The following is a 109,705-nucleotide window of genomic DNA, read 5'->3' on the forward strand; positions in this document are numbered from 1 at the left end:
TGGCGCCCGCCGACGTCGAGAAGCTGCTGGGCTTCGCGCGCGACGCCTTCGACGTGGTGATCGTCGACATGCCCACCACCCTGACCGAATGGACCGAGACGGCGCTGGCCGCCGCCCAGCGGTTCTGGGCGGTGATGGAGATCGACATGCGCTCGGCCCAGAACATGCTGCGCTTCCTGCGCGCGCTCCAGGCCGAGGATCTGCCCTTCGACAAGGTCGACTACGTGATGAACCGGGTCCCCGGATTCGGAGATTTCGGCGCAAGAGGCCGGGTCAAGAAAATGGCGGAAACGCTTGGAATCGAGTATGGAGTGTTGTTGCCGGACGGGGGCAAGGCTGTGATCCAGGCTTGCGACCACGGCTCCCCGCTGGCCGAGTTCGCCTCGGGCAACGCGCTGCGCAAGGAAATCCGCAAGACCGCCCGCGCCGTGCTCGAGGAAGTCCAGGCGTCCCGCGAGGTTCCGTCCTGACGCGGAGCGCTTCGCCGGGAGGCTTTCAGCTCGCCCATCGGGAGGGCGCGTAGGGAGATCGGCGCATGTTCAAGCGCTACCAGAAGGAGGCGGAGACCAAGGTCGTCGAGATGTCGGCCTCCGCCGCGGCCGCAGCCCAGCGCGCGGAGGCGGCCGAGGCCGCCGCCGCGGCCGAAGCGCTCGCCGCCGAGAACCGCGAGATCAAGCGCCGCCAGCGCCTGATGCAGGTGAAGGTCGACCTGCACCGGAGGCTGCTGGACACGCTGAACCTGTCGATCATCGACAAGGTCCCCGAGGCCGAGCTTCGCCGCGAGGTCGCCGCCATCGCGCGCGAGGGGCTGCGCGACATGGGCATGGTGCTCAACGCCGCCGAGGCCGAGCTGCTGACCCAGGAGCTGATCGACGAGGTCACCGGCCTCGGCCCGCTGGAGCCGCTGCTGAAGGACGACACCGTCTCGGACATCCTGGTCAACGGCTGCCGGCAGGTCTTCGTCGAGCGCAAGGGCAAGCTCGTGCTCTCGGGCGTGGAGTTCAAGGACGACAAGCACCTGCTGCGGGTGATCGACAAGATCGTCTCGGCCGTGGGCCGGCGCGTCGACGAAAGCCAGCCCTGGGTGGACGCGCGCCTCGCCGACGGGTCGCGCGTCAACGCCGTGGTCCCGCCCTGCGCGGTCGACGGCCCGCTGCTCTCGATCCGCAAGTTCTCCAAGTCGCCCCTCTCGATCGACCGCCTGATCGCCTACGGCGCGTTCACCGAGGAGATGGCCGCCTACCTCCAGGCCGTCGTCGCCACCCGGCTGAACGTGGTCGTCTCGGGCTCCACCGGCTCGGGCAAGACGACGACGCTGAACGCGCTGTCGTCCTTCATCGCGAACAACGAGCGCATCGCCACCATCGAGGACACGGCCGAGCTCCAGCTCCAGCAGCAGCACATCGCGCGGATGGAGAGCCGGCCGCCCAACGTCGAGGGCAAGGGCGAGGTTTCCCAGCGCATCCTGCTCAAGAACGCGCTGCGAATGCGTCCCGACCGCATCATCGTCGGCGAGACGCGCGGCGACGAGGTTCTGGACATGCTCCAGGCCATGAACACCGGCCACGACGGCTCGATGACCACCGTCCACGCCAACAGCCCCCGCGACGCGGTGGGCCGCATCGAGAACATGATGCTGATGTCGGGGATCGAGATCCCGCTTAAGGCCACCCGCTCGCAGATCGCCTCGGCCGTGCACGTGATCGTGCAGGTCTCGCGCCTCTCGGACGGCTCCCGCCGGATGACCCACATCGCCGAGATCACCGGCATGGAGGGCGAGGTCGTGGCCATGCACGACGTGTTCCGCTTCAAGCGCACCGGGCTCGACGCCGACGGCACCGTGCTGGGGCATTTCGAGGCGAGCGGCATCCGCTCCCATTTCGCCGAGCGGTTCTCGACCTGGGGCTACGACCTGCCCGCCGAGATCTACGCTCCCAACCGCAAGCTGGGCTGAGCCATGAGCGTCGCGCCGCTGGTCTTCGCACTGATCTTCATCGGGGTCTTCCTCGCGGTCGAGGGGCTCTACCTGCTGGCCTTCGGGCGCTCGGCGCGCCGCAACGCGAAGGTCAACCGCCGCCTGATGATGCTCGAGAAGGGGGACGACCCGCTCGAGGTTCTCTCCCAGCTCCGCAAGGAGCGGGAGCGGCACGTCAACGCCTCGGGCACGCCCCTGCTGGCGGGGATCTTCGAGAAGGCGGCCCAGGCCAACATCCCCTGGTCGCCGCGCACGATCATGATGCTGACCGGCACGGCCGCAGGCGCGGTCTTCGTGGCGCTGATGGTCTTCACCAACCTCGGGCCGCTGGTCTCGGCCCCCGTGGCGCTGGCGATGGCCTTCGGGGTGATGTTCTTCTGGGTGAACGGCCGCGCCAAGAAGCGCCTCGCCCGGTTCGAGGAGCAGCTCCCCGAGGCGATCGAGCTTATGGTGCGCGCCCTGCGCATCGGGCACCCGTTCTCCTCGGCCGTGTCGATCGTGGCCAAGGAGATGGACGACCCCATCGGGACCGAGTTCGGCATCATCGCCGACGAGGCGATCTACGGCCTCGACGTGAACGAGAGCCTGGAGCGGATGGCCGAGCGCATCGCGGTGCCCGACCTGCGCTTCCTCGCCATGGCCGTCTCGATCCAGAGCCAGTCGGGCGGCAACCTGGCCGAGATCCTCGCGGGGCTCGCGGCGGTCGTGCGCTCCCGCTTCAAGCTGTTCCGCCGGGTGAACGCGATCACGGCCGAGAGCCGCTGGTCGGGCTGGTTCCTCTCGGCCTTCCCGATCCTCGCGCTGATCGCGGTGCAGCTGATCCGGCCGGACTACTACGACGGCGTGGTGGACAGCCCGTTCTTCGTGCCCGCCACCATCGCGGTGGGCGTGATGCTTGCGATCAACATCGTCTTCATGCGCATGATGGTGAACATCAAGGTCTGAGCCCAGGCGCGAGGCGCGACGACGGCGGCGCCTCCCGGCGCGCCGAGGGCGAGATCGGCGCGGACAGGGCGCGGAAGACAAGAGCGGCGCGGCTGAACGCGCCGAGCAGAAGAGCGGCGCGGACCAACGCGCAAGAAACGAGAGCGGCGCGGACCAACGCGCCGGGGAAAAGAGCGGCGCGGACGAAGCGCCGACGGGGGCAGGCGCCGGCCAGGCGCCGGATCGGGAACCAGCGCGGCGGACGCCGCCGCGCAGAAGCGAGACGGGCGGCAGGTGAACCGGATCTTCGAAGCGCTGATCGCGGCCTTCGGCCCCATGGGCCCTGTATGGGTCATGGGGGGCTTCGGGCTGATCCTGATCTTCACCGCCCTGCCGATCCTGATGTTCCGCCGCAACGACCCCCTGCAGAAGCTGGAGCGGGAGCGCGAGGCGATGCGCCTGGCCGCCGCCAGCCGCGCGAACGCCACCGGCGCCCGACGCCGCCAGGACGCCGCGGGCCTTCGCGCCGACGCCGCCAAGCCCAGCCGCCTCGCCACCCTCGCCCCCCTGTTCCAGCCCAAGGACCAGGAGAAGATCAAGGGCGCGCGCGAGAAGCTGATGCAGGCGGGCTATCGCTCGCGCACCGCGGTGCAGGCCTTCTTCGTGGCCCGCGTGCTGGGCGCGGTGCTGATCGGGGTCGGCGCGCTCGCCTTCGCGCTGCTGCGCGGGACCGAGGTCGACGTGCTCTCCTACTCGGTCATCGGCGGGGTGGCGGCGGGCTATGCGCTGCCCTCCTACTGGGTCACCCGCCGCCGGGCCGCCCGCCAGGACGAGATCGGCAACGGCTTCCCCGACGCGCTCGACATGATGCTGGTCTGCGTCGAGGCGGGCCAGTCGCTCGACCAGGCGCTGCTGCGCGTCTCCCAGGAGATGGAGCACGCGCACCCCTCGCTCGCCGAGGAGTTCCAGATCGTCTCGGTCGAGATGCGCGCGGGCAAGGAGCGCAGTCAGGTGCTGCGCGACTTCGGCGTCCGCGCCGGCGTGCCCGACATCTCCAGCTTCGTGACCGTGCTGATCCAGAGCTCGCAGTTCGGCACCTCGATCGCCGAGGCGCTCCGGGTCTACGCCGCCGAGATGCGCGACAAGCGCGTGATGCGCGCCGAGGAGAAGGCCAACAAGCTGCCGACCAAGCTGACGCTGGGCACGATGTTCTTCACCGTGCCGCCGCTGATGATCATCCTCATCGGCCCGTCGCTCGCCGACATCGCCAAGTTCCTGACCCAGGGCAAGTGAGCGTCCCCCGCCCCCCCGTGCCGAGCCCGCAGGCGCCCGCTCCGTGGGCGGGCCCGTCGATCGCCGCACGGCGCCGCGGCGGGGCAGGGCGGCTGTCGATCCTCGCCCTCGCGGCCTCCGCCTCCGGCTGCATGGGCGTCCCGGGCGCGGGCGATCCGTCCCCCGCGCCGGCGGCCCCGGCTCCGAGCGCGGCCTCCGCGGCCTTCCCCGAGGCGCCGCGCCCGACCTCCGCCGCCGGCGTCACCGACTGGACCGCCCGCATGGGCCAGGCCGGACCGGGCGCCGCCGGTTCGGCTCAGACGGCGCCCTCCGCCCCCCGCGCCGCCGCGCCGGCGCCCCCGGTCGCCGCGCCCGCGCCTCCGCCCGTGGCGCCGGGCGCCGACGTCGCCGCCGCGCCCGCGGCCCCGCGCGTGCGCGGCCCCACCACGCCGGAGGCGAAGGCCACCGCCGACGCGCTCTTCGCGCCCGCGCCGCGGCCCTCCGGGGACCGCGCCGGCGCCGCCCCCGGCCTCGTCGCCGCCCCGGCCGCCGCGCCGCCGCCGACCGAGGTCGCCGAGACGGTGGAGGAGGACGACGACCTCCTCTCCGCCCCCGCCGCCTTCTTCGCCTCGCTCTTCGACGGCGAGGCGGAGGGCGAACCGGAGCCGGATCTCGGCAAGCCGATCCCCGCCCCCGACGCCCGCCTCGCCGTCGCCCTCGACGGGGTGGCGCGGGCCGAGGCGAACGAGGCCGCGGCCCGCGGGCCGGGCCCCGCCTCCCGCCGCGGCTGGGCGCTGCTCGAGTCCGGCCGGGCCGAGCCCGCCGCCCGCGCCTTCCGCCAGGCCCTGCTGGAAGAGGGCCCGACGCTCGAGACCCTGCTGGGCCTGGGCGCCTCCTACCGCGCGCTGGGGCGCAGGCGCCCCGCGCTCGACGTGCTGTCCCGCGCGGCGGAGGCCTGGCCCAACAGTCCCGCGGCCCGCAACAACCTGGGCGCCGCGCTCTACGACATGGGCCGGCTCGACGAGGCGGAGGCGGAGTTCCGCGCCGCGGTCGACCTGCTGGCCCGCCGCGGCCTGGCGCCGCCCTCGGAGCTGTCGCGCAACCTCGCCATGGTCGCGCGCGCCCGCGGCCGGCCGCTGGCGCCGATCCCGGACCTGCCGGCCTCGGTCGTCGCCGCGCCTGCGCCGGCCTCCGCCCCCGTACCCGACCCTGCGCGGGCCGCGGCCCCGTCCGTCGCCCGCCCCCCCGTTCCCCGACCGGAGATCGAAGCGTGAGCCCCATCCTCCGCCGCCTCGCCGTCGCGACGCTACTGCTCGGCGCGCCGCTGCTCGCCGGCTGCGCCGGCGACCTGCCCCGCGCCACCGTCGACGGCGACGAGGAACGCAAGGACAACCGCAACCCGCTCGACGAAGCCTCGATCAACGAGATCATGCTCACCGTCGCCGGCGCCGACGAGGCGGTCGCCTATTTCCGCGACGCGCTCGCCTCGGACCCCGAGAGCCCCAGCCTGCGCCGCGGCCTTGCCCGCAGCCTCGCCAAGGCCGGGCGCTACGCCGAGGCGCGGGTGGTGTTCCGCGACCTGGTCGAGGCGAACCAGGCGATGCCCCGCGACCACGTCGAATACGCCCTGGTGCTCGCGCGCCTCGACATGTGGCCCGAGGCGGAGATCGAGGCGGCCAAGGTCCCCGACGACTACCAGTCCGACCGGCGCACCATGCTGACCGCGCTGATGGCCGACCACCGCGAGGACTGGGCGGCCGCGGACGCCGCGTGGGAGCGGGCGCGCGCCCTCTCCCCCCAGCCGGCGGCGGTGCTGAACAACTGGGGCGTGTCGAAGATGGCCCGCGGCGAGTTCGAGCAGGCCGAGCGGCTCTTCGAGCAGGCGCTGGTCTACGACCCCTCGATGTTCTCGGCCAAGAACAACCTGGCGATCGCGAACGGCCTGCAGCGGCGCTACCGCCTGCCGGTCGTAAGCTTGACGGGAGAGGAAAAAGCGGTCCTGCTGCACAACTTGGGCGTCATCGCGCTTCGGCAGGGCGACCGGGAGATGGCGGAGTCCCTGCTCCAGCAGTCGCTGGACTCGCACCCTGCCTACTACGCGCCGGCGGCGGAGAAGCTGTCGGCGCTGCGCGGATCCTGATCCGCAGCGAGAAAGGCGCGCGGGCCCCGGCCCGCGGGCGGTTGGTCTCGCGGAGCCTCTCGCTCCGCGATTTCGTCGCGTAGGCGCGTCGATCGGGGCCGAGGGGGCTTCCGGACGCGCAGGCGAATGTCGTCGTCCCGCAAGGGGCGGCGAGGAAGGGGGAACATGGGACTTCTCGAGCTGACGCCCCGGGCGGCGGCATGGGCCGCCTTGTTGTGCACGGCGCCGCTGCTGATCGCCGCGGCGGTCTGGGACCTGCGCCGGATGCGGATCCCGAACTGGCTGAACGGGGGGCTCGCGTTGATCTTCCTCGCCTTCGGACTGGCCTCGCTGCCGCTGGAGGAGGTCGCCTGGCGCGCCGCGGGGGGGCTGCTGGTGCTGGTGGTGGGGTTCGGCTTCTTCTCGCTGGGCCGCATGGGGGGCGGCGACGTGAAGATGCTGGCGGCCTGCGCGCTCTACGTGCCGCTGCACCACGCGGGTCTGGTGCTGCAGATGCTGGCGCTGGCGCTGGCGCTGGGCCTGGCGGCGATCCACATCGCGCGCGCGGCGCTGGGCGGGCGCGAGACGAGCTGGCGCTCGTTGCGCAAGGGCGCGCGCTTTCCCATGGGCCTGTCCATCGCGGCGGCCATGCTGGGCTATTTCGGCTTCATCGCGGCGATGACCGCCTGAGCCTGCGCCGGGCGGCCGGCCGGGCCGCGGCGCGACGCGCCCGCCCGTGGCCGGCCCCGCGCCCGCCGCGGCGTCCCCGCGGGGCGGGCGCGGCCCCGCCTTCGCGCACGCTCAGGCGGCCGGGGCCTGCTCCTCCGCCGCCGCGAGGAGCGAGGCGTTGCCCCCCGCCGCGGTGGTGTCCACGCACAGGTGCCGCTCCAGCGCCGCGTGGCCCGCGTCGGGCGCCTCGGCGATCAGGGGCAGGATCGGGCCGGGCCGGGCGGCGAGCGCGCGGGCGAACGCCCGGCCGGTCTGCGCATCCCCCCACCACAGGGCGCCGGAGAAGCCGGTCAGCCCGGTCAGGGTTTCCGGCGCGACGCCCTCGGGCGCCTCCGCCGAGATGCCGCCCAGCGCGCGCACCGCGCGGGCCTGGGCGGCGGCCGCCGCGGCCCCCGGCCCGAGGCAGAGGAGCGGCGCGCGGGCGATGCGGGCGAGCCGGTTGGACTCCCCCGTCGGCCCCGGCAGCGACTGCGCCTCGATCAGCGCGCCGGCGCCCCCGGTCCGCGCCAGCCGCTCCTGCACGACCGAGGCCGCGAGGGGCGCCGTCGCGGCGGCGCCGGGCGCCTCCACCGGCGGGGCGGGCAGGGCGCGGAAGCGGGCGAGGTAGCGCGGGCCCCCCGCCTTCGGCCCGGTCCCGGACAAGCCCTCGCCCCCGAAGGGCTGGCTGCCGACGATGGCCCCGATCTGGTTGCGGTTCACGTAGAGGTTGCCGGCGCGCACCCGCTCGGCCACGTGCTGCACGCGGCCGTCGATGCGGGTGTGCAGGCCGAAGGTCAGGCCGTAGCCGCGGGCGTTGATCGCGTCGATCGCCGCGTCCAGCTCGTCGCCCTCGAAGGTGGCGACGTGGAGGACGGGGCCGAAGACCTCCCGCTCGATGTCCGCGATGCCGTCCACGCGGATCAGCGTGGGGGCGAGGAAGTGGCCCTGCGCCGCGGCTTCCGTCGGCAGGCGGGTCTCGTGCAGCAGGCGGCCCTCGGCGCGGGCGTCCTCGACATGGGCCGCGATCCCCTCGCGCGCCTGCGCGTCGATCAGCGGGCCCACGTCGGTCGCGAGCGCCCAGGGGTCGCCGATGGTCAGCTCGTCCATCGCGCCCTTGAGCATCGAGACCAGCCGCCCCTCCGCCTCCTTCTGCACGTAGAGGCAGCGCAGCGCCGAGCAGCGCTGGCCGGCGGAGCGGAAGGCGGAGTTCACGGCATCGCGCACCGCCTGCTCGGTCAGGGCGGTGGTGTCCACGATCATCGCGTTCAGCCCGCCGGTCTCGGCGATCAGGGGCGCGCCGGGGGCGAGGTTCTCGGCCATCACGCGGCGGATCGCCTGGGCGGTCTCGGTGGCGCCGGTGAAGGCGACGCCGTCGACGCGGGCGTCGGAGGTGAGCGCGACGCCCACCGTCTCCCCGTCGCCAGGCACGAACTGGAGGGCATCCGACGGGACGCCGGCGCGGCGCATCAGCTGGACGGCGAGGTGGGCGATCAGCGGGGTCTGCTCGGCGGGTTTCGCCAGCACCGCGTTGCCCGCGGCGAGCGCGGCCGAGACCTGGCCGGTGAAGATCGCCAGCGGGAAGTTCCAGGGGCTGATGCAGGCGAAGACGCCGCGCGGGGCGCCGGGCAGGTCGGTCTCGGCCTGGTCGGCGTAGTAGCGCAGGAAGTCCACCGCCTCGCGGATCTCGCCGATGGCGTCGGGGATGGTCTTGCCGGCCTCGCGCGCGAGGATGGCGAGGATCGGCCCCCGTTCCGCCTCGTAGAGGTCGGCGGCCCGGCGCAGGACGGCGGCGCGGGTCTCGGGCGGGGCGTCCCAGGGGCGGGCGGCGGCGAGCGCGGCCTCGACGTCCTCGGGGGCTGCGTCGATCACCTCGCCGACCCGTTCCCCGGTCGCGGGAGAGATCACCGGGACGGGCGCGCGGCCCTGCGCCTCGACGGCCAGGATCGGGGCCGCGACCGGCGGCTCGCCGGCGAGCGCGGCCGTCCGCTCGGCCTCCAGCGCGGCGAGGTCCGGGGCGTCGGTCAGGTCGGCGCCGGCGCTGTTGCGGCGGGGGTCGAAGATGTGCGGCCCGGTGGGCAGGCGCGGGTTCGGCACGGGGGCGGCGGCCAGCGCCTCGAACGGGCAGGCGGCCACCGCCTCGGGCGAGACGGACGCGTCCATGATCCGGTTCACGAAGGAGGAGTTGGCCCCGTTCTCCAGCAGCCGCCGCACCAGGTAGGCGAGCAGGTCGCGATGCGCGCCCACGGGGGCGTAGATCCGGCAGCCGGTCCCCGCCTCTGCCTTCACGCGGGCATGCAGCGCCTCGCCCATGCCGTGCAGGCGCTGGACCTCGAAGGCGTCGCGCGGCAGGTCGCCCGCCATCTCCAGCACCGCGGCGAGGGTGTGGGCGTTGTGGGTGGCGAACTGGGGGAAGATGCGGTCGGTCATCCCCAGCAGCCGCCGCGCGATGCCGAGGTAGCTGACGTCGGAGGCCGCCTTGCGGGTGAAGACGGGGAAATCCTCGAGCCCCTCGACCTGGGCGTGCTTGATCTCGCCGTCCCAGTAGGCGCCCTTCACCAGCCGCAGGGTGATGCGGCGGTCGAGCCGGGTCGCCAGGGCATGCAGCCACTCGACCACCGGCAGGGCGCGCCGGCCGTAGGCCTGCACCACCACGCCGAAGCCCTGCCAGTCCGCCAGCGCCGGATCCTCCAGCACCCGCTCGATCACCTTGAGCGAGAGGGCGAGACGGTCCTGCTCCTCGGCGTCGATGGCGAGCGAGATGTTGGCCGCCGCCGCCTGGCGGGCGAGGGCCGAGAGGGCGGGGACCAGCTCCGCCATCACGCGGGCCTCCTGCGCCACCTCGTAGCGGGGATGCAGGGCGGAGAGCTTCACCGAGATGCCGGGGTTCCGGCGCACGTCGCCATGGCTCGCCCGCGCGCCGATGGCGGCGATGGCGTCGGCGTAGCTGCGCGCATAGCGGGCGGCGTCGGCGGCGGTCATCGCCGCCTCGCCCAGCATGTCGTAGGAATAGGCGTAGCCCTTCGCCTCCATCCCCCTGGCGCGGTCCATGGCCGAGTGGATGGTCTCGCCCAGCACGAACTGGCGGCCCAGCTCGCGCATCGCGGCGGCGACGGCGGTCCGGATCACCGGCTCCCCCAGCCGCTTGATCGCGCCGCGCAGGCGCCCCGCCACGCCCGGCGCCTTGTCGTCCAGCACCCGGCCCGTCAGCAGCAGCGCCCAGGTGGAGGCGTTCACCAGGCTCGAGGCCGAGCGGCCCAGGTGCCGGCCCCAGTCGGAGGGGGCGATCTTGTCCTCGATCAGCGCGTCGATGGTCTCGGCGTCGGGCACCCGCAGCAGCGCCTCGGCGAGGCACATCAGCGAGACGCCTTCCTCCGTCGAGAGCCCGTATTCCGCGAGCATCGACTCCGTCAGTCCCGGCCGGTCGTCGGCGCGCACCGCGCGCACCCAGCCCGCGGCGCGGGCGACCGCGGCGGCGCGGGCGGAGGGCGAGAGGTCGGCGGCGGCCTCGAGTTCGGCCAGCAGCGGCGCCTCGGGGCGGCGCTTGGCGCCCTCGATCAGGGTCCAGGGGTCGGGGTGGGTCTCGACGCGTGGGGTCATCTGGCTTCCGCCTCCATCGGGGTCGGTCTATTGTAGCGAGGTCGCTCCAGCCGTTTCGGCTTCTGTTCTCCGTTTCATGGTCGATCGGACTGAAATCATGCTCTCTGACGATCCGAATGCGCTGCCGGACCTCGACCGCTTCGACCGCGCGATTCTGCGCGAGCTCTCGGCCGAGGGGCGGCTGTCGATGACCGAGCTCGCCGCCCGCGTGGGCCTGTCCAAGACCCCGGTCGCCGCGCGGGTGCGGCGACTGGAGGAGGCGGGGGTGATCGCGGGCTATCGCGCGGTGCTCTCGCCCATCCGCCTCGGCCTCGCCCACGTGGTCTTCGTCGAGATCCGCCTCGGCGACACCCGCGAGGCGGCGCTGCGCGCGTTCAACGCCGCCGTGCGCGCGATCCCGGAGGTCGAGGAGTGCCACATGATCGCGGGCGGGTTCGACTATCTCCTCAAGGTGCGCACGCGCGACATCGCCGGCTATCGCGTGGTGCTGGCGGACCGGATCTCGGCGCTGCCGCATGTGGCCTCCTCCTCGACATATGTCGCGATGGAGGCGGTCAAGGACGACGCCCCGATCGGCGAGATCTGAGGCCCGCCGCGCAGGCCGCCCTGCGGGCGGCGCCGCGCCTGCGGCGCGCGGGCGGGAGGGGGGCCGCGGCGCCCTGTCCGGGGCCGGCGCGCCCGCTTGACGGTCCCCGCGGGCCGGCGCAGGGTCCGCGGCATGAGCCAGTCCACGCCTTCGGCGATCGTGGTGGGCGCGGGGGTCGTGGGCCTCTGCACCGCCTGGTCGCTCGCCCGCCGCGGGGCCGCCGTCACGGTGGTCGAGCGCGGGTCCGTCCCCGATCCGCGCGCCGCCTCCTGCGATCATCACCGCATGATCCGGCTGAGCTACGCCGACCCCGGCTACTGCGCCCGGATGACCGAGGCCTACGCGGCGTGGGAGGCCCTGTGGGCCGACCTGCCGGGCCCCGCGACCCGCTACTACCACGAGCGCGGCGTGCTGACCCTGAGCCGCGAGCCCGGCGACTGGGGCGACCGCGCCCGCGCCGCGATGGAGACCGCCGGCCAGCCCTACGAGCGGCTGGCGCCCGGCGAGCTGGCCGAGCGCTTCCCGCATCTCGAGCCCTCCAACGAGGGCTACGGCTTCGTCTCCCGCGGCGGCTGCCTGATGGCCAACCACATCCTGGTGGACCTGGCCGAGCGGCTGCGGGCGCAGGGCGTCTCGATCCTCGAGCAGTCGCCGGTGAGCGCCATCGACGCGGAGGCGGGGGAGGTCTCGCTCGCCGACGGACGCGTGCTGTCGGCCGACGTGGTGGTGCTGGCCGGCGGCGTGGGCGCGCAGGCGCTGGCGCCGGACCTGCTGCCCGAGCTCTGGGCGCGGCGCACGGTGATCCTCTACGCCGATCCGCCCGCGGACCTGGCCGAGGCCTGGGCCTCCGCCCCCTGCTGGACGGATCTGGGCGGCGAGGACGACCTGTGGGGCCTGCCCCCGGTGGACGGGCTGCCGCTGAAGCTGGGCTGCGCCACGATGGGGCGCGACCGGCCCGACCCCGAGGACCGCACCATGCAGGCCGCCGAGATCCAGCGGATGCTCGACGTCTACCGCGGCCGCTTCCGCGACATCGACCGCTTCCAGGTGCGCTGGGGCCAGGCGAACCACTTCACCTGCGCGCCCGGCGACCGCTTCGTGCTGAAGCGGCGCGACCGGCTCTGGGCCGTCTCGGCCGACTCCGGCCATGGCTTCAAGTTCGGCGCCCTGAGCGGCGAGGACGTGGCCGCCGCGGCGCTGGGCGAGGCGCCCGAGGCCGAGGTCGCCCGCCGCATGGCCGCGCTGCCCGCCTGATCGCCCGACGTCGCGCCGGGGGCCGCCCGCGCGCCGCCCCCGGCGCGCTTCCCGCCCGCCCACCCCGGCGCGCCGGGGGCGGCGCGCGGACTCGTGCGGCTCATTCGTTGACTCTGTCCACGAATCCGGTGACGATGTCATCGGAAGGGGAGGGCCGCCATGACCGCCGAGATCGCCCGGGTTGAAACGGAGACCGATGCCGCGACTTGTCCGCCGGACCGCCGACGCGACCGCGACGCGGTGCGCCGCTTCAACCGTTTCGCCACCGCCTATGCGGGCGCGTTGAACGAGCGGCTGAACGGCTCCGAGTTCTCGCTGGCCGAGGCGCGGGTTATCTGGGAGCTGCGCCATGCCGAGGCGCCGCCCACCGCCGCCGCCCTCGCCCGCTCGCTGGACCTCGACCCCGCCTATCTCTCGCGCCTGCTCGCCCGCCTGACCCGGCGCGGCCTGGTCGAGACCGCGCCCGGCGAGGACCGGCGCACCCGCTCCCTCGCCCTCTCGCCGTCGGGGCTCGCCGCCGCGGCGGAGCTGGAGGCGGGCTCCGACCGGCTGGCCGACGCGACGCTCGACCGGCTCTCGCCCGAGGCGCGCGCCCGCCTGCGCCGGGCGATGGCGGAGGCGGAGGCGCTGCTCTCCGCCGCCCCCGCGCCCGCGCCCGGGCCGGTGATCCTGCGCGACCTGCGCCCCGGCGACATGGGCTGGATCGTGCACCGCCACGGCGCCCTCTACGCCGCCGAATACGGCTGGGACGCGCGCTTCGAGGCCGCCGTCGCCCGCATCGCCGCCGACTGCATCGAGGCCGCCGACCCGCGCAGCCACCGCGCCTGGATCGCGGAGCGGGACGGAGAGATCCTGGGCTCCGTCTTCCTGGTCCCCGGCGGTCCCGGCGCGGGCAAGCTGCGGATGCTCTACCTCGAGCCCGCGGCGCGCGGCCTCGGCCTCGGCCGCACGCTGGTTCGCGAGGTGATCCGGGCGGCGCGGGAGAGGGGGCTCTCCCGCCTCGACCTGTGGACCCATTCGTGCCTGTCGGCCGCGCGGGGCATCTACGCCTCCGAGGGGTTCCGGCTGGTCGCCTCCGAGCCCGGCGCCGGCTTCGGCGCGGGCCCCACGGTGGAGGAGACCTGGAGCCTGGACCTCACCGCCTGAGGCGCCCCCGCCTCTGGCGGGCGGGGACGAAAGATGGCATTCCGCAGGGCGACCCGATCATCCGGAGGACGCCCATGCCCCATATCGTGATCTGCCGCGACAAGCCCGGCGCGCTGGACCTGCGGCTCGCCACCCGCGAGGCGCACCTGGCCTACATCGCCGACACCGGCGCCGCCGCCTTCGGCGGGCCGATGCTGGGCGAGGACGGCAAGCCCTGCGGCTCGGTCCTGATGCTGAGCACCGACGACCGCGCCGAGGCCGAGGCCTGGGCCGCCGGCGATCCCTACGCCAAGGCGGGCCTGTTCGAGTCGGTCGAGATCAAGGGCTTCGTCCACGTGGTGGGCAAGTGATGCGCTACTGGCTGTTCAAGTCCGAGCCAAACACCTGGGGCTGGGAGGACCAGGTGGCGAAGGGCGACGAGGGCGAGCCCTGGGACGGGGTGCGCAACTACCAGGCCCGCAACAACATGCGCGAGATGTCGGTGGGGGACCTCGGGTTCTTCTACCACTCGGTGAACGAGAAGCGGGTGATGGGCGTGGTCGAGGTCATCGCCCCCGCCGCCCCCGATCCCAAGACCGACGATCCGCGCTGGGAATGCGTGACCATCAAGGCGGTGGCCCCGTTCCCGCGGCCGGTGACGCTGGCCGAGTGCAAGGACGAGCCGCGCCTCGCCGAGATGTTCCTGGTCAAGAACACCCGCCTCTCGGTCCAGCCGGTGACGGCGGAGGAGTGGAAAGTGGTCTGCGAGATGGGCGGCTACGACGGCCCCGGCGCCTGAAGGAGCCTTCCCCCGGTGAAACGAAAACGCCCGGACCGACGGTCCGGGCGTTTCTTGTTCCAGGCCTCGCTCGGGGCTCAGCTGAACTTCTTGTCCTGCGGGAAGCCCCGCGGCGCCATGCGGCCGGTCCCGGCGCGCGGGCCGGTCCATTCCTGCAGCTCGGGGTCGAGCACCGTGCGGGTGCGTCCGCCGCCCATGGTCCACTGAAGGCCCTCGGCGCGGGCGAAGGTGCGCGCGTCCGAGAGGCCGCCGTCCTTGTACTTCTGCAGCCGAACGCCCTTGCCGCGGGCCATCTCCGGCAGCTCCTCGAGCGGGAAAACCAGCAGCTTGCGGTTGTCGCCCACGACCGCGACCGTGTCGCCTGCGACCGGCGCGCAGACGACCGCCTTGTGCGGGGCCTTGGCGTTCAACGCCTGCTTGCCGGCGCGGGTCTGGGCCACCGCCTCGTCCTCGACCAGCACGAAGCCGTCGCCGGCGCTCGAGGCCAGCAGCCGCTTCGCGCCGGGCTTGTGCGGGAAGAGGGCGATCATCTCGTCCTCGTTGGGCAGGTCCACCATCAGGCGCACCGGCTCGCCGGTGCCGCGCCCGCCGGGCAGCTTGTCGGCCGCCAGCGTGAAGAAGCGGCCCGAGGAGGAGAACAGCAGGATCTTGTCCGTCGTCTCCGCGTGGAAGACGAAGCGCGGCCCGTCGCCGTCCTTGTATTTCACCTCGGCGTCCAGCGCCTGGTGGCCCTTCATCGCCCGGATCCAGCCCATCGCGGAGCAGATCACGGTGATCGGCTCGCGCTCGATCATCGCCTCGGCGGCCAGCACGTCCACCCGCGGGGCGTCGGCGAAGGCGGTGCGGCGGGCGCCGAGGGGATAGGGCTCGTAGCTCGCCTTCAGGGCGTCCAGCGCCTCGGGCGTGAAGGCGCCCTTGAAGGCGCGCGGCGCGCCGTATTCGTCGCGGACCTTGCGCAGCTGGTCCGAGATCTGCGCCCACTGCGCGTCCTCGGAGCCCAGCAGCTCCAGCAGGCCGGCGCGCTCCGCGTCCAGCGCGTCGCGCTCGTCGCGGATCTCCATCTCCTCGAGCCGGCGCAGGGAGCGCAGGCGCATGTTGAGGATGGCTTCGGCCTGGACTTCCGTCAGGTAGACGCCGGCGGCGGAGCCCTCGGGGTTCCAGGTCCAGTCGGCTTCGCGGATGAAGCCCCACTTGGACCAGTCCTCGGCCATCAGGGCCTGCTTGGGCTCGTCCTCGTTGCGGATGATCTCGATGACGCGGTCGAGGTTGAGGAAGGCCACGATGTAGCCGCCCAGCACCTCCAGCCGCCGCTCGATCCGCGCCAACCGGTGGTTGGAGCGGCGGATCAGGACCTCGCGCCGGTGGTCGAGGAAGGCGCGCAGCACCTCGCGCAGGTCGCAGACCTTGGGGACCTTGCCGTCGATCAGCACATTCATGTTCAGAGGGAACCGGGTCTCCAGGTCCGTCTGCTTGAACAGCGTCTCCATCAGCACCGCGGGGTCCACGTTGCGCGAGCGGGGCTCGAGCACCACGCGCACGTCCTCGGCGCTCTCGTCGCGCACGTCGGCGAGGATCGGGATCTTGCGGGCGTTGATCAGGTCGGCCAGCCGCTCGATCAGGCGGGATTTCTGGACCTGGTAGGGGATCTCGTCGACGACGATCCGCCAGGTCCCGCGGCCCAGGTCCTCGACATGCCAGCGCGCGCGCAGGCGGAAGCCGCCGCGCCCGGTCCTGTAGGCGTCGAGGATCGAGGCCCGGTCCTCCACCACCACGCCGCCCGTGGGGAAGTCCGGCCCGGGCATCTTCTCGAGCAGGGTCTCGATCTCGGCGTTGGGGTGCTTGATCAGGTGCAGCGCGGCCGAGGCCACCTCGCCCGCGTTGTGCGGCGGGATCGAGGTCGCCATGCCCACCGCGATGCCCGAGGCGCCGTTGGCGAGCAGGTTGGGGAAGGCGCCGGGCAGGACGACCGGCTCCTCCTCCTCGCCGTCGTAGGTCTGGCGGAGGTCGACGGCGTCCTCGTCCAGCCCCTCCATCATCAGCACGGCGACCGAGGTGAGGCGGGATTCCGTGTAGCGCATCGCCGCCGCGCTATCGCCGTCGACGTTCCCGAAGTTCCCCTGGCCGTCGACCATCGGGTAGCGGACCGCGAAGGTCTGGGCGAGGCGCACCAGCGCGTCGTAGACCGCGGTGTCGCCGTGGGGGTGGTACTTGCCGATCACGTCGCCGACGACGCGGGCGGATTTCTTGTAGCCCTGGTTGGGGTCCATCCGCAGCAGGCGCATCGCCCACAGGATGCGGCGGTGGACGGGCTTCATCCCGTCGCGCGCATCCGGCAGCGCCCGGTGCATGATGGTCGAGAGCGCGTACTGAAGGTAGCGCTCGCCCAGGGCGCGGCGCAGCGGCTCGGCGCTGATCGCGCCGCCCCCGTCTCCGCCCCCGATGTCGTCTATGTCGATGTCGTCGGCCATATATGTTGTGTAGCTTGCCGGCGGCCGAAACGTCCAGCGGACATTCCGGCCCAGCCGCGGGAAGGGCGTGTCGGCCGCGGCCTAGGCCCTTGGCGGGGCCGAGGCAACCCGTCTCCCCGCGTCGGGCCTCAGACCTGCATCGCGGGCAGGGCGCCGATGGTCTGCAGTGCGTTCAGCACCGCGTCCACCGCCACCGCGGCCAGGATCATCCCCATCACCCGGCTGATGACCGAGGCGCCGGCGTCCCCGATCAGCCGGTGGATGGGGTTGACCGCCAGCATGATCGCCAGCGTCGCCGCCAGCACCACCGCCATCAGCCCCGCGGTCATCGCCTGCTGGGTGACCGAGAAGCGGTCGTTGTCGGTCAGGATCACCACCGCCAGCATCGCGCCCGGCGAGGCGATCGAGGGGATCGCCACCGGGAACACCGCCGTCTGGGTGATCGAGGCGCTGTCGTCGAGATCGCTCTGCGGCTTGCCGGGCCCGAAGATCATGCTCAGCGCGAACAGGAACAGCACGATCCCCCCCGCCAGCTGGAACGAGGGCAGGGGGATGCCCAGCCCCTCGAGCACCAGCTGGCCGGCGAGGATGAAGCCCGTCAGCACCACGAAGGCCACCAGCACCGCGTGCACCGCGATCCGCCGGCGCGCCGCGGCCGAGACGCCGAAGGTCACCGCCAGGAACACCGGCAGCGTGCCGATGGGGTCGATCACCACCCAAAGGGTGATGAAATCTCTCAGGAGCGAGTCCATAGGGGCCATCCACGCTTCACTGCCCAAGGGCGTCTCCCCCGCCGAGGGGCCGCGTCATCAAAATCCAGTCCCGCCCCCAGGGCGTCCAGCCCAGGCCCGCGACCTGGGGCGCGCGCCCGGCCTCGACGAAGCCGAGCCGCAGGTAGAGGCGCTGGGCGTCCCGGTTCGCGTCGTTCACGATCAGCGAGACGCCTGAGAGGCCGCGCGCCGCCGCCTCGGCCTCCGCCGCCGCGATCAGGCGCCGGCCGTGGCCGCGCTCGCGCTCTCCGGGCAGGGCGGCGAGGGTCTTGATGTAGATCGTGCCGGGCGCCCGGGTCTCGAGCGCCACCAGCTCCCGGATCAGGCGGGGCAGGTCCTCGGAGGGCGGCGTGGTCGAGGCCGGGCGCATGACCATCGCGGCCAGCGCGCCGTCGCCCTCGTCCAGCACCAGGACGCCGCCGGTCTCCTCGGCCTCGGCCCAGGCGCGGGCGGCGCCGACGGCCCAGGGGTCGCCCTCCGCCCCCGCCAGCGCGCGCCAGATCCGCCAGGGGATCCCGCATCCGGCCTCGTTGCCCAGGACCGCGAGGGTCGGGGCGTCGAACGGGCGGGCGGGGCGGAGCGGCGGGGCGGGGGGGATCATCCGGGGGCGCGTCCTCGGGTCGGGCAGGGCGGGGGGCGGGGGGCGGGGGGAGAGGGCGGGTCGGGCGGCGGCTTGCAACGCGAAGCGCCGGCCCCGGGGGGTCGGCGCTTGCAGTCTCTAAGCATATGGGGTCGAGGGACGCTTTCCGCGCCCCCCGCGGCCCGGATCAGATCGTCGCGGCGAGCGCCACGGCGGTGTCGGACATCCGGTTCGAGAAGCCCCACTCGTTGTCGTACCAGGTCAGGATGCGGACCATGGTGCCGTCCATGACCTTGGTCTGGTCCATGTGGAACACGGACGAGTGCGGGTCGTGGTTGAAGTCGGTCGAGACCAGCGGCTCGAGCGTGTAGCCCAGCACGCCCTTCAGCTCGCCCTCGGCCGCGGCCTTGATCGCGGCGTTGATCTCCTCGGCCGAGGTCGACTTCTTGGCGATGAAGGTCAGGTCGACGACCGAGACGTTCGGCGTCGGCACGCGGATGGCGACGCCGTCCAGCTTGCCGTTCAGCTCGGGCAGCACCAGGCCCACGGCCTTCGCGGCGCCGGTCGAGGTCGGGATCATCGACAGGGCCGCCGCGCGGGCGCGGTAGAGGTCCTTGTGCATCGTGTCCAGCGTCGGCTGGTCGCCGGTGTAGGAGTGGATGGTGGTCATGAACCCCTTCTCGATCCCCACCGCCTTGTCCAGGACATAGGCCACCGGGGCCAGGCAGTTGGTGGTGCACGAGGCGTTCGAGACGACCTTGTCCTCCTTGGTCAGCGTGCCGTGGTTCACGCCGTAGACGATGGTCTTGTCCGCGCCGCCGGCGGGGGCCGAGACCAGCACCTTCTTGGAGCCGTTCGCCAGGTGCGCCGAGGCCTTCTCCTTGTCGGCGAAGATGCCGGTGCACTCCATGGCGATGTCGACGTCGCCCCAGGGCAGGTTCTTGGGGTCGCGCTCGGCGGTCACCTTGATCGGGCCGCGGCCCACGTCGATCGTGTCGCCCGACACGGTCACGGTGCCGGGGAAGCGGCCGTGCACGCTGTCGTAGCGGATCAGGTGGGCGTTGGTCTCGACCGGGCCCAGATCGTTGATCGCGACGACCTCGATGTCGGTGCGACCGCTCTCGACGATGGCCCGCAGGACGTTGCGCCCGATCCGGCCGAACCCGTTGATGCCAACCTTCACCGTCATGTTCCGATCTCCTCCTGGCGCTGTCTCGGGCGGCGCGTCTGGGGCCGCCCTGCGTGTTCCGCGGCCTGTATATAGGGGCCGATCCCGGGACGGAACCGCCGCCGCGCGGCCTTGACGCCGCGCCCCGGCGCGATTTCGCCGCCCGGCTCGCGATCCGCGCCCCGCGATTAACCCGGCGGTAGCTTCCAGGGAGGAAAAGTCCGCGCGCCGGGCGTGCGGTCCGGCCGCGCCCCGCGCCCCTCGTCCCGGGCGCCGTCCATGGGAGATCAGAATGAGCCCTGCCGCCCCCGTCCCCCGGTCCCTCCGCCGCCTCGCCTCGGGCGCGGCCCTCGCCGCCGCGGCGCTGCTGGTCTCGGCCGGCGCCGCCTTCGCCGGCGCCTCGGAGTTCGACGCGAAGCTGCGCGCGCTGGCCGCCGGCCGCCTCGCCGCCTACGCCGCCGAACCCGCGATCGTCGAGGCGGTGACCGCCCAGAACGCCGCCGGCAAGCCCGACCAGGCCCGCATCGACCAGCTCGACGCCGAGTGGCGCGCCCAGGTCGGCGCCCCGGCCCGGCCGCTGGTCGACGAGGTGATGGGCCGCGCCGCCTCCGCCCGCCTCGTCGCGATCCGCGACGAAAGCCAGGGCCTGATCGCCGAGGTGATTCTGATGGACCAGGTCGGCCTGAACGTCGCGGTCAGCGAGCCGACCTCCGACTACTGGCAGGGCGACGAGGCGAAGTGGTCCGAGACCTATCTCGTCGGCCCCGCCGCCGTGCACGTCTCCGACGTCGAGCTGGACGAGAGCACGCAGACCTACCAGGCCCAGGTCTCGCTGCCGGTGATCTCCGGCGGCGCGCCCGTGGGCGCGATCACCTTCGGCGTCAACGTCGAGTACCTCGACTGAGCCCCACGCCCCTTCCGCCGGCGGCATCGGGCCGCCGGCGTGCACGACCAGCGGAGTTGCACGCATGAGCTCGGCCGCCCCCGTCCCCGCTTCCGCCGCCGACGCCTCGCCCTCGGGCCGGCCGCCGGCCCGGATCGGCCGCCGCATCGCGCTGGCCGCTGCGCTCTTCGCAGGTCTGCTGACCGCGGTGCTCTGCTGGCTCGCCGCGTGGGAGGCCTCGACGCTCGCGCAGCGGATCTACGGCTCAGGCGTCTCGCAGGTGACCGGGCTGACCGCCTCCGGGCTCGGGGGCGCGGTGCGCTTCGGCAAGGCCGACATCGTCGAGGCCGACCTCCAGCGCCTGGCCGATTCGAACGGCGAGAACCTGGTGGGCGCGGCGGTCTACGCGGCCGACGGCGCGGCGCTGGCCTCCGTCGGCCTGCCCCCCGCCTCGCCCGAGCTCGCCGCCGCCGTGCAGGCGGCGCTGGCCTCGGGCCGGTCCTGGGGCGACGCCTCGGGCATGCTGCTGGTCCGCCCGGTGGGCTTCGGGGCCGACCAGGACGTCGTCGGCGCGATCGCCGTGCAATGGAGCGACGGGGTCATCGTCGCCGACATCGTCGCCTCCGCCTGGCGCAACGCCGCCATCGGCATCGGGCTCAGCCTCGCCTTCTCGGCGCTGGCGCTCTACGCGCTGCACGTGGGGCTCTCCAGGCCGCTCTCGGCGATGGAGCATGCGCTGTCCCGCCTGCTCGCCGGCCAGTCCGAGGAGGTGCCCGGCCGGACCCGGCGCGACGAGATCGGCTCCCTCGCCCGCGCGATGACCGCGATCCATGCGCAGGGCCAGGAATCCGCCCGCCTGAAGCGCGCCGTCGACAGCGCCCAGGTCCTGCTGATGGTCGCGGACGACAAGGACCGGATCGCCTACGTCAGCCCCGGCCTGAAGACCGTGCTCCGGCGCGTGACCGACGACGTGCGCCGCCGCGTTCCGGGCTTCGACGTCGAGTCGCTCGAGGGCATGGATTTCAACGTCTTCCATGCCAACCGCGGCCACCAGGCCGGCATGCTGCGCGACCTCTCCAAGACCATCTCGACCGAGATCCGCCTGTCCGAGCGGCGCCTCAGCCTGCGGGTGAACGCGATCCAAGATCCCGCCGGCAAGCGCCTGGGCACCGTCGTCGAATGGCTCGACCGGACCGAGGACCTGGCGCTGCTGGGCGAGATCGACGCCGCCGCCGCGGCCGCCGCCCGCGGCGAGTTCGGCCGCCGCGTGACGCTGGGCACCGGCGCGGACGAGAACCTCGACCGCGTGGGCGCCCAGGTGAACCGCATCTGCGAGACGGTGGACGGCTTCCTGGCCGACGTCGACCGACCGCTCGCCGCCATGGTCGACGGCGACCTCTCCCGCCGGGCGGGGGATCATCACGAAGGCCGCTTCGGCGCCCTCGCGGTCAGCCTCAACCGCACCATCGACCGGCTGGCGGGGCTGGTCGGCGACATCAAGCATGCCGAGACCGCCATCCGCCGCTCCATCGAACAGGTCTCCGGCGGCTCCCGCGATCTCTCGAGCCGCACCGAGGCCCAGGCCTCGGCCATCGAGGAGACCTCCGCCACGGTCGAGGAGATCTCGGCCACCATCGCCACCAACGCCGACGGCGCCCGCGACGCCGCCGCCATGGCCCGCGAAGCGCGCGAGCGCGCCCAGCGGGGCCAGGAGGTGGTGGGCGACGCCGTCTCCTCGATGTCGGAGATCGAGGCGAGCTCCGGGCGGATCGGCGACATCACCGCGGTGATCGACGGCATCGCCTTCCAGACCAACCTCCTGGCCCTGAACGCCGCGGTCGAGGCCGCCCGCGCGGGCGAGGCCGGCAAGGGCTTCGCCGTGGTCGCCTCCGAGGTCCGCACCCTGGCCCAGCGCAGCTCCGAGGCCGCGCGCGACATCAAGGAGCTGATCGCCGCCTCCGGCGCCAAGGTGGCCGACGGCGTGCGCCTGGTGAACGCGACCGGCGAGGCGCTGGGCGGTCTGCTCGACTCGATCTCCAGCATCGCCGGCTCCGTCGAGGACATCGCCCAGGCTAGCAAGGAGCAGGCGACCGGCATGCAGGAGATCACCTCGGCCGTCACCCACATGGACGACGCCACCCAGCGCAACGCCGCCCTCGCCGAGGAAAGCGCCCGCGCCGCGTCCGCGCTGCGCGCCGAATCCGACGCGCTGGCCGAACTGATCGGCTTCTTCCGCAACGCCGACGCCCCCGGCGCCTCGGCCCATCGCGCGGCCTGACGCGATCGGCGCCGGCCGTCCCCGGAAACGCGGACGCCCTCCGACCAAGCGGAGGGCGTCTCGCCTCAGGTCCGAAGATCGCCTCGACGCGCCGTCGCCGGCAGGAAAAGCGGATCGACGCCGCTCCGACGGCCGCCCTCCGGGCGGCCATGGCCGGGCGAAGCCCGGCCTGCGCCACGCCGGCCGAAGGCCCGGCCCGCCGTCGGCGAGCGGCCATCGGCGTTCGCCGACCACACCGTCATCGCCGATCCTCGCGCGTCACGCGCCCGGAGGCGGATCCGCGAAGGCCGCGAAACTGTCGAGGTCGACCGCTTCCACCTCGCGCAGCAGTTCGATGAACCCCTGCGCCTGGTGCGCCGCGATCGCCGCGCCCTTCCCGGCGGTCGCCGCCGAGGCGTCGCCCACCGTCCCGTCCGGGTTCAGGTCCTTGGCGATCCAGCCGTAGGCCACCGATCCCGTGGGCCGCAGCCAGCGGAAGTTCCCCATGCCCTCGGCGCTCGACGCAAAGTCCTTGGCCCGCTCCATCCGCACCAGCTCCGGCCGGAAATGCAGCATCAGCGAGGTCTCCGCGTCCCCGCCATGGATGCCGTAGGTCTTCTCGCGCTCGCTCAGCATCCCCTCGGGATGGCCGAAGGCGCCCCACTGGCAGCGCACCGCCAGCATCCCCGCCCGCACCCGCAGCTCCCGCGCCGCGATCGAGATAAGGTCCAGGTTGCCGCCGTGAGAGTTCACGATGACCAGCTTGCGCACGCCCGCGCGGGCCACGGACAGGCCGATCTCCACCCAGGCGCGCAAGGCCGTCTCGGCGGTCAGCGTCAGGGTGCCGGGGGCGTGGAGGTGCTCGTTCGACTTGCCCACCGCCTGCACGGGCAGGATGCGGATGTCGAGGTCCTCGGGGACCCGCGCGCAGACCTCGCGCAGCATCCCGAGGTTGATCTCGGTGTCCACGCCTACGGGCAGGTGGGGCCCGTGCTGCTCGATGGCCGCGGTGGGCAGGATGGCGATGGTCTTGGCCGGGTCGATGTCGACGTATTCGGTCGTCGAGTAGTCCAGCCAGTGCAGGCGGCGCGTCATCCGCTCAGCTCCGATGCTTGTAGGTGGCGTCCAGCCGCTCGGCCAGGTGCTTGGCGCCGGTGGTCGGCGCATGGCGCGGCGGGTTGTCGGGCCCGGTGCAGGTGGGCAGGGCGATGACCTCGGCGTCGGGGTCGGGGTCGAGGAAGAAGGCGATCGAGAAGCGCTCGGCCTTCGGCGCGAGCACCCGGTGGGGCGTCGAGACGTAGACGTCGTTCGTCCACCGCTCCAGGCAATCGCCGATGTTGACCACGAAGGCGCCCGGAACCGAAGGCACGTCCAGCCACTCGTCCGTCCCCCGCAGCGCCCGCGGCTGCACCTGCAGCCCCGCCACGCCGTCGGTCGCGAGCAGCGTGACCGAGGCGTAGTCCGAATGCGCCCCCGCCCCGATCCCCTCGCCGCCGGCCGGGTAGCGCAGCAGCCGCAGGGTCGCCAGCGGCGCCTGGAACTTGTCCACGAACCAGTCCTCGGGCAGGCCGAGATCCAGCGCGAAGGCCTGGTGCAGCTCCGCCCCCAGCGCGAGGCAGGCGTGGTACCAGCCCAGGCACTCGGCCTTGAAGGCGGGATCGTCCTCGGGCCACAGGTTCACGCCGCGGAACGGCTTGCCCGCGAGCACCTCGGGGTGGTCGGGCGCGAGATCCAGCCCGACGTTGAACGCCTCCTTCGCGTCGGCCACGCCCGAGGCCGGGTCCAGCGCCTCGACCTTCTGGGCGACGTAGCCGCGGTTGTGGGCGCTCTTCGCGATGGCGACCGCGTCCTTCTCGGCCTGGGGCCTGGCGAAGAAGCGGCGGGCGACGGTGAACATCGCCGTGCGCTGGGCGTCGGGGATGCCGGTGGTCATCAGCAGGAAGAAGCCGGTGTCCCGGCAGGCCCGGCCCAGCTCCCCGGCGAAGGCCGCGCGCGCGGCGGCGTCCCCCTCGCGGAAACGCGAGAAATCCAGAACCGGAATGTCGAACTCGCTCACAGGTCTCTCCTCCCCCTGCGTCCTGCCCGCGCCGCCCGCCGCCGGAGACCGTCCGGCCCGGCGCTCCGGCGACCGGCCGCGGGGGCGGGCCGCCCCGGCCGGGCGCCCGGCCGACCCGCGGCCCTCGGGCCTCAGCCGGGCCGGCGCATGCCGGCGTAGTCGTAGACGGACGTGTAGTCGAAGTCGGGCCGGTCCCAGGTGATCATCTTGCCCGGGTTCAGCAGGCCCTTGGGGTCCGCCTCGCGCTTGAACTGCAGCTGGCGGTCGTCGGCGGCCTGGCGACCGCCCTCCTCCAGCGTGTAGCGGTGCGGGTTGAAGATCCAGACGCCGAGGTCCTCGTGGATCTTCACGATCTCCTCCAGCCGCTCGTCCGTCGTGTAGCGCACCACCGGCAGGCCCGCGAAGCTGAGCTTGCCGTTCATGCGGATGCCTTCGAGGTGCTGGACCACCTCGTCCCCGAAGGTCTTGCGCACCGTCTCCACCTGCTCCAGCGCGCCGGGCTGGGTGAAGCGGGCCTGCAGGTAGGTGATCGTGGGGTCCACGCGCAGGCCGCGCAGGGTGGTGTGGTTCCACGCGTATTCGTAGGCGACGCCGAACGATTTCTTCTCCTCGGCCGTCACCTTGTCCGAGCGGTAGATGATCTCCGCCGCCTTGTGGCGCGCGGTGAAGGTCATGAAGGCGTCCATCGCGTGGGGCGCCACCATCACGATCACCACCGACTGGTCCCGCCGGATCCGGTTCTTGATGCGCAGGAAATAGTCGTGGGGCAGGGGCGCCTCGATCGGCGTGATCAGCTTGGTGAGGATGCCGTCCTCGTTGCCCAGCCCCTCGGCCCAGCGCGCCCCGTCCATGAAGTCGTCGAAGCCCACCAGCACGTCGACCCAGTCGTAGGCGGGGGCCAGCGGCAGCTCGATCTCGGTGATGATGCCGTTGGTGCCGTAGGCGTGGGAGACGCGGTGCAGCTCCTCGCCGGTGAACTCCAGCACGCGGGGCTCGGCCTCCATCGTCACCACGCGCAGGCGGATGATGTTGCCGAGATCACGAAGCTGCCCCCAGCGGACCGAGCCGACCCCGCCCGAGCCGCCTGCGATGAAGCCGCCGACGGTGGCGGTGGCGTAGGTCGAGGAGAACATCCGGATCTCCTGCCCGGACTTGGCGATGATCTCCTGGTCCATCTCGCGCAGGATCGCGCCGGGCTGCACGATCACCCGGCCCGGCTTGACGTCGACCACCTTGTTCATGTGGCGCATGTGCAGGATGCAGCCGCCCGCCAGCGGCATCGCCTGGCCGTAGTTGCCGGTGCCCGCGCCGCGGGTGGTGACCGGCACGTCGTTCTCGTAGCAGGCCTTGAGGACCTCGATCACCTCGGCCTCGGACTTCGGGGCCACCACGAAGTCGCCGACCAGGTGGTCGAGGCGCGACTTCAGGATCGGCGAGTACCAGAAGAAGTCCCGGCTCTTGGCCTTCACCGACGCGGGCTTGTCGTCCACGTCCAGGTGGGAGAGCGCCTCCTTGGCGGCGAGAACGTTGGGGGTCATGCGGGCTCCATCAGGTCGTCGAGCTCGGCGTAATCGGGCAGGGTCCGGTCGATGGCCCGCCCGCCGCGCAGCACGATGCGGTCGGTCTGGGCGCGCGCGAAGAGCTCGGTCCAGCTCCGCGCGCGCGTGATCACGAGGTCGGCGGCCGCGCCGGCGGCGAGGCTGGGCGCCTCGAAGCCGCAGGCGTGGGCCGGGGCGGTCAGGAACGCCTCCGGCCAGTCGCCGCGCGAGTGGTCGAGATGCGCGATCCGCGTCGCCTCGCGCATCACCTCGATCATGTCGAGGTCGCCGTAGGCGTAGAACGGATCGCGGGTGTTGTCGGAGGCGAAGATCACCGGGATGCCCCGCTCGCGCGCCTCATGCACCAGCGTCACGCCGCGGTTGCGGGGCGTTCGGCCGGCGTGGCGGTCCTGCAGGTACATGTTGCACATCGCCAGCGAGGTGATCGAGATCCCCGCCTCCGCGCACAGGTCCAGCGTCGCCAGCGCCTCCGCCTCGTCCTGGGTCGAGAGCGAGCAGCAGTGCCCGCAGTTGATCATGCCCATGTAGCCGGTGCGCTTCGCCGCCAGCGCGATCTCGCGCAGCGTGGCCGAGGAGGGATCCAGCGTCTCGTCGGAGTGGAAGTCGGCGTCGAGCCCCAGCTCCCCCGCCGTCTCGAAGAAGAGGTCGAGCCGCGCGGCCACGTCGGGCACGGGGTAGGTGACCGTGCCCAGCACGCCGCCCGAGTCCTTCACGATCTGGGCGAGCTTGGTCCAGGCCGTGCCGCCGTCCACCGCCTCGATCCCCACCAGGCAGACCGCCTGCAGGTCGATGCAGCCGGCCCAGTCCTCCCGCAGCTCCCGGAACACGGACCAGGAGATCTCGTCCTGGGGCGCGGAGCTGTCGAGATGGGTGCGCAGGTTCTTGGTCCCGTGCGCCCAGGCGCAGCGGAGCGAGAAGTCGGCCCGCCGGCGCACGTCCTCGGCCGACCAGCGGGCGGTGCGATCCTCGCCCACCGTGGTCAGGGCGCCCATGAAGGTGCCGTCGGGGTTGGGCGAGCGGGCCCAGATATGGCCCTTGTCGATATGGGTGTGCGCGTCGGTGAAGGCGGGGAACACCAGCCGCCCGCCCATGTCGACCTCGGCGTCGGCGGGGTCGGTGGGGTCCACCAGCTTCCCGTCGGCGACGGCCAGGTCCAGCGTCACCAGATCGCCCTCGCGGCCCAGCAGGCAGGCGGGCGCGCGCAGGTTCGTCAGCCGCAGGCGCGGGGCCTCCGGCAGCTCGATGAAATCCAAGGTCTCAGACCTCCCGCTTGATCGCGCTCTCGTGCCACTTGTGCAGAAGCGCGTGGCTGAGGAAAGACAGCAGGGCGAAGATCAGCACGCCGGTCAGGGCGATCAGGATCAGCGCCGCGAAGGCGAGGTCCGTCTTCAGCCGATAGTTCGCCTCGAGGATCCGGAAGGCGAGGCCCGAGCCCATGCCCCCGGTGCCGGCCACGAACTCCGCCACCACGGCGCCGATCAGGCTGAGGCCGCCGGCGATGCGAAGCCCGCCCAGGAAGTAGGGCAGGGCGGCCGGGATCTGCAGGTAGCGCAGCTTCTGCCAGCGCGTCGCCCCGTAGATCGAGAACAGGTCCCGCAGGTTGTGATCGGCCGAGCGCAGGCCCAGCGTCGAGTTCGACAGGATCGGGAAGAAGGCCACGATCCAGGCCACGATCAGCATCCCCACGATCTTCTCGGGGATCACGAAGAGGCCCAGGTCGATGTCGGTGACGTAGATCAGGATCAGCGGCGCCACGGCCACCACCGGCGTCACCTGCAGGATGACGGCGTAGGGGTAGAAGGCCATCTCGGCGTAGCGCGACTGGTTGAACAGCACCGCGAGGCCGACGCCGCCCGCCACCGCGGCCAGCAGCGCCAGCGCGGTGGTCTGGATGGTGATCAGCCAGCTGTCGAACAGGGTCGCGGCGTTGTCGACCAGCGCCTTCCACACCAGGTCCGGCCCCGGCAGGATGTAGTGGGGGATCTCGTTCGCCACCACGGCCCACTGCCACAGCAGCAACGAGCCGATGATGACGACGGCGGGCAGCACCCAGCTCGCGATCTTCTCCAGGCGCCGGGCGCGCTGGCGGGCCAGCTCGTCGACGTCGATGGGGGCGTCGATCTGGTCGCCGTGGACCTGATCGCCGTGGATCTGGGAGGGGGCGGTGTCGCTGGCGGTCATCGGGGTCACTCGTGGCCGGTCGTCACGCCGCCCATCGCCTCGGTCAGGGCTTCGGAGGCGGCGCGGCACTGGGCGGCGTATTCGGCCGAGGTGCGGAATTCCTCGGAGCGGGGATAGGGCTCGTCCACGTTCAGCTCGCGGATCACGCGGCCCGGGCGGGCGGCCATCACCACGATGCGGTCCGAGAGGAACACGGATTCGAAGACCGAGTGGGTGACGAAGATCACCGTGCAGTTCAGCTTGGCGCGCATCGCCAGCAGGTCGTTGTTGAGCTTGAAGCGCGTGATCTCGTCGAGCGCGGCGAAGGGCTCGTCCATCAGGATCATCTTCGGCCTGGTGACCATCGCGCGGGCAATCGAGACGCGCATCTTCATGCCGCCCGACAGCTCACGCGGATAGGCCCCCTCGAACCCTTTCAGGCCGACGGTCTCCAGCGCGTCCTCGATGTCGGCCTTGCAGCTGGCGAAGCTCTTGCCGCGCAGGCGCATCGGCAGCCAGACGTTCTTGGCGACCGTGGCCCAGGGCATCAGGGTGGGTTCCTGGAACACCACGCCCAGGTCGGCCTCGGTGCGGGTTCCGCCCGCCCAGTCGATCTTGCCGGCGGTGGGGTTCGACAGGCCCGCGATCAGGCGCAGCGCCGTCGACTTGCCGCAGCCCGAGGGGCCCAGCAGCGAGATGAAGTCGCCCTGGCGCACGTCCAGCGACATGCCGCGCAGCGCGACCACGTCGCGCCCAAACACCTTGGTGACGTTGCGCACCGACATCAGCGGCGCGCGCGCCGCGCGCTCGGCCGCGCCGGCGGGGAGGGGGGCGGCGACAGGCGCGGCGGCTCCCGCCGCCGCGCCGTGGGTCGTGGGGTCCGTGGTCACGCCCGGATCACTCGGTCAGCTTCTTCTTGACGTCGAGCGCGACGCCCGAGTTCGCGAAGTCCAGGCTGTAGACCTTCTCCAGGTCCAGGCCCGCCTCGACGACGCCGGCCTCGACCATCTTGTCGTAGAAGTCCTTGATGGTCTCGGCGGTCATCGCGCCGATGCCCATCTCGAGCGCGTCGCCCGAGTCGACGATGCCGTATTCCTTCATCGCCTCGATCGAGAAGGCGATCTGGGCGTCGGACATGTCGGTGTTGGCCGCCTGGATCAGCGCGTTGGCCGCCGAGGGATCGCCGTAGAGGTAGTTCGCCCAGCCGATGGCCGAGCCCTCGACGAAGCACTTCACCGCCTCGGGCTTCTCGTCGATGGTCTTCTGCATCGTCTCGACCGTGGTGGCGTAGGTCGAGAAGCCGGCGTCGGCGATCGACCACACGTCGGGCTTGAAGCCGCCCTCGGTCTCGACCGCGAAGGGCTCGGAGGTGACGTAGCCCTGCTGGCCCGACTTCTCGTCGGCGATGAAGGGCGCGGGGTTGAACGTGTAGGGCTTCCGCGTCTCGGCCTTGAAGCCGTAGGCGGTCATCATCCACTGGTAGTAGGACTGGAAGCCGTTGTCGCCGATGAACAGCGTCTCGAGGTTCTTGAGGTCCTCGAAGCTCGACGCGGCGCCGGGATGGGTCAGGATGACCTGCGGCTCCTTCTGGAAGTGGGCGGCCACGACCCGCAGGGGGATGCCCTCGCGCACGGCCGAGAAGGCCTGCAGCAGGTTGCCGCCCATCGAGAAGTCGACCTTGCCCGCCAGCATCAGCGCGCGGTTGTTCACCTGCGGGCCGCCGGGGACGATGGTCACGTCCAGGCCGCAGGCCTCGTAGGTGCCGTCGGCGACGGCCTGGTAGTAGCCGCCGTGCTCGGCCTGGGCGACCCAGTTGGTGCCGAAGCTGACCTTGACCAGGTCGGCGGCGCCGGCGGGGGCGGAAAGGGCGGCGACGGAAAGGGCCGCGGCGGCGGCCGCAAGCGGAAGTCTGGAGGACATGGCGATCTCCCTCGTTGTCCGGCGACGCATATTCAAGGCTCGGCGTGCATCGCGAAAGGGGCGATCTCGCGCCTGCGGAAATTTCACGGCCCGGCGCCCGGTTTCGCGGCGCCCATGCGGTCCGGGCGCCTGAACGGGAGGCGTTGGCGTCCCGGTCTCTATCGTAAACGATTCCCCGCGAAACGGATGACGTGGCGACGCCCGGCGCACGACCGGGCGGCATCTCCGGCGAGGGCGCCGCTTCCCGCGCGCCCGCCCGCCCGCCCCGACGCCGCGCTTGACCGGCCGCCCGGCCGGGCGCAGAGGGGGCGGATGCCTCGCCTCGCGCTCTCCGCCTCCCGCCTCCGGTCCGACCTTGCCGCCGCCCGCCGCGTTCGCGCAGAGTGCGCGCGATGACCGCCGCGCCCCCGCCCCCGCCCCCCGCCACCACGGCCGAGGGCGGCGCCGCGCATCGCCTGCGCCTGGTCGCGCTGGGCGCGGTGGCGGCGCTGGGCTTCGGCGTCTCGTTCCCCCTCAACCACGTGGCGGTCGAGGCCGCCTCGCCCATCGCGGTGGCCATGCTGCGCGCGCTGGTGGCCGCGCCGGCGCTGGCGCTGGGCCTGCGGCTGATGGGCGTGCCGGCGCCCCGCGGGGCCCGCGCCTGGCGGGCGAGCCTGCTGCTCGGCGCGCTCTCGACCGCCATACCGTTCATTCTGCTGGCCGCGGGGCAGGCGCTGATCGGGGGCGGGCTGGGGGGCGTGGTCTTCGCCACCATCCCGATGATCGTGGTGCTCGCCGCCCCGCTGCTGCCGCCCTTCCCCAGGATCGAGGCGCGCCGACTGCCGGGCTGCGCCGTGGGGCTCGCGGGCGTGACGCTCGCCACCGGCGGCGGGGGCGAGGGGGCGGCGCTGGGCGTGGCGATGACCTTCGCGGCGGCCGCCTGCCTCGCGGTCGGCTCGATCCTGCTGCAACGCTTCCCCGACCTCGATCCCCGCTCCCTGACCCTGGGCCAGGTGACCTGCGGGGCGGCGATGCTGGTCCCCACGGCCCTGCTGTGGCCGGGGGTGCAGATCGGTCCGGCGCTCGCGCCCGTCCCGTTCGCGGCCATCGCCGCGAACGGGATCCTGTCCACCGCGGCGGCCATGTGCGCGATGTACATGCTGATCCGCGCGGCCGGCCCGGCCTCGGCCGCGACGATCAACTTCTACACGCCGCTGATCGCCATCGTGGTCTCGGCCGCGACGCTGGGCGAGCCGCTCTCGCCCATCCTGCTGGCCGCCTTCGGGCTGGTCACCCTGGGCGCCTGGCTGGTGGCGCGCCGGCGATGAGGCGACGCGCTGGAGCCCGCGCCCGGCCTGCATGGCGTGCATGGCAGCCAGTCCCCGCCGGCATGCCGCATCTGCGAAAAGCATCTGGCGTCGCGACAGGTTCGGCCTATACTTGTAAGGGACCCATAAGATTGCGACCGCTCAGGACCTGCCTGTTCCCATGCCCATGACGACGACCCCCGACCAGATCGACGCGCCCCGCGTGGTCCAGGCGCCCAAGTTCCCCGAATTCGTGGCCATGATGGCCAGCCTGATGGCGCTGACCGCGCTGTCGATCGACATCATGCTGCCGGCGCTGCCGCTGATCCGCGACTCCTACGGGGTGGTGGACGCCAACGCGCAGCAGCTTGTGATCACGCTCTACATGGTCGGCTTCGGCGTCGGCCAGCTGTTCTACGGCACCCTCTCCGACCGCTTCGGGCGCAAGGTGGTGCTGGGCGCGGGGCTGGCCGTCTACGCCGCCGCCGCCGCCCTGTGCCTGATCGCCCCCAGCTTCGAGGTGCTGCTGGCCGCGCGCCTGCTGCAGGGCATGGCCAACGCCGCCCCCCGCGTGGTCGCGGTGGCGGTGGTGCGCGACCTCTACGGCGGCCGCCGCATGGCCGAGGTGATGTCCTTCGTGATGACCGTCTTCATCATCGTGCCCGCCGTCGCCCCGGCGCTGGGCTCGGGCATCCTGCTGCTGGGCGACTGGCACGAGATCTTCCTGTTCCTGGGCGTGGTGGCGATGGCGATCCTGGTCTGGACCGCCGCCCGCCTGCCCGAGACCCGGCCCCGGGAGCTGCGCGAGCCGCTGAGCCTGGCCTGGGTCGGGGCCGCCTTCCGGCAGGTCGTCGCCACCCGGCAGACCATCGGCTACACGCTCGCCACCGGCGTCGCCTTCGGCGGGATGATGGCCTACATCAACTCCGCCGAGCAGATCTACAACGAGGTCTACGAGGCCGGCGGCTGGTTCACCCTGCTGTTCGCGCTGGTGGCGCTGGCGATGGCGGGAGCGGCGATCACCAACTCGCGCCTCGTCGCGCGGCTGGGGATGCGCAAGATCGGGCACACGGCGCTGATCTGCTACGCGGCCGTGGGCGGCGTGCACATGGCGCTCGAGATGCTGCCGGGCACGCTGGCGCTGCCGGCCTTCATGGTTCTGATGATGCTGCAGCTCTACTGCTTCGGCCTGATCATGCCCAACTTCAACGCCATCGCGATGGAGCCGCAGGGCCGCATCGCGGGCACCGCCTCGTCCTTCGTGGGCTTCGCCACCACCGGCATCGCGGCCTTCCTGGGCTGGCTGGTGGGGCAGAGCTACGACGGCACCGCGCTGCCGCTGGCGGCGGGCTACTTCGCCTTCGGCGCCGCCTCGCTGGTCATGGTGCTGGTGGTCGAGCGCGGGCGGCTGTGGGGCAGCTCCCAGGCCTGAGGCCGGGCGCGACGGCCGATCCACCAAGGCGAACCGACCAGGCCGAACCGACCAGGGGCCGCTCCGCAGGGGGCGGCCCTTCTTCGTGGCCGCGGGGGGCCATCCTTTTGGTCGCGGGCGGGCCCCTGCGGCGGCGGCTTTCCTCGCCGCGCGCGGCGCGGCATCTTCCGCCCGTCCATCCTGCAAGGAGCACTCCCCATGGCCTTCCGACGCCACTTCTCCGGCGGTCCCTTCGAGGCGAAGATCGCCTATTGCCGCGCCGTCGAGACCGACGGCTGGATCTTCGTCTCCGGCTCCACCGGGACCGACCCCGAGACGGGGAAGATGCCCGAGAGCGTCGTCGACCAGTGCCGCAACACGCTCGCCACCATCGGCCGCGCGCTGGCGGAGTTCGGCGCGGGCTTCGAGCACGTGGTGCGCGTCCACTACATCCTGCCCGACCGCAACGATTTCGAGCCGTGCTGGCCGGTCCTGCAGGAGGTCTTCGGCGACGCGCCCCCCGCCGCGACCATGTTCGAGGCCGGCCTGATCGCGGACGGCATGAAGATCGAGATCGAGGTCACGGCCCGCAAGCCCTGACGCGCAGAGGGCGGCCGGCGGGGCGGCTCTGCCGTCCGCTGCGCGGCCGGGACGCCCGCCCGCCGACCCCGGTCCCGTCGATGCCGCCACCGCTGAGAGCGGGGTCGGCGGGCGGGCGAGGCGCCTCGCGCAGCGGGGCGCGAGCGCCGCTCCCGACCCGCCCGCCCATCGGGGGGCGCAAAGAAGAAGGGCCGCCCCGGGGGGCGGCCCTGTCGTTCGTCTCGATCCGGCGCGGGATCAGAGCTTGCTCTCGAGCTCCGGCAGCACGTCGAACAGGTCCGCGACCAGGCCGTAGTCGGCGACCTGGAAGATCGGCGCCTCCTCGTCCTTGTTGATGGCCACGATGACCTTCGAGTCCTTCATGCCCGCCAGGTGCTGGATCGCGCCCGAGATGCCGACGGCGATGTAGAGCTCCGGCGCCACGACCTTGCCGGTCTGGCCGACCTGCCAGTCGTTGGGCGCGTAGCCCGAGTCCACCGCCGCGCGCGAGGCGCCCACGGCCGCGCCGAGCTTGTCGGCGACCTTCTCGACGATCGCGAAGTTCTCCTTCGAGCCCATCGCGCGGCCGCCGGAGATGATCCGCTTGGCGGAGGTCAGCTCGGGGCGATCCGACGCCGCGATCTTGTCCTCGACCCACTCGGACACGCCGGGGTTCTCGACAGCGCCGATCTCCTCGACGGGGGCCGAGCCGCCCTCGCCCGCCGCCTCGAAGTTCGCGGTGCGCACGGTCAGGACCTTCTTGGCGTCGGTCGACTTGACGGTCTGCATGGCGTTGCCGGCGTAGACCGGGCGCACGAACTCGTCGGCGCCCTTCACCTCGGACACGTCCGAGATCACCATCACGTCCAGCAGGGCCGCGACGCGCGGGGCCAGGTTCTTGCCGGCCATGGTGGCGGGGGCGACGATGGCGTCGTAGTCCCCGGCCAGCGACACGACGAGCGCCGCGGTCGGCTCGGCCAGGTTGTGGCCGAACATCGGGTCCTCGGCGCACAGCACCTTCGAGACGCCGTCGAGCTTGGCGGCCGCCTCGGCCGGGCCCTTGGCGTTCTCGCCCGCGACCAGGATCGTCACGTCGCCCAGCTGCTTGGCGGCGGTCAGGGCCTTGGCGGTGGCGTCGACGGAGAGCTCCCCGGCGAGCGTTTCGGCGATCAGCAGAACGGCCATGTTACAGCACCCCCGCTTCGTTCTTGAGCTTCGAGATCAGCTCGTCCACGTCAGCCACCTTGACGCCGGCCTTGCGGGCGGGCGGCTCGGAGGTGGTGACGATGGTCAGCCGCGGCGAGACGTCGACGCCGTAGTCGGCGGCGGTCTTCGCATCCAGCGGCTTCTTCTTCGCCTTCATGATGTTGGGCAGCGAGGCGTAGCGCGGCTCGTTCAGGCGAAGGTCGGCGGTCACGATCGCCGGCAGCTTCACCTTCAGGGTCTGCATGCCGCCGTCGATCTCGCGGGTGACCGTGGCGGTCTCGCCCTCGATCGTGATCTCGGCCGCGTTGGTCGCCTGAGCCCAGCCCAGCAGCGCCGCCAGCATCTGGCCGGTGGCGTTCATGTCGTTGTCGATCGCCTGCTTGCCGGCGATGACCAGGCCGGGCTGCTCCTCGTCGATCACGGCCTTCAGGAGCTTGGCGACGGCCAGCGGCTCGATGTCGGTGTGAACGTCGTCGGCCGCCTCGATCAGGATGGCGCGGTCCGCGCCCATCGCCAGCGCCGTGCGCAGCGTCTCCTGGGCCTGCTTCACGCCGATCGAGACCACCACGACCTCCTCGGCCGCGCCCTTCTCCTTCAGACGGATCGCCTCTTCCACGGCGATTTCGTCGAAGGGGTTCATCGACATCTTGACGTTCGCGAGATCGACGCCCGATCCGTCCGCCTTCACGCGGGCCTTCACGTTGTAGTCGATCACGCGCTTGACGGGCACGAGCACCTTCATCGCGCGCTTCTCCTCCAGTTTCTCGGCGCGCGGGGTCTGCGCGCCGGTCCTTTCGACGCGCCGAGCGCGCGTCGATCGTTCCCTCGGGCTCTACACCGCCTGCCGGCCGGATGGTAGGCCCGTCGTCGTCTCCGCGGCCGCTCCCGCGGGCGGGGCGGCCGAAGCGGACGCGCACGTCAACTGCGCGCCGCGAGGTAGCATCCGCCCGGCTGTGTGGCAAAGGGCGGAGGGTCGCACAAGCGCCCGCGCCCCCGGCCGCGCAAGAATCTTGCGCGGCGCTTGCGCGCACGGGCCGCCGGCGCCGTCCATGGGGCGCGCCGCGATCAGCGGTTCGCCCCCGGAACCCACAGAACGTCGCCCGCGCCGCCGCGGTTGGCGGCGCGCGAGGCGACGAAGAACCAGTCCGACAGGCGGTTGAGATAGACGACCGACGGCAGGTTCACCGCCTCGACCTCCGCCAGCCGCGCCGCCAGCCGCTCCGCCCGGCGCGAGACCGTGCGGCACAGGTGCAGATGCGCGGCGAGCGCCGAGCCCCCCGGCAGCACGAAGCTGCGCAGCGGCTCCAGGTCGGCGTTCATCGCGTCGATCTCGGCTTCCAACCGGTCGACCTGCGCCTGGTCCATGCGCAGGACGGGGTATTTCGCCTCGGCGTCCTTGTCCGGGTCCGGGCGGCAGAGGTCGGCGCCCAGGTCGAACAGGTCGTTCTGGATGCGGGCCAGCGCCGCGTCCATCTCGCCGGCCGCGTGCAGCCGCGCGAGGCCGACCGTGGCGTTGGTCTCGTCGACCGTGCCGTAGGCCTCGACCCGCAGGTCGTGCTTGGGCCGGCGGCTGCCGTCGCCCAGCGCCGTCGTCCCCTTGTCCCCGGTGCGGGTGTAGATCTTGTTCAGCACCACCATCGGGCGCGGTCTCCCCCTCCGGCCGCGGTCCGCGCGCGGCGTTCTTCGTCGTTCCTGCCTGTTCGGCGCGGGTCGCGCGCCGTCAGTTCCCGGCGCGCAGCGCGGCCACGGCGATCAGGATCAGCACCACCGCCACGGCCTGGGCCAGAAGGCGGTACTGCATGATCTTGTTGGCGTATTTGCGATTGAAGTCGCCGCCCTTGGCGAAGCTGCCGACCCCGAACAGCAGGATGCCCAGCACCACCAGGCAGGCGATCATCGCGACCCACAGAAGAGCATGACCCATGAACGGTCCTCCTTGTCGCCTCGATACCTAATGCAGTCGCCGCCCGGCGCCACCGCGCCGCGACGTCGCCCCGCATCGGGCGGCGCCGGGGCGGCCTAGTGGTCGCCGCGGAACAGCCGGTCCTGCAGGCGGGTGGGCAGCATCTTGGCGACCCCCGCCACGTAGGTCGGCGTGGTCACGAAATAGCGCGCCCGCGGGCGGCGCGCCTCCAGCGCGTGGATCGCCTTGGCGGTCACCGCCTCGGGGCCCAGCTCGAAGGCGGCGGAGGTCTTGCTCTCCTCCGCCTCCAGCCGCGGCAGGATCTTCTCGTCCCAGGCCCGCGCCCAGGCCGAGCCCTCGCGCAGCGCCCAGCGGCGCGAGGCGATCAGCGAGTTGCGCCGGAAGGCCGAGCGGATCGGGCCCGGCTCGATCAGGATCACGCGGCAGCCGGGGGCGGGGGATTCGGGGCCCTCCAGCTCCCGCCGCAGGGCGTCCGACCAGCCCTCGACCGCGAACTTGGTGGCGTTGTAGGCGCCGCGGTAGCGCAGCGACAGGAACCCCAGCACGGAGGAGACGTTGACGATCCGCCCCCGGCTGTCGCGGAGCGCGGGCAGCAGGCGGCGGGTCAGGTCGTGCCAGCCGATCAGGTTGGTCTCGAAGATCTCGCGCATCCCCTCCCGCGGGATGTCCTCCAGCGGGGCGGGGATCGCGAAGGCGCCGTTGTTGACCAGCGCGTCGAGCCGGCCGCCGGCGCGGGCCAGCGTCTCATCGACCGCCTGCGCCACGCTCTGCGGGTCGGCGTAGTCGAGGACCAGCGTCTCCAGCCCCTCCTGCGCCAGGCGTTCGGCGTCCCCGGGCTTGCGGCAGGCGGCCAGAACCCGCCAACCGCGCGCCTGGAGCGTGCGCGCCATGTCCAGCCCGATGCCGCTGGAGCATCCCGTGATCAGCACCGTGCGCGTCATGCGCCCTCCTGTCCGCGGAGGGCGCGGCCGGGCCGGAACCTCAGCCCAGCAGGCCCCAGTCCTCGATCCAGTCGGCGACGCCCTCGCCTTCGCCGCCGCCGACGATACGGATCGAGAGGTCGGCGCCAAGGATCAGCAGGTCGCGGCCGAGGTCGAGCGTCACGAGGCCGTCGTCCGCCTCCAGCCCCCGGATCGCGAGGCGATCCTCGGCTGGGTCGAAGTCCACGACGACGTTCTCGCCCTCGCCCGGTCGGAACAGGAACAGGTCCCCGCCGGCGCCGCCGACCAGCCGGTCGTCGCCGCGCCCGCCGACCAGCCGGTCCGCCCCGGCGCCGCCGCGCAGCACGTCGTCGCCCGCGCCGCCCTCCAGCCGGTCCGCGCCCGCGCGCCCCGCCAGCAGGTCGTCGCCCCCGCGGCCGCGCAGGAGGTCGCCCGCCCCCGCGCCGAACAGCCGGTCGTCGCCCGCATCCCCGATCAGGCGCAGCGGCGCGTCGCCGGCCCCGCCCGTCACGGTCGCGGTCGCCCGGCCGATGTCGAGCGCCCCCTCGGGGTCCGCCAGCACGTAGGCGACCGAGATCGAGGCCGTCTCCCCCTCCGCCAGCCCGCGGAAGGCGTGCGAGAAATCCCAGGCGACCCGCCCGTCGTCCCAGGCGCGCAGGACCACGCCGTGGTCGAGCTCGATCCGCGCCGAGCCGCCCTCGGGCAGGGCGACGCCGCCCACGTTCGTCACCCGCAGCGCGTCGCCGTCGGGGTCCGCGTCCGCGCCCGCGCCGGTGTCGGCCAGCAGGTCGCCCCGCACCTTGCCGCCGGTCTCGCCCGCGAAGGCGTCGTCGGCGGCGACGGGGGCCTGGTTGGTCGAGGCGACCTCGACCGCGACCCGCTGCACCGTGCGCCCGCCCAAGCCCTCGACCACGTAGTCGAAGCCCGCCTCGCCGTGGAAGCCGGGCAGGGGGGTGAAGACCACCTCGCCGCCCTCCAGCGTCACGGTCCCGCCGGCGGCGCCCTGCACGCCGACCAGCGCCAGCGCCCCGCCCAGCGGGTCCACGTCGCCCTCCAGCAGATCCGCGGGGGAGAGGCGCAGCACGCCCCCCTCGTCCATCGCGAAGCGCTCGGCGTCGGCGACGGGCGTGCCGGTCAGCCGGACCTCGCCGTCGGCGAAGCGCAGCGTCTCGACTCGCGCGATCACGTCCCACTGGTGGGCGATGCCGTCGACCTCGGTGGGCAGGCGCGTCACCCGCGCCTCGCCGGCGCCCAGCACCTCGATCACGTAGTCCGCCATCCGGCCGAGGCCGTAGTCGACCACGTCCTCGCCCGCGCCGCCGTCGATCGTCTGCTGGCCGAAGCCGCCTGCGATCCGGTCGTCGCCGCGCCCGGCCTGGACGCTCACGTCCCAGCCCCGTGCGTCGATCCGGTCGTCGCCCCGTCCGGCGCGGACGTCATGCGCGCCCGCCCCCTGCACGCGCACCGCGTCGTCGCCGGCGCCCGCCTTCACCTGCACGTCGCCGCCGCGCGCCACGATCTGGTCGACCTGGCGCGTGCCTGACAGCGTCAGCACGGCGCCCGAGGCGTCGATCTCCAGGCCCCCGCCGTCCAGCGGCTGGATGCGGATCGAGCTGGGCTGCAGGTCGCCGATCCCGACGTCGCCGTCCGCGAAGCGCAGCACCTCGATCCCCGCGAGCGTCGCGGCCCCCCCGCCATCGTGGCGGCTCAGCAGCCCGTCGCGGAAGGAATAGTCGGCCGCAGACCCCTCGAGCTCCAGCACGTCGACGCCGCCGCCGCCGACCACCAGCGCGCCGAGGGTGTCCGAGGTCAGGCGGAACAGGTCCTCGCCCTCGCCCCCGAAGGCGTAGACGAGGCCGCGCAGCTCGAACGCGTCGTCGCCTGCGCCGCCGAACAGGAAGTCGCGCAGCGGCCCGCCGGCGATCAGCAGGTCGTCGCCCTCGCCCCCCCAGGCCTGGCCGCCCGGACCCGCCGTCTCGAGCACGTCGTCCCCGCCGCCGCCGTAGATCGCGTCGCGCTCGCCGTCGCCCCGCAGGGTGTCGTCGCCCTCGGTCCCCAGCAGGACCTCGCCCGTCGTGTCGATCATCGCTCGTCGTCCCGCCGCGCCCGCCGTCCTGGCGGAGGCGGTTCGCCGAAAGGGGGAACCGCTTGCATTTGAAGTTATCGAATTCCTAACGCGGCAGGGGAGGTTGCTGAACCGTAAACAGGATGAACAGGGCGTAGATGAAGGTGAATCCCGGGCCGGGCGGCTTTCTTCCGCGGAAAGACGGTTCGCCGCGGCCCCGGTCCGCGGTCTTGCGCGCGCGGCCCCCGATGCGGTCTATATCCGCTCCGAGAAACGCCCCCCCTCCCGATCGCGAGAGCCTGAACACCATGAGCCGCAAGACCCTCGACGACCTCGACCTCTCCGGCAAGCGCGTGCTGGTGCGCGTCGACGTCAACGTGCCGGTGTCGAACGGGAAGGTCACCGACGACACCCGCATCCAGGCGATCCTGCCCACGGTGAAGGACATCCTCGCCGCCGGCGGCAAGCCGATCCTGCTGGCGCATTTCGGCCGCCCCAAGGGCCAGGTGGTCCCGGAGATGAGCCTCGCCGTCGTGCGCCCCGCGCTCGAGGCCGCCATCGGCGCGCCGGTCGCCTTCGCCTCGGATTGCATCGGCGACGCCGCCGCCTCGGCCGTCGCGGCGCTGGGCACGGGCGAGACCCTGCTGCTGGAGAACACCCGCTTCCACGCGGGCGAGGAGAAGAACGACCCGGCGCTCGCCGCCGAGATGGCGAAGCTGGGCGACGTCTTCGTCAACGACGCCTTCTCCGCCGCCCACCGCGCGCACGCCTCGACCGAGGGGCTGGCCCGCCTGCTGCCCTGCGCCGCCGGCCGGCTGATGGAGTCGGAGCTCTCCGCGCTGGAGAAGGCGCTGGCCCATCCCGAGCGTCCGGTCACCGCGGTCGTCGGCGGGGCCAAGGTCTCGACCAAGCTCGACCTGCTGTCGAACCTGATGGAGAAGGTCGACGCCATCGTCATCGGCGGCGGCATGGCCAACACCTTCCTCGCGGCCCAGGGGATCGCGGTGGGCAAGAGCCTGTGCGAGCACGACCTGCTCGACACCGCCCGCGAGGTGATGGCCAAGGCCGAGGCCCGCGGCTGCAAGCTGCTGCTGCCCGCCGACGTGGTGGTGGCGCGCGAGTTCAAGGCCAACGCCGCGAACGAGACCGTGCCGGCGGCCGAGTGCCCCGAGGACGCGATGATCCTCGACGCGGGCCCCGAGGCCGTCGCCGCGGTGGCCGCCCAGTTCGAGGCCTCGAAGACGCTGGTCTGGAACGGCCCTCTCGGGGCCTTCGAGATCGAGCCCTTCAACGCCGCCACCGACGCCGCCGCCACCAAGGCGGCCGAGCTGACCCAGGCGGGCAAGCTGCTGTCGGTCGCGGGCGGGGGCGACACGGTGGCCGCGCTGAACGCTTCGGGCGCCGCGGCGAAATTCTCCTACGTCTCCACCGCCGGCGGCGCCTTCCTCGAGTGGCTCGAGGGCAAGACCCTGCCGGGCGTGGCCGCGCTGGAAAGCTGAGACGACCGGGCCGGGCGGCGCGCGCCGCCGCCCGGCCCGATCCCGGTGGCGCAGGGCAGGGCGCCTGCGGCCGCCCTCGCCTGCGCGCCGGTCCGCCCCTGCGGGACCTCGTCCCGCCTTCGCGCCCCTGCGGGCATCGTCCCGCCCTTGCGCCCCTGCGAGACGTCATCCCGCCTCCCCGCCCCACCGGGCATCTTCCCGCCTCCGCGCCCATCCGGGGCGACGGCGCGTCGCGGGTTCCGCCTTGGCGGCGCCTCGCAAGCGTCCCATTCTCCCCGGCAGGTTCGGCTCCACTTCGGCGCCGTTCCGCGATCCCCGCCCAACGCGGCGCCGGCCTCCTGTCCCGGCGCCGCCGGGCCGCGGCGCAAGAGGAGCCCGATGTCCCGTCCGTCCCACCGCCTCGCCGCCTCGGCGGCCGTCGCCGCGCTGCTCGCCGGCCTCGCCGCCGGGCCGCGCCCGGCCGAGGCGCAGCAGAACCTGCTCGACGCGCTGGGCCTGGGCGCCGCGCACGAGCCGCTGGTGCGCCTGGCCATCGAGTTCGCGCTGACCTCGCTGCGCTCCACCATGGACGTCACCTACGACGGCTTCGCCCTGGGCTACGCCGGCGAGGAGGTGATGATCACCGGCCTGCGCCTGTCGCCCCCCTCGAACAACCCCTTCGACCCCGAGGCGCAGGAGGGCGGCCCCACGCACGAGGACCGCGCCTGCGACATCCTCTTCGGGCGCATCGACGTGTTCCCCGGCGCGATCACCACGCCCGGCGAGACGGTGGTGGGGGTGCACGACGTCTCCGCCTCGCTCGCCTGCCTGCCCGACGCCTTCGCCGAGCAGGTGCGCCGCGCCGGCTACGAGCGGCTGGCGGTCGAGGGGGTGGACGTGCGCATGGCCTACGACCCGCGCTCCTCGGCGCTGGCGGTCGACGTCTCGGCGGTGGCGCCCGACGCGGTCAACCTGCGCCTGGAGCTGGACCTGGGCTACTTCTGGCCGCTGAACCCCGGCTTCACCGAATCCGCGCCGCTGCCCTCGGCCCGCTTCGACCGGCTCGCCGTGCAGGTCGAAGAGCGGGGCCTGATCGGCCGCACGATCCGGCTGGCGGGCTACGACCTGCACCCGGACTCGCTGGCCGAGATCTTCGCCAACGGCCTCTCGACCGTCTTCGCCCCGGGCAAGGGCCGCGCCCCGACCCCCGAGACGCAGGAGACGATCGACGCGCTCGCCGCCGCGGCCGCAGGCCTCGCGACCGAGGGCGGGCGGATGGAGCTGGAGATCACCCCGCGCGAGGAGCTGTGGCTGAAGTCCGGCTTCCTCGAGGATCCGGAGACGGCGCTCGCCGCGCTGAACCTGCGCCTGATCGGTCCCGACGCCCCCCCGCCCGAGGGCGCGGCGACCCCGGACATGGTGCGCCAGGCGATGGACGATCCCGAATCGCTCTCGCCCGAGCGGCGCCGGGGCATGGCGGTGGCGCTGGCCGAGGGCGTGGGCGCGCCGAAGATGCCCGAGGTCGCCCGCCGGCTGCTGCGCCCGCTGGCCGACGACGGCGACGTGGACGCCATCGTGCAGCTCGCCGCGCTGCTCGCCCCGACCGAGCCGGCGACGGCCTACCGGATGCTGCTGGCCGCCGCCGCGACCGGGCGGCCGGACGCGCGGGCGCGGATGGACGAGATCGAGATCCGGCTGGGCCTGGCCGAGGTGATCGCCGCCCAGGACGACGCCGGCGGCGGCGCGCCCGACCCCGACCCGCTGCTCGATCCCGGCGCGCCCCGCCAGATCCTGCTCGAGGCCGCCTCGCGGTTGGAGTCGGGGCGCGAGGTGCCGCGCAACTACGAGCGCGCCTTCCTGGCCTGGACGCTCGCCGCGGCGCTGGGCGACGACGGGGCGGCGCTGCGGCGCGACCTGCTGGACCGGCGGATGGTGGCGCGGGGCTTCGACTTCTGGTCGGTGCGCCGCGACCTGCTGCGCCGCCGCGCCTTCGACGCCTGGCTGGAACGCGGGCGCTGAGGGGGCCGGGCGCGGCGCCTCGCGGCGCCGCGCCCGCCGCTCAGTCCGCCGCTCAGTCCGCCGCTCAGTCCGCCGCTCAGTCCGCAGGGGCGCGGAAGGCGGCGGGCGGGTTCATCCGCACGATGGCCGCGTTCAGCGCGCCGGCGTAGGTGGCCCAGACCAGGTAGGGAACCAGCAGCGCGGCGGCGACGGCATCCGCGCCGGCGAAGCAGATCAGCGTGCCCAGGATCGCCGTCCACAGCGCGCAGATGCAGATCAGCGCCGCCTTGCCGCGCCGGGCGCCGAAGAAGATCGGCGACCACATCGCGTTCAGCGTGATCTGCGTGGCCCACAGGCACAGGCCCGCCATCGCGAAGGGGGCCGCGCCCTCGGGCAGGTCGCCCCCCGCCAGCCCCGCCGCCACCCGGAAGGCGGCGATGGCCATCATCGCGTAGAGCAGCGTCCACGCGATGGGGAAGAGGATGTTGGGCGGGGTCCAGCGGGGCTTGGCGAGCCCCCGGTACCACTCGCCCGGCTGGAACATCACGCCCGTGGCCGCGGCCGCGACGACCGCGGCCCCCAGCGCCAGGGCTATCAGCGCCTCGAACATGTCTTTCCCCGGTTTCGTGCGACGAAGGCCGCCGCGCTGCGGCGACGACCCCAGAGGTAGGGCGCGCGCGGCGCCGCGTCGACGGTCCGCGCGCATTCGCGCGACCGCGACGCGGCCGCGCCTCGCCCGCGGCGCCTCGGGACCGACGGCCGTCGCCCCGCTCCGCCGCGCCGGGCCGGAGGCGCGGGGCAGGGCGCCCGGGGCGCACATCCGCCCCTCTCCGCAAGCTGACCGCCGGTCGGCTGAAGCGCCCCCGCTCCGCCCGCGTCCCCCCGTCGCTTGACCCTGAGAGGCGGCCGGGCTACCCGACTTGGCGACCTTTCGACCCGGCGTTAAACGGCCCAGGAGCTCCCATGAAAGCGACGCGCACCGTCAAGCAGATCCTCTCGAAATACGAGGGCGACAACCCCGGCGTGAAGGGGAACCTCTGCCGGATGCTGATGAGCGGCAAGCTCGCCGGCACCGGCAAGATGATCATCCTGCCGGTCGACCAGGGCTTCGAGCATGGGCCCGCGCGCTCCTTCGCGCCGAACCCGGCCGGCTACGATCCCCACTACCACTACCAGATGGCGATCGACGCGGGCCTCAACGCCTACGCCGCGCCGCTCGGCATGATCGAGGCGGGCGCCGACACCTTCGCCGGCCAGATCCCGACCATCCTGAAGTGCAACTCGGCCAACTCGCTGATGTCGGGCACCGCGGGCAAGGACCAGGCGGTCACCGCGTCCGTCGACGACGCGCTGCGCCTGGGCTGCTCGGCGATCGGCTTCACGATCTACCCCGGCTCCGACTGCGCCCTCGACATGTTCGAGGAGATCGTCGAGATGCGCAACGAGGCCGCGGCCGCCGGCATCGCCACGGTGATCTGGTCCTACCCCCGCGGCGAGGGCGTGACGAAGGACGGCGAGACCGCCATCGACGTGGCCGCCTACGCCGCCCAGATCGCGGCCTTGATCGGCGCCCACATCATCAAGATCAAGCTGTCGACCGACCACCTGATGCTGCCCGAGGCCAAGAAGGTCTACGAGGAGCAGGGCATCGACATCTCGACCCAGGCCGCCCGCGTGAAGCACTGCGTCGAGAGCGCCTTCGGCGGCCGCCGCATCATGGTGTTCTCGGGCGGCGCGAAGAAGGGCGAGGACTCGGTCTACGACGACGCCCGCGCGATCCGCGACGGCGGCGGCAACGGCTCGATCATCGGCCGCAACACCTTCCAGCGCCCGCGCGAGGATGCGCTCGCGATGCTCGGCAAGCTGGTCGACATCTACAAGGGCAAGGCCTGAGCCAGCCCTCGCGGCCCCGCCCCGGCGCGGCCGCGAAGATGAACGAGGAGGGGCCCGGCCGCACGGTCGGGCCCTTTCGATTCCGGCCGCGAAGCGCCGCCGCGCGCCGAATCGCAGGCCGGGAATCCGGCCGCGCGAGTCGCGCGGGCCGTGTACGGATTCGGGATGGTTCAGCCCGGATTCAGGGATCGGGCGAGGGGAGCTGCGCTGCGCCTGCGAAGTCCGCGAAATCCTGAACGGAGAGGCCCCCGGTGACCACCCGTCCGTGGACCTCGATCCAGGCGTGAGCGCCCAGTTCGCCGCCCGTCCGGCGCATCCCGAGGCGGAAGACGAAGGGCACGCCCAGCCGCTCGAGCCACATCCGCGCGGCCATCGATTGCACCAGGCAGTCGGTCCGGCCGGGCAGCCGTCGCCCGATCCGCGCCAGCGCCACGCGCATCCGCTCCCCGTCCTCGACGCCGAAATCGGGTCCTGCGCCCGCCGGTCCGGGCGTGCGCAGACGGCGCAGAAGCTCCGCCGCGGGCAGGCTGCGGTGCAGTTTTCGGGCGCGAAGCATCCAGAACAGCGCGGGAAACAGCGCCAGGAGGTCCCGAACGGACCGGCGCGAGGCGGTTGAGGTCATGCGGGAGGGGCCGGCGCGAAGGGGGCCGGAGGCGGCCCCAAAATACGAAAGCGCACCCAAGGGTGCGCTTTCGAGTCTCTCATCGGTCAAGCGGGAACATCGCGCTCCCGTCGCAGCAGCTGATCAGCTGCAGTCGATGATCGCGCCGTCGCCGCCGCAGACGTCGATCGGCGGGCCGCCCGTGCCACGGGTCATGCTCTTGACCGACATCTTCGCCACTTTCGGCTCGATCCAAACTTTCTTGCTCATCGCCTCACCTCGTGAGTCTGCATCACACCCAGAGCCAGCATACGCAAGCTCATGGGCTACGCAACGAATTTTTTGCAATGCGGCGGAGCCGTTCATGATGAAATCAGGTCTGCGATCCGAGCCGCCGCCGCGTCACCCGGAGCGGGCGCCGCGACGGCGCCGCCGAGCAGCGCGGAGACGGCGAAACGCCCCTGTCCGCGGGCCGCGAGCGCCCGGGTCAGGCGGTCGCAGGCCGCGCGAGCGTCGGCGGGAACCGCGCGGGGCGAGGCGTAGGCCGCCGACGCCGCCAGCCCGGCCCCGATCAGCGCCCCGGCGAGGGGGATCGTCGCCTCCAGCGGCCGCGCCGCGACGGCGGCGAGCTCGGCCAGCGTCGCCGTTTCGCGCTCGGCCAGCAGGGCCAGCATCGGGCCGTAGACGGCGCGCGACAGGGTGGCCGCGCCCAGCAGGCCCTCGGTGCGCAGCTCGGCGGTCTCCGGCCCGGCCAGGCCGCGCAGCCGCACCGCGCCCGGATCGGGCGCCGGGCCGCCGGGCTTGGCGAACAGGTCCGCGCGGCGCACCCGCCACATCATCAGGTCCCCCAGCTCCGCCCCCGTCCAGGGATCGGGGCTGGCGTCGACCTCCGCCATCTGGGCGCGCGACATGTCGAGATCCCGCGCCAGCCGCTCGGGCCGCGCCGGCGCGAAGCGGTCGAGGCCCGCGGCGCGCAGCTCCGCGCCGAAGGCCCGCATCCCGCGCAGGCCGGCGACGGGGGCGACCCACATCCGCACGAACAGGGCGGGCGGGCAGGCGGCCATCGCCTCCAGCGTCGCGGCCCAGCGCGGCAGCTCGCGGACCAGCCGGTAGGAGGCCGCGAAGCTGCGCCGCAGGGCGGCGACGGTCCAGTCGCGCCGCGCCTCGGGCGACAGCCCCCTGGGCGCCGCGTCCCAGCAGGCTCCTGCAAGCTGGCGCAGCCCCAGCGAGGCGCGCGCGCCCGGCAGCACCGACCAGGCGCACAGGAACCCGCCGCCGGGCGCGAGCTTGGCCCCCAGCAGCGCCAGCGCCGCGGCGCGGGCGGGCTCGTCCAGCAGGTCCCAGCCCCAGGGGGCGAGCACCAGGTCGAATTCCGGCAGGGCCTGCCCGGGCAGGGCGGCGACGGGCGCGGCGATCACCTGCGCCTCCAGCCCGGCCTCGGCGATCAGGGCGCGCGCCTGCTCGGCCAGCGCCGGGTCGCCCTCGGCGCCCCAGACCTCCAGCCCCTCGCCCGCCCCGGCGGCCGCGATCGCGGCGAGGCCCGCGCCCGTCCCCGCCTCGAGCAGCAGCACGCGGCGCGCCGGCCGCAGGCCCAGCCCCGCCATCGCCGCCGCCGACGAGGCGCCCAGCGGCGTCGCCCACGGCGTCAGCCCCCCGAACGCCGGCCAGTCCCGGCGGGGATCGAGCTCGGCCTCCGCGTCGTTTCGCCCAGAATTCACTTCGATTCCCCGTGAGTTGCAGGCCGCGTTGATGTATTCTCAAGCGGTACGGCGAAACAAGGCGACGCGACGGCTCCCGGGAAGGGCCGAGGATGCGCGACGCCTTCCGCAACGTCCCGGCCGGGGTTCAGGAGACCTGCGGCCGACGGCGCGGCGGATCGGATCGCCGGTGTGGGATGAGCGTTCAGGGGCCCGCGGCGCAGGCTTGCCTGCATCGCGGCGGCACGGGGATAGGGTCTGGTGGCATCCGGTCTGCAGCAAGGCGCCCGGCGGTCCGTCGGTCGGCGGGTTCGGGCATGAGCGGCCTCGATTTCGCCCGCGCCGGCTTCGCCTCGCCCGCCGAACGCACCCCCGACGCCGACCCCACGCCGCGGCGCCACCGCTTCTCGGCCCACGGGCTGGTGTTCGAAAGCGACCTCCCCGCCCCCTGGGCCATGCCCGCGCCCGCCGACGCCCCCGCCGACGTCGACGTCCGCGTCGGCCCCGTCCGCGCCCCGGCCGAGCCCGAGCGCGCCGCCGGCGGCTGGCTGGTGGAAAGCCCAACCGAGGCCTGGTGCGACTGGGAGGGGCTGCGCCTGCGCGTCTCCGACGGCGCGCGCATCGGGGTCGAGATGGGCCCCGGCGTGACGCCCGAGACCGCGGCGGTCTACCTCGGCTACGCCGCCTCCACCGCGCTGCTCCACCAGCGCGGCGCCATGCCCCTGCACGCCGCCGGCGCCGCGGGGCCCGCGGGCGGGGCGCTGCTGGTGGGCGACAGCGGGGCGGGCAAGTCCACCTTCGCGGCGATGATGGCGCGGGACGGCTGGGCGATGGTCGGCGACGACACCATCGCGCTCGACCTCGCGCCCGGCCGGCCCATCGGCCTGCATCGCGCCATGCGCACCGCGCGCCTCTTCGCCGATTCCGCGGGCGCGGTGGACGCCGGCGCTCAGGCCCCCGTCCTCGCCGAGGGCGCGGGCATGGGCAAGGCGGTGCGCATCGTCTCCGACGCCGGCGAGGCGCTTCCCTGGCCCGCGCCGCTGCGCGTGGTGCTGGCGCTGGAGTGGCTGCACCCCGCCGACGCGCCGCCCGAGCTCGAGCGTCTGCCGACCCTCGCCGCCCTCGCCGTCCTGCGCCGCGCCGTGGGCCGGCCGGAGCTGGGCGCGCAGATGGGCCGCGACCGCGCCTATTTCCGCCTGCTCGGCCGCATCGCCGCCGAAATTCCCGTCTACGTCCTGCGCCGCCCCCGCGATTTCGACGCCGCCGCCCAGGCCGTCGCGCTCGCCCGGCGGGTCGTGGACCGACTGGCCGCGGGCGAGGATCCGCTCGCCCCGGCGCCCAACCCCTGAGGAGCCCGCACGTGAATCCGACCGACCTGCTCAGCCGCAGCGACGGCGTCATGGAAGCCCGCGTCAGCGACGACGAACTGGTGCTTCTGGGCCCGGAGTCCGAGGAATACTTCGGCCTCGACGCGGTGGCCTCCGACGTCTGGGAGCGGCTGGAGACGCCGATGACCCTGGCCGAGCTGGTCGATGCGCTGGCCCAGGACTACGACGCCCCGCCCGAGCGGATCTCGGCCGATCTCTCGCCCGCGATCCAGTCGCTGGTCGACGGCGGCCTCCTGAACCGGCAGGCTGCGGGCTGAGGCGGCGCGCCGCCCCCCCCCCAGCCGAGCCGCCCGCCCGATGACCGACGCCCCCCTTCCCGCCCCGCCGCCGGCGGAGGCCCGCGCCCCCGCGGCTGCCATCGCGCCGATGCCGCCGGTGCGCGTCTTCGGCGTCTTCGACGCTCGCGGCCGGTCGGATCGGCTGAACGCGGTGCAGGCCGCCATGGCCTCGGCCTTCTCCGCCTCGGGTCCCGGCGGCGGCTGGAGCGGGGCGGAGCTGACGGGGGCCGAGGCCGCGACCGATCCCGCCGCCCGCGTCCTGCGCCTCGCCGTGCGCCTGCCCCAGGGCCTGCCGGGCCCCGCGGGCGACCCGCGCGCCTGGCTGCGCCGCGGCCCCGGCGGCCGCATCTGGACCGGCTTCGCCCGCCTGTGGACGCCCCCGCGCCCCGCCGCGGCCGAGGCCTGCCCGCCCCAGCCCGCGCCGCTCCGCGACCTCGACCGCCTCGCCTCCGCCGAGGCCTCGGGGCGCTTCGACGCGCTGCAGACCGCGGCCCAGGCGGTCGAGGGCGACTACGCCTTCGTGCTCTGCGATCCGCTCGCCCCCCGCCTGACCCTGCTGCGCGACGCCATCGGGGCCGAGCCGCTGGTCTATGCGCGCCTCGCCGACGGGCTGGTCGCCTTCTCCAACTGGGCGCACGCGCTGCTCGCCATTCCCGAGGTGGGGCGCGAGCCGGACCCCGAGGCGCTGACCGACATCTTCGCCTACGGCCGCCCGCTGATCGGCCGCACCGCCTGGCGCGGGATCGAGGAGGCGCCCGCCGCCCACCTGCTGCGCGTCGACGAGCGGGGCCTCAGCCTCGCCCCGCACTGGAGCCCCGGCCCCGATCCCGCGCTTCGCGGCCTGTCCGACGACGACGCGGTCGAGGCGGTGCTGGAGCGGGTGCGCCTGGCGGTCGCCTGCCGCTGGCGGGGCCTGGGCCGGTCGCCGGCGGTGCTGTTCTCGGGCGGGCTCGACAGCTCCCTGATCGCCGCGCTGGTCTGCCGGGAGACCGGCGGGGCGGAGCCCGTCGCCGCCTGGTCCGCCCGCTCCTCCAGCGGGGCCGAGCCGAGCGAGCGCGCCTCCCGCCTCGCGCTGGCGGCGCGCTACCCCCAGCTCGCGCTGAACGAGACGCTCTCCGACGACGCCGACCTGCTGGAGGGCGCCGAGCAGGCCTGGCGGCGCATGGCCGAGCCCTGCGCCGACGCGGGCTCCGGCACGCGCTTCGCGCTGCATCGCGCGGCGCTGGAGCGGGGGCACGACGCGATCGTCGGCGGGTTCGGGGGCGACTACGTCGTCTCCCACCAGCTTCGCAACTACCTCCACGACCGGGTCCATGCCGGCGCCTGGGGGGATGCGGCGGCCGAGATGCGCCGGATGCGCCGACTGGGGACCCGGCGCTGGCGGATCGCGCGCTGGGGGCTGTGGGCCGCCTCGCCGCTCGCCGCGCGCCTGCGGATGCGGCGCGGCGACGACGTGGCCGAGTACAGCCTCGGCGGCCTTCCCGACCTCGCCACCCGCCGCCGCTGGCACGCGCTGGGCCACCGCCCCTGGTCGGTGGGCGAGCCCACGGTGCTGGGCGAGCAGCGGCTGCGCATGGGCGGGCGCGCGACGTGGATGCTGTGCGACCTGCAGTTCTGGCCCGATCCCGCCTCGGGCGTCGCCGCGCCGCCGGTTGCGCAGGCCTACGGCAATCCGTTGTTCGACACCCGCGTGCTCGCCGCCGCGATGGGCGCGCCCGTGCGGCTGCAACGCCGCGGCGACCAGACCCGCGGCCTGATCCGCGCCATGCTCGCCCGCGTCGCCCCGCCCGAGGTCGCGATGCGTCCCGACAAGTCGCCCTTCCAGCCCGACGCGCCGCGCCTCGCGCTGGCCCGCCGCGCCGAGCTCGAGGCCGGCTTCGCCGCGTTCGCCGCGCTGCCCCTGTGGCGCGAGCTGGTGGATCGTCCGCGCCTCGCGGCGCACCTGGCCGCGCTCGACCAGGGGCCCGCCTCCGACCGGATCCAGCGGGCCGGCGTGGTGATGCGCGCGTGGAGCCTTGGCGAGTTCCTGCGCCGCGCCGCCGCCTGAGCGCCGCCCGCTCCAGGCGCCCCGGCGCACCGCCCGAGGCCCGCTCGAAGCGCCTGTTCTCCGGAGCCGTCTCTCGCTGATGCCGAAAAGAGCGACTCGTCCCCCGGGGTCAAGGATCGCGGAGCGACCCTCCGAAGGAGGGCATGTCCTTGACCCCGGGGGACGAGTCGCTCAGGCATCAACAGCGAGAGACGGATCCGGAGAGCAGGCGCGGCCCCTGTTCTTTGGTGAGTCAGGAGCGGCCTTCGCCCCTCACAGCGACCGCCGCGCCCGCAACGCCGCCCCGATGGTCCCGTCGTCGAGAAAGTCGAGCTCGCCCCCCACCGGCACCCCCTGCGCCAGAGAGGTCGCGGTCACCCCCTCGGGCAGGATGTCGGCGACGTAATGCGCCGTCGTCTGCCCGTCGATCGTGGCCGGCAGCGCGAGGATCACCTCGCTCACCCCCTCGCGCGCCCGTTCCGCCAGCCGGGGCAGGCCCAGCTCCTCGGGCCCCGTGCCGTCGAGCGCGTTCAGCAGCCCCCCCAGCACGTGGTAGCGCCCGCGATAGGCCGCCGCCCGCTCCATCGCCCACAGGTCGGCGACGTCCTGCACCACGCACAGGATCGAGGCGTCGCGCTTGGGGTCCGTGCAGATCGCGCAGCGGTCGCCGGTCGACAGGTTCCCGCACTCGACGCAGGGCTTCACCGAGCGCGCGACCTCGGCCATCGCCTCGGCCAGCGGCGCCAGCAGCAGGTCGCGCTTGCGCATCAGGTGCAGCGCCGCCCGGCGGGCCGAGCGCGGGCCCAGCCCCGGCAGGCGCGCCAGCAGCTCGATCAGCGCCTCGACCGGCTCGCGTCCGCTCCCGCTCATTCCCCCTCCCGGAACTGGAGCCGGTGCAGGTCGGCGTAGAGGCCCCCCTGCGCCAGCAGCTCGTCGTGCCGTCCGGTCTCCACGATGCGTCCCCCGTCCATGGCCGCGATCAGGTCGGCGTCCCGGATGGTCGACAGCCGGTGCGCGATCACCACCACGGTGCGCCCTTCCGCCAGCCTGTCCAGCGCCGCGCGCACCTTGGACTCCGATTCCGCGTCCAGCGCCGAGGTCGGCTCGTCCAGCAGCAGGATCGGCGCGTCCTTGAGCATGGCGCGCGCGATGGTCAGCCGCTGCCGCTCCCCGCCCGAGAAACGCAGCCCGCGCTCCCCGCAGGGGGTGTCGATCCCCTCGGGCAGGGCCGAGACGAAGTCCCAGGCGTTGGCGTCGCGCAGCGCCTGCTCGATCTCCTCCCGGCTCGCCTCCGGCCGGCCGAAGCCGACGTTCTTGGCGATGGTGTCGTCGAAGATCACCGCGTCCTGGCCCACCACGGCGACCTGGCCGCGCAGGCTTTCCAGCGTCGCGTCGCGCACGTCGTGGTCGTCCACGCAGACCCGCCCCTCGGTCACGTCGTAGAGCCGGGGGATCAGGTTCATCAGCGTGGTCTTGCCCGCGCCCGACCGGCCCACCAGCGCCACCCGCGCGCCCGAGGGAATCGCGAGCGAGACGTCGGTCAGCGCCGGCACCCCCTCGCCGTAGTGGAAGGAGACGCCCTCGAAGCGGATCTCCCCCGTCAGCCGCGGCAGCGACGTCGCGCCGGGACGGTCGGAGATGGCGGGCGTCGCGTCCAGCACGTCGAAGATCCGCTCGCCCGCCGCCGCGCCCTGCTGGATCTCGGCATAGAGTGTGCCGAACCCGCGCAGCGACTGGCCCGCGATCAGGAAGGAGGAGACGAAGGCCATGAACTCGCCGATCGAGTTCTCGCCCCCCGCGATGCGCGCGCCGATGACCCAGAAGATCACCGCCAGGCCGAAGCCCGCCAGCAGCTCCAGGAACGGGTCGATGCGCGCGCGCTGGTCGGCGGCGCGGACCCGCAGGCGGCGCAGGCTCTCGAAGGTCTCGCCGGCCTTCTCGGTCAGGTAGCCCTCGAGGCGGTAGGTCTTGGACAGGCGGATGCCGCCCAGCCCCTCGGCCACGCGGGCGGCCATCACCGCCGCCTCCTCGTTCGAGCGTCGGGCGATGCGGCGCAGCCGGCGGCCGATGTTGCCGATGGGGATCGCGGCCGCGGGCAGGGCGGCGAGCGCGTAGAGCGTCAGCTCCCAGTCGATCCAGAGCAGCGCGCCGAGCAGGCCGATCACCGTCAGCCCGTCGCGGATCAGGGCGGTGATCAGCTTCTCGCAGGCGGTGTGCAGCACCAGGATGTCGGTGGTGAAGCGGCTGGCGGTGGCGGCCGGCGCCTCCCGGTCCAGCCGCGCGAGGTCGGAGCGCACCAGCGCGCCGTACATCGCCGTCTGCAGGTCGCGGTCGACCTGCGACAGGATCTTGTTGGTCTGAAGCCGCTGCAGGTAGAGCGCCACCGACTTCGCCGCCACCGCCGCGATCACCAGCCAGGGCGCGAGCGCGATCATCTGGGCGTCGCGCGTCTCGAACGCGTCCAGCGCGTCGCGGATGATCAGCGGATAGGCCGAGGTGGTGCCCGCCACCATCCCGATCAGCGCGAGGTTCCACAGCAGCCGCTTCCAGTGCGGCGAGAGCCAGTCGCGCCACATCCGCATCATCACGTCGCGCGCCCGTCCCTCCGGCGCGCGGGGCAGCGGCGCCGAGACGGGGGCGGCGGGGGCGGCGGTTTCGGCCATTCGGGATCTCCGTCCTGTCGGGCCCCCATGTCTAGGCGACTGCGCGCCGAGGTCCAGAGGGCAGGGGCGCGCGGCCGAGGGCCTGCAAACGCGAACGGCGCCCCGGGGGGCGCCGCTGGCTCGTGTCGAGGATCGCGTCGGGGGCCGCTCGGTCCGGCCCGGGCCGGTCACTCGGGCGACCAGGCCTCGTAGTCGCCGGCGACGCGGGGGCGGGTGGCGGGCGTCAGCACGGAGCCCGGCGGGTGATAGGCGGCCTCGGTGCCCGTCAGGTTCGGCCGGTGCGGCTTCTCCCAGCTCTTCACGGGCAGGGGCTTCTCGGTCGGGGGCTCGTCCCAGGTGAAATGCAGCCAGCCGTGCCAGTCGGGCGGCACCAGCGACGCCTCGGCCTCGCCCTTGTAGAGCACCCAGCGACGCTTGCCGTCCGCGGTGCGCCAGTAGGTGTTGCCCAGCTCGTCCTCGCCCACCTTGGTCTGCTTGGTGACGGACAAGCGGGTGGTGAGCGGCGCGCCGTTCCACCAGGTGAAGATGCTCTTGAGCGTGTCGATCATCGCCGCCTCGGTCTGCTGCCTTCCGCGCGCTTCTATCATGAAACGCGCGGGCGTCCAGCGTGCGGGGTGACGCGGGCGGGGGAAAACGGCGCCGGCGCGGGCGGGCGACCGGGGGCGAAGGGCCTGTCCGCGGGGTCCTGCACAGCCGGCAGGCGCCCTCCGCCCCGATCGCCGCGTTTCCCATGACGAAACGATGAACGGCCCCCGGGCGCCTTGCCGCGGCGCCGCATCGTCGCTCGCAAAGCCGGTTCGGGCGGGCCATAAAACCCCTCGCGCGGTCGTATTCCCGCGCCGCAGGCCCGCAAGGACACCGGAGCAACAGATGCCCAAGCCGCTTCCCGCCGTCGCCGCCAACACCTGGGACGAGCTGCGAGAGCCGATGATCGTCCCCACGGGCTTTCGCGAATACGACGCCCGCTGGCGCTTCCCCGAGGAGATCAACCTCCCCGGCATGACCGCGCTGGGCCTGGGGCTCGGGACCCAGATGCACGAGGCGGGCGTGCCCCTGCGCATCGCGGTGGGCAACGACTACCGCTCCTATTCGCTGAGCATCAAGAACGCCCTGATGCTGGGCCTGATGCAGGCGGGGATCGAGGTGCTGGACATCGGTCCCGCCGTCTCCCCCATGGCCTATTTCGCGCAGTTCCACCTCGACGCGGCGGTGGCGATGGTCACCGCCTCGCACAACCCCAACGGCTGGACCGGGGTGAAGATGGGCTTCCACCGCCCCCTCACCCACGGGCCGGACGAGATGGCGCGGCTCAAGGCGATCGTGCTGAACGGCGAGGGGGTCGAGCGGCCCGGCGGGTCGATCAAGCGCGTCGATGGCGTGCGCGAGGCCTATCTCGACGACCTCGTGGGCGACTTCAGGCTGAGCCGGCCCCTCAAGGTGGTCTGCGCCTGCGGCAACGGCACCGCCTCGCATTTCGCGCCCGAGCTGCTGGCGCGCATCGGGGCCGAGGTCGTGCCCCTGCACTGCGAGCTCGACTACACCTTCCCCCACTACAACCCCAACCCCGAGGCGATGGAGATGCTCCATGACATGTCCCGGGCGGTGAAGGAGTCGGGCGCGGACCTGGCGCTGGGCTTCGACGGGGACGGCGACCGCTGCGGGGTGGTGGACGACGAGGGCGACGAGATCTTCGCCGACAAGGTGGGCGTGATCCTCGCGCGCGACCTCGCCCCCCTGCACCCCGGCGCGACCTTCGTGGCGGACGTGAAGTCGACCGGCCTCTTCGCCTCCGACCCCGCGCTGAAGGCGCACGGGATCAAGGCGGACTACTGGAAGACCGGCCACAGCCACATGAAGCGGCGGGTGAAGGAGCTGGGGGCGCTGGCGGGGTTCGAGAAGTCGGGCCACTACTTCCTCGCCGAGCCGATCGGTCGCGGCTACGACTGCGGGATGCGGGTGGCGGTCGAGATCTGCAAGGCGCTGGACCGCAACCCCACCAAGTCGATGTCCGACCTCAAGCACGCCCTGCCCAAGACCTGGTCCACGCCCACCATGTCGCCCTTCTGCCCGGACGGGGAGAAATACGGCGTCATCGACCGGCTGGCGGCGAAGCTGACCGGCATGGCCGAGGCGGGCGAGACGCTTGCGGGCCGCAGGATCGTCGAGGCGATCACCGTCAACGGCGCCCGCCTGATGCTCGACAACGGCGCCTGGGGGCTGGTGCGGGCGTCGTCCAACACGCCCAACCTGGTGGTGGTCTGCGAGAGCCCCGAGTCCGAGGCCGAGATGCGCGCGATCTTCGAGGACCTCGACGCGATCATCCGCACCGAGCCCACGGTCGGAGAGTACGACCAGAAGATCTGAGCGCGCGGGCTCCCGGGCCCGGAGGCGCCCTGCGGGCGGGCTTGGCCGGGTCGCGCAGGGGGCTTGCGTCGGGAGGGATCGTCGGGGGCGGGAGCCTCCGGCGGGCTCCTGACTCACCCGGGAACAAGCCCCGCGCCTGTTCCCCGGACCCGTCCATCGCTTGCGATGCCTGAGCGACTCGCCCGCCCCGGTCAAGGACGAGCCCGCGCAAGCGCGGGTCGCTCCGCGATCCTTGACCGGGGCGGGCGAGTCGCTCTTTTCGGCATCCGCGATGGACGGCTCCGGGGAACAGGCGCTCCGCCAGGGATCGGGGGCGGGCGCGCCCGCGGCCGGGCGCGCGGGCGGCCCACGCGGGTGGAAACAGGGTCCGAGAGGCGGGCGCGCAGGGTTGCGGATCGCGCGCGGGCGCCCATCTGGGCGGGGATGCGGCGGCGTCGCGGATTGCGGAATCCCGGCCGACGAGGCAGTCTCGCCGCCGCAACGACGCCGCGATACCGGGGGTCGCGCCCGTATCCGGGAGCGGCGGCCCGCGGGACGCGGGGACCGGGAACGAGCAGGCGCGCCTCGGCGCGGAAAGGACGAACGCATGGCGAGCAGCGCGGCGGAGACCCTGATCGGGGCGGCGGTGATCGCCGCCGCGGCCGGGTTCCTGTTCTACGGCGCCCAGACCGCCGACCTCGGGCCCCAGGGCGCCGACCGCTACGCGCTGAAGGCCGCGTTCCGCAAGGTCGAAGGTGTTTCCGTCGGCTCCGACGTCAAGGTCGCCGGCGTGAAGGTCGGCTCGGTCGCCTCGCTCGCGCTCGATCCCAAGACCTACCAGGCCGTCGCGATGCTCACGATCGACAGCGCCGTGAAGCTGCCCGACGACTCCGACGCCTCGATCCAGTCCGAGGGGCTGCTGGGCGGCAACTACGTGGCGATCACCCCCGGCGGCTCGGACCTGATGCTCGCCCCGGGCGAGGAGATCATGTTCACGCAGGGCTCGGTGAACCTGATGGACCTGGTGGGGCGGGCGATCTCCTCCGCGGGGTCCTCGGAATGACCGGCGCGGCGACGGCCCGGACCGACCACTGGAACGCGCAGGGCTATGCCGGCGCGGCCCGGTTCGTGTCCGACCTGGGCGCCCCCGTGGTCGCGCTGCTCGACCCGCGCCCGGGCGAGCGGATCCTGGACCTGGGCTGCGGCGACGGTGCGCTGACGCAGAGGCTGGTCGAGGCCGGCGCGCATGTGACCGGCGTCGACGCCTCCCCCGACATGATCGCCGCCGCCCGCGCCCGCGGGATCGAGGCGGAGGTGATGGACGCGGCCGAGCTGACCTACGAGCGCGCCTTCGACGCCGTCTTCTCCAACGCCGCCCTGCACTGGATGGTCGACGCCGAGCCCGTGCTCGCCGGCGTCGCCCGCGCCCTCGTCCCCGGCGGCCGCTTCGTGGCCGAGCAGGGGGGCATGGGCAACGTCGCGGCGATCCGCACCGCCCTGATCGCGGTGCTCGCCGACGAGGGGGTCGAGACGACCCTGCACGACGTCTGGCGCTTTCCCTCGCCCGCCGAGCAGACGGCGGCGCTGGAATCCGCGGGCTTCGTCGTGGAAAGCATGGAGCTGATCCCGCGCCCCACCCCCGTCGCCGCGGGGATGGAGACCTGGCTGGCCGTGCTGGCCGCCCCGGCGCTGGCGAAGCTTCCCGAGGAGCGTCGCGCGGCCGCCCGCGCCCGCGTCGCGGACCTCGCCGCCCCCGCGCTGCGCGACGGCGCGGGCAACTGGACCGCCGACTACGTTCGCCTGCGCTTCCGCGCGCGACTGGAGACAGCCGCATGACCTACGCACTGAGCCGCCGCGCCTCCTGGCGCCCTCGCGCCGGCCTGCTGCTGGGGCTCGTCGCCTCCGCTCCGGCCCTGGCGATGGCCCAGGCGCAGGGCGCCACCTCCCCCTCGACCGCGCCCTCCCAGGGGATCGAGACCTGGACCGAGCGCCGCGCCGACCCCGCGCCCCAGCCCGCCGCCCTGCCGGGCGTGCAGACGCCGGGCCGCGACCTGGCGGCCGGCGACCGGGGCACGCTGAACGACAACTTCCGCCAGGCCCCCGCCGGGGACGCGACCGACGAGGCGACCGGCCGCCTGCGCGACTACGAGCCGCCCAGGCCCGAGCGCCGGCCCTCGGTCGCGATGGAGGGCGCGCGCCTGAAGGTCCTCGACAAGATGACCGGGCAGGTGGACGAGATCGACCTCAAGGTCGGCGAGACCAAGGTCGAGGACCGCCTCGAGCTGGCCCTGCTGACCTGCCGCGCCCCCGAGGAGGACGTGCGCCAGGACGCCTTCGCCTACCTGCGCATCCGCGACCTGCGCGAGGACGAGCCGCGCTTCGCGGGGTGGATGTTCGCCTCCTCCCCCGCGCTGTCGGCGATGGACCACGCGCGCTACGACGTCTGGGTGCTGAGCTGCAGCGCCAGCGCCGGCGGCGCGTCCTCGGGCAGCGAGTAGAAGTCCGCGCGGGAGGTGACCGCCGCCTCCAGCATCTGGTGGTAGCGGGCGCGGGAGATCTCGATCGCCCCCAGCCGGCTGAGGTGGGTGGTGACGAACTGCGTGTCGAGCAGCTTGAACCCCCCCGCCCGCAGCCGCGCCACCAGCCACACCAGCGCGATCTTCGAGGCGTCGGTGCGGGTCGAGAACATCGACTCCCCGAAGAAGGCCGCGCCCAGCTGCACGCCGTAGAGGCCGCCCGCCAGCTCCCCGTCCATCCACACCTCGACCGAATGGGCGTAGCCCAGCCGGTGCAGCGTGCCGTAGAGCTCGCGGATCTCGGGGTTGATCCAGGTCTCGTCGCGCGCGGCGCAGCCGTCGAGCACCGCCTCGAAGGCGCGGTCGACGGTGGCCGTGTGGTCGCCCTTCTTCATCCGCTTGGCGAGGCTGCGCGGCACGTGCAGCCCGTCCAGCGGCAGGATCCCGCGGCGCTTGGGGTCGACCCAGAAGATGTCGTCCGCGTCGGCCGACTGGGCCATGGGGAACACGCCGGCCGAATAAGCCCGCAGCAGCAGGGTCGGGGTGATCTCCAGCGGTTCGATGGGCTCGCTCATCGGGCGGCGCTCCTGACCGGATCCTGAAGGATAGGCACGGGCCGTCGCCGGGTGCAACGTTTGCGCGACCTGGAATGCATCGGAATGGGACGCAGGCGCGCCCCTGTCGAGACCTGCGGGGACGCGGCGCCGGCTCAGGCCTGCGCCGCGTCCCCGGGCAGGCAGGGATCCGGGGGCAGGGCGCCCTCGGCCCGCGGCGCGTAGCCCAGCCGCACCATGCGCAGCGCGACCGAGGGGTGCAGCACCTCGCCGTTGGCGGACCGCACCCGGCGGGGCTGCCGGATCACGTACATCCGGCCCACGCCGCGCCGCGCGCCGTGCATCGGGGCGGCGGGGTCGGGGGCGAGATGCGCGCGCCAGTCGGCGGGCAGCGGCAGGCCCAGCGCCTCCGAGCGCTCCAGCATCCAGGCGAGCGAGACCTCCGACAGCGGCCGGGCGGCGTGGAAGCCGCCGACATGCCCGCCGACGTCGCCATGGGCGCCGGGGAACCACACCTGCTCCACCCGGCCCGGATGCTCGCCGTCGAGGTCCCAGGTCTCGGGCCGGAAGGCCACCCGGTCCTCGTCCAGCGCAAGGGCGTGCAGGCCGTTGCGGACGTGGCCGCCCAGGCGGTGGTCGTGGAACTCGGTCGCCATCGGGTGCAGGAAGGACAGCACCGGCCAGGGGATGCCCAGCGCCTTCACCGTGTCCCACACGCCCACCAGGTCGACGTCGACCGGATCGCGGTGGCAGTGATGGGCCGCGAACTGCGCGGCCCGCGCGGCGGAGCCGGATTCGTAGATGCGGAACGCCCGATGCACCCGGCGGTGGATCGCCTCCTCGGGCCGCAGCAGGCCCACGAAGCCGATCAGCCCCGCCAGCGAGCGCACGGCGTAGGCGCCGCGGGAATAGCCGTAGAGGAAGATCCGGTCCCCCGGCCGCCAGCGGGAGCTGAGCCGCGCATAGCCGTCGAGGATCGCGTCGTTCAGCCCCAGCCCGATCGCCGCCCGGATCCAGCCGCGCGGGCCGCGCCCCTGCACGCCGGGGTGGTGATCGACCCACAGGTCCGCGCGCCGCCCCCCGTTCGACAGCAGCCGGAACAGGCGGCCCGCATGCGTCTCCTGCCCCGGCTCGAGGGTCGAGAGCGTGCCGTCGACGATGAAGACGTGGGTGCGCGGGCGGCGGGAGGGAGCGGGGTCGGTCATGGGCGCGGCGGAACGGGCCGGCGGGCCTCCTTGAGCAGGGGTCGCGCGGAGGGGGGCGGGAACGAAACTTGGGGTGGGGCGGGGGCGGATTGCAAGGGCGCTCGCACGGTCGTTCCCGACGACTTGCAGCGAATTCGACGCTTCGGCGCCGGACGCAGGGCCTGCCGGCGCCGGTCGCGGGGCGAGGCGGCGCCGACGCGCGGGCGGTGTCGCGATGCTATGCCAGCCGTAGCGAATGCCTTGGTTTTCTCCTGTCGTCCGCCGGGTTTGCGCCTCATTTACCCCCGAGGTGGCACAAGGAACCCGTGGGATGCGGCCGGGCCGGATCGAACCCGATCCGGGGGACCGCGCGAGCGAGCGGAGCGTTTGGAAATGCGTGACCTGATCTTCATCGACTGCGGCCCGGACGCCGCGGAGCAAGCGGAACTCTGGGCCGGGGCCGCGCTGGCCCGCGCCGGCGTGTCCGAGGCCGAGGCCGCCGCCGGGGCCGCCCGCCTGGCCGAGGGCGTGCGCGCCGCGGCCGCCGCCTTCGAGGCGCAGGGCGGCGGGGCGCGTCCCCAGTCGATGCTGGTGCTCAGCGACGAGGGCGGGCGCCTGTCGTTCGAGCTCTGCGCCGACGGCCGCCTGCCGCGCAACGCCGCCTGCGCCTGCGGCGACGGCGCCTGGACGCCGGCCGACCGCGCCGCCGCCGGCGACGGCGCCGTGCGCCTGACCATGGCCGCGGTGGCCTGAGGCTCCGGCCCCGAGGCTTCTGGCGCAAAGGCTCCGGCGACCGCCCGACCGCAGCCGCGCCAGCGGGCGCGACGGTCGGGCGGTCCCCGAAACCGGGCCGGACATGAAAACGGCGCGTCCCTGCCGGGGCGCGCCGTTTTCTCGTTCGCTGCGCCGGGCGGGGCCGCGACGCAGGCGCGGCCTCAGGCCTTCCGCCGCCGCCCGACCCAGCCGAGCCCCGCGAGGCCGGCGACCAGCAGCGGCGCGGCCGCGGGCAGGGGAACCGAGGCGTCGAGCTGCGAGGCCACGGAGACGTCGTCGATCCCGTAGTAGGTCTCGTTCGTGACGCCCGCGGGGTCGATGATCATCGACACCGAGCTGAACGGCGTGTCGGTCACGATCCCCCAGAACATGATGCCCGGCGACTGCAGGTCGATCGCGTAGTCGGTTCCGTCGACCACCATCCGGCCGGTCCCCGCCGACGCCCCGCACTGGCTCGAGCAGCTGATCATCAGGCCGAAGCCCAGCAGCGGCGTGGCGAAGGAGAACACGGCCTCGGCCGCGGGCTCGCCCGATCCGTTCTCGAACAGCCCCAGGTACCCGGCGCCCGAGGTCGCGTAGCCCAGGTCCGACATCCGCAGGTCGGGGGAGCCGGGATCCGGGTCCACGGTGGACAGCGTGAAGCCGCTGATCGTCGTCTGCCCGTCGCTCAGCCCCGAGAACTCCTGTCCGGAGTTGATCCCCGTCGACTCGAAGGTCTCGGTCTGCGCGTCGAAGACGGCGGACAGGAAACTCGCCTCGGCGGCGACGGCGTTCGTCGCGGCCGCGCGGTTGGTCGCGCCGACGTCGGTTCCCGTGTAGAGCGAAAGGGCCTGCGCGGGCGCGAAGCCGGCGAGGAGGATGCCGGATGAAACGAGGAGAGGTCTGAGCACGCGGGGTCTCTCTTAAGCGAAGCGGCCGCCCCCACGGCGGCCGGACGGGACGAGCCTCGCATCGAAGTTCCCTTCGGGCAACCTCAAGTTAACATGACGTTCATGTGCGGACGCCGCCCCCGCCGCCCCTGCAGGGGCGGCGGGGACGTCGACCGGGATCAGGCGGCGTTGAGGTAGGACCAGACCCGCACCGGGGTGAACGGCGGCGCGGCCCGGGTCACGCCCGCGCCCAGCAGCGCGTCCTGGATCGCCAGCGCCAGCGCGGGGATCGCGCCCACGGCGCCGGCCTCGCCGCAGCCCTTCACGCCCAGCGGGTTGGTGGTGCAGGGCACCTCGTTGAGCTTGAAGGAGATGTCGGGGAAGTCCGCCGCTCGCGGCATGCGGTAGTCCATGAAGGAGCCCGACAGGGGCTGGGCGGTGTCGGGGTCGAAGACCATCACCTCGCCCATCACCTGTCCCGCGCCCTGCACCAGCCCGCCGTGCACCTGGCCCTCGACCAGCAGCGGGTTCACCACCCGGCCGAAGTCGTCGGCGATGGCGTAGCGCACGATCTCCACCGCGCCGGTCTCGGGGTCCAGCTCCACCTCGGCCACGTGGCAGCCGTTGGGGAAGGTGGCGACGCGGTCGTTGACCTCGCCCAGCGCCTTCACGCCGCCCATCTCGGCCGCCGCCTCGAACAGGGTGACCGAGCGGTCGGTCCCCTTGATGCGATAGCGCCCGCCGTCCTCGACCGTGTACTCGATGTCGGCCTTCGCGGCCTCCAGCAGGTGGGAGGCGCCCTCCATCGCCTGCTCGCGCACCTTCTCGGCGGCCAGCATCAGCACCCGGCTCGCCATGATCAGCGAGCGCGAGCCGCCGGTGCCCCCGGCCGCGGTCAGCACGTCCGAGTCGCCCGCCAGAAGGCGCACCTTCATCGGGTCGACGCCCAGCTCCTCGTGCACGATCTGGGGCCAGACGGTCTCATGCCCCTGGCCGGTGGACTGGGTGCCGACGGCGAGCGTGATCTCCCCCTCCGGCGTCACGTCCATCAGCGCGCTCTCGGCCGGGCCGCCGCCGGTGCGCTCGAAGTAGTAGGCCGCGGCGATCCCGGCGAGCTTGCCGCGCGCGGCGGCCTCGGCCTTGCGGGCCTCGAACCCGTCCCAGTCGGCCGCGGCGGTGGCGTCGTCGACGTTGCGCGCGGGGTCCGCGCTGTCGAAGACGCAGCCGCCGTGGTTGGTGTAGGGCGTCTGGTCCGAGGTGATCAGGTTCTTCTTGCGGAACGCCGCCCGGTCCTCGCCGAATTCGCGCGCCGCGGCCTCCATCAGCTGCTCGGTGATGTGGATCATCTCCGGGCGCCCCGCGCCGCGGTAGGCGTCGGTGGGGGTGGTGTTGGTGAAGGCGCCCTTCACCTCGTGCCGCCACACGGGCACATCGTACATCCCCCCCGAGATCGGCACCGAGAAGAACGTGTGGATGCCCACGCCGAAGGTCGAATAGTAGGCGCCCAGGTTCGAGACCGAGCGGAAGCGCATCGCCAGCACCCGGCCGTCGGCGTCGAAGGCGCCCTCGGCCAGGGTCAGCAGGTCCCGGCCCTGCGCGTCGGAGAGGAACGCCTCCCCCCGCTCGGCGGTCCAGCGGATCGTGGCGCCCAGGTCCTTCGCGCCGATCGCGATCAGCGCATCCTCGGGGTGGGCCTGAAGCTTCATGCCGAAGCCGCCGCCCACGTCGGGCGTCAGCACCCGGATCAGGCCCGCGTCCACGCCCAGCTGGCGCGCAAGCTTGCCCTTGAGGTTGTGCGAGCCCTGGGTGCCCGCGTGGATCATCCACCGCTCCCCGTCGAAGCCGATGCGCGCGGCGCGCGGCTCCATCGAGGCGACGACGATGCGGTTGTTCACCACCTCCACCGAAACCGTCTTCGCGGCCTTTGCGAAGGCGGCGTCGGTCGCCTCGGCGTCGCCCATGCCCCAGTCGTAGGCCATGTTGCCCGGCGCCTCGTCATGAAGCTGCGGCGCCTCGGGCTCCAGCGCGGCGCGCTGCTCGACCACCACCGGCAGCTCGTCGAGGTCGAGCTCGATCAGCTCGGCCGCGTCCTTGGCCTGCGCCAGGGTCTCGGCCACCACCATCGCCACCGGCTGGCCGACGAAGCGCACGCGGTCGGTCGCGAGGTGGGGCATGGTCACGGGCTTGGCCGGCGCCACGCCCTCGCCCGTCGTCTCCAGCGGGAAGTCGTTGGTCAGCGGGTTCAGCCGCCCCTCGATCTCGGCCGCGGTCAGAACCAGCTTCACGCCCTCCGCCTCGCGCGCCGCCGAGACGTCGAGGCCGGCGATTCGGGCATGTCCGGCCGGGGAGCGCAGGAAATAGGCGTAGAGGTCGCCGGGCGCGTGGATGTCGTCCACGTACTGCCCCTCGCCCTTCAGGAATCGCACGTCCTCGCGTCGGCGGATGGGCTGGCCGAGACCGAATTTCATCAGCGGGCTCCGAATTTTGCGGAAAGATGCGCAGAGGGGTGCGCGAAGGTCGAAGCAAGGCTACTCTTGTCGGGCCGAACAGTGCAACGGGCCGATGAGTCGCTTGCGGTCAGGTGCTTCCTGAAGATTTGCTGAACGTTTTCGCTAGCGTTCATGGAAGCCTGGCGTTAACCTCCGGCGAAGTATCGAGCGTGTAGTGTGCGTACATGCGGTGGAGTTGGTTGCGTGCGTGGTGACGACAGACTGATGACGATTCTCACGGGAGTCGTCTTGACGATCGCCCTGGGCGCCGTGGTCCAGAGCGGCGATCTCCTCGAGCGCTTCGGCGCCGGCCCCGGCATTCATCCCCGAGACGACGTGGTCGAACTGGCCGCGAACGACGCCTACGCCATAGACGTGGTCGCCAACGACCGCGGCGCGGTGGCGGGCGACGGGCGCCGGGTCCTGATCATGACGGCGCCGGCCTGCGGCGTCGCCTATCGCAGCGGCGAGCGCATCGTCTACCAGGGCGCGGCCGAGTGCACCGGCGTGCAGCGGCTGACCTACTGCGTGGCCCGCGGCGACGACTGCCCGGGCGCCGAGGTCAGCCTGGTGATCGCCGCCGCCGACGGCGCCGCCGCCAGCCGGACCGAGACCCCGGTCGAACGCCTGGCCCTGCGCCCCGACCGCCGCTCGGACGCCGCGGTCTCGATGGCCCCTTCGGGCTCGGGCTTCGTGGTCGAGGCGCAGCCCTCCTCCGGCGACCGCCCCCTGGCCGGCCTCAGCTCGGCCCTCGGCACGCTCGCGCCCGCCGAGAGCGGATCGGCGACAGCCGCCGACTGATCCGCGCCGCGCACGCGATCCCTCGCTCCGGGCCCCTTCGCGGGGCCCGTCGTCGTTTTCGGCCAGGGTGCGGGGAGGCTCAGACCAGCGCCAGCGAGGCCAGCAGCTCCGGCAGCTCGGCGATCGAGCCGACGACGTGATCGGCATGGGGGGCCAGCTCCGCGGCGTCCGCGGGGCCGGTCAGCACCCCCACCACCAGCCCGGCGCCCGCGGCGCGGCCCGCGCCCAGGTCGTGCAGGCTGTCGCCGATCATCGCGATCTGGTGCGGGGGGATGCCGGCGGCGGCGGCGAAGGCCAGCACCATCCCCGGCCCCGGCTTCAGCCCGTGGCCGCTGTCGTAGCCGGCGATGAAGTCGAACTTCTCCAGCGCCCCGAGCAGGGTCATGTGGGCGCGCGCGGCGCGCTCCGAGTCATGCGTCGCGACGCCCAGCGCCATGCCGCGGGCGCGGAACCCGTCCAGCAGGCCGGGCAGGTCGGGGGCGGCGGCCGTGGGCCCGTCCAGCACCGCCGAGGCGGCGCGGTCGTCGATCTCGGCCTCGATGTCCTGGGCGCTGCGGCCGGGCAGGTGCGGCGCCCAGAGGACCGCGACCTCCGACGTCGCGCCCGACACGGCGGGCGATCCGGCCCGGAACCGCCCCGTCGTCGGGTCCAGCCCCGCCAGGTCGCTCAGCTTCGCGCGCAGTTCGGCGTCGTGCGGGGCCACGGCGTGCAGCGTCTCCTCGACGAAGCCGCGCCAGGTCGCGTCGAAATCCAGCAAGGTGCCGTCCTTGTCGAAGAGGATCCCCCGGATCATCGCGCGCTCCGCTTCTGCGCCGCGGCGCCGATCGCCGGGCGGTCGATCCCGTGTCTAGCCGCCCCGGCCGGGCGGGGGAAGCCGCCCGCGCCGCTCCCGCGGCGGAAGGCGGGGCGACGGCGCGTTGCGACCGCGACGGATCTTAACAAGCGCCCCGATTTCATCGAAGGCTGGCGCCGGAGGAAACAAGCCGAAGGAACGCCGATGCCCCGCGAACGCCCGCTGCGCGACGAGTACGTGCGGTTCGTCCCGATGACGACCCGCCTGAGGGACAACGACCAGTACCTGCACATGAACAACGTGGTCTACTACGAGTATTTCGATACCGTGGTGAACGCGTGGCTGATCGAATGCTGCGGCCTGACGCTGCCCAACGGCCCCTACATCGGCATCATCGCCGAGACGCAGTGCAGCTACCTGTCCGAGGTGAAGTGGCCGCAGAACGTCGTCGTGGGCATGCGGATCGACAAGATCGGCCGCTCCTCGATCACCTACGGGCTGGCGCTGTTCGGCGAGCACGAGCGCCACGCCAACGCCGTCTGCCGCTACGTGCACGTCTACTGCGACGGCGCCTCGCGCCGCCCCAAGCCGCTGCCCGACTTCATGCTGGAGGAGGCGCGCAAGCTGCTGGCGCCGGAAGCGGCGGCGGCCGCCGAGTAAACCCGTCCGCGGCGTGGAACCGGGGCGCCGGTGCGTGGAAACGCGCCGGCGCCGCCCAGAAACCGCCATCGCGCACGATAGCTCGCCCCTCGACCGGCCCCTGACGGAGCCGCGAATGAGGAGCGAACGCATGACCGACCTGAAGAAGGCCAAGAGCGATCCCAAGGCGCTGTTCTGGGAGGAGCTCGACGACGTGACCGCGGGGATGCTGGGCGTCGAGAACGCGCAGCACGCGGGCCTCCAGCCCATGTCCCATCATGCCGACCCGGAGCACGGCCGCCTGTGGTTCGTCTCCCGCCGCGACGCCGACATCGTGAAGGAGATCGGCTCGGGCGCGCCCGCGCGCTATGTGGTGATCGCCAAGGACCACGACTTCCACGCCAGCGTCGTCGGCTCGATCCGCGAGCGCCGCGACGAGGCGGTGCTGGACGACCTGTGGAACCCGGTGGTGGCGAGCTGGTTCGAGGAGGGCCGCGACGACCCCAGCCTGGTGATGCTCGAGATGGCGCTGCGCGAGGCGGACGTCTGGGCCTCGACCGACAGCTCGACCCTGTTCGCCTGGGAGATCGCCAAGGCCAACCTCACGGGCGACGACCCCGACGTGGGCGTGCGCACGAAGATCGCCTTCGCCTGAGCCCGCCGCGACCGGAACAGCCGGGCGCTCGCGTGGAGCGCGCCTCTCGAAATGAAACGCCCCGGGCCGAGGCCCGGGGCGCTCGCGTCCGCCTTCCGTCCCGCGGGGGGCGGGGCGGCTCAGATCCCCCAGATCTTCGGCTCGGCGAATTCCACCGAGTTGCCGGCCGGATCGCGCACGTAGATCGAGCGGGCGCCGTTGGGCCAGGTCACCCGCGCCTCGATCTCGACGCCGTGCTCGGCCAGCCGCGCCTCCCATCCCTCGATCCCCGGACCCTCGGACGAGAAGCAGACATGCCCCGGCCCGTGCGCGCCGTGCGGGGGCACGTGGATCTTCGCCTCCGGCGGGGCGGGGATCGGCGTGGTCAGCGGGTTGAACAGGAACACCATGCCGCCGTCGGCGCGGAAGAAGCGGTGACGGTCGGCGACCGACTGGATCATCTCCAGCCCCAGCGCCCCGCCGTAGAACCCCTCCACGGCGTCGAGGTCCTGGGCGTAGAGGCACGTCTCGATGACGCGCGGCGGCGCGGCGGGAGCGGAGGTCATGGTCGTCCTTTCGTCTTGCGGCGCGGCCTGCGCGCCGGTCGTCATGCGGCCCGGAGCGCCCCGGCGCGCGTCGTCACTCGGCCGCCTGCGGGCGCAGGCGCGGGGGCGGCGCGTAGCCCTCGCCCAGCGCGCCGCCGGGCAGCGCCTCGCCCGTCGCGGGCAGGCCCGCGGCGAGACCGGCGAAATCGAACAGCGTCGGGTCGGCGAGATGCGAGGGGCGCACGTTGGTCAGCGCCTTGAACATCACGCCCCGGCGGCCGGGAGAGCGCGCCTCCCACTCGTCCAGCATCCGCTTGACCTGCATGCGCTGCAGGCCCTCCTGGCTGCCGCAGAGGTCGCAGGGGATGATCGGGTAGTCCATGGCGCGGGCGAAGCGCTCGCAGTCCTTCTCGGCCACGAGCGCCAGCGGGCGCAGCACCGTCAGGTCGCCGTCCTCGTTCACCAGCTTCGGCGGCATCGTCGCCAGGCGCCCGCCGTGGAAGAGGTTGAGGAAGAAGGTCTCGAGGATGTCGTCGCGGTGGTGGCCCAGCACGACCGCCTGGCAGCCCTCCTCCCGCGCGATGCGGTAGAGATTGCCCCGGCGCAGGCGCGAGCACAGCGCGCAGTAGGTGCGCCCGGTCGGCACTTTCTCCTTCACGATGGAATAGGTGTCCTGGTACTCGATCCGATGGGGCACCTGCATCCGGGTCAGGAACTCGGGCAGCACCGTCGCCGGGAAGCCGGGCTGGCCCTGGTCGAGGTTGCAGGCCAGCAGGTTCACCGGCAGCAGGCCGCGCCACTTCAGCTCGGTCAGGGCGGCGAGCAGCGTGTAGCTGTCCTTGCCGCCCGAGAGGCAGACCAGCCAGCGCTGGCCCTTCACGGCCATGCCGTAGGTCTCGATCGCCTCGCGCGTCTCGCGGACCACGCGCTTGCGCAGCTTGCGGAACTCGGTGGTTCCGGGGGCGCCGCGCAGCAGCGGCGGGAGGTCGGCGTCAGGCTCGGACATGCGGCCGCGATAGGGGATCGGCGCGCGGCGCGCAACCGGATTCCAGCGGCGGGCGCGCCCTGCGCCGGACCGCGCGCCGCGTCCGGGCGCGCCCCGGACCGGCCTGCGCGCCGCGCCGTCGCATGGGCTTGCGGCGCGGGGGCCGGCGGGCCTAACGTCCGCCGGCCAGGAGGAGGACCGGGACGATGTCATCCCATCTTTTCGCTTCGCGGGCCGGTGCGGCCCTGGTCGGTCTGGTCGCGCTGGGCGCCTGCGGGGCCGGAACCCCCGGCGGCGACGGCGGCCCGCCCCCGCGCCCGCCGATGGCGGTCGCCGAGTGCCGCCAGCTGATCGCCGCCGCCTCGCCCGAGACGCTCGCCGCGCGCGGCGTCGCCCTGCTGATCGCCGAGCCGCGCCTGGTCGAGGGCGGCGCCTCGCGCCCGGTGGCCCTGCGCCTGCACGAGCAGGCGACGGGCGAGACAGCGACGCTGGACTGCGTGGACGGCGACGTGGTCTGGGGCGCGATCCCGCCCGGCCGCTGGCGCGTGGATGCGCTGGCCCCCGCGGGCGGCGCCGGCGGGGCGGAGATCCCGCTCGCCGGAACCGCCGTCGGCGAGGACGAGCTGCGCCTGGGCGCGGGCGAGACCGTGCACCTGAGCCACCCGGTCTGGACCCGGCAGGGCGGCACGCTCGCCTTCCGCTCCGAGCTCGACGAGCGGGCGGAGCGGGCGACCGTGCGCCGCCTCGCCCCCAACGTGGGCACGGCGCTGCTGCTGCGGGAGCTGGGCGAGGGCGGCTGACCGCGCGCCTCTCGGCAGGCGGGCCGCGGCGCGACGCGCGCGCCCGTGGCCGGCCTTGTGCCCGCCGCGGCGGCCCGGCCCTTGCGCCCCGTGGCGGGTGGACTTGGGCGGGCGGGCTCAGCCTGCGGGCGGCGGATCCCTTCGGGGCGGCACGGGATCGTGCCCCTCGCCCCCCCAGGGATGGCAGCGCGAGATCCGGCGCAGGGCGAGCCAGCCGCCCTTGAGCGGCCCGTGGGTCTCCAGCGCCTCGAGCGCGTATTCCGAACAGGAGGGGGCGAAGCGGCAGTTGCGCCCCAGCCAGGGCGAGACGAACAGCCTGTAGGCATGAACCGGCAGCGCCAGCAGGCGGGCGAGCAGGCGCGAGACCAGGCTCACCGCCCGTCCCGCCGGCCCGAGGGCCCGCCGCGGCCCTTGCCCTTCGCCGCCCCCTTCCCCCTGCCGAAGCTCGGCGCGGGATCGACGGAGCCGGGCTCGCGCTCGCCGCGCACGGCGGCCTTGTCCTCGCGCGCATGCAGGCGCGCGACGCCGGCGGCGAGGTCTTCCAGCAGTTCGGGGAAGGGGCGCTCGGCGGTCGCGTCGCGGCGTCCGATCAGCACGTAGTCCCAGCCGGGGCGCGCCGCGCCCGGCAGCACCTGGGCCGCGGCCGCGCGCAGGCGGCGCTTGGCGCGGTTGCGCTGCACCGCGCCCCCGACCTTTTTCGAGCAGGTGTAGCCCACCCGCACCGGCGCCTCGGCGGGCTCCTCGGCCCGGCGGCGGCGCGCCTGCAGGTTCAGGCCGGGCAGGCCGAGCCGCTGGCCGCGGTTGGCGGCCAGCACGAAATCGCGGCGCTTGCGCAGGACGACCGGACGCACGACGCCGGCCGGCTCCGGTGGCGGAGCGGCCGGCGACCCGGTCCCGGGCGTGCAAACGGCGTCGCCGCCGGCCGCCCCCACGGAGGCCGGCGCGGACGAGGCGGGCTCGTCGGCATCCGGCGTGCGGGGCGGCTCGGCGGCGGACATCACCGTCTGGCCTTTCGGCTGCGCGGCGTCGATCGTCGTCGGCCCGCAGGTCATGACCCGCGGGACGGACGCGATCAGGCGCTCAGCTTCTTGCGGCCCTGGCGACGGCGGCGGGCGATGATCTGCCGGCCGCTCTTGGTCGCCATGCGGGCGCGGAAGCCGTGGCGGCGCTTGCGGACGAGCCGGCTCGGCTGGTACGTGCGCTTCATCTCGTGTCGCTCCTTGCTCGGGATCCCGGATCGCCCGCTGAACGCCCCCTGGCGCCCGCCGCGACCCCGGACCTCGCCCCGGCCGGCCGCGTCTTCGCGCGACGGAGGGGCCTCGGAAATTCCAGAGCCGGTCGGATAAGCGCCGTGCCCCTCGGTGTCAATGGCGCAGACGGGGCGCAAGGGCCCGCGAGGCGCGATCGCCGCGCCATCAACCCGGCGTGAGCGGGCTCGCCCCCCGGCGCAGGGCCGGGCATATCGTATCCGGACCCGAAACCGAAGTCCGCGGCCGCCGCCGCGGGAGGGAGAGCCCCCATGGCGCGCGCACCGATTCCCCCCCGGGCGACGGACGGGCCGGACCCCGGCCGACCCGCCGCGGACAGGCCCGCAGAGGCGCGCGCGGAAGGGTCCGCGACCCTCCGGCCGCGTCCGGAGGCGACCTCGCCCGCAGCGGCCGGGCAGGGGACCGGGGCGCCGGATCTCTCCCCCTCCGATGCGCCTCCCGCCCCCCGCCGCCCGGCCTGGCGGCGCTGGGCGCCGCTGGTCCTGCTGCTGGCCGGGGCGGCCCTCGGCTGGTGGCTGCTGGGCGACCGCCTGTCCTTCGAGACCCTGCGCGAGAACCGCGCCGCCCTCGTCGCCTGGCGCGATTCGGCGTGGGGGCAGGCGGCGGCGGCCTACGTGGCGGCCTACGTGCTGGTGGTGGCCTTCTCGCTGCCCGGGGGCGCGGCGATGACGCTGGCGGGCGGCTTCCTGTTCGGCGTGGTCCCCGCCACGGCCCTGACCGTGGTCGCCGCCACCGTCGGCGCCACGGCCATCTTCCTCGCCGCCCGCAGCTCGCTCGGCGCGGCGCTGGAGCGGCGGCTCGAGGGGCGGGGCGGCTTCCTCGCGCGCCTGCGCCGCGGGGTGGCGGAGAACGAGGTCTCGGTCCTGCTGACCCTGCGCCTGGTCCCGGCGGTGCCCTTCTTCATCGCCAACCTCGCCCCCGCCTTCCTGGGCGTGCGGACCCGGACCTACATCTGGACCACCTTCGTCGGCATCATCCCCGGCACGGCGGTCATCGCCTGGACCGGCGCGGGCCTGGGCGCGGTCTTCGACGCGGGCGGGGAGCCGGACCTCGGGCTGATCTTCAGCCCGCAGATCCTGGGGCCGCTGCTGGCGCTGGCCGCCCTCGCGGCCCTGCCGGCGGTGCTGCGCGCGGTGCGCGGGCGCGGCTCGCGACTGGAGGGCGAGGGATGAGCGGACAGGTCCTGACCCCCGACCTCTGCGTGATCGGCGCGGGCTCCGGCGGCCTCTCGGTCGCCGCGGGGGCCGCGCAGCTCGGCGCCTCGGTGGCGCTGGTCGAGGGGGGCGAGATGGGGGGCGACTGCCTCAACTACGGCTGCGTCCCCTCCAAGGCCCTGCTCTCCGCAGCCGCCCGCGGGCTGGGGTGGGAGGAGGCGCTCGCCCATGTCGCCCACGCCATCGCCGCCATCGCCCCCCACGATTCGCAGGAGCGGTTTGAGGGGCTGGGCGTGACCGTCCTGCGCGGCTGGGCCCGCTTCGCCGGCCCCGACGAGATCGCGGTCGGCGAGATCCGCATCCGCCCCCGCCGCACGGTGATCGCCACCGGCTCCTCCCCCGCCGTCCCGCCCGTGCCGGGGCTGGCGCAGGTCCCCCACCTGACGAACGAGAGCCTGTTCGAGCCCCGCCCCCGCCCGGATCGCCTGCTGATCCTCGGCGGCGGCCCCATCGGGATGGAGATGGCCCTCGCCCACCGCCGCCTCGGCTGCGCGGTGACGGTGATCGAGGCCGGCCGGGCGCTGGGCCGCGACGACCCCGAGGCCGCCGCCGTGGTCCTCGACGCCCTGCGCGCCGAGGGCGTCGAGATCCTCGAGCGAACCCCCGTCGCCCGGGCGGAGACGACCCCCGCGGGCGTCGCCCTGATCGACGAGGCCGGCGCCCGGCACGAGGGCGACGCCCTGCTGGTCGCGGCCGGCCGCCGCCCGAACCTCGACCGGCTGGACCTCGCCGCCGCGGGGATCGAGGCGGGGCCGGCGGGCGTGAGGGTCGACCGGGGGCTGCGCAGCGCCAACCGGCGCGTCTACGCCATCGGCGACGCCGCCGGCGGGCCGCAGTTCACCCATGTCGCGGGCTGGCACGGGGGGCTGATCGTGCGCTCGGCCCTCTTCCGCCTGCCCATCCGCACCGACCGCGCCCCGATCCCGCGGGTCACCTACACCGACCCCGAGCTCGCCCAAGTCGGCCTGACCGAGGCCGAGGCGCGCGAGGCCCATGGCGGCCGGCTGGAGGTGCTCCGCGAGGATTTCGCGAAGAACGACCGCGCGGTGACCGAGGGCGCGACGGACGGATTCCTGAAGCTGATGGCCGTGAAGGGCCGCCCCGTGGGCGTCACCCTGGTGGGGCCGGGCGCGGGGGACCTGATCCAGCCCTGGGTGCTGGCGATGTCGGCGGGGCTGAAGCTGACGGCGATCACCGGGATGATCGCCCCCTATCCGACCCGCGGCGAAATCTCCAAACGCGCCGCCGGCGCCTATTTCACCCCGCGTCTCTTCGGCAGCCCCTGGCCGAAGCGCATCGTGCGGTGGCTCGCGAAGCTCCCGTAGGGCGCATTTCAATGCGCCGCCGCGGGACGGCCACGATGGACCGGCGCATGGAACCGCGCCCTACGTCCGCGTTCCCTGACCCGACGCCTGCTGCGCGAGACCCCGCGGCGCCCTACGACGCCCGCACCGCCTTGCCCGCGTCGTCGAAGAGGCGCAGGGCGGCAGGGTCGGCGACGAGGCGCATTTGCTCGCCCTTCTTCGCGGGGATCGCGCCGGGCAGGCGGGCGACCAGGGGCTCCGCCTCCCCGCCCAGGTCGAAATAGACGAGCTGGCTCTCGCCCAGCTTCTCGACCAGCGTGGCGCGCCCCTCGAAGAACGGCGTCTCGCCGTCCTCCGCCAGCCGCAGATCCTCGGGCCGCACGCCCAGCGACAGGCCCCGCGCGCCGGAGGGGGGCGTGAGCGGCGCGGGCGCGAAGCCCTGCGCCTGCACGCCCGCGTCCGTCGGCTCCGCCGCCAGCAGGTTCATCGAGGGCGAGCCGATGAAGCGGGCGACGAAGGTGTTGGCGGGGTGGTGATAGAGCTCCATCGGCGCGCCCACCTGCTCCACCCGCCCGTCGCGCAGCACCACGATGCGGTCGGCGAGCGTCATCGCCTCCACCTGGTCATGGGTCACGTAGATCATCGTCGTCTCGGCCATCCGCTCATGCAGGCCCGCGATCTCGATCCGGGTCTGCACCCGCAGCGCGGCGTCTAGGTTCGAGAGCGGCTCGTCGAAGAGGAACACCCGCGGGTCCCGCACGATCGCCCGCCCGATCGCCACCCGCTGCCGCTGGCCGCCCGAGAGCTGGCGGGGCAGGCGGTCGAGCAGCGGCTCGAGCTGGAGCATCCGCGCCGCCTCGCGCACCCGCTCCTCGACCGCGCCCTTGCCGGCCTTCGCCAGGCGCAGGCCGAAGGCCATGTTCTCGAAGACGGTCATGTGGGGGTAGAGGGCGTAGGACTGGAAGACCATCGCGATCCCCCGCTCGGCCGGGGTCAGCTCGTTCACCCGCTCGCCGTCGAAGGCGAGCTCCCCTTCCGAGATCTCCTCCAGCCCCGCGATGCAGCGCAGCAGCGTGGACTTCCCGCAGCCCGAGGGGCCGACGAAGACCACGAACTCCCCCGCCTCGATGGCGAGGTCGATGTCGCTCAGCGCCTGCACGCGCCCATAGCGCTTGCCGAGTTTCTCCAGCGTCAGGCGAGCCATGGAAATCGTCCTTTCGTCATGCGGCGGCGGCTTCGGGCGCCTCGGCCCCGAAATAGGCGTCCCACGGGCCCAGCCGCAGGGAGCCGTCGATCAGCCGGCCGGCGAAGCCGTGCCCGTTCAGCCCGTGCGCCGCCCAGGGCGCGCGCAGGGCGCGGGTCTCGTTCGACAGGTTGAAGGCGCACAGGATCCGCGAATTGGCCTCGGACCGGGTGAAGGCGACCACGGGATCGGGCGCCTCCTCCAGCTCCAGCCGTCCGCGGGAGAGGGCGGGATGCGCGCGCCGGAAGGCCAGCAGGCGGCGATAGGCGTGCAGGATCGAGGCCGGGTCCCCCTCCTGCAGATCCACGGCGCGGGCCACGTGCTCGGGCGCCAGCGGCAGCCAGGGCTTGCCGTCGGAGAAGCCGGCGTTGGGCTCCGCGTGCTCCCAGGGCATCGGCGTTCGGCAGCCGTCGCGGCCCTTGAACTGGGGCCACAGGCGCAGGCCGTAGGGGTCGCGGATGTCCTCGTAGGCCAGATGCGCCTCGCCCAGCCCCAGCTCCTCGCCCTGGTAGAGGCAGACGGAGCCGCGCAAGGACAGCAGCAGGGCCGCCATCAGGCGGACCTGCTCCGGCTCGTCCAGCTTCCAGCGCGAGGGGTGGCGCACCGTGTCGTGGTTCGAGAACGCCCAGCAGGGCCAGGAGCCGCCGCCCGCGCCCGCGGCCGCCTGCACCCCCGCGATCACTTCCTTGACCCGGGCCGCGTCGGGCACGTCGGGGGCGAGGAAGTCGAAATCGTAGCACATGTGCAGCTTGTCGGAGCCGGCGGTGTAGTCGGCCATCACCTGCTTGCCGCGCTGGCTCTCGCCGACCTCGCCCAGCGTCGCGCGCCCGCCGAACTCGTCCAGCAGCGCGCGCAGGCGTTTCAGGAACTCGAGGTTCTCCGGCTGGGTCTTGTCGTGCAGGTGGTCCTGCCAGTTGTAGGGGTTCTCTGACGGCGCGGTGTTGGCGTTGCGCAGCTTCGGATCCAGCACCGGGTTGTCGGTCAGCTCCGGGTCGTGGAAGTAGAAGTTCACCGTGTCGAGGCGGAAGCCGTCCACCCCCCGCTCCAGCCAGCTTCGGGCGACGCCCAGCGCCGCGTCCTGCACCTCCGAATTGTGAAAATTCAGGTCCGGCTGGGCTGCGAGGAAGTTGTGCATGTAATACTGCTGGCGGGTGGTGTCCCACTCCCACGCCGGCCCCCCGAAGATCGAGAGCCAGTTGTTCGGCGCGGTCCCGTCGGGCTTCGCGTCCGCCCACACGTACCAGTCCGCCCGCGGCCCCTCGCGGCCCGAGCGGCTCTCGACGAACCAGGGGTGCTGGTCGGAGGTGTGCGACAGCACCAGGTCGATGACGACCTTCAGGCCCAGCGCGTGCGCCTCCTCGACCAGCGCGTCGAAGTCGGCGTCGGTCCCGAACATCGGGTCGACCTCGGTGAAGCCCGAGACGTCGTAGCCGAAGTCCTTCATGGGCGAGCGGTAGAAGGGCGTCAGCCAGATCGCGTCGGCCCCCAGCTCCGCCACATGGGGCAGGCGGGCGCGCACGCCGGCGAGGTCGCCGATCCCGTTGCCGTCGGCGTCCTGGAAGGAGCGGACGTAGATCTCGTAGATCACCGCGCCGCGCCACCAATCCTCCCGGCCGCTCATCCCTTCACCCCGCCCGCGGTCAGCCCGGCCACGATCTTGCGCTGGAAGACCAGCACCATGACCACCAGCGGCGCGGTGACGATGACCGAGGCCGCCATGATCTCCCCCCACGGCACCTCCTTGCCCGAGGAGCCCGAGAGCAGCGCGATCGCCACCGGCACCGTGCGCGTGTCGTTCGACGACACGAACGTCAGCGCGAACAGGAACTCGTTCCAGGCCTGGATGAAGGCCAGCAGGCCCGTGGTCACCATCGCCGGCCACAGCAGGGGCAGGAACACCCGGCGCACGATCTGGAAGGGCGTGGCGCCGTCGACGATGGCGGCCTCCTCCAGCTCGGCGGGCATGTCGCGCATGAAGGTGGTCAGCACCCAGACCGTGAAGGGCAGGGTGAAGATCATGTAGCTCAGGATCAGCGAGCCCAGCGAGTTGTAGAGGCCGAAGGCCCGCACCATCTCGAACAGCCCCGCGAGCACCGCGATCTGGGGGAACATCGACACCGACAGGATGGTCAGCAGCAGCAGCCCCCGCCCGCGGAAGCGCACGCGGCTGAGCGCGAAGGCCGCGGTCACCGCCAGGAACAGCGAGATCGCCACCACCGCCACCGCCACCATCACCGAGTTGAGGAAGTTCAGCGGGAACGGCCCCTTGGTCAGCACGTCGACGTAGTTGCCGATGTCCAGCGTCTCGGGGAGGTAGTTCACCTCGAACAGCGCCGAGCCCTGCTCGAGGCTGGTGAGGATCGCGTAGTAGAACGGGAACACCGAGAACAGGACCACGAAGGCCACCAGCGCCCAGAACCCCGCCGCCTTCAGCGCGCGGGTCGCGCGCCGCAGGGCGAGGTTGGGGCGCGCCGGGGCGCGGCGGTCGGCGGGCACGGCGAGGGCGTCGGTCATCTCCCGCTCCCCTCCAGGTCCAGGCGCGCGGCCTTGATGTAGCCGATGGTGATCAGCGCGATGGTCAGGAACAGCATGGTCGAGGCGGCCGAGCCGTAGGCGAACTTGTCGAACTGGAACAGGTTCTGGTAGGCGAGCACCGACATCGTCGTGGTGTCGTCGTTGTTCGGCGTCAGCACGTAGACGATGTCGAAGACGCGCAGCGCATCCAGCCCCCGGAAGATCGTCGCCACGATCAGCGCCGGCGCCACCAGCGGCAGGGTCACCTTCCAGAACACCTTGATCGGGTTCACGCCGTCGATCTTCGCGGCCTCGTAGATGTCGCGCGGGATCATCTGCAGGCCCGCGAGGATCAGCAGCGCCATGAACGGCGTGGTCTTCCAGATGTCGACCAGCATCACCGCGATCATCGCCGTGTCGCCCGAGGCGATCCAGGCGACGGGCCGGTCGATCAGGCCCAGGGTCATGCCGATGTCGTTGATCACCCCGAACTGGTCGTTGAGCATCCAGGCCCACATCCGGGCCGAGACGATGGTGGGGATCGCCCAGGGGATCAGCACCGCCGCCCGCACCCAGCCGCGGCCCCGGAACTCCTGGTTCAGGACCAGCGCGATGGCCATGCCCAGCACCGTCTCGACGCTGACGGTGACGAGCGCGAAGCGGACCGTGTTCCACACCGCGTTCCACCAGTCGGCCGAGGCGAGCAGGCCGAAATACTCGCCGTCCCCGTCGCCGTAGTCGAACCACTCGAGGTAGTTGTTCAGCCCGTACCACTGCGCGCCGCCCAGGTCGTCGAGCGAGGCGTCGGTCAGGCTGAACCAGATGGTGCGCATCAGCGGCCAGCCGGCCACGAAGGCCAGCACCGCCAGCATCGGCAGCAGGAACAGCGCCGCCGAGCGCAGCCGCTGCGCCCGCAGGCGCGAGCGGCCGGGCGTGGTCCGGGGGGCGGGCGCGCCGCCCGCCCGGCCCGCCCGTCCCGTCGGATCGGCCGTGCGATCGCTCACGAAGCGCGCCTTACCAGCCGGAGCCCTTGATCCGCTCCAGCTTCGCCGCCAGGCGCTTCAGGCTCGCCTTCGCCGGGCGCTCGCCCGACAGGGTGGCGTGGACCGCGTCCCAGAACTCGTTCGAGACCTCGTTGTAGGCGCCCTGCGTGGGGGCCGAGGGCCGCGGCACGGTGTTGAGGAAGATCTCCTTCCACTGCGGGATCGAGGGCTGGGCCTGCGCGATCTCCGGGTCGTCGTAGAGCGCCTCGATGGTCGGCAGGCGGGTCAGCTCGACGGCGCGGGTCTTCTGCGCCTCCTCCCCGGTGAGGAACATCACCAGCTCGATCGCCGCCTCCTGGTTCTCGGAGTACTTGGAGACCGCGAGGTTCCAGCCCCCCAGCGTGGCGGCCGAGCCCGCGCCGCCCGAGGGCAGGGGGGCGATGGCGAACTTGTCCTTCACCGCCGAATCCTCGCCCTGGCCCAGCGCCCAGGCGTAGGGCCAGTTGCGCATGAAGGCGGCGTTGCCGGTCTGCCAGACGCCGCGGCTCTCCTCCTCCTTGTAGGCGAGCACGCCCTCGGGAGAGATCGTGCCGATCCAGCCGGCGGCGGTGTCGATGGCCTTCGCGGCCTCGGGGTTGTCGATCGAGATGGTGCCGTCCGGCTCCACGATCTGGCCGCCGCCGTAGGACATCACCCACTCCAGCGCGTCGCAGGTCAGGCCCTCGTAGGCGGCGCCCTGGAAGACGAAGCCGTGGAAGTCCGAGGCGCCCTCGCCTCGCTCGCCGTCCTGGATGGTCTTGGCCTGCTCGGCCATCTCGTCCCAGGTCTTCGGCGGCTCGAACCCGTACTTCTCCATCAGGTCGGTGCGGTAGTAGAGCGCCGGGGCGTCCGAGAACATCGGCATGGCCACCAGCTTGCCGTCGACCGTCTGGCTCTGGATGATCGAGTCGAAATGCTTCTCGACCTCGCCCTGCGCGGCCTCCGACAGGTCCACGAAATGGCTCGCGAGCTGGGGCGCCCAGACCACGTCGGTGCGGTAGACGTCGATGTCCGCGTTGCCGGCCGACAGCCACAGGCGGTACTGCGCGAACTGGTCGGTGGTCGAGGAGGGCATCTCCACGATCTCGACCGTGTGGCCGGTCATCTCCTCGAACTTGTCGAGGTTCATGCGCAGCACCTCGTTGTCGCGGCCCACGGGACCGGACACGACGGCGAGGTTCGCGGCCAGCGCGGGGCTGGCGAAGATGGCGATCGCGGACGCGAGCGCGGCGAGGCGGGTGGGGCGGCTCATGCGGCGGTTCCTCCTGACGAAGGGGCGTCCGGCGGGGGCCAGCGCTCCTCTCCTGATCCCGAGGCACGACAGTCGGGGGACGGGTCGGATCGGGCTCCCGGCCCGCTCCCTGACCGCCGCGCATGTGCAATGCGCTTCAACATGCAACCCTCGCGGGGGATGTCAAACCGCCCGTTGCAATGGCATCCCGGCATCCGGCGCCCGGAAAGCGGGCAGGAACCGGCGATAGGCAGAGGATTTCCGGCCGTCGGGCACGGCGTCGGCGCCGTCCACCCTGCGGATCGTTTTCCACCAGGCGGCGCCTTGGGCGAGGCCCAAAAGAAAAACGCCGGCCGGGCGCTGGGCCCGTCCGGCGATCGACGGATCGGCCCGGACTCAAGGCTGCGGTCGGGAGGGAGGTCCCGGGATCGCGGAGTCCGGACGTCGCGGCCGCACAGGGAGGAGCGGGCGCTGACGATCCGTTGGTAACCTTATTAACTCCCGACCGACCGCCCGGCAAGTGGTCTTGACGCGCCCGCGGCGGGGCGCGACGCTTCGTCCGACACGGCGGCCGGCGCCGGCCCCCGGGCCCGCCCGAACCGCCCCAGGATCCCAAGGGAGGACGCCCCCGCCATGCCGCTGCACCCGTTCATCGAGGTGATGCTCGAGAAGCTCGCCGCCCAGCCCGGCCTGTCCGAACAGCCCCCCGAGGCCGGCCGCGCCCAGATCGCCGCGGGGCGGGAGGCCGTGGGCAAGGGCCCCGAGATGGCGGAGGTGCGCGAGCTCTCGATCCCCACCCGCTCGGGCGAGATCCCCGGCCGCCTGCTGGTCCCCTCGGCCGAGCCGGCGGGCCTGATCGTCTACTACCACGGCGGCGGCTGGGTGCTGGCCTGCATCGACGATTTCGACACCATGGGCCGCCAGCTCGCCGCCGACAGCGGCTGCGCGGTGCTGCTGGTGGAATACCGCCTGGCGCCCGAGCATCCCTTCCCCGCGCCGCTGGAGGATTGCGAGGACGCGCTGCTGCACGCGGCCGAGCTCGCCCGCAGCGCCTTCGCGCGCCCCGTGCCCGTGGCGGTGGCCGGCGACAGCGCCGGGGCGAACCTCGCCACCGTCTCCGCCCGTCGCCTGAAGGGCCGGGTCGAGGTGGCGGTGCAGGCGCTGATCTATCCGGTGACCGACTGCGACTTCGACCGCCCCTCCTACCGCGAGCGCTCCGACGGCATGCCGCTGAAGCGCGCGGACATGGAGTGGTTCTTCGGTCACTACGCCCCGCGGGAGGCCTGGGCCTCGCCCGACATCTCGCCCCTGCGCACCAAGGACCTCTCGGGCCTGCCGCCGGCGGTGGTGACGCTGGCCGAATACGACGTGCTGCGCGACGAGGGCCTGGCCTACGCCCAGGCGCTGGAGGCGGCGGGCGTGCCGGTGACCCTGCGCGAGGCGCCGGGCCTGACCCACGGCTTCATCCGCCTCCACAACCTCTGCGCCCCCGTCGCCGAGGAGCTGGCCGCCATCGGCCGCGACATCGCCAAAGCCTGCGAGGCCGCCCGCGCCGAGGCCTGAGGCCGGCGCCCGCCCCGCTCCCCCGGTCCGCGCCGGCGTCCCGCTCCGGGGCGCCGGCCGCTCACATCCATGTCATTGGCCCTCGCGCCGGACCGCTCCACCTTCCGCCTCGACACCTTTCCGGGATCGCAAGAGGGAGATCGACATGCAGCGCACGCGGCGCGAGGCGATGAGGCTGGGGGCGGCGGCGCTCGCCGGGATCGGGACGATCAGCGTGATGCCCTGGCGGGCGCGGGCCGCCGGCGACGTCTACAAGACCCAGGGCGGCGAGATCGGGATCCACCCCGTCTCCCACGCCTCCTTCGTGATGACGACGCCCGGCCCGGTGATCTACGTCGACCCGGTGGGCGACCCCTCGGCCTACGCCGACATGCCCTCGCCCGACGTGATCCTGATCACCCACGAGCATGGCGACCACTACGCCCCGGAGACGCTGGCCGAGCTCGCCAAGAGCGCGGGCGAGATCATCGTTAACCCCGCGGTGATGGAGAAGCTGTCCGAGGATCTGAAGGCCAAGGCGACCGCGGTGGCCAACGGCGAGACCGCGGACGCCGGCGGCATCCCGCTGCGCGCGATCCCCGCCTACAACACCACCGAGGAGCGGCTGAAGTACCACCCCCAGGGGCGGGACAACGGCTATGTCCTCGAGATCGACGGCAAGACCGTCTACATCGCGGGCGACACCGAGGACATTCCCGAGATGCGGGCCCTGACCGGCATCGACATCGCCTTCGTGCCGATGAACCTGCCCTACACGATGACCGAGGCGCAGGCCGCCTCGGCGGTGGCCGAGTTCAAGCCGGCGGTGGTCTATCCCTACCACTACCGCGACTCCGACCTCGACAAGTTCGAGGCCGCGCTGAAGGAGGCCTCCGGCGCCTCCCAGGTCGTCCGCGGCCCCTGGTACTGAGGCCCCCCGAGCGGGGCGTGGCGCCGACCCCGGCGCCCCGCCCCTCCGAATCCAAGAAGGCGCGCCCACCGGGCGCGCCTTCTTTCGTTCCGCGTAGGGCGCATTTCAATGCGCCGGCGCGCCGCCCGCCTCAGCGCCCCGACAGCCGCCCGATCCGCTCCAGCATGATCTCGGTCGAGCCGTCGGCGAAGCTCGCCGCCTGCATCCCGGCCATGTGGCGGGCGAACATCGAATCCACCCCCAGCCCCGAGGCGCCGTGGGCGTGCAGCAGCTCCGGCACCCAGCGGTTGGCGAGCTGGATGCCCACGTATTTCGCCTGCGCCGCGATCAGCTGGGTGTCCTCGCCCGCCGAATGCGCGGCCTCGGCCTTCCTGACCAGCGCCCGGGCGGCGGCGAGCTCCGCCTCCGCCGCCGAGAGCCGCCAGCGCCAGCCCTGCCGCGTCTCCAGCGGTCCGCCGAAGATCTGGCGCGAGCGGCCGTAGGCGGCGGCCGAATCCAGCCCCGCGTCGACCATGCCCAGGCACATGGCGGCCACGTAGATGCGCGCCCCGTTGATCTCGGTCAGGATCTGCTTGAAGGCGGTGCCGGGCTGGGAGATCACCGCCTCCGGCGGCGCCTCGTAGTCCTCCAGCCGGTAGCCGCCGAGCCCGTTGGCGAAGATCCCCCAGCTGCCCGAGCCCTCGACCCGGCTGAACCCAGGCTTCTCGGCCTGCACCAGGAAGGCGCCGATGCCCGAGCCGTCGCCGATCTCCTTGGTCTGGGCGAAGCAGATCGAGGTCGAGGCGTGCTGGGCGTTGGTGATCCAGGCCTTCTCGCCGTTCAGCACCCAGGACCCGTCGTCCCGCCGCCGCGCCGTGGTGCGGATCGCGGCGAAGTCGGAGCCCGCGCCCGGTTCCGTCAGCGCCGCGCAGCCCGTCGCCTCGCCGCGCAGCATCGGGGCCACGCGGCTCTGCGCCAGCGGGTTGTCGGTCAGCCGGGCGAGGCGCCAGGCGGTGTTGTGGGTGTTGAGGATCGCCATCGAGAAGCCGAAGCAGGCGCGGGCGAACTGCTCGGCGATCTCGGACTTGCAGGCGAAGGAGAGGCCGAGGCCCCCCAGCTCGGTCGGGACCTGGATGCCGGTGAAGCCGGCCTCGGCCGCCAGCCGCAGCGCGTCGAGATCGGCGCTGCGCGTGCGCTCGCAGCGCTCGGCCGCGGGGACCAGCACCTCGTCCGTGAAGGCGCGCGCCTTCGCCACCAGCGCCTGCTCGGCCGCCGTCAGGGTCATTGAGCATCCTCCCGATGATCCGCCGCAGGGGCGCGGCGGGCGGTTGGGGGCCGCGGTCGACGCGGCCCCACGCGCAGCCTAGGCGCCGACCGGCCGCCCGACAAGGTCGGCTGGGGGGGGGAGCGCCGGGCGCCCCGGCGCGTCCGCTGCGCGGCCGCGACCGCCCCGCCCGGCGTCCCCGTCGCGGCAGGGCTCTCATGAGGCGATCCTGGCGCATGTGATTCCATTCCGGGTTGACGTTGCCCCCGGGCCCCGTCACCCTGCGCGCGAGGGGAGCATCGGGGCGCGGTCCTGCAGGGGCGCAGGATGGTCCGACTGGTTCTGAGCGGCGCGGACGACGCCGACCTGATCGCGCTTTCCGCCGGCTTCGGGCGCGACGGCCCCGGCGTCCTGACCGACGACGGCCTGGCCGCCGCCTACCGCTGGACGACGCGCGACGGCCGCGAGGCGCTGGCCCGCGGCGAGACCGGGGGGCTGACGGTCGACCTCTCCGACCAGCCCTCGGGCCGGGCCGATCTCCTCCGCCTCGACCATGCCGAGGACGGCGTGCTGCGCATCGAGGCCGAGCGTCCCTCGATCCGCCTCGCGCGCCTCGCCGCGGAGGATCCGCCCGGCGCCGCCTTCGACCCGATCCTGAACGGCGCGGACCGCTTCGAGGTCTCGGGCCGGGGCGACGCGCGGCTGTTCGGCGATGCGCTGAGCGCGGCCGCGCAGGACCGGGGCCGGGGCGACCTGTTCCAGCTCGAGGGCGCAGGCGGGCGGCAGGCGACAGGGGATTTCTGGCTGATCCCCTCGACCGCCTTCCAGGTCCGCGGCGGAGCCGACGACTTCCAGGTCGCGTCGCGCGGGGCGCTGCATCTGTGGGGCGACGCGGCGATGGCGCTCGACAAGGCAGGCTACGACGGCGCGCTGATCCGCGGCGGCGACGACCGGCTGGACGCGGGCGCGGCGCTCTCCGGCGTGCGCCGGCCGGAGACGCCGGTGATGGTCGGCGACGTGGGCGCGGTGGGCGTGGGCTGGCTGCTGCGCGGGGGCGACGACCTGCTGATCGCGCCGCGCGGGGCGGGCGCCGCGATGTCGGGCGACGTCCTGACCGGCGACGGGCAGAGCCGCCTGGTCTGCGGCGACGACCTGCTGCGCGGCGGCCGGGGCCGCGACCTGCTGATCGGCGACGCGCAGGACCTGCTCGAGCCGCTGGTGCGCATCCGCCCCGGCGACGACGCGCTGCGCGGGGGGCGAGGCAACGACGCGCTCCACGGCGACGCCCGCTTCGCCGCGCCCGAGACGGTCGTTCTGGGCCGCGACGCGGGCGCCGACCGGCTGTTCGGCGGCGAGGGCCGCGACCGGGCCTGGGGCGGCTGGAGCGACGACCGCATCTTCGGCGGCGACGACGGCGACCGCCTGCACGGCGACGCGGGCGCCGACCGGATCGAGGGCGGCGCCGACGCGGACCGGCTGTGGGGCGGCGCGGGGGCGGACCGGCTCGCCGGCGGCGCCGCGGCCGACCGCCTGTTCGGAGGCGGCGGCCGCGACGCGGCGCGGGGCGGGGGCGGCGGCGACGTGGTCGCCGGCGGCGGCGGCGACGATCTCATCGAGGGGAACGACGGTCGCGACCGCCTGCGCGGAGACCTCGGGAGAGACCGCCTCGTCGGCGGCGCGGGGGACGACGACCTGCGCGGCGGCGCGGGGAAGGACCGTCTCGCGGGGGGCGGCGGGGACGACCGTCTCGACGGAGGGGCGGGCGCGGACCGGCTGCTGGGCGGGGCGGGGGCGGACCTCTTCCGCCTCGCGGCCGGCGGCGGGCGGGACCGGGTGGAGGATTTCGATCCGGCCGAGGACGGGCTGTGGCTGCCCCGCGGGGCCGAGCCCCTGCAGGTCGCCGAGACGGCGCGCGGGGTCAGTGTGGAGCTGGCGGGGGCGGAGCTGATGCTGCTGGGCGTGACCCTCGATGCGCTGGAGGACGCGGGGCAGTCCTGGCTGGTCTAGGGCCCTGCCGGGCGGGCGCTTCTGAACTCACCCGGGAACAGGGCCGCGCCTGCTCCCCGCAGCCGTCCGTCGCCGACGATGCCTGAGCGAGTCGCCGGGAGGGGTCAAGGACAAGCCCCGCTTGCGCGGGGTCGCTGCGCGATCCTGGACCCCTCCCGCCGACTCGCTCTGATCGGCATCAGCGACGGACGGCTCCGGGGAACAGGCGCTCCGCGAGGAAGGCTGTCCGGGGCGCGGGGGGCGGGCGTCGCCGGGGCGTCGTGCGGGGTGTGGGGTCAGGCGGCCATGCGGCGGGCGGCGCGGGCGCGGGCGGCGTCGCCGAAGGCGCGGTAGACGGCCTGGCCGACCGGGCTCTCCCAGGCCATCCATTCCACGTGCCACTGGGCGCCCAGCGCGAAGCCGGGGGCGTCGCGGATCGACAGCGCCTCGGGCGTGCCGTCGGGGGCGGTGCCCTCGATCACCACGCGCGGGCCCGTCTCCATCACCCCCTGGCCGTGGAGCGTGTTGGTCATCGCCTCGGTCACGCCGAGGATGCGGTGGAACTCGCCGCCCTCCCGGAACTCGACCTTGTGGCGCAGGGCGAACTTCTCCTCGACCGTGCCGTCGGGGGGCATGCGGTGGTTCATGCGGCCCGGCAGGTCGCGGATCTCGGGGTGAAGGGTGGCGCCGAAGGCCACCGCCATCTCCTGGAAGCCGCGGCAGATGCCCAGCACCGGGGCGCCGGCGTCGACCGCCGCGCGGATCAGCGGCAGCGAGACGCCGTCGCGCTTGGGATCGAAGGGCTTGTGGGCCTCGGTCTCGTCATGGCCGTAGTGCGACGGATGCACGTTCGCCCGCCCGCCGGTGAACACGAACCCGTCGCAGGCGTCCAGCAGGTCGGGGACCGACATCGCCTCGGGCAGGGCGGGGATCACCAGCGGCAGGCAGCCCGCGGCCTTGGCCACCGCGTGCAGGTTCATCTCGCCCGCCGCGGACACGGGGAAGGTGTCGTTGATCAGGAAGGCGTTGGCGATGACCCCGATCACGGGGCGGGAGGCTCTGCCGGGCATGGGCTCTCGGGGTTCTCTGGGTCCGGGTCTGGCCGCGAGGGGGGCCGTGAGTGGCGCCCGGCCGCGGCCGTTTCGTCGCTGAACGGCCAATCTAGCCCCGCCCGCAGGCGACGTCGAGGCGCCCTCCCGCCGCGGCGGACGATCGCCCCGCCTCCGCCGCCGGCGTTTCCCGATCCGCTCTTCCGCGGCGTCCGCTTGACCGGGATCAAGGCGCGGGGCCGCGGGGCGCGCGAGGGTCGATCCGACGCTCGGCGACGAGGTCCGCGCGGCGGACCGGCGCCGGGCCCGAAGGACCTGCAAGGAGACCGTAGATGTCCCATGTCCCCCATGAACTGGCCGAGGCCCTTCCCGATCTCGCGCCGCGCCTGGCCGAGCGTCGGCGCGAGGACCCGCACCTCGCCCGCCTCTCGGACGAGTATCACGTGCTGAACCGGGAGATTCACCGCGCCGAGACCCGGGTGGAGCCGATGGAGGACCTGGCCCTCGAAACGCTGAAGAAGAAGCGCCTGGCGCTGCTGGACGAGATCAGGGGCCTGCTCGCCGCCTGAGCGGCGGGCCCGAGGCCGGGAAACGCACCGGGCCGCGGAGGACGCCTCCGCGGCCCGTGTCATGCGCGGCCGACCGAAGCGCGATCCGCGTCATTCGGGGCGGTCGCGAACGCGGCCGGGCGCGCCCTGGCAGGGGCGCCCGGCCTAGTCGTCTCAGGCGCTGCGCTTCATCGCCTTGAGCTGCAGGCGGCGGCGGTGCAGCACCGGCTCGGTGTAGCCCGCGGGCAGGGAGCGGCCCATGAACACCAGGTTCCACGCCGCCGCGAAGGCCGGGCCGTCGAAGCCCGGCGCCATCGGCGTGTAGGCCGGATCGTCCGCGTTCTGCCGGTCGACCACGGCCGCCATGCGCCGCAGCGTCTCCATCACCTGGTCCTCGGAGGCCACCCCGTGCGCCAGCCAGTTGGCGATGTGCTGGGAGGAGATGCGGCAGGTCGCGCGATCCTCCATCAGCCCCACGTCGTGGATGTCGGGCACCTTCGAGCAGCCGACCCCCTGGTCCACCCAGCGCACCACGTAGCCCAGGATCCCCTGGGCGTTGTTGTCGAGCTCGGCCTGGATCTCCTCGGCCGACCAGTTGGGGCGGTCGGCGAGCGGCACGGTCAGGATGTCCGACAGCTTCGCCCGGCGCCCGCCGGCGGCGATCTCCTTCTGCACCGCGCGGGCGTCGACCTTGTGGTAGTGCGTGGCGTGCAGCGTCGCGGCGGTGGGGCTGGGCACCCAGGCGCAGTTGGCGCCGGCCTTGGGGTGGCCGATCTTCTGCTCCAGCATGTCGGCCATCAGGTCGGGCGCCGCCCACATCCCCTTGCCGATCTGCGCCTTGCCGGCCAGCCCGCAGGCCAGGCCCACGTCGACGTTCCACTCCTCGTAGGCCTTGATCCAGGGCTGGGCCTTCATGTCGGCCTTGCGCACCATCGGACCCGCCTCCATCGAGGTGTGGATCTCGTCGCCGGTGCGGTCGAGGAAGCCGGTGTTGATGAAGGCGACGCGATGCTTCGCGGCGCGGATGCACTCGGCGAGGTTCACGGTGGTGCGCCGCTCCTCGTCCATGATGCCCATCTTCACGGTGTAGCGCGGCAGGCCAAGCGCGTCCTCGACCCGGTCGAAGACCTCCGAGACGAAGGCGGCCTCCTCGGGCCCGTGCATCTTGGGGCAGACCACGTAGATCGAGCCGGCGGGCGAGTTCTTCCGCGCCCCCTTCACGTCATGCAGGGCGCAGAGCACCGTGCACATCGCATCCAGCGCCTCCTCCGAGATCTCCTCCCCGGCGGAGTGCACCGCGGGCGTGTCCATCAGCAGGCCCACGTTGCGCACCAGCATCAGGGCGCGGGCGCGCACCGTGAAGGGCTCGCCCTCGGGCCCGATGGCCTCGAAGTCGTCGTTCAGCGTGCGGGTGAAGGTCTCCCCGCCCTTCGAGACCTCCTCCGAGAGGTCGCCCTTCATCAGGCCCAGCCAGTTGCGATAGGCCAGCGCCTTGTCCTCGGCGTCCACCGCGGCGACCGAGTCCTCGCAGTCCATGATCGCGGTCAGCGCCGATTCCAGCTTCACGTCGGCGATGCCGGCGGGGTCGGTCGCGCCGATGGAGTGGCTCTTGTCGATCACCACCTGCGCCAGCAGCCCGTTGCGCTTCACCAGCACCGAGGCGGGCGCCGACGCCTCGCCGGTATAGCCCGCGAACTGGGAGGGGTCGGCGAGCCCCGTCTCGCCGGCCTTGCCGTCCACGATCAGCGCCCCGCCCTCGACCCGGATCGAGGTGACGTCGGCCCACGTGCCGCCCGCGAGCGGCGCGCTCTCGTCCAGGAACCCTTTCGCCCAGGCGATCACCCGGGCGCCCCGCTCGGGATCGTAGCCCTTGCCCGTGGGCAGGTCGCCCAGCGCGTCGGTGCCGTAGAGCGCGTCGTAGAGCGAGCCCCAGCGCGCGTTCGCCGCGTTCAGCGCATAGCGCGCGTTCATCACCGGCACGACCAGCTGCGGCCCCGCGATCTCGGCGATCTCGGGATCCACGTTCTCGGTCTCGATGGCGAAGGGCTCGCCCTCCGGGACCAGGTAGCCGATCTCCTGGAGGTAGGCGCGGTAGTCGTCGTGATCCCAGGGCTTGCCCTTCATCGCCCGGCACCAGCCGTCCAGGCGCGCCTGCAGGTCGGCGCGCTTGTCCAGCAGGGCGCGACGCCGCGGGCCCAGCTCCTTCACGATGCCGGCGAGCCCCGCCCAGAAGGCGTCCGAGCTCACGCCCGTCCCCGGCAGCGCCTCGGTCTCGATGAAGGCGTGCAGCGGACGGGCCACGCGCAGGCCGGCGACGTCGATGCGGTCGGGCATGTCTTGTTCCTGGAAACTGAGTCGTCGCCTGCAACATGACCGCCGGGGCGACCTTCGGCCAGCGTTTGCGGCGCCCGATTTCACCTGTCGGAAAGGCCGACCTGACGGACCGATCGTCCCCCAGCCTTGCGCCCGCCCACCCCGGGCTGCAAGTCTGGGTCCTGCGCGTTGAACAGGAGACCCCCATGCGTCCGGACGCCCCGCAGCCCATCCGCCTCGTCGACTACACGCCGCCCACCTGGCGCGCCGAGACGGTCCGGCTGGTCTTCGACCTCGCGCCGCGGGGCGCCAAGGTCCACGCGAAGATCCGCTTCACCCGCGGCGACGGCCCCGACGGGCCCCTGCGCCTGGACGGGCAGAAGCTGATGCTGATCGCGGCGAAGCTCGACGGCGCGGACGTCTTCGACAAGGTGGCGCTGGACCCCGACGGGCTGACGCTCGACGTGCCCCTCCCCGACGCCTTCGACTTCGAGACCACGGTCGAGATCGACCCCGAGGCGAACACCGAGCTCGAGGGCCTCTACCTCTCCAACGGCGTCTACTGCACCCAGTGCGAGGCCGAGGGCTTCCGCAAGATCACCTATTTCCCGGACCGCCCCGACGTGATGGCCACCTACTCGGTGCGGATCGAGGCCCCCGCCTCCACCCCCGTGCTGCTGTCGAACGGCGAGCCGGGGGAGACCGGCACGCTGCCCGACGGCCGCCTCTTCGCCGAATGGCACGACCCCTGGCCCAAGCCCTCCTACCTCTTCGCGCTGGTCGCCGGGAACCTGGTCGCCCATCGCGACGCGTTCACCACCCTGTCCGGCCGCCATGTCGACCTCGGCATCTGGGTCCGCCCCGGCGACGAGAGCCGCTGCGAATACGCGATGGACGCCCTCAAGCGGTCGATGCGCTGGGACGAGGAGGCCTACGGGCGCGAGTACGACCTCTCGGTCTTCAACATCGTCGCCGTCGACGACTTCAACATGGGCGCGATGGAGAACAAGGGGCTGAACGTCTTCAACTCCAAGTACGTCCTCGCCTCGCCCGAGACCGCCGGCGACCGTGACTACGAGCTGATCGAGGGCATCATCGCCCACGAGTATTTCCACAACTGGACCGGCAACCGCATCACCTGCCGCGACTGGTTCCAGCTGTGCCTGAAGGAGGGGCTGACGGTCTTCCGCGACCAGCAGTTCACCGCCGACATGCGCTCAGAACCCGTGAAGCGCATCGACGACGTGAAGATGCTGCGCTCCCGCCAGTTCCGCGAGGATGCGGGCCCGCTCGCGCACCCCGTGCGCCCCGAGCAGTTCATCGAGATCAACAACTTCTACACGGCCACCGTCTACGAGAAGGGCGCCGAGCTTATCCGGATGCTGCGCCTGCTGGTCGGCGCCGACGCCTACCGCCAGGCCCTCGACCTCTATTTCGAGCGGCACGACGGTCAGGCCTGCACCATCGAACAGTGGCTCGACGTGTTCCAGACCGTGACCAACCGCGACCTGACCCAGTTCAAGCTGTGGTACTCCCAGGCCGGCACCCCCCGCGTGACGGTCTCCGAAGGCTGGAAGCCCGGCAAGTACACCCTCACCCTGCGCCAGGACGTTCCCTCCACCCCCGGCGCCCCCTCCAAGAAGCCGATGGTGATCCCGGTGGCCTTCGGCCTGCTGGGGCAGGGCGGGGCCGAGCTGATCGAGCCCGGCGTCCTCGAGTTGACCGAGCCCGAGCAGACCTGGACCTTCGACCTGCCCGAGCGGCCGGTCCCCTCCCTTCTGCGCGGCTTCTCGGCGCCGGTGATCCTCGACCGCAAGTCGTCCTCGGAGGAGCGCGCCTTCCTGCTCGCCCACGACACCGACCCGTTCAACCGCTGGGAGGCCGCCCGCGCCATGGCGCTGGAGGCGCTGATGGGGACCGAGCCCGTGGCCCCCTTCGCCGAGGCCCTGCGCCTCGCCATCGCCGACGCCGAGCTCGACCCCGCCTTCCGCGCCCTGCTGCTGGGCCTGCCCGGCGACGACGAGCTGGCGCGCGAGACCTGGGCCCGCGGCCGCCAGGCCGACCCCGACGCGATCCACGCGGCCTCCGAGACCGCCAAGACCGCGCTGGCCGAGGCGCTGGAGCCCGAGCTGCGCGCCCTCTACACGGCGATGGAATCCCCCGGCCCGTACTCCCCCGACGCCGCCGCGGCCGGCCGCCGGGCCCTGCGCAACGCCTGCCTCGGCCTGCTCTCGCGTCGCCCCATCGGGCCGGAACTGGCCGAGGCGCAGTCCCACGCCCCGAACATGTCCGAGCGTCTGCCCGCGCTCGCCGCCCTCCTCCACGCCGGCGCGCCCGCGGCCGAGCCCGCGCTCGCGGCCTTCGCGCAGGAGTGGAAGGACGACGCGCTGGTGATGGACAAGTGGCACATGCTCCAGGCCACCACGCCCGCGCCCGGCACGCTCGACCGGGTGAAGGCGCTGGCCGAGGATCCGGCCTTCGCCTGGAAGACGCCGAACCGCTTCCGCTCGCTGGTGGCGGCCTTCTCGACCAACCACTTCTGCTTCCACGCCGCCGACGGCGCCGGCTACCGCTTCCTCGCGGACTGGCTCCTGAAGCTCGATCCGCTGAACCCGCAGACGGCCGCCCGCGTCGCCGGCGCCTTCGAGACCTGGCGGCGCTACGACGACGCCCGCCAGACCCTGATCCGCGCCGAGCTGGAGCGGATCGCCAAGGCTCCGAACCTGTCGCGCGACCTGACCGAGATCGTCACCCGCATGCTCGGCGCCTGATCCGACCCCGGCGCGCCGCGAGGCCCCCCCCTCGCGGCGCGCCCGCTTTCCCCAACGCGAGCCTTGCCCGCGGCCTCCGCGCGACCCATCCTCCCCGACAACCAAAAGGGAGGAGGGCCCCGTGCTCCAGATCGACCCCACGCTGTTCACCGACGAGGCCGTCTCGGCCGAGACCCGCGCCTTCATCGAGAAGATCGAGGCGACGCTGGCCGAATTTCCGGCCACCAACGAGGTCCCGGTCGAGCTGACGCGCAAGGCGCGCGAGGAAGGGCGGGGCATCTTCCCCTCCGACGGCCCGCTCGAAGGGTCGGAGTGGCGCGAGTATCCCGGCGGCGCCCGGCGCATCCGCGTCTCGCTGCCCGAGGGGACGCCGCGGGGCGTCTACCTGCACATCCATGGCGGCGGCTGGACGCTCGGCTCCCCCGCCTACAACGACGGCGAGAACCAGCGCGTGGCGCGGACCTGCGGCATGGCGGTGATCTCGATCGAATACCGCCTCGCGCCCGAGCATCCGTTCCCCGCCGCCCCCGACGACTGCTTCGCCGCCGCGAAGTGGGCGATCGAGACGCTGCCCTTCGGCGACGTCCCCTATTTCATCGGCGGCGAGAGCGCGGGCGGGCACCTGTCGGCCTCGACCCTGCTGATGCTGCGCGAGGCGGGCCTGCACAAGCGCATCAAGGGCGCGGTGCTGACCTACGGCTGCTACGACATGCGCATGGTCGCCTCGGCCCGGAACTGGGGGGAGCGCAAGCTGATCCTCAACACGCCGGTCATCGAGTGGTTCGTGGCCAACGCCATCCCCTCGCCCGCGGATCGCGAGGACCCGATCTACTCGCCGATCCTGGCGGACCTGCACGACATGCCCGCGGCGCTGTTCTCGGTGGGGACCGAGGATCCGCTGATGGACGACACGATGTCGATGGTCGGGCGCTGGGCCGGCGCGGGGAACCGGGCGGAGCTCGCGGTCTATCCCGGCGGCATCCACGCCTTCGACGCCTTCCCCGACCTCGCCATCGCGCGGGGCTACGCCGAGCGCAAGACCGCCTTCCTCAACGGCCTGCTGGAGGCCTGAGGCGGGATCACGACCCTCTGAACGCGAAAACGCGCGCCCCGGAGGCCTCCGGGGCGCGCGTTCGCATGTCGGCGGCGGGGACGCGGTTCAGACGTCCATCGCCTCCAGCTCGCCGATCATGCGGTCGATCAGGCCCAGGCCCTTCTGCCAGAACTCCGGGTCCGTGGCGTCGAGGCCGAAGGGCGCCAGCAGCTCCTTGTGGCCCTTCGATCCGCCGGCGGCGAGCAGGTCGAAATACTTCTTCTGGAAGCCCGGCTCCCCCTCCTCGAACACGGCGTAGAGCGCGTTCACCAGCCCGTCGCCGAAGGCGTAGGCGTAGACGTAGAAGGGCGAGTGGATGAAGTGCGGGATGTAGGTCCAGTAGTTCTCGTAGCCGTCCGCGAACTCGAACGCCGGCCCCAGGCTCTCGGTCTGCACCTGCATCCAGATGCGGCCCAGGTCCTCCGCCGTCAGCTCGCCCTCGGCGCGGGCGGCATGGACCCGGCACTCGAAGTCGTAGAAGGCGATCTGGCGGACCACGGTGTTGAGCATGTCCTCGACCTTGCCCGCCAGCAGCGTGCGCCGCTTCTTGGGGTCGGTCTCGGCGTCCAGCAGCTTGCGGAACGTCAGCATCTCGCCGAACACGGACGCCGTCTCGGCCAGCGTCAGGGGGGTGTTCGACAGAAGCTCCCCCTGCTCTGCGGCGAGGATCTGGTGAACCCCGTGGCCCAGCTCATGGGCGAGCGTCATCACGTCCCGCGTCTTGCCCAGGTAATTGAGCATCACGTAGGGGTGCACGTCCGTCACCGTGGGGTGCGCGAAGGCGCCCGGCGCCTTGCCCGGCTTCACCGGCGCGTCGATCCAGCCCTTGGTGAAGAACGGCTCGGCGAGCTCCGCCATCTTCGGATCGAAGCCCGCATAGGCGTCCATCACCATCGCCCGCGCCTCGTCCCAGCTGACCTTGCGGTCCGGCTCGTCGGGCAGGGGGGCGTTGCGGTCCCAGTGCTGCAGCTTCTCGAGGCCCAGCCACTTCGCCTTCAGCGCGTAATAGCGGTGGCTGAGGCGCGGATAGGCCGCCACGACCGCGTCGCGCAGCGCCTCGACAACCTCGGGCTCGACATGGTTCGCGAGATGCCGCGCGGTCTGGGGCGTGGGCATCTTGCGCCAGCGGCACTCGATCTCGTGCTCCTTCGCCAGCGTGTTGGTGATCCGCACGAAGAGAGGCAGGTTCTCGGCGAAGACCGCCGACAGCGCCGCGGCGGCGGCGGCCCGGCGGGAGCGGTCGGCGTCCGACAGCAGCGTCAGCGTGGACTCGAGCGGCAGCGGCTCGTCCTCGCCCTCCACCTCGAAGGTCAGGCGCGCCATCGTCTCGTCGAACAGGCGGTTCCACGCGGTGGCGCCGACGACCGACTGGTCGTGCAGGAATTTCTCCAGCTCGTCAGACAGCTGGTAGGGGCGGTAGGCGCGCACCCGCTCCAGCCACGGGCGGTAGCGGGCGAGGGTGGGGCTCTCGCCCGCCATCTCGTCGAGCCGCTCGTCCGACAGGCGGTTGATCTCCAGCGTCAGGAAGACGATGGGCGCGGTGATCTCGGTCACCTCGTTCTGGCGGTCGCCCATGAACTTGGCGCGCTCGGGGTCGGAGGTGTTCTGGTAGAGGCGCAGGCCCGCGTAGCTCATCACCCGGCCCAGCTTCTGCTGCAGCGCCTCGTAGCGCGCCACGGCCCAGCCCAGCTCGTCGCCCGTCAGGCTCTCCAGCTTGCCCTCGTAGTCCTCGGCGAGCTTGGCGGCCTCCTCCCGCGCGGCGTCGAGGTCGGCGCGCAGGGCCTTGTCGTCGGGGCCCGTGTAGAGGTCGTCGAGGTTCCACTCCGGCAGGTCGCCCAGCGGGGTCGCGCCGGACGTCGCCTCGGCTGCGTCGCGGAGCGGGAGCGGGCGGGGGGCGTGGATCATCGGGCAGGTCCTTTCGGGTGCGTCGGCCGGGGCGCGGCGTCGAAGCCGCGGCCGCCGGCCGGAGAAATGCGTCGCGTCCAGACATAGACGCGCGGGGTGCGGGACGGAAGGGCGGGGCGCGCAGGGGCCGCGGGGGGCGGGCGCGCCTAGAGGTCGATGGAGGCGGGCGGGTCGCCCTCGGTCTCAGCCTCCGGCGCGGCCTTCGGCGCGGCGTCGGGGTCGAGCTCGGCCGCGGGCTCCTTGCGCGGGATCAGGATGTCGCCGTTGGGCAGCATCTCGGGCGCGCCGTAGTCGTCGAGCATGGCGATGGCGTCGCGCATCTGGCGCAGCGCCGGGCCGAGCTCCAGCCGCAGCCGCTCGATCGCTTCGCGCGCGGCGCCGGTCATCTCGTCGAGGCCGGGGATCTCGGGCAGCCAGCCGTCGTCCTCGGCCTCGGGCGCGGCCGCGGGAGGCTGGTCCGGGCTCTGCGCCTGCTGGGCGGGGGCGAGCGACGGGGCGAGGAGCGCCGGCGCGGCGGCGAGAAGCGCCGCGAGGGCCAGGGTCGGCCGGGCGCGGCGGGCAGGGGGGCGTTGAAAGGTCATGCCCCCGATGTGGGGCGCGCCCCCCCATCCGCCAAGTCGCCCGGGGCAGGCGAGGGAGCCGCGGCGCGACGCGCCCGCCCCCGGCCGGCCGGCCGCCCGCCGCGGCGGACCGGCGTCGCGCCCGGGGCGGAGGGCGTGCAGAGGGCGCGCAGGATGGCCCTGCAAAGCGAAACGCCCCGCGGTTTCCCGCGGGGCGTTCCAGTTCTTCGACCGTCCGGCGGGCCGTCAGGCCCGTCCGGCCGTCGCGATCACTCGGAGATCGCGATGGTGGCGCGACGGTTGCGCGGCTCGCGCACGTTGTCGCCGGTCGGGACCGCCAGCTCCAGCTCGGAGCGGCCGGCCTTGGTGATGGTGCCGGCGTTGACGCCCTCGGTCGAGGCGCGGGCCAGGATGGCGCGCTCCACGGCGGTGGCGCGACGCTCGGACAGGCGCTGGTTGTAGGCGACCGAACCGACGGTGTCGGTGTGGCCGACGATCGAGACCAGCGGCGAGGAGTAGCCGGACAGCAGCGACACCACCTCGTTGATCACCTCCTGAGCGGCGGCGGTGATGTCGGAGCGGTCGAAGCCGAAGTACACGGTCAGGTCGCCGGCGGCGCCGATGCAGGCGGCGAGCGCCTCATCGTACATCGCCTTGGCGTCCTCGGCCGAGACGCACGCGTAGGCGCCCTCGACCAGCGACTCCAGGTACTGGTCCCAGTAGGCCTGGGCCTTGGCGCACGCCTCGGGGCGGGCGGCCTTGTTGGCGTTCACCGCCGCGACCATCTCGGAGTAGCCCGACGCGTCGACGCCGATCTCCTCGGGGGTCCAGGGGGCGACGCCGCCGGCGGCGGCGGCCTGGGACTTGGCCACGTAGGCGGTCGAGTCCATCCAGTTCACGTCGGTGCGCGCGGAACGGACCGCCAGGGCCTGATACTCACGGGCCAGCGCGGCGTCGAAGGACGAGCCCTCGATGCTGGTCCCGAGGTAGTCCTCGGCCGTGAAGGTCCCGGCCAGGTTCGCGCCCGGCAGGTACGAGCAGCCGGCCAGAGCCAGCGCAGAGCCCGCCATGACAATCCGGGAAATGTAGTTCATCCCTCTCTCCGTCTCGGTTCGCCCGGCTGCGGCCGCCGGGACTGTGGGGTTCGGGCGACGGCCTGACGGTTGGCACCCTCAGGGACCGGATCGCACGTTCGAGCTTCACGATCAACCTTTCCGAGTCGCCGCAAGCCACGCCCGTGCCGCAGATTTCACATCACGTCGCGTTTTAACAACACATTCGGGACTGAGAGGTAGCTTCGCGGCGATTCTGTGGAAGACCGGGGCCGCGACTGCGGCGAAACCCGCGTTTTCCCAACCGGGTGATACGGGAAAGCCACATGAGGACTCGCTTCAGCTTTGGGGAATCGGAGGCCGCCGCGACCGAGGCCGCCCTTCCCCTGGTCGGAACCGACGGCCACGTCAGATCTCTTGACGAAATCGAATCGGAAACGATCTGCTTCGCGATAAGCCGCTACGGCGGCAATCTTTCCGAGGCCGCCCGACGCCTGGGCATCGGCCGATCGACCCTCTATCGACGGTTGGGCGGGGAATAAGAGAATCGCGGCGGCGGCGAGCGGGCCGGCCGCCCCCTCAGTCCCACCACAGGACCAGCGCCGGGCGGCCGGGATGGGCCCAGCAGGGCGGCCACGTCCGCGCGCCCGTCCGGGCCGACGGCGTCCGGCGCGGCCTCGCCGAACCAGGCGGCGACCGCCTCCGGCGCCGCGTCCACGACCAGGGCGAGCGAGTCCGCGGCCGGCCACATCGCGGGGCCGTCCGCGTCATGGGCCACGACCACCCGCAGGGCGCGCACCTCGGCCCGCGCCCGGATCGCGGCCAGCAGCGGCGGCACGCCCGCGCGCCCCGACGCCTGCGGCTCCAGCGCCGCGGGGAAGGAGGAGGGGTCGTCGTTCCCCTCGAAGAACGCCTCCAGCGTCACGTAGGTCGCGGGATTGGACGGATCGCCCAGCGCGCCCCGCGCGCGGATCGCCTCGACCAGGCGGCGGCGCTTCCCTGCGTCCATCGCCTCAGTCCCACCACAGGACCACGACCGGCCGGCCCGGATGGCCCAGCCGTGCGGCGAGGCCCGGGTCCTCGCATTCCCAGGTCTCGTCGGGCGCGAAGTCGCCGAAGCTCTCCGCGACCGCCTCCGCGTCGACCGCGCCCACCAGGTAGACCCGGTCCGAGAACGGCCACTCCTCGTCGCCCTCGTCGAACTGGGTGACCAGCAGGCGCAGGTCCTCGACCTCCGGCCGGGCCCGCAGGGCGAGGAGCAGGGCGAGGATCTCGCCCATGTCCTGCGGCTGGTCGGGGAGGTTGCACCAGAACGAGCCGGGGTCGTCGTTCCCGTCGAAGAACGCCTCGGGCGTCACGAAGGCGGCCGGGTTGGCCTCGTCGCCCAGCGCCCCGCCGGCCTCGATGCGCGCCAGGAGCGCGTCGCGTTTCGCGACGTCCATGTCGTCCTCCCTCGGGACGCGCCCTCCTTCACGGGGCGCGGGCAGGAAAAAGGGGCGGGACCCGTCGGTCCCGCCCCCCCGTCTCGCGCAGGTCGTGCGGCGCACGCCTCACATGTTGGGATAGTTCGGCCCGTCGCCGCCCTGCGGCGTGGTCCAGTTGATGTTCTGCGGCGGATCCTTGATGTCGCAGGTCTTGCAGTGCACGCAGTTCTGGAAGTTGATCACGAACCGCGGGTTCGACCCGTCGTCGTCCTTCACCACCTCGTACACCCCGGCTGGGCAGTAGCGCTGCGCGGGCTCGGCGTACTTGGGCAGGGTCCAGTTCACCGGGACCTCGGGATCCTTCAGCTTCAGGTGGCAGGGCTGGCTCTCTTCGTGGTTGGTCGCCGCGAAGGAGACGTTGGTCAGCCGGTCGAAGCTGAGCTTCCCGTCGGGCTTGGGATAGTCGATCGGCTTGTAGTGGCGCGCGCGCTCGGTGGCCTCGGCGTCGGACTTGCCGTGCGCCATCGTGCCGAACAGCGTGCCCCCGAAGATCGTCGAGAACCACATGTCCGCGCCGCCCAGCGCCAGCCCGCCCATCAGGCCGTACTTCGACCACAGCGGCTTGACGTTGCGCACCGGCTTCAGGTCGGCCGCGATGGGGCCCGAGCGGACGTCGTCCTCGTAGGCGGTGATCTCGTCGCCCTGGCGGCCCGCCTCGAGGGCGGCGAACACCGCCTCGGCCGCGGCCTTGCCCGAGAGCATGGCGTTATGGTTGCCCTTGATGCGGGGCACGTTGACCATGCCCGCCGAGCAGCCCAGCAGCGCGCCGCCCGGGAAGGTCAGCTTGGGCATCGACTGCCAGCCGCCCTCGGTGATCGCGCGCGCGCCGTAGGCGACGCGCTTGCCGCCCTCCAGCACCTCGGCGATGGCCGGGTGATGCTTCAGGCGCTGGAACTCCATGTAGGGGTAGAGATACGGGTTCTTGTAGTTCAGGTGCACCACGAAGCCGATGAACACCTGGTTGTTCTCGGCGTGGTACATGAAGGAGCCGCCGCCCGCGTTCGAGCCCAGCGGCCAGCCCATGGTGTGGGTGACCTGGCCGAGCTTGTGCTTGGCGGGATCGATCTCCCAGATCTCCTTCATGCCGAGGCCGAACTTCTGGGGCTCCTTGCCCTTCGACAGCCCGAACTTCTCGATGGCGACCTTCGACAGCGAGCCGCGCACGCCCTCGGCCAGCAGCACGTACTTGCCGCGCAGCTCCATGCCCGGCTCGTAGCCGTCGCCGGGGGTGCCGTCGGGGTTCTTGCCGAACTCGCCCGCCACGACGCCGACCACTTCGCCGTTCTCGCCGTAGACCAGCTCCGAGCAGGACATGCCCGGGAAGATCTCGACGCCCAGCTCCTCGGCCTGCTCGGCCATCCAGCGGCAGACGTTGCCCATCGACACGATGTAGTTGCCGTGGTTGTTCATCAGCGGCGGCATCGGGAAGTTGGGGATCTTCACCTCGCCATGCTCGCCCAGCAGCAGGAAGCGGTCCTCGTTGACCTGGGTCGAGACCGGCGCGCCCTTGGCCTTCCAGTCGGGGATCAGCGCGTCGAGGCCCTTGGGATCCAGAACCGCGCCCGAGAGGATGTGCGCCCCGACCTCGGAACCCTTCTCGAGCACCACGACGTTCAGATCCTCGCCGCCCAGCTGCTTGAGCCGGATCGCGGCGCTGAGACCCGCAGGGCCCGCGCCGACGATGACGACGTCGACGTCCATGGTTTCGCGTTCGATCTGGCTCATTCTGGCTACCTCGTCTCGTCGCTCGTGCACGGTGGCCCGGGCCGCCGGCGGGCGGGGGCGGTGGACCGGGTCCGCCGACGGATCGACGGAACCGGCCGCAGGTTCGGGTCGCCCCGAAGGGGCGCAGTCAAAAATCGCCCCGGCGCAGGCCGGGACGGGGTCGCCTCCGGGGTTAATGACCGCTCGGTCAGCCGTCAACAGGACACGGCGGCCGGAGCGCGCCCGTGACGCAACGGTGGGGCGGAAGGGGGCGGAGTCCAGCCCCGCCGCCCCGGAACGCGGTCGCGGCCCCCGCGCGCGGAAGGGCGTGGGGAGGGCGCGAGGATTGCGCGGGGATTGCGCGGGGAGGGCCGCGCGGGCGCGACCACGCCCCGGCTTTCGCACCGGCCCGGCCGCGGGTTAGGAAGGCGTATGGAGAACCGGGCGGAGTCGGGCGAGGGAAGCCCTTTCTGGCAGGCTGCCGGGCGCGACGCCCTGCTGGCCGCGCTGGCCTTCCAGCTCGACTGCGGCGCCGACGAACCCATCGCCGAGACCCCGTGCGACCGCTTCGCCGAGAGCGAGGCCGAGCTCGCCCGACGCGCCGCCCAGGCCGAGGCCGCCGCCGCAGGCGCGGGCCCCGCGCCCGGCGGGGCGGCGCGCTCCCGCCCGCCCTCCCCGCGCGCCGCCCCGCCGGGCGCGGGGCCCGCGGCGCGCGGACCGGGCGGGGCCGAGCAACCCCCGAAGGAGGCCGCGCGCGAGGCCGCGGCCGCGGCCACCACGCTCGAGGCGCTGCACGAGGCGATCCGCGGATTCGACGGATCCCCCCTCAAGAAGGGGGCGCGCAACACGGTGATCTGCGACGGCCATCCGCAGGCCCGCGTGATGATCGTGGGCGAGGCGCCCGGGCGCGACGAGGATCGCCTCGGCAAGCCGTTCGTCGGCCGCTCGGGCCAGCTCCTCGACCTGATGCTGAAGGCGATCGGCCTCGACCGCGCCTCGGCCGAGCCGGCGACGGGCTGCTACATCACCAACGTCGTCTACTGGCGCCCGATCGAGAACCGCCGCCCCTCGGGCGACGAGGTGGCGATGCTCGCGCCCTTCCTCGAGCGGCACATCCAGCTCGCCAAGCCCGAGTTCCTGGTGCTGATGGGCGCCTCCCCCGCCCAGGCGCTGCTGGAGACGACCATGGGCATCACCCGCCTGCGGGGGAGCTGGCGGCTCTGGAACGGCGTGCCCTGCCTGCCCACCTTCCACCCCGCCTACCTGCTCCGCCAGCCCGACAAGAAGCGCGAGAGCTGGCGGGACCTGCTGTCGCTGCGCGCCGCCCTGGACGGCGCGAAACCCTGGGAGGACGGGCGATGACCCCTTCCGATTCCGCGCCCGCCCACGGCGGCCCGGCCGAGCGCGAATTCATTCCCCTGCGCATCGCGGTGCTGACCGTCTCCGACACCCGCACGCGGGCCGACGACCGCTCGGGCGACACGCTCGTCGCGCGGATCGAGGCGGCGGGCCACACGGTCGCCAAGCGCGAGATCGTGCCGGACGAGCGCGCCCTGATCGCCGACACGCTGCGCGGCTGGGTCGCCGATCCCGCCATCGACGTGGCGATCTCGACCGGCGGCACCGGCCTGACCGGGCGCGACGTGACCGTCGAGGCCCATCGCGACGTCTACGAGAAGGAGATCGACGCCTTCGGCACGATCTTCGCCGTGGTCTCGATGGGCAAGATCGGCACCTCCGCCGTGCAGTCGCGCGCCTGCGCGGGCGTGGCGGGGGGCACCTACCTCTTCGCGCTGCCCGGCTCGCCCGGCGCCTGCAAGGACGCCTGGGACGAGATCCTGAAGGCGCAGCTCGACTACCGCCACAAGCCCTGCAATTTCGTCGAGATCATGCCCCGCCTAGACGAGCACATGAGGCGCAAGTGACCCGCCATCCCGGCCCCCTCGGCGCCGCGCAGGGGGACCTGGACGAGGCCTTCGACCTGATGGGCGACTGGCAGGGGCCGGGGGACGAGGCGGCCGCGGCGGTCTACGCCGTCGACCCGCTCGGCCGGATCCTGATGCAGCTTCGCGACGACGCGCCGGGCCTCGCGGCCGCGGGGCTGTGGTCGCCCTTCGGCGGCGGGGTCGAACCGGGCGAGACCCTGCGCGAGGCCGCGGTGCGCGAGTTCGAGGAGGAGACGGGCCTGCGCCTGGCTCCCGACGCCCTGCGCCCCTACGTCCGCGTCCTCTCCGGCCGCCCCGGCCGCCCGCGGATCTACACCTATCTCGCGGCGATGCCGGCGGGGGCGGAGGCGATCCGCCTGGGCGAGGGCGCGGGCTTCGCCCTGTGGACCCCGCGCCAGATGCGCCTGATCCCCCTGTCCCCCGCCCTCGCCGACGCCGGGCTGCGGCTGGCGGGGATGGTCGAGGCCGGCGCGGTCCCGCTCCCGGGCTGACCGGCCTTACAGACGCGCGCCGGCAAGACTCCGAAGCCCGAACGGAAACCGCCCGCGCCGGGAGGGCGCGGGCGGTGTTCAGGATCCGGGTCTGCGGTAGCGGTCAGCCGCCGACGACCTCGGCGTCGGCGCCGCCCTTGGGCTCGTCGCCGCCCGCGGCCTCGCCCTCGGCGGGCTTGTCGCGGCGGGTGCGGCGACGGCGGGCGCGGGGACGGGGCTGCTCCTCGCCGGCTTCAGGCGTGGCGACCAGGGCCGAGGCGGGCTCGTCGCCCTCCGGCTCGATCGTCTCCATGCCGCCGCTGGGGGCGTCCTCGGACTTGGCCTTGCGGCCCTCGCCCTTGCGGCCGCCCTCGGCGCGCGGCGCCTCGGCGCGGGGCTCGTCCTGGGACGAAGTCTCGGGCTGGGACGCGTCGGAACCCGAGGGCTGCCGGTCGCGGCCCTCGTCGTCGCCGTCGCGGCGGGCGTGCCCGTTCACATGCGGCTGCTGGTTCTGGCTCTGCTGGTGCGCCTGCTGCTCGGCCTGGGCCGCCGACAGCATGCGCAGGTAATGCTCGGCATGCTGAAGGAAGTTCTCGGCCGTCACCCGGTCCCCGGCGGTCTGGGCGTCGCGGGCGAGCTGCTCGTACTTGTCGATGATCTGCTGCGGCGTGCCGCGCACCTTGCCTTCGGGCCCCGCGCTTTCGAAGACGCGGTTGACCACGTTGCCCAGGCCCTTGGGGCGGTTGTTCTTGCCGCGGTTGCGGTTCGACTTCTGCGATGGTCTCATGTCGTCCGGTTCTCTGCCCGATCCATGCCCGGCCCGACCCCCGTCTCAGAGCGTCGGCCGGTCACCGTGGCGTATCGGGGCCGATGGGCCCGCATTCCGCGGCTACGATGCGATTGGCTGTTCGTCACGCCCGGCGCCTGCAAACCCCTCGCGCAGGGGGCGTCTCCGACGAACACGTCTACCGTTATATGCGGTTGAGGCCCCTGCGCAAGGGCGCGGCGCCCGGAAATCGGTCAAAATTGACGCGGGCGCCCGTGGTCTGCGTCTTCCGGGCGACGGAATTCCAGCGCGCGGGGGCGGTCGTCGAAATCGCGATGCGCGGCGTGCAGGACGAATCCCTGGGCGGCGAAGATCGCCTCGACGTCCCCCTCCTGGCCCGCCCCGATCTCCAGGATCGCGCGCCCCCCCGGCGCCAGCGCCCCGTCGAGCCCCGCGGCGATGGCGCGGTAGGCGCCCAGGCCGTCGGCGCCTCCGGACAGGGCGGCGAAGGGCTCCCAGCCGCGCACCTCCGGGTCCAGCGCCTCGACCTCCTGCTCGGGGATGTAGGGCGGGTTGGAGACCACCAGCTCGAACCGCCCCCGCACGCCCGCGAACCAGTCGCCCGGCTGCATCTGCGCCCGCCCGTCGAGCCCCAGCGCCACGGCGTTGCGCCGCGCCGTCGCCAGCGCCGGCTCGGACCGCTCGATCCCCAGCCCCGAGGCCTGCGGCCATTCCGCGAGCAGGGTCAGCAGGATGCAGCCGCTGCCCAGGCCCAGGTCGAGGATCCGGCGCGGCGCCGGCCCCTCCAGCGCGGCGGCGATCAGCGTCTCGGTCTCGGGGCGGGGGTCGAGCACGTCGGGCCCGACCTCGAAGCGCCGGCCCCAGAACTCCCGCGCGCCCATGATCTGGGACATCGGCTGGCGCGCGGCGCGCTTGCCCAGCCCGGCGGCGAAGCGCGCGGCCTCGGCCACGGTCGGCGGCTCGTCCATCCGGGCGGCGAAGGCCGCGGCCTCCAGCCCCGAGGCCCAGCGCGCCAGCAGCCGCGCGTCGCGGGCGGGATCGGCCACGCCCGCGGCCTGCAGCATGCGCACGCCCTCGGCCACCTGGCCGGCGCGGGTGGCGGGGGCGCTCACGCCTCCATCTCCGCCAGGCGCGCGGCCTCGTCGGCCTCGGCCAGCGCCGCGACGATCTCGTCGAGGTCCCCCGCCATCACCTCCGCCAGCCGGTAGAGGGTGAGGTTGATGCGGTGATCGGTCACCCGCCCCTGGGGGAAGTTATAGGTGCGGATCCGCTCGGAGCGGTCGCCCGAGCCGACCTGGCCCTTCCTCGCCGCCGCCCGCGCCGCGTCCGCCTCGCGCCGCTGCAGGTCGAACAGGCGCGCGCGCAGCACCGCCATCGCCCGCGCCCGGTTCTGGTGCTGCGACTTCTCCGAGCTCGTCACCACGATGCCCGTGGGCAGGTGGGTCAGGCGCACGGCGCTGTCGGTGGTGTTCACGTGCTGCCCCCCGGCGCCCGAGGCGCGCATGGTGTCGATGCGGATGTCGGCGGCGGCGATCTCGACGTCCGCCTCCTCCGCCTCCGGCAGCACCGCGACGGTGGCGGCGGAGGTGTGGATGCGCCCCCCGCTCTCGGTCGCGGGCACGCGCTGGACGCGGTGCACGCCGCTCTCGTGCTTCAGCGCGGCGAAGACGCCCTCGCCCCGCACCGCCGCGACCGCCTCCTTGATCCCGCCCAGCTCGGTGGCGCTCTCCTCCAGCAGCTCGAAGCGCCAGCCGCGGCGCTCGGCGAAGCGGGCGTACATGCGCAGCAGGTCGCCGGCGAAGAGCGCGGCCTCGTCGCCCCCGGTGCCCGCCCGGATCTCGAGGATCGCGGGCCGCGGATCGGCGGCGTCGCGGGGCAGCAGGGCGCGGCGCATGGCGGCCTCGGCCTCCGGCAGGCGGGCGCGCAGGGCGTCCAGCTCCTCCGCCGCCAGGTCGCGCATCTCGGGATCGGCGAGCATCGCCTCGGCCTCCGCCTTCGCGGCCTCCAGCGCCAGGAAGGCGCGGGCCTGCTCGGCGGCCGGGCGCAGCTGGGCGTAGTCGCGCGACAGCGCGGCCACGTCGCCCTTGCCCTCGGCGAGGGCGGCCTCGAGGTAGTCGAAACGGGCCAGAAGCTGGTCGAGGGCGTCGCGGGCGATCATGCGCCCGTCTTCGCTCCCGGCGCAGGGAGCGTCAAGGCGGCGGCGGCCCCCCGCGACGCCCCGATCGGCAGGGCGGGGACGGCGGGCGGCGCCGCCGAAGACGTCTCTCATGCGAATTGCGCTTTGGACGCGGCGAAAGCGGGCGTATCCTTCGCCCATGCGAACGTCACGCCGGCTTTCCGCCGCGACCGCGGCCCTCGTCCTGCTCCCCGCCCTCGCGGCGGCGGACGGAGGCTGGTCGCCGCCCCCCGCCAAGGACGGCTACGCCTATCCCGACTGCTACTGCACCAACCGGGGCGAGCGGGTGGAGATGGGGGGCACGACCTGCATCCGCATCGGCTCGGTCGAATACACGGCCGTCTGCGGCATGTCGCTCAACAACCCCGCCTGGCGGAAGATCGGGGACGGCTGCACGCCCCAGCCCGGCGCCTCACTGCTCCAGCGGCTTCAGCAGCTCCAGCCAGGTTGAGACCCGCTCGGCGTTGACCCCGAGGTCGGACTTCCCGAAGCGCGAGCGCGACCAGATCGCCAGCGTCGAGCCTCCGGCCGCCGGCAGCGTGCGCACCGAGATGTAGTCGGGGAAGCCGAACACCAGGCTGCGCTGGCGATAGGTGGTCAGCCCCTCGGCCGGGTCGCCGGCGATGCGCTCGACCCGCGGCTGGGCGAGGACGGCGGCGTCGAAGGCTACCGCCAGCTCGTCCGGCGGCACGGAATAGAGCGGGGCGCGCCCGTCGGGCGTGCCCGCCGCCCCCTCCGGCGTCGCGCGCCAGGAATTCTCGGCGGGGCCCACGTCGGCGGACATCGGGTCGACATGCCAGGCGGCCGGGGTCTCGGGGGCGAGGCGCACGGCCGCGGCCGCGCCGGCGGCCAGCACCAGAAGCGCCAGCGCGCCGCCCGTCACGATGCGCGAGGGCACTTACTGCGCCGCCTGGCCGGCGGTCTCGGCCTCCTGCCGCTCGGCGGCGGCCCGCTCGGCCTCCAGCGCCTCGGCTTTCTGTTCGACGAGGTCGACGATGTGGTCGATCATCTCTCCGTTGCCGATCTTGTGATCCGCGATGCCCGAGAGATAGACCATGCCGCTGCCCGCGCCGCCGCCGGTGAAGCCGATGTCGGTCTCGCGCGCCTCGCCCGGGCCGTTCACCACGCAGCCGATGATCGACAGCGTCATGGGCGTGGCCACATGCTCCAGCCGCTCCTCCAGCATCGCGACGGTCTTGATCACGTCGAAGCCCTGCCGCGCGCAGGAGGGGCAGGAGATGATCGTCACGCCCTTGTGGCGCAGGTTCAGGCTCTTGAGGATCTCGAACCCGACCTTCACCTCCTCCACCGGATCGGCCGAGAGGCTCACGCGCAGCGTGTCGCCGATGCCCATCCACAGCAGGTTGCCCAGCCCGATCGCCGACTTGATCGAGCCCGAGACGCGCCCGCCGGCTTCCGTCACGCCCAGGTGCAGCGGCGCGTCGGTGGCGTCGGCCATCGCCATGTAGGCGGCCGAGGTCAGGAACACGTCCGAGGCCTTCAGCGAGATCTTGAACTCGTGAAAGTCGTTGTCTTCCAGCAGCCGGATGTGGCGCAGCCCGCTCTCGACCATCGCCTCGGGGCAGGGCTCGCCGTATTTCTCCAGCAGGTCCCGCTCCAGCGAGCCGGCGTTGACCCCGATGCGGATCGAGCAGCCGTGGTCCTTCGCGGCCTTCACCACCTCGCGCACCTTGGCGTCCGAGCCGATGTTGCCCGGGTTGATCCGCAGGCAGGCGGCGCCGGCCTCGGCGGCCTCGAGCGCGCGCTTGTAGTGGAAGTGGATGTCCGCGACGATCGGCACGGGGCTCGCCGCGACGATGGGCTTGAGCGCCTTGGTCGAGGCCTCGTCGGGGCAGGAGACGCGCACGATGTCCGCGCCCGCTTCGGCGCAGGCGCGCACCTGGGCGATGGTGGCGCGCACGTCGTGGGTCAGCGTGTTGGTCATGGTCTGGACCGAGATCGGGGCGTCGCCGCCGACCTCGACCTTGCCCACGCGGATCTTGCGGCTGGGGCGGCGGGCGATGTCGCGCCAGGGTCGGATGCTCATGCAGATCGTCCTCGTCCGGTCGCGCGGCCTGCGCGCGACTCCATGGCCGGTCCGCGCGAACATAAGCCTTCCCCCCTCCGCTGACGACCCCCTCCGCCGCGCCCCCCGAGTCGTGCCCGGGGGAGGGCGGCGCCCTGCCGCGTCCCGCGCAGCCGCCTGCCGGATTGCCCGAACCCGCGGCGCGGGGCAGGGTGAAGTCCACTCCAACCAAAGGAACCGACGATGTCCGACGACGGCGAGACGCTGGATTTCTCCGACCCGATGCAGCGGCCCCGCTTCGCCGGCATCGCGACCTTCTTCCGCCTGCCGTGGCAGGAGGACTTCGAGGTCTCGCCCCCCGACATCGGCGTCATCGGCGTGCCCTACGACGGCGGCGTCACCAACCGCCCCGGCGCCCGCCATGGCCCGCGGGAGGTCCGCTCCCAGTCCAGCCTGATCCGGCGCATCAACCAGGCCACCGGCGCGAGCCCCTTCGAGGCGAAGCGCATCGCCGACCTGGGCGACGTGATCATCGCCAAGCCCTACGAGCTGACCGGCGCCCACTCGGAGATCCAGAAGTTCTACGAGCGCGTGGTCGCCGCCGGCATCCGGCCGCTGAGCTGCGGCGGCGACCACTCCGTCGCCCTGCCGATCCTGCGCGCGGTGGCCAAGGACCGCCCCGTCGGCCTGATACAGATCGACGCCCATGCCGACACCGGCGACAACTACATGGGCTCGCGCTTCCACCACGGCGCGCCGTTCAAGGTGGCGACCGACGAGGGGCTGCTGGACCCGAAGCGCTCGGTCCAGATCGGCATCCGCGGCTCCCTCTACGACCGCGACATGTGGAAGTTCTCCCACGACGCCGGGATGAAGGTCGCCTACATCGAGGAGGTCGAGGAGAAGGGCTGGAAGCAGGTGATGACCGAGGCGCTGGCCTTCGCCGGCCCGGGCCCGGTCTACGTCTCGGTGGACATCGACAGCCTCGACCCCGCCTTCGCGCCCGGCACCGGCACGCCTGAATCCGGCGGCCTGACCATGCGCGAGCTGCAGGGCATGATCCGGATGCTGAAGGGGCAGGAGATCGTGGGCGCCGACCTCGTCGAAGTCTCGCCCCCCTTCGACGTGGGCGGGCTGACCGCGATGAACGCCGCCAACGCGATGTTCGAGCTGCTGTGCGTGATGGCCGAATAGGCCCGCCCGGGAGGGGCGCGGAGCGTGGCGCCCCGCCCACGCCTGCGCCCGCCCGCGCGACCGTTCGCAACCGCAAACGTCGCGAAGCGGCGACGGATCGGCCATATGATCCGCGTTGAACGGACGAACGCGGGGGAACCGGTCCGGTGAAGCGCAGGCTGACGACGATCTTCTACGCCGACGCGGTGCGCTTCGGCGCCCAGATGGAGGCCGACGAGGCCGCCACCCTCCAGCGTCTGCGCCGCGCCCGCGCCGTCATGCGCGAGCAGTTCGCCGCCCACGACGGGCGCGAGGTGAACACCTGGGGCGACGCGGTGATCGCCGAGTTCGCCTCGGTGGTCGAGGCGGTGCGCTGCGCGGTGGCGGTGCAGGAATCGCTCGCCACCCTCGCCCCTTCCGAGCCCGACAGCGCGCAGATGCGCTTCCGCATCGGCATCAACCTCGGCGACGTGATGGCCGAGGGCGACGACCTCTACGGCGACGGCGTCAACGTGGCCGAGCGGCTGCAGGGCCAGGCCGAGCCCGGGGGCGTGATGGTCTCGGGCACGGTGCGCGAGCTTGCCCACAAGCAGCTCGCCGTGGGCTTCGACTTCGCCGGCGACCTCGAGGTGAAGAGCCTGCAGGAGCCGGTGCCCGGCTGGCGGGTGCGCATGGCCCGGCGCAACGATCCCGCGCCCGAGGCCGCGGGCGCGGCCTCCGACGACGCCGGCGGCGTCGCCTGGGACCTGCCCGAGCGCGGCGTGGTCGCCGAGATCAACCGCTGGGCCGCCTGGGGCCGCGCCCAGCCGCGCAAGGTCCGCCGCGCCGCCGCCTTCATCCTGTTCTTCCTGGCGCTGAACGTGCTGGGCGGGCTCTCGACGCCCTGGTTCATCTTCCCCTCGCTGCCCTTCGCGCTCTACATCCTGCGCCATCGCGATCCGCGGGTGATGCCCTGGCGCTTCGGACGCGCCCCGGCGCCCTGAGCCGCCGGCTTCGCCGCGCCGACGCGGCGTCGCCCGGCCCGGGGACCGGGCCCGGGGGCCGCGAGGCGAAAAAGACCGTTCCGTGTCCCAACCGCCACGGGGCGTCCGAGGGGTGAGTCGGGCGCATCCTTAACCACGTTTTCACCAAATTCCGGCGGAATCCGCCTTCAGGTCCGGGTTTTCGCGCGCGAATCGTTAAATTCGGGGTAAGGTCCCTCTGCGCGCGGGACGGTTGCGGCCCTCGCGCGTCACGACTAGAGAAGCGCGCGAACGCGTCACCATCTGCGGCAGGGCAGAGCAGGCGATGGACATCGACCCACCGACCGCGCTGCGCGGGTTCGACTCCTACGAGGTCCGGCTCGGCGACGAGCTTCGAGGCCACCGCGCGACGCGTGGCAAGTCGCTGCTCGACGTGCAGCGGGAGCTGCGCATCAAGGCGTCCTACATCGACGCGATCGAGAACTGCGACGCGTCCGTGATCCCCAACAAGGGTTTCGTGCCGGGATACGTGCGCGCCTACGCCCGCTATCTGGGCCTCGAGGCGGACGCGATCTACGCCCGGTTCTGCGAGGAAAGCGGCTTCGTCGGCCAGACCACCCGCGCCAGCGCCCCGGGCGCCGCGCCGGC

The 109,705-nt window shown here is 73.3% G+C and carries 101 protein-coding genes and 1 pseudogene (2 of these 102 only partly in view); 48 read left to right on the forward strand and 54 right to left on the reverse strand.

The features are described from left to right. From P2H44_RS17840 to P2H44_RS17870, 7 genes are all read left to right on the forward strand, one after another. On the forward strand, nucleotides 1–470 hold the 3' portion of the coding sequence (locus tag P2H44_RS17840; RefSeq protein ID WP_275765492.1) for an AAA family ATPase. 730 nt of this gene lie to the left of the window's left edge; 470 of the gene's 1,200 nt are visible here — the last part of the coding sequence; its start codon lies beyond the left edge, outside the window; its stop codon occupies nucleotides 468–470. A 65-nt stretch (nucleotides 471–535) separates the two neighbouring features. Next, nucleotides 536–1,954, forward strand: coding sequence for a CpaF family protein (locus P2H44_RS17845; protein ID WP_275765494.1), 1,419 nt, complete (start codon nucleotides 536–538; stop codon nucleotides 1,952–1,954). A gap of 3 nt (nucleotides 1,955–1,957) precedes the next feature. After that, nucleotides 1,958–2,920, forward strand: a complete 963-nt coding sequence (locus P2H44_RS17850; RefSeq protein WP_275765496.1) for a type II secretion system F family protein — start codon at nucleotides 1,958–1,960, stop codon at nucleotides 2,918–2,920. Nucleotides 2,921–3,193: 273 nt separating this feature from the next. Further along, nucleotides 3,194–4,192 (forward strand): type II secretion system F family protein, encoded by a 999-nt coding sequence (locus tag P2H44_RS17855; protein ID WP_275765498.1) that lies wholly within the window; start codon nucleotides 3,194–3,196, stop codon nucleotides 4,190–4,192. Nucleotides 4,193–4,452: 260 nt separating this feature from the next. Next, nucleotides 4,453–5,445 carry a tetratricopeptide repeat protein gene (locus P2H44_RS17860; RefSeq protein ID WP_275765499.1) on the forward strand — a complete coding sequence of 331 codons (993 nt, stop codon included), beginning with the start codon at nucleotides 4,453–4,455 and terminating at the stop codon, nucleotides 5,443–5,445. Beyond that, nucleotides 5,442–6,311, forward strand: a complete 870-nt coding sequence (locus P2H44_RS17865) for a tetratricopeptide repeat protein (RefSeq protein WP_275765501.1) — start codon at nucleotides 5,442–5,444, stop codon at nucleotides 6,309–6,311. Before P2H44_RS17860 ends, P2H44_RS17865 begins: the two co-directional genes overlap by 4 nt. 165 nt (nucleotides 6,312–6,476) lie before the next feature. Beyond that, nucleotides 6,477–6,980 (forward strand): A24 family peptidase, encoded by a 504-nt coding sequence (locus P2H44_RS17870; protein WP_275765503.1) that lies wholly within the window; start codon nucleotides 6,477–6,479, stop codon nucleotides 6,978–6,980. 111 nt (nucleotides 6,981–7,091) lie between these two features. On the opposite strand, the gene putA is transcribed toward P2H44_RS17870, so the two are convergent. Next, a complete protein-coding gene (gene putA / locus P2H44_RS17875) occupies nucleotides 7,092–10,595 on the reverse strand; it encodes a bifunctional proline dehydrogenase/L-glutamate gamma-semialdehyde dehydrogenase PutA (protein WP_275765505.1) in 3,504 nt (1,167 codons plus the stop codon). Between the two features lie 97 nt (nucleotides 10,596–10,692). On the opposite strand from putA, the gene P2H44_RS17880 reads away from it, so the two are divergent. The 5 genes from P2H44_RS17880 (at nucleotide 10,693) to P2H44_RS17900 (ending at nucleotide 14,359) form a co-directional block, all read left to right on the forward strand. Next, a complete protein-coding gene (locus P2H44_RS17880; protein WP_275765507.1) occupies nucleotides 10,693–11,181 on the forward strand; it encodes an Lrp/AsnC family transcriptional regulator in 489 nt (162 codons plus the stop codon). A gap of 132 nt (nucleotides 11,182–11,313) precedes the next feature. After that, nucleotides 11,314–12,435, forward strand: a complete 1,122-nt coding sequence (locus P2H44_RS17885) for an NAD(P)/FAD-dependent oxidoreductase (RefSeq protein WP_275765509.1) — start codon at nucleotides 11,314–11,316, stop codon at nucleotides 12,433–12,435. Between the two features lie 159 nt (nucleotides 12,436–12,594). Further along, nucleotides 12,595–13,581, forward strand: a complete 987-nt coding sequence (locus P2H44_RS17890; protein ID WP_275765510.1) for a bifunctional helix-turn-helix transcriptional regulator/GNAT family N-acetyltransferase — start codon at nucleotides 12,595–12,597, stop codon at nucleotides 13,579–13,581. A 74-nt stretch (nucleotides 13,582–13,655) separates the two neighbouring features. Further along, nucleotides 13,656–13,931 (forward strand): YciI family protein, encoded by a 276-nt coding sequence (locus P2H44_RS17895; protein WP_275765511.1) that lies wholly within the window; start codon nucleotides 13,656–13,658, stop codon nucleotides 13,929–13,931. Next, nucleotides 13,931–14,359, forward strand: coding sequence for an EVE domain-containing protein (locus P2H44_RS17900; RefSeq protein WP_275765513.1), 429 nt, complete (start codon nucleotides 13,931–13,933; stop codon nucleotides 14,357–14,359). The genes P2H44_RS17895 and P2H44_RS17900 overlap by 1 nt, the downstream gene beginning before the upstream one ends. A 77-nt stretch (nucleotides 14,360–14,436) precedes the next feature. Here P2H44_RS17900 and P2H44_RS17905 read toward each other — a convergent pair whose 3' ends face one another. From P2H44_RS17905 to gap, 4 genes are all read right to left on the reverse strand, one after another. Then, nucleotides 14,437–16,827, reverse strand: a complete 2,391-nt coding sequence (locus tag P2H44_RS17905; RefSeq protein WP_275765515.1) for a DNA topoisomerase IV subunit A — start codon at nucleotides 16,825–16,827, stop codon at nucleotides 14,437–14,439. Nucleotides 16,828–16,955: 128 nt separating this feature from the next. Then, nucleotides 16,956–17,579, reverse strand: a complete 624-nt coding sequence (locus P2H44_RS17910; RefSeq protein WP_275765517.1) for a MarC family protein — start codon at nucleotides 17,577–17,579, stop codon at nucleotides 16,956–16,958. 16 nt (nucleotides 17,580–17,595) lie between these two features. After that, complete coding sequence (locus tag P2H44_RS17915) at nucleotides 17,596–18,198, reverse strand: GNAT family N-acetyltransferase (protein ID WP_275765519.1); 603 nt, start codon at nucleotides 18,196–18,198, stop codon at nucleotides 17,596–17,598. Between the two features lie 166 nt (nucleotides 18,199–18,364). After that, a complete protein-coding gene (gap, locus tag P2H44_RS17920) occupies nucleotides 18,365–19,366 on the reverse strand; it encodes a type I glyceraldehyde-3-phosphate dehydrogenase (protein ID WP_275765521.1) in 1,002 nt (333 codons plus the stop codon). A gap of 271 nt (nucleotides 19,367–19,637) precedes the next feature. On the opposite strand from gap, the gene P2H44_RS17925 reads away from it, so the two are divergent. Together P2H44_RS17925 and P2H44_RS17930 are read left to right on the forward strand one after the other, a co-directional pair. After that, nucleotides 19,638–20,249, forward strand: a complete 612-nt coding sequence (locus P2H44_RS17925) for a hypothetical protein (RefSeq protein WP_275765523.1) — start codon at nucleotides 19,638–19,640, stop codon at nucleotides 20,247–20,249. A gap of 64 nt (nucleotides 20,250–20,313) precedes the next feature. Continuing rightward, nucleotides 20,314–22,506, forward strand: coding sequence for a methyl-accepting chemotaxis protein (locus P2H44_RS17930; protein WP_275765525.1), 2,193 nt, complete (start codon nucleotides 20,314–20,316; stop codon nucleotides 22,504–22,506). Nucleotides 22,507–22,764: 258 nt separating this feature from the next. Here the strand turns inward: P2H44_RS17930 and P2H44_RS17935 are convergent, their stop codons facing one another. The 7 genes from P2H44_RS17935 to P2H44_RS17965 form a co-directional block, all read right to left on the reverse strand. After that, on the reverse strand, nucleotides 22,765–23,580 hold the full coding sequence (locus P2H44_RS17935; protein ID WP_275765526.1) for a creatininase family protein: 816 nt from the start codon (nucleotides 23,578–23,580) through the stop codon (nucleotides 22,765–22,767). A gap of 4 nt (nucleotides 23,581–23,584) precedes the next feature. Continuing rightward, nucleotides 23,585–24,541: an isopenicillin N synthase family dioxygenase gene (locus P2H44_RS17940; protein WP_275765527.1), complete on the reverse strand. Its 957-nt coding sequence runs from the start codon at nucleotides 24,539–24,541 to the stop codon at nucleotides 23,585–23,587. 131 nt (nucleotides 24,542–24,672) lie between these two features. Beyond that, complete coding sequence (locus P2H44_RS17945; RefSeq protein ID WP_275765529.1) at nucleotides 24,673–26,079, reverse strand: FAD-binding oxidoreductase; 1,407 nt, start codon at nucleotides 26,077–26,079, stop codon at nucleotides 24,673–24,675. Then, nucleotides 26,076–27,353 carry a cytosine deaminase gene (locus P2H44_RS17950; RefSeq protein WP_275765531.1) on the reverse strand — a complete coding sequence of 426 codons (1,278 nt, stop codon included), beginning with the start codon at nucleotides 27,351–27,353 and terminating at the stop codon, nucleotides 26,076–26,078. Before P2H44_RS17950 ends, P2H44_RS17945 begins: the two co-directional genes overlap by 4 nt. A 4-nt stretch (nucleotides 27,354–27,357) precedes the next feature. Then, nucleotides 27,358–28,281 carry an ABC transporter permease gene (locus P2H44_RS17955; protein WP_275765533.1) on the reverse strand — a complete coding sequence of 308 codons (924 nt, stop codon included), beginning with the start codon at nucleotides 28,279–28,281 and terminating at the stop codon, nucleotides 27,358–27,360. 5 nt (nucleotides 28,282–28,286) lie between these two features. Beyond that, complete coding sequence (locus P2H44_RS17960) at nucleotides 28,287–29,045, reverse strand: ABC transporter ATP-binding protein (RefSeq protein ID WP_275765690.1); 759 nt, start codon at nucleotides 29,043–29,045, stop codon at nucleotides 28,287–28,289. Nucleotides 29,046–29,157: 112 nt separating this feature from the next. Beyond that, the gene (locus P2H44_RS17965) at nucleotides 29,158–30,180 is read right to left on the reverse strand and encodes an ABC transporter substrate-binding protein (protein WP_275765534.1); all 1,023 of its coding nucleotides are present in this window, start codon (nucleotides 30,178–30,180) and stop codon (nucleotides 29,158–29,160) included. Nucleotides 30,181–30,572: 392 nt separating this feature from the next. On the opposite strand from P2H44_RS17965, the gene P2H44_RS17970 reads away from it, so the two are divergent. The 3 genes from P2H44_RS17970 to P2H44_RS17980 all read left to right on the forward strand — a co-directional run bounded on the left by P2H44_RS17970 (nucleotide 30,573) and on the right by P2H44_RS17980 (nucleotide 33,477). Next, nucleotides 30,573–31,487 carry a DMT family transporter gene (locus P2H44_RS17970; RefSeq protein WP_275765535.1) on the forward strand — a complete coding sequence of 305 codons (915 nt, stop codon included), beginning with the start codon at nucleotides 30,573–30,575 and terminating at the stop codon, nucleotides 31,485–31,487. 160 nt (nucleotides 31,488–31,647) lie between these two features. Beyond that, the gene (locus P2H44_RS17975; RefSeq protein WP_275765537.1) at nucleotides 31,648–32,898 is read left to right on the forward strand and encodes a multidrug effflux MFS transporter; all 1,251 of its coding nucleotides are present in this window, start codon (nucleotides 31,648–31,650) and stop codon (nucleotides 32,896–32,898) included. 198 nt (nucleotides 32,899–33,096) lie between these two features. Continuing rightward, the gene (locus P2H44_RS17980; RefSeq protein ID WP_275765539.1) at nucleotides 33,097–33,477 is read left to right on the forward strand and encodes a RidA family protein; all 381 of its coding nucleotides are present in this window, start codon (nucleotides 33,097–33,099) and stop codon (nucleotides 33,475–33,477) included. Between the two features lie 237 nt (nucleotides 33,478–33,714). Here the strand turns inward: P2H44_RS17980 and P2H44_RS17985 are convergent, their stop codons facing one another. From P2H44_RS17985 to P2H44_RS18010, 6 genes are all read right to left on the reverse strand, one after another. After that, on the reverse strand, nucleotides 33,715–34,641 hold the full coding sequence (locus tag P2H44_RS17985) for an electron transfer flavoprotein subunit alpha/FixB family protein (RefSeq protein WP_275765541.1): 927 nt from the start codon (nucleotides 34,639–34,641) through the stop codon (nucleotides 33,715–33,717). Nucleotide 34,642: 1 nt separating this feature from the next. Beyond that, complete coding sequence (locus P2H44_RS17990; RefSeq protein WP_275765543.1) at nucleotides 34,643–35,404, reverse strand: electron transfer flavoprotein subunit beta/FixA family protein; 762 nt, start codon at nucleotides 35,402–35,404, stop codon at nucleotides 34,643–34,645. Nucleotides 35,405–35,727: 323 nt separating this feature from the next. Further along, nucleotides 35,728–36,300 (reverse strand): cob(I)yrinic acid a,c-diamide adenosyltransferase, encoded by a 573-nt coding sequence (locus tag P2H44_RS17995; protein ID WP_275765544.1) that lies wholly within the window; start codon nucleotides 36,298–36,300, stop codon nucleotides 35,728–35,730. Nucleotides 36,301–36,382: 82 nt separating this feature from the next. After that, nucleotides 36,383–36,586, reverse strand: a complete 204-nt coding sequence (locus P2H44_RS18000) for a twin transmembrane helix small protein (protein ID WP_275765546.1) — start codon at nucleotides 36,584–36,586, stop codon at nucleotides 36,383–36,385. Between the two features lie 95 nt (nucleotides 36,587–36,681). Next, on the reverse strand, nucleotides 36,682–37,527 hold the full coding sequence (locus P2H44_RS18005; RefSeq protein WP_275765548.1) for an SDR family NAD(P)-dependent oxidoreductase: 846 nt from the start codon (nucleotides 37,525–37,527) through the stop codon (nucleotides 36,682–36,684). A 40-nt stretch (nucleotides 37,528–37,567) separates the two neighbouring features. Next, a complete protein-coding gene (locus tag P2H44_RS18010) occupies nucleotides 37,568–39,613 on the reverse strand; it encodes an Ig-like domain-containing protein (RefSeq protein ID WP_275765550.1) in 2,046 nt (681 codons plus the stop codon). Between the two features lie 287 nt (nucleotides 39,614–39,900). On the opposite strand from P2H44_RS18010, the gene P2H44_RS18015 reads away from it, so the two are divergent. Beyond that, on the forward strand, nucleotides 39,901–41,091 hold the full coding sequence (locus P2H44_RS18015) for a phosphoglycerate kinase (RefSeq protein ID WP_275765552.1): 1,191 nt from the start codon (nucleotides 39,901–39,903) through the stop codon (nucleotides 41,089–41,091). 378 nt (nucleotides 41,092–41,469) lie between these two features. Continuing rightward, nucleotides 41,470–43,089 (forward strand): SEL1-like repeat protein, encoded by a 1,620-nt coding sequence (locus P2H44_RS18020; protein ID WP_275765554.1) that lies wholly within the window; start codon nucleotides 41,470–41,472, stop codon nucleotides 43,087–43,089. Nucleotides 43,090–43,165: 76 nt separating this feature from the next. Here the strand turns inward: P2H44_RS18020 and P2H44_RS18025 are convergent, their stop codons facing one another. Further along, nucleotides 43,166–43,678 carry a TspO/MBR family protein gene (locus P2H44_RS18025; RefSeq protein WP_275765555.1) on the reverse strand — a complete coding sequence of 171 codons (513 nt, stop codon included), beginning with the start codon at nucleotides 43,676–43,678 and terminating at the stop codon, nucleotides 43,166–43,168. Nucleotides 43,679–44,031: 353 nt separating this feature from the next. Between P2H44_RS18025 and P2H44_RS18030 the strand changes: the two genes are divergently transcribed. Next, complete coding sequence (locus P2H44_RS18030) at nucleotides 44,032–44,961, forward strand: class I fructose-bisphosphate aldolase (RefSeq protein ID WP_275765556.1); 930 nt, start codon at nucleotides 44,032–44,034, stop codon at nucleotides 44,959–44,961. A 181-nt stretch (nucleotides 44,962–45,142) separates the two neighbouring features. On the opposite strand, the gene P2H44_RS18035 is transcribed toward P2H44_RS18030, so the two are convergent. From P2H44_RS18035 to P2H44_RS18045, 3 genes are all read right to left on the reverse strand, one after another. Then, complete coding sequence (locus tag P2H44_RS18035) at nucleotides 45,143–45,583, reverse strand: lasso peptide biosynthesis B2 protein (RefSeq protein WP_275765557.1); 441 nt, start codon at nucleotides 45,581–45,583, stop codon at nucleotides 45,143–45,145. A gap of 123 nt (nucleotides 45,584–45,706) precedes the next feature. Beyond that, nucleotides 45,707–45,832, reverse strand: coding sequence for a hypothetical protein (locus P2H44_RS18040; protein ID WP_275765559.1), 126 nt, complete (start codon nucleotides 45,830–45,832; stop codon nucleotides 45,707–45,709). A gap of 92 nt (nucleotides 45,833–45,924) precedes the next feature. Further along, complete coding sequence (locus P2H44_RS18045; protein ID WP_275765560.1) at nucleotides 45,925–47,280, reverse strand: methyltransferase domain-containing protein; 1,356 nt, start codon at nucleotides 47,278–47,280, stop codon at nucleotides 45,925–45,927. Nucleotides 47,281–47,576: 296 nt separating this feature from the next. Here P2H44_RS18045 and P2H44_RS18050 point away from each other — a divergent pair, with 296 nt between their 5' ends. From P2H44_RS18050 to P2H44_RS18060, 3 genes are read left to right on the forward strand one after another with little or no spacing between them, the layout of a single operon-like run. Continuing rightward, nucleotides 47,577–48,608: a phosphoenolpyruvate carboxykinase (ATP) gene (locus P2H44_RS18050; protein WP_275765561.1), complete on the forward strand. Its 1,032-nt coding sequence runs from the start codon at nucleotides 47,577–47,579 to the stop codon at nucleotides 48,606–48,608. An 11-nt stretch (nucleotides 48,609–48,619) separates the two neighbouring features. Then, on the forward strand, nucleotides 48,620–48,904 hold the full coding sequence (locus P2H44_RS18055; RefSeq protein WP_275765562.1) for a PqqD family protein: 285 nt from the start codon (nucleotides 48,620–48,622) through the stop codon (nucleotides 48,902–48,904). A gap of 40 nt (nucleotides 48,905–48,944) precedes the next feature. After that, entirely contained in the window at nucleotides 48,945–50,972 is a 2,028-nt protein-coding gene (locus P2H44_RS18060) for an asparagine synthase-related protein (RefSeq protein ID WP_275765563.1), read from the forward strand. A 252-nt stretch (nucleotides 50,973–51,224) separates the two neighbouring features. Here the strand turns inward: P2H44_RS18060 and recR are convergent, their stop codons facing one another. The 3 genes from recR to P2H44_RS18075 form a co-directional block, all read right to left on the reverse strand. Beyond that, nucleotides 51,225–51,821, reverse strand: coding sequence for a recombination mediator RecR (gene recR / locus P2H44_RS18065; RefSeq protein ID WP_275765565.1), 597 nt, complete (start codon nucleotides 51,819–51,821; stop codon nucleotides 51,225–51,227). Further along, complete coding sequence (locus P2H44_RS18070) at nucleotides 51,818–53,614, reverse strand: ABC transporter ATP-binding protein (protein ID WP_275765566.1); 1,797 nt, start codon at nucleotides 53,612–53,614, stop codon at nucleotides 51,818–51,820. Before P2H44_RS18070 ends, recR begins: the two co-directional genes overlap by 4 nt. 167 nt (nucleotides 53,615–53,781) lie before the next feature. After that, the gene (locus tag P2H44_RS18075) at nucleotides 53,782–54,162 is read right to left on the reverse strand and encodes an NADH:ubiquinone oxidoreductase subunit NDUFA12 (RefSeq protein ID WP_275765567.1); all 381 of its coding nucleotides are present in this window, start codon (nucleotides 54,160–54,162) and stop codon (nucleotides 53,782–53,784) included. Between the two features lie 322 nt (nucleotides 54,163–54,484). Between P2H44_RS18075 and P2H44_RS18080 the strand changes: the two genes are divergently transcribed. From P2H44_RS18080 to P2H44_RS18095, 4 genes are all read left to right on the forward strand, one after another. Continuing rightward, on the forward strand, nucleotides 54,485–55,978 hold the full coding sequence (locus tag P2H44_RS18080; RefSeq protein ID WP_275765568.1) for a phosphomannomutase/phosphoglucomutase: 1,494 nt from the start codon (nucleotides 54,485–54,487) through the stop codon (nucleotides 55,976–55,978). 586 nt (nucleotides 55,979–56,564) lie between these two features. Then, a complete protein-coding gene (gene mlaD, locus P2H44_RS18085) occupies nucleotides 56,565–57,020 on the forward strand; it encodes an outer membrane lipid asymmetry maintenance protein MlaD (RefSeq protein WP_275765570.1) in 456 nt (151 codons plus the stop codon). Further along, nucleotides 57,017–57,793, forward strand: a complete 777-nt coding sequence (locus P2H44_RS18090; RefSeq protein WP_275765571.1) for a class I SAM-dependent methyltransferase — start codon at nucleotides 57,017–57,019, stop codon at nucleotides 57,791–57,793. Before mlaD ends, P2H44_RS18090 begins: the two co-directional genes overlap by 4 nt. After that, entirely contained in the window at nucleotides 57,790–58,455 is a 666-nt protein-coding gene (locus tag P2H44_RS18095) for a DUF2155 domain-containing protein (RefSeq protein ID WP_275765572.1), read from the forward strand. Before P2H44_RS18090 ends, P2H44_RS18095 begins: the two co-directional genes overlap by 4 nt. Here P2H44_RS18095 and aat read toward each other — a convergent pair. Continuing rightward, entirely contained in the window at nucleotides 58,392–59,048 is a 657-nt protein-coding gene (aat, locus tag P2H44_RS18100; protein WP_275765573.1) for a leucyl/phenylalanyl-tRNA--protein transferase, read from the reverse strand. The genes P2H44_RS18095 and aat overlap by 64 nt on opposite strands. A gap of 134 nt (nucleotides 59,049–59,182) precedes the next feature. Next, entirely contained in the window at nucleotides 59,183–60,232 is a 1,050-nt protein-coding gene (locus P2H44_RS18105; RefSeq protein WP_275765574.1) for a DUF2235 domain-containing protein, read from the reverse strand. Between the two features lie 372 nt (nucleotides 60,233–60,604). Between P2H44_RS18105 and P2H44_RS18110 the strand changes: the two genes are divergently transcribed. Beyond that, the gene (locus P2H44_RS18110; RefSeq protein WP_275765575.1) at nucleotides 60,605–60,964 is read left to right on the forward strand and encodes a hypothetical protein; all 360 of its coding nucleotides are present in this window, start codon (nucleotides 60,605–60,607) and stop codon (nucleotides 60,962–60,964) included. A gap of 182 nt (nucleotides 60,965–61,146) precedes the next feature. Here P2H44_RS18110 and P2H44_RS18115 read toward each other — a convergent pair whose 3' ends face one another. Together P2H44_RS18115 and P2H44_RS18120 are read right to left on the reverse strand one after the other, a co-directional pair. Further along, entirely contained in the window at nucleotides 61,147–61,875 is a 729-nt protein-coding gene (locus tag P2H44_RS18115; protein WP_275765576.1) for a VPLPA-CTERM sorting domain-containing protein, read from the reverse strand. 158 nt (nucleotides 61,876–62,033) lie between these two features. Next, the gene (locus P2H44_RS18120) at nucleotides 62,034–64,322 is read right to left on the reverse strand and encodes a xanthine dehydrogenase family protein molybdopterin-binding subunit (protein WP_275765577.1); all 2,289 of its coding nucleotides are present in this window, start codon (nucleotides 64,320–64,322) and stop codon (nucleotides 62,034–62,036) included. A 270-nt stretch (nucleotides 64,323–64,592) separates the two neighbouring features. Here P2H44_RS18120 and P2H44_RS18125 point away from each other — a divergent pair, with 270 nt between their 5' ends. Then, nucleotides 64,593–65,144 (forward strand): hypothetical protein, encoded by a 552-nt coding sequence (locus tag P2H44_RS18125; RefSeq protein ID WP_275765578.1) that lies wholly within the window; start codon nucleotides 64,593–64,595, stop codon nucleotides 65,142–65,144. 79 nt (nucleotides 65,145–65,223) lie between these two features. Here P2H44_RS18125 and P2H44_RS18130 read toward each other — a convergent pair whose 3' ends face one another. Then, entirely contained in the window at nucleotides 65,224–65,937 is a 714-nt protein-coding gene (locus P2H44_RS18130; RefSeq protein ID WP_275765579.1) for an HAD family hydrolase, read from the reverse strand. Between the two features lie 204 nt (nucleotides 65,938–66,141). Between P2H44_RS18130 and P2H44_RS18135 the strand changes: the two genes are divergently transcribed. Beyond that, on the forward strand, nucleotides 66,142–66,597 hold the full coding sequence (locus P2H44_RS18135; protein ID WP_275765581.1) for an acyl-CoA thioesterase: 456 nt from the start codon (nucleotides 66,142–66,144) through the stop codon (nucleotides 66,595–66,597). A gap of 130 nt (nucleotides 66,598–66,727) precedes the next feature. Further along, nucleotides 66,728–67,231: a pyridoxamine 5'-phosphate oxidase family protein gene (locus tag P2H44_RS18140; protein ID WP_275765582.1), complete on the forward strand. Its 504-nt coding sequence runs from the start codon at nucleotides 66,728–66,730 to the stop codon at nucleotides 67,229–67,231. A 119-nt stretch (nucleotides 67,232–67,350) separates the two neighbouring features. On the opposite strand, the gene P2H44_RS18145 is transcribed toward P2H44_RS18140, so the two are convergent. Beyond that, nucleotides 67,351–67,776, reverse strand: coding sequence for a VOC family protein (locus tag P2H44_RS18145; RefSeq protein ID WP_275765583.1), 426 nt, complete (start codon nucleotides 67,774–67,776; stop codon nucleotides 67,351–67,353). Between the two features lie 73 nt (nucleotides 67,777–67,849). Further along, on the reverse strand, nucleotides 67,850–68,761 hold the full coding sequence (gene ttcA, locus P2H44_RS18150) for a tRNA 2-thiocytidine(32) synthetase TtcA (RefSeq protein WP_275765584.1): 912 nt from the start codon (nucleotides 68,759–68,761) through the stop codon (nucleotides 67,850–67,852). 185 nt (nucleotides 68,762–68,946) lie between these two features. Here ttcA and P2H44_RS18155 point away from each other — a divergent pair, with 185 nt between their 5' ends. Further along, entirely contained in the window at nucleotides 68,947–69,540 is a 594-nt protein-coding gene (locus P2H44_RS18155) for a hypothetical protein (protein WP_275765586.1), read from the forward strand. Between the two features lie 117 nt (nucleotides 69,541–69,657). Here P2H44_RS18155 and yidD read toward each other — a convergent pair whose 3' ends face one another. The 3 genes and pseudogenes from yidD to rpmH all read right to left on the reverse strand — a co-directional run bounded on the left by yidD (nucleotide 69,658) and on the right by rpmH (nucleotide 70,747). Further along, nucleotides 69,658–69,909 carry a membrane protein insertion efficiency factor YidD gene (gene yidD, locus P2H44_RS18160; RefSeq protein ID WP_275765692.1) on the reverse strand — a complete coding sequence of 84 codons (252 nt, stop codon included), beginning with the start codon at nucleotides 69,907–69,909 and terminating at the stop codon, nucleotides 69,658–69,660. 140 nt (nucleotides 69,910–70,049) lie between these two features. Continuing rightward, nucleotides 70,050–70,538, reverse strand: a pseudogene (gene rnpA, locus P2H44_RS18165) (ribonuclease P protein component); the annotation flags it as partial. A gap of 74 nt (nucleotides 70,539–70,612) precedes the next feature. Beyond that, nucleotides 70,613–70,747, reverse strand: a complete 135-nt coding sequence (gene rpmH / locus P2H44_RS18170; protein ID WP_275765588.1) for a 50S ribosomal protein L34 — start codon at nucleotides 70,745–70,747, stop codon at nucleotides 70,613–70,615. Nucleotides 70,748–71,059: 312 nt separating this feature from the next. Here rpmH and P2H44_RS18175 point away from each other — a divergent pair, with 312 nt between their 5' ends. Both P2H44_RS18175 and P2H44_RS18180 read left to right on the forward strand, forming a co-directional pair. After that, entirely contained in the window at nucleotides 71,060–71,980 is a 921-nt protein-coding gene (locus tag P2H44_RS18175) for a TVP38/TMEM64 family protein (RefSeq protein WP_275765589.1), read from the forward strand. Continuing rightward, nucleotides 71,977–73,347, forward strand: coding sequence for a dihydrolipoyl dehydrogenase family protein (locus P2H44_RS18180; protein ID WP_275765591.1), 1,371 nt, complete (start codon nucleotides 71,977–71,979; stop codon nucleotides 73,345–73,347). Before P2H44_RS18175 ends, P2H44_RS18180 begins: the two co-directional genes overlap by 4 nt. A 112-nt stretch (nucleotides 73,348–73,459) precedes the next feature. Here P2H44_RS18180 and P2H44_RS18185 read toward each other — a convergent pair whose 3' ends face one another. From P2H44_RS18185 to P2H44_RS18205, 5 genes are read right to left on the reverse strand one after another with little or no spacing between them, the layout of a single operon-like run. After that, nucleotides 73,460–74,530: an ABC transporter ATP-binding protein gene (locus tag P2H44_RS18185; RefSeq protein WP_275765593.1), complete on the reverse strand. Its 1,071-nt coding sequence runs from the start codon at nucleotides 74,528–74,530 to the stop codon at nucleotides 73,460–73,462. Between the two features lie 16 nt (nucleotides 74,531–74,546). Further along, on the reverse strand, nucleotides 74,547–76,190 hold the full coding sequence (locus P2H44_RS18190) for an alpha-amylase family glycosyl hydrolase (RefSeq protein WP_275765608.1): 1,644 nt from the start codon (nucleotides 76,188–76,190) through the stop codon (nucleotides 74,547–74,549). Next, the gene (locus P2H44_RS18195; RefSeq protein ID WP_275765610.1) at nucleotides 76,187–77,083 is read right to left on the reverse strand and encodes a carbohydrate ABC transporter permease; all 897 of its coding nucleotides are present in this window, start codon (nucleotides 77,081–77,083) and stop codon (nucleotides 76,187–76,189) included. The genes P2H44_RS18190 and P2H44_RS18195 overlap by 4 nt, the downstream gene beginning before the upstream one ends. Continuing rightward, nucleotides 77,080–78,087 (reverse strand): carbohydrate ABC transporter permease, encoded by a 1,008-nt coding sequence (locus tag P2H44_RS18200; RefSeq protein WP_275765612.1) that lies wholly within the window; start codon nucleotides 78,085–78,087, stop codon nucleotides 77,080–77,082. The genes P2H44_RS18195 and P2H44_RS18200 overlap by 4 nt, the downstream gene beginning before the upstream one ends. A gap of 10 nt (nucleotides 78,088–78,097) precedes the next feature. After that, nucleotides 78,098–79,357: an ABC transporter substrate-binding protein gene (locus P2H44_RS18205; protein ID WP_275765613.1), complete on the reverse strand. Its 1,260-nt coding sequence runs from the start codon at nucleotides 79,355–79,357 to the stop codon at nucleotides 78,098–78,100. Nucleotides 79,358–79,969: 612 nt separating this feature from the next. Here P2H44_RS18205 and P2H44_RS18210 point away from each other — a divergent pair. Together P2H44_RS18210 and P2H44_RS18215 are read left to right on the forward strand one after the other, a co-directional pair. After that, nucleotides 79,970–80,899 (forward strand): alpha/beta hydrolase, encoded by a 930-nt coding sequence (locus P2H44_RS18210; RefSeq protein ID WP_275765614.1) that lies wholly within the window; start codon nucleotides 79,970–79,972, stop codon nucleotides 80,897–80,899. A 145-nt stretch (nucleotides 80,900–81,044) separates the two neighbouring features. Further along, nucleotides 81,045–81,809, forward strand: coding sequence for an MBL fold metallo-hydrolase (locus P2H44_RS18215; RefSeq protein ID WP_275765616.1), 765 nt, complete (start codon nucleotides 81,045–81,047; stop codon nucleotides 81,807–81,809). 130 nt (nucleotides 81,810–81,939) lie between these two features. On the opposite strand, the gene P2H44_RS18220 is transcribed toward P2H44_RS18215, so the two are convergent. Next, nucleotides 81,940–83,073 carry an acyl-CoA dehydrogenase family protein gene (locus tag P2H44_RS18220; RefSeq protein WP_275765617.1) on the reverse strand — a complete coding sequence of 378 codons (1,134 nt, stop codon included), beginning with the start codon at nucleotides 83,071–83,073 and terminating at the stop codon, nucleotides 81,940–81,942. Between the two features lie 306 nt (nucleotides 83,074–83,379). Between P2H44_RS18220 and P2H44_RS18225 the strand changes: the two genes are divergently transcribed. Next, the gene (locus P2H44_RS18225; protein WP_275765618.1) at nucleotides 83,380–85,059 is read left to right on the forward strand and encodes a calcium-binding protein; all 1,680 of its coding nucleotides are present in this window, start codon (nucleotides 83,380–83,382) and stop codon (nucleotides 85,057–85,059) included. Between the two features lie 275 nt (nucleotides 85,060–85,334). Here P2H44_RS18225 and P2H44_RS18230 read toward each other — a convergent pair whose 3' ends face one another. Beyond that, entirely contained in the window at nucleotides 85,335–86,108 is a 774-nt protein-coding gene (locus P2H44_RS18230) for a gamma-glutamyl-gamma-aminobutyrate hydrolase family protein (RefSeq protein ID WP_275765619.1), read from the reverse strand. 311 nt (nucleotides 86,109–86,419) lie between these two features. On the opposite strand from P2H44_RS18230, the gene P2H44_RS18235 reads away from it, so the two are divergent. Then, on the forward strand, nucleotides 86,420–86,656 hold the full coding sequence (locus P2H44_RS18235) for a YdcH family protein (protein WP_275765621.1): 237 nt from the start codon (nucleotides 86,420–86,422) through the stop codon (nucleotides 86,654–86,656). A gap of 153 nt (nucleotides 86,657–86,809) precedes the next feature. Here the strand turns inward: P2H44_RS18235 and P2H44_RS18240 are convergent, their stop codons facing one another. Then, nucleotides 86,810–88,969 (reverse strand): malate synthase G, encoded by a 2,160-nt coding sequence (locus P2H44_RS18240; RefSeq protein ID WP_275765622.1) that lies wholly within the window; start codon nucleotides 88,967–88,969, stop codon nucleotides 86,810–86,812. Nucleotides 88,970–89,154: 185 nt separating this feature from the next. Between P2H44_RS18240 and pepN the strand changes: the two genes are divergently transcribed. Both pepN and P2H44_RS18250 read left to right on the forward strand, forming a co-directional pair. Then, complete coding sequence (gene pepN / locus P2H44_RS18245; RefSeq protein WP_275765624.1) at nucleotides 89,155–91,719, forward strand: aminopeptidase N; 2,565 nt, start codon at nucleotides 89,155–89,157, stop codon at nucleotides 91,717–91,719. Between the two features lie 121 nt (nucleotides 91,720–91,840). Continuing rightward, entirely contained in the window at nucleotides 91,841–92,791 is a 951-nt protein-coding gene (locus P2H44_RS18250) for an alpha/beta hydrolase (RefSeq protein ID WP_275765626.1), read from the forward strand. A gap of 87 nt (nucleotides 92,792–92,878) precedes the next feature. Here P2H44_RS18250 and P2H44_RS18255 read toward each other — a convergent pair whose 3' ends face one another. The 3 genes from P2H44_RS18255 to P2H44_RS18265 all read right to left on the reverse strand — a co-directional run bounded on the left by P2H44_RS18255 (nucleotide 92,879) and on the right by P2H44_RS18265 (nucleotide 96,371). After that, nucleotides 92,879–94,717, reverse strand: coding sequence for a M3 family oligoendopeptidase (locus P2H44_RS18255; protein ID WP_275765627.1), 1,839 nt, complete (start codon nucleotides 94,715–94,717; stop codon nucleotides 92,879–92,881). A gap of 146 nt (nucleotides 94,718–94,863) precedes the next feature. Beyond that, entirely contained in the window at nucleotides 94,864–95,298 is a 435-nt protein-coding gene (locus P2H44_RS18260) for a hypothetical protein (RefSeq protein WP_275765629.1), read from the reverse strand. Nucleotides 95,299–95,546: 248 nt separating this feature from the next. After that, nucleotides 95,547–96,371, reverse strand: coding sequence for an OmpA family protein (locus tag P2H44_RS18265; protein WP_275765631.1), 825 nt, complete (start codon nucleotides 96,369–96,371; stop codon nucleotides 95,547–95,549). Nucleotides 96,372–96,655: 284 nt separating this feature from the next. Between P2H44_RS18265 and P2H44_RS18270 the strand changes: the two genes are divergently transcribed. Continuing rightward, nucleotides 96,656–96,871 (forward strand): helix-turn-helix domain-containing protein, encoded by a 216-nt coding sequence (locus P2H44_RS18270; RefSeq protein ID WP_275765633.1) that lies wholly within the window; start codon nucleotides 96,656–96,658, stop codon nucleotides 96,869–96,871. Here P2H44_RS18270 and P2H44_RS18275 read toward each other — a convergent pair. The 3 genes from P2H44_RS18275 to P2H44_RS18285 all read right to left on the reverse strand — a co-directional run bounded on the left by P2H44_RS18275 (nucleotide 96,847) and on the right by P2H44_RS18285 (nucleotide 99,538). Continuing rightward, entirely contained in the window at nucleotides 96,847–97,338 is a 492-nt protein-coding gene (locus P2H44_RS18275; protein ID WP_275765635.1) for a hypothetical protein, read from the reverse strand. The genes P2H44_RS18270 and P2H44_RS18275 overlap by 25 nt on opposite strands. A gap of 4 nt (nucleotides 97,339–97,342) precedes the next feature. Then, nucleotides 97,343–97,771 (reverse strand): hypothetical protein, encoded by a 429-nt coding sequence (locus P2H44_RS18280; RefSeq protein WP_275765636.1) that lies wholly within the window; start codon nucleotides 97,769–97,771, stop codon nucleotides 97,343–97,345. A 108-nt stretch (nucleotides 97,772–97,879) separates the two neighbouring features. Next, nucleotides 97,880–99,538 (reverse strand): electron transfer flavoprotein-ubiquinone oxidoreductase, encoded by a 1,659-nt coding sequence (locus P2H44_RS18285; RefSeq protein WP_275765637.1) that lies wholly within the window; start codon nucleotides 99,536–99,538, stop codon nucleotides 97,880–97,882. Nucleotides 99,539–99,949: 411 nt separating this feature from the next. Between P2H44_RS18285 and P2H44_RS18290 the strand changes: the two genes are divergently transcribed. From P2H44_RS18290 to P2H44_RS18300, 3 genes are read left to right on the forward strand one after another with little or no spacing between them, the layout of a single operon-like run. After that, nucleotides 99,950–100,879, forward strand: coding sequence for a uracil-DNA glycosylase (locus P2H44_RS18290; RefSeq protein ID WP_275765638.1), 930 nt, complete (start codon nucleotides 99,950–99,952; stop codon nucleotides 100,877–100,879). After that, nucleotides 100,876–101,442 carry a molybdenum cofactor biosynthesis protein B gene (gene moaB / locus P2H44_RS18295; RefSeq protein WP_275765639.1) on the forward strand — a complete coding sequence of 189 codons (567 nt, stop codon included), beginning with the start codon at nucleotides 100,876–100,878 and terminating at the stop codon, nucleotides 101,440–101,442. The genes P2H44_RS18290 and moaB overlap by 4 nt, the downstream gene beginning before the upstream one ends. Further along, nucleotides 101,439–101,954: an NUDIX domain-containing protein gene (locus P2H44_RS18300; RefSeq protein WP_275765640.1), complete on the forward strand. Its 516-nt coding sequence runs from the start codon at nucleotides 101,439–101,441 to the stop codon at nucleotides 101,952–101,954. The genes moaB and P2H44_RS18300 overlap by 4 nt, the downstream gene beginning before the upstream one ends. A 103-nt stretch (nucleotides 101,955–102,057) precedes the next feature. On the opposite strand, the gene P2H44_RS18305 is transcribed toward P2H44_RS18300, so the two are convergent. The 3 genes from P2H44_RS18305 to prfA form a co-directional block, all read right to left on the reverse strand. Then, a complete protein-coding gene (locus P2H44_RS18305) occupies nucleotides 102,058–102,720 on the reverse strand; it encodes a DUF4167 domain-containing protein (protein WP_275765641.1) in 663 nt (220 codons plus the stop codon). Between the two features lie 233 nt (nucleotides 102,721–102,953). Then, nucleotides 102,954–103,832 (reverse strand): peptide chain release factor N(5)-glutamine methyltransferase, encoded by an 879-nt coding sequence (gene prmC, locus P2H44_RS18310; protein ID WP_275765642.1) that lies wholly within the window; start codon nucleotides 103,830–103,832, stop codon nucleotides 102,954–102,956. Beyond that, nucleotides 103,829–104,878 (reverse strand): peptide chain release factor 1, encoded by a 1,050-nt coding sequence (gene prfA / locus P2H44_RS18315; protein WP_275765644.1) that lies wholly within the window; start codon nucleotides 104,876–104,878, stop codon nucleotides 103,829–103,831. The genes prmC and prfA overlap by 4 nt, the downstream gene beginning before the upstream one ends. Before the next feature lie 157 nt (nucleotides 104,879–105,035). Here prfA and P2H44_RS18320 point away from each other — a divergent pair, with 157 nt between their 5' ends. Further along, entirely contained in the window at nucleotides 105,036–105,347 is a 312-nt protein-coding gene (locus P2H44_RS18320) for a hypothetical protein (RefSeq protein WP_275765645.1), read from the forward strand. Here P2H44_RS18320 and P2H44_RS18325 read toward each other — a convergent pair. Together P2H44_RS18325 and ispG are read right to left on the reverse strand one after the other, a co-directional pair. After that, on the reverse strand, nucleotides 105,309–105,794 hold the full coding sequence (locus P2H44_RS18325) for a DUF1499 domain-containing protein (protein WP_275765646.1): 486 nt from the start codon (nucleotides 105,792–105,794) through the stop codon (nucleotides 105,309–105,311). The genes P2H44_RS18320 and P2H44_RS18325 overlap by 39 nt on opposite strands. Next, nucleotides 105,795–106,943 carry a flavodoxin-dependent (E)-4-hydroxy-3-methylbut-2-enyl-diphosphate synthase gene (ispG, locus tag P2H44_RS18330; RefSeq protein ID WP_275765647.1) on the reverse strand — a complete coding sequence of 383 codons (1,149 nt, stop codon included), beginning with the start codon at nucleotides 106,941–106,943 and terminating at the stop codon, nucleotides 105,795–105,797. It lies immediately after the preceding gene. Nucleotides 106,944–107,165: 222 nt separating this feature from the next. On the opposite strand from ispG, the gene speB reads away from it, so the two are divergent. The 3 genes from speB to P2H44_RS18345 form a co-directional block, all read left to right on the forward strand. Next, entirely contained in the window at nucleotides 107,166–108,116 is a 951-nt protein-coding gene (speB, locus tag P2H44_RS18335) for an agmatinase (RefSeq protein ID WP_275765648.1), read from the forward strand. A 146-nt stretch (nucleotides 108,117–108,262) separates the two neighbouring features. After that, the gene (locus P2H44_RS18340) at nucleotides 108,263–109,078 is read left to right on the forward strand and encodes an adenylate/guanylate cyclase domain-containing protein (protein WP_275765649.1); all 816 of its coding nucleotides are present in this window, start codon (nucleotides 108,263–108,265) and stop codon (nucleotides 109,076–109,078) included. Between the two features lie 304 nt (nucleotides 109,079–109,382). Further along, a protein-coding gene (locus P2H44_RS18345; RefSeq protein WP_275765650.1) for a helix-turn-helix domain-containing protein crosses the window boundary here: on the forward strand, nucleotides 109,383–109,705 show its 5' portion. Its footprint extends 1,033 nt past the window's final position; the window shows 323 of its 1,356 coding nt (coding positions 1–323); its start codon is at nucleotides 109,383–109,385; its stop codon lies beyond the right edge, outside the window.

Source organism: Albimonas marina, assembly GCF_029223255.1.
Lineage (GTDB): Bacteria > Pseudomonadota > Alphaproteobacteria > Rhodobacterales > Rhodobacteraceae > Albimonas.

What these genes read in the sequence shown, in the direction of transcription:
- P2H44_RS17845 (WP_275765494.1), top strand. Translation starts at nt 536, where the DNA reads ATGTTCAAGCGCTACCAGAAGGAGGCGGAGACCAAGGTCGTCGAGATG.
- P2H44_RS17850 (WP_275765496.1), top strand. Translation starts at nt 1,958, where the DNA reads ATGAGCGTCGCGCCGCTGGTCTTCGCACTGATCTTCATCGGGGTCTTC.
- P2H44_RS17860 (WP_275765499.1), top strand. Translation starts at nt 4,453, where the DNA reads ATGGGCCAGGCCGGACCGGGCGCCGCCGGTTCGGCTCAGACGGCGCCC.
- P2H44_RS17870 (WP_275765503.1), top strand. Translation starts at nt 6,477, where the DNA reads ATGGGACTTCTCGAGCTGACGCCCCGGGCGGCGGCATGGGCCGCCTTG.
- putA (WP_275765505.1), bottom strand. Translation starts at nt 10,595, where the DNA reads ATGACCCCACGCGTCGAGACCCACCCCGACCCCTGGACCCTGATCGAG.
- P2H44_RS17880 (WP_275765507.1), top strand. Translation starts at nt 10,693, where the DNA reads ATGCTCTCTGACGATCCGAATGCGCTGCCGGACCTCGACCGCTTCGAC.
- P2H44_RS17885 (WP_275765509.1), top strand. Translation starts at nt 11,314, where the DNA reads ATGAGCCAGTCCACGCCTTCGGCGATCGTGGTGGGCGCGGGGGTCGTG.
- P2H44_RS17890 (WP_275765510.1), top strand. Translation starts at nt 12,595, where the DNA reads ATGACCGCCGAGATCGCCCGGGTTGAAACGGAGACCGATGCCGCGACT.
- P2H44_RS17895 (WP_275765511.1), top strand. Translation starts at nt 13,656, where the DNA reads ATGCCCCATATCGTGATCTGCCGCGACAAGCCCGGCGCGCTGGACCTG.
- P2H44_RS17900 (WP_275765513.1), top strand. Translation starts at nt 13,931, where the DNA reads ATGCGCTACTGGCTGTTCAAGTCCGAGCCAAACACCTGGGGCTGGGAG.
- P2H44_RS17905 (WP_275765515.1), bottom strand. Translation starts at nt 16,827, where the DNA reads ATGGCCGACGACATCGACATAGACGACATCGGGGGCGGAGACGGGGGC.
- P2H44_RS17910 (WP_275765517.1), bottom strand. Translation starts at nt 17,579, where the DNA reads ATGGACTCGCTCCTGAGAGATTTCATCACCCTTTGGGTGGTGATCGAC.
- P2H44_RS17915 (WP_275765519.1), bottom strand. Translation starts at nt 18,198, where the DNA reads ATGATCCCCCCCGCCCCGCCGCTCCGCCCCGCCCGCCCGTTCGACGCC.
- gap (WP_275765521.1), bottom strand. Translation starts at nt 19,366, where the DNA reads ATGACGGTGAAGGTTGGCATCAACGGGTTCGGCCGGATCGGGCGCAAC.
- P2H44_RS17925 (WP_275765523.1), top strand. Translation starts at nt 19,638, where the DNA reads ATGAGCCCTGCCGCCCCCGTCCCCCGGTCCCTCCGCCGCCTCGCCTCG.
- P2H44_RS17930 (WP_275765525.1), top strand. Translation starts at nt 20,314, where the DNA reads ATGAGCTCGGCCGCCCCCGTCCCCGCTTCCGCCGCCGACGCCTCGCCC.
- P2H44_RS17935 (WP_275765526.1), bottom strand. Translation starts at nt 23,580, where the DNA reads ATGACGCGCCGCCTGCACTGGCTGGACTACTCGACGACCGAATACGTC.
- P2H44_RS17945 (WP_275765529.1), bottom strand. Translation starts at nt 26,079, where the DNA reads ATGACCCCCAACGTTCTCGCCGCCAAGGAGGCGCTCTCCCACCTGGAC.
- P2H44_RS17955 (WP_275765533.1), bottom strand. Translation starts at nt 28,281, where the DNA reads ATGACCGCCAGCGACACCGCCCCCTCCCAGATCCACGGCGATCAGGTC.
- P2H44_RS17960 (WP_275765690.1), bottom strand. Translation starts at nt 29,045, where the DNA reads ATGTCGGTGCGCAACGTCACCAAGGTGTTTGGGCGCGACGTGGTCGCG.
- P2H44_RS17965 (WP_275765534.1), bottom strand. Translation starts at nt 30,180, where the DNA reads ATGTCCTCCAGACTTCCGCTTGCGGCCGCCGCCGCGGCCCTTTCCGTC.
- P2H44_RS17970 (WP_275765535.1), top strand. Translation starts at nt 30,573, where the DNA reads ATGACCGCCGCGCCCCCGCCCCCGCCCCCCGCCACCACGGCCGAGGGC.
- P2H44_RS17975 (WP_275765537.1), top strand. Translation starts at nt 31,648, where the DNA reads ATGCCCATGACGACGACCCCCGACCAGATCGACGCGCCCCGCGTGGTC.
- P2H44_RS17980 (WP_275765539.1), top strand. Translation starts at nt 33,097, where the DNA reads ATGGCCTTCCGACGCCACTTCTCCGGCGGTCCCTTCGAGGCGAAGATC.
- P2H44_RS17985 (WP_275765541.1), bottom strand. Translation starts at nt 34,641, where the DNA reads ATGGCCGTTCTGCTGATCGCCGAAACGCTCGCCGGGGAGCTCTCCGTC.
- P2H44_RS17990 (WP_275765543.1), bottom strand. Translation starts at nt 35,404, where the DNA reads ATGAAGGTGCTCGTGCCCGTCAAGCGCGTGATCGACTACAACGTGAAG.
- P2H44_RS17995 (WP_275765544.1), bottom strand. Translation starts at nt 36,300, where the DNA reads ATGGTGGTGCTGAACAAGATCTACACCCGCACCGGGGACAAGGGGACG.
- P2H44_RS18000 (WP_275765546.1), bottom strand. Translation starts at nt 36,586, where the DNA reads ATGGGTCATGCTCTTCTGTGGGTCGCGATGATCGCCTGCCTGGTGGTG.
- P2H44_RS18005 (WP_275765548.1), bottom strand. Translation starts at nt 37,527, where the DNA reads ATGACGCGCACGGTGCTGATCACGGGATGCTCCAGCGGCATCGGGCTG.
- P2H44_RS18010 (WP_275765550.1), bottom strand. Translation starts at nt 39,613, where the DNA reads ATGATCGACACGACGGGCGAGGTCCTGCTGGGGACCGAGGGCGACGAC.
- P2H44_RS18015 (WP_275765552.1), top strand. Translation starts at nt 39,901, where the DNA reads ATGAGCCGCAAGACCCTCGACGACCTCGACCTCTCCGGCAAGCGCGTG.
- P2H44_RS18020 (WP_275765554.1), top strand. Translation starts at nt 41,470, where the DNA reads ATGTCCCGTCCGTCCCACCGCCTCGCCGCCTCGGCGGCCGTCGCCGCG.
- P2H44_RS18025 (WP_275765555.1), bottom strand. Translation starts at nt 43,678, where the DNA reads ATGTTCGAGGCGCTGATAGCCCTGGCGCTGGGGGCCGCGGTCGTCGCG.
- P2H44_RS18030 (WP_275765556.1), top strand. Translation starts at nt 44,032, where the DNA reads ATGAAAGCGACGCGCACCGTCAAGCAGATCCTCTCGAAATACGAGGGC.
- P2H44_RS18035 (WP_275765557.1), bottom strand. Translation starts at nt 45,583, where the DNA reads ATGACCTCAACCGCCTCGCGCCGGTCCGTTCGGGACCTCCTGGCGCTG.
- P2H44_RS18040 (WP_275765559.1), bottom strand. Translation starts at nt 45,832, where the DNA reads ATGAGCAAGAAAGTTTGGATCGAGCCGAAAGTGGCGAAGATGTCGGTC.
- P2H44_RS18050 (WP_275765561.1), top strand. Translation starts at nt 47,577, where the DNA reads ATGAGCGGCCTCGATTTCGCCCGCGCCGGCTTCGCCTCGCCCGCCGAA.
- P2H44_RS18060 (WP_275765563.1), top strand. Translation starts at nt 48,945, where the DNA reads ATGACCGACGCCCCCCTTCCCGCCCCGCCGCCGGCGGAGGCCCGCGCC.
- recR (WP_275765565.1), bottom strand. Translation starts at nt 51,821, where the DNA reads ATGAGCGGGAGCGGACGCGAGCCGGTCGAGGCGCTGATCGAGCTGCTG.
- P2H44_RS18070 (WP_275765566.1), bottom strand. Translation starts at nt 53,614, where the DNA reads ATGGCCGAAACCGCCGCCCCCGCCGCCCCCGTCTCGGCGCCGCTGCCC.
- P2H44_RS18075 (WP_275765567.1), bottom strand. Translation starts at nt 54,162, where the DNA reads ATGATCGACACGCTCAAGAGCATCTTCACCTGGTGGAACGGCGCGCCG.
- P2H44_RS18080 (WP_275765568.1), top strand. Translation starts at nt 54,485, where the DNA reads ATGCCCAAGCCGCTTCCCGCCGTCGCCGCCAACACCTGGGACGAGCTG.
- mlaD (WP_275765570.1), top strand. Translation starts at nt 56,565, where the DNA reads ATGGCGAGCAGCGCGGCGGAGACCCTGATCGGGGCGGCGGTGATCGCC.
- P2H44_RS18090 (WP_275765571.1), top strand. Translation starts at nt 57,017, where the DNA reads ATGACCGGCGCGGCGACGGCCCGGACCGACCACTGGAACGCGCAGGGC.
- P2H44_RS18095 (WP_275765572.1), top strand. Translation starts at nt 57,790, where the DNA reads ATGACCTACGCACTGAGCCGCCGCGCCTCCTGGCGCCCTCGCGCCGGC.
- aat (WP_275765573.1), bottom strand. Translation starts at nt 59,048, where the DNA reads ATGAGCGAGCCCATCGAACCGCTGGAGATCACCCCGACCCTGCTGCTG.
- P2H44_RS18105 (WP_275765574.1), bottom strand. Translation starts at nt 60,232, where the DNA reads ATGACCGACCCCGCTCCCTCCCGCCGCCCGCGCACCCACGTCTTCATC.
- P2H44_RS18110 (WP_275765575.1), top strand. Translation starts at nt 60,605, where the DNA reads ATGCGTGACCTGATCTTCATCGACTGCGGCCCGGACGCCGCGGAGCAA.
- P2H44_RS18120 (WP_275765577.1), bottom strand. Translation starts at nt 64,322, where the DNA reads ATGAAATTCGGTCTCGGCCAGCCCATCCGCCGACGCGAGGACGTGCGA.
- P2H44_RS18130 (WP_275765579.1), bottom strand. Translation starts at nt 65,937, where the DNA reads ATGATCCGGGGGATCCTCTTCGACAAGGACGGCACCTTGCTGGATTTC.
- P2H44_RS18135 (WP_275765581.1), top strand. Translation starts at nt 66,142, where the DNA reads ATGCCCCGCGAACGCCCGCTGCGCGACGAGTACGTGCGGTTCGTCCCG.
- P2H44_RS18140 (WP_275765582.1), top strand. Translation starts at nt 66,728, where the DNA reads ATGACCGACCTGAAGAAGGCCAAGAGCGATCCCAAGGCGCTGTTCTGG.
- P2H44_RS18145 (WP_275765583.1), bottom strand. Translation starts at nt 67,776, where the DNA reads ATGACCTCCGCTCCCGCCGCGCCGCCGCGCGTCATCGAGACGTGCCTC.
- ttcA (WP_275765584.1), bottom strand. Translation starts at nt 68,761, where the DNA reads ATGTCCGAGCCTGACGCCGACCTCCCGCCGCTGCTGCGCGGCGCCCCC.
- P2H44_RS18155 (WP_275765586.1), top strand. Translation starts at nt 68,947, where the DNA reads ATGTCATCCCATCTTTTCGCTTCGCGGGCCGGTGCGGCCCTGGTCGGT.
- rpmH (WP_275765588.1), bottom strand. Translation starts at nt 70,747, where the DNA reads ATGAAGCGCACGTACCAGCCGAGCCGGCTCGTCCGCAAGCGCCGCCAC.
- P2H44_RS18175 (WP_275765589.1), top strand. Translation starts at nt 71,060, where the DNA reads ATGGCGCGCGCACCGATTCCCCCCCGGGCGACGGACGGGCCGGACCCC.
- P2H44_RS18180 (WP_275765591.1), top strand. Translation starts at nt 71,977, where the DNA reads ATGAGCGGACAGGTCCTGACCCCCGACCTCTGCGTGATCGGCGCGGGC.
- P2H44_RS18185 (WP_275765593.1), bottom strand. Translation starts at nt 74,530, where the DNA reads ATGGCTCGCCTGACGCTGGAGAAACTCGGCAAGCGCTATGGGCGCGTG.
- P2H44_RS18190 (WP_275765608.1), bottom strand. Translation starts at nt 76,190, where the DNA reads ATGAGCGGCCGGGAGGATTGGTGGCGCGGCGCGGTGATCTACGAGATC.
- P2H44_RS18195 (WP_275765610.1), bottom strand. Translation starts at nt 77,083, where the DNA reads ATGACCGACGCCCTCGCCGTGCCCGCCGACCGCCGCGCCCCGGCGCGC.
- P2H44_RS18205 (WP_275765613.1), bottom strand. Translation starts at nt 79,357, where the DNA reads ATGAGCCGCCCCACCCGCCTCGCCGCGCTCGCGTCCGCGATCGCCATC.
- P2H44_RS18210 (WP_275765614.1), top strand. Translation starts at nt 79,970, where the DNA reads ATGCCGCTGCACCCGTTCATCGAGGTGATGCTCGAGAAGCTCGCCGCC.
- P2H44_RS18215 (WP_275765616.1), top strand. Translation starts at nt 81,045, where the DNA reads ATGCAGCGCACGCGGCGCGAGGCGATGAGGCTGGGGGCGGCGGCGCTC.
- P2H44_RS18220 (WP_275765617.1), bottom strand. Translation starts at nt 83,073, where the DNA reads ATGACCCTGACGGCGGCCGAGCAGGCGCTGGTGGCGAAGGCGCGCGCC.
- P2H44_RS18225 (WP_275765618.1), top strand. Translation starts at nt 83,380, where the DNA reads ATGGTCCGACTGGTTCTGAGCGGCGCGGACGACGCCGACCTGATCGCG.
- P2H44_RS18230 (WP_275765619.1), bottom strand. Translation starts at nt 86,108, where the DNA reads ATGCCCGGCAGAGCCTCCCGCCCCGTGATCGGGGTCATCGCCAACGCC.
- P2H44_RS18235 (WP_275765621.1), top strand. Translation starts at nt 86,420, where the DNA reads ATGTCCCATGTCCCCCATGAACTGGCCGAGGCCCTTCCCGATCTCGCG.
- P2H44_RS18240 (WP_275765622.1), bottom strand. Translation starts at nt 88,969, where the DNA reads ATGCCCGACCGCATCGACGTCGCCGGCCTGCGCGTGGCCCGTCCGCTG.
- pepN (WP_275765624.1), top strand. Translation starts at nt 89,155, where the DNA reads ATGCGTCCGGACGCCCCGCAGCCCATCCGCCTCGTCGACTACACGCCG.
- P2H44_RS18255 (WP_275765627.1), bottom strand. Translation starts at nt 94,717, where the DNA reads ATGATCCACGCCCCCCGCCCGCTCCCGCTCCGCGACGCAGCCGAGGCG.
- P2H44_RS18260 (WP_275765629.1), bottom strand. Translation starts at nt 95,298, where the DNA reads ATGACCTTTCAACGCCCCCCTGCCCGCCGCGCCCGGCCGACCCTGGCC.
- P2H44_RS18265 (WP_275765631.1), bottom strand. Translation starts at nt 96,371, where the DNA reads ATGAACTACATTTCCCGGATTGTCATGGCGGGCTCTGCGCTGGCTCTG.
- P2H44_RS18270 (WP_275765633.1), top strand. Translation starts at nt 96,656, where the DNA reads ATGAGGACTCGCTTCAGCTTTGGGGAATCGGAGGCCGCCGCGACCGAG.
- P2H44_RS18275 (WP_275765635.1), bottom strand. Translation starts at nt 97,338, where the DNA reads ATGGACGCAGGGAAGCGCCGCCGCCTGGTCGAGGCGATCCGCGCGCGG.
- P2H44_RS18280 (WP_275765636.1), bottom strand. Translation starts at nt 97,771, where the DNA reads ATGGACGTCGCGAAACGCGACGCGCTCCTGGCGCGCATCGAGGCCGGC.
- P2H44_RS18285 (WP_275765637.1), bottom strand. Translation starts at nt 99,538, where the DNA reads ATGAGCCAGATCGAACGCGAAACCATGGACGTCGACGTCGTCATCGTC.
- P2H44_RS18290 (WP_275765638.1), top strand. Translation starts at nt 99,950, where the DNA reads ATGGAGAACCGGGCGGAGTCGGGCGAGGGAAGCCCTTTCTGGCAGGCT.
- moaB (WP_275765639.1), top strand. Translation starts at nt 100,876, where the DNA reads ATGACCCCTTCCGATTCCGCGCCCGCCCACGGCGGCCCGGCCGAGCGC.
- P2H44_RS18305 (WP_275765641.1), bottom strand. Translation starts at nt 102,720, where the DNA reads ATGAGACCATCGCAGAAGTCGAACCGCAACCGCGGCAAGAACAACCGC.
- prfA (WP_275765644.1), bottom strand. Translation starts at nt 104,878, where the DNA reads ATGATCGCCCGCGACGCCCTCGACCAGCTTCTGGCCCGTTTCGACTAC.
- P2H44_RS18320 (WP_275765645.1), top strand. Translation starts at nt 105,036, where the DNA reads ATGCGAACGTCACGCCGGCTTTCCGCCGCGACCGCGGCCCTCGTCCTG.
- ispG (WP_275765647.1), bottom strand. Translation starts at nt 106,943, where the DNA reads ATGAGCATCCGACCCTGGCGCGACATCGCCCGCCGCCCCAGCCGCAAG.
- speB (WP_275765648.1), top strand. Translation starts at nt 107,166, where the DNA reads ATGTCCGACGACGGCGAGACGCTGGATTTCTCCGACCCGATGCAGCGG.